Source organism: Virgibacillus salexigens (assembly GCF_014905415.1).
Lineage (GTDB): Bacteria > Bacillota > Bacilli > Bacillales > Amphibacillaceae > Virgibacillus > Virgibacillus salexigens.
Genome location: NZ_BNEO01000001.1, coordinates 1441784 through 1557126, shown reverse-complemented (window position 1 = coordinate 1557126; position 115343 = coordinate 1441784). Strand labels below are relative to the sequence as shown.

Annotated in this window: 107 protein-coding genes, 2 tRNA genes, 3 riboswitches and 2 other annotated features (2 of these 114 running past the window's edge); of the genes, 62 read left to right on the top strand and 47 right to left on the bottom strand. The window is 38.0% G+C overall.

Annotated elements, in window-relative coordinates; translation table 11 throughout:
* Window positions 1–400, bottom strand: the start of a protein-coding gene (locus tag JKP73_RS07140; RefSeq protein WP_021290304.1) for an oxidoreductase. The gene continues 692 nt to the left of window position 1, outside the view; 400 of the gene's 1092 nt are visible here — the first part of the coding sequence; the start codon lies at window positions 398–400; its stop codon lies beyond the left edge, outside the window.
* Between the two features lie 389 nt (window positions 401–789).
* Window positions 790–862 (bottom strand) — tRNA-Arg (locus JKP73_RS07135).
* Window positions 863–1048: 186 nt separating this feature from the next.
* Here JKP73_RS07135 and JKP73_RS07130 point away from each other — a divergent pair.
* A complete protein-coding gene (locus JKP73_RS07130) occupies window positions 1049–1699 on the top strand; it encodes a deoxynucleoside kinase (RefSeq protein WP_021290302.1) in 651 nt (216 codons plus the stop codon).
* Window positions 1700–1715: 16 nt separating this feature from the next.
* A complete protein-coding gene (locus JKP73_RS07125) occupies window positions 1716–2399 on the top strand; it encodes a deoxynucleoside kinase (protein WP_038241589.1) in 684 nt (227 codons plus the stop codon).
* Between the two features lie 45 nt (window positions 2400–2444).
* On the opposite strand, the gene JKP73_RS07120 is transcribed toward JKP73_RS07125, so the two are convergent.
* From JKP73_RS07120 to JKP73_RS07090, 7 genes are all read right to left on the bottom strand, one after another.
* Window positions 2445–2741 carry a TIGR04104 family putative zinc finger protein gene (locus JKP73_RS07120; RefSeq protein ID WP_021290300.1) on the bottom strand — a complete coding sequence of 99 codons (297 nt, stop codon included), beginning with the start codon at window positions 2739–2741 and terminating at the stop codon, window positions 2445–2447.
* A gap of 12 nt (window positions 2742–2753) precedes the next feature.
* Window positions 2754–3572 carry a pyrroline-5-carboxylate reductase gene (gene proC, locus JKP73_RS07115; RefSeq protein WP_187370457.1) on the bottom strand — a complete coding sequence of 273 codons (819 nt, stop codon included), beginning with the start codon at window positions 3570–3572 and terminating at the stop codon, window positions 2754–2756.
* A 67-nt stretch (window positions 3573–3639) separates the two neighbouring features.
* Window positions 3640–3855: a binding site (T-box leader), on the bottom strand.
* A 210-nt stretch (window positions 3856–4065) separates the two neighbouring features.
* Window positions 4066–4158: transfer RNA gene (locus tag JKP73_RS07110), tRNA-Ser, on the bottom strand.
* Window positions 4159–4305: 147 nt separating this feature from the next.
* Entirely contained in the window at window positions 4306–5514 is a 1209-nt protein-coding gene (locus tag JKP73_RS07105; protein WP_200411046.1) for a M20 family metallopeptidase, read from the bottom strand.
* A gap of 25 nt (window positions 5515–5539) precedes the next feature.
* Entirely contained in the window at window positions 5540–6358 is an 819-nt protein-coding gene (locus JKP73_RS07100) for a MetQ/NlpA family ABC transporter substrate-binding protein (protein WP_021290297.1), read from the bottom strand.
* A gap of 20 nt (window positions 6359–6378) precedes the next feature.
* A complete protein-coding gene (locus JKP73_RS07095) occupies window positions 6379–7029 on the bottom strand; it encodes a methionine ABC transporter permease (RefSeq protein ID WP_021290296.1) in 651 nt (216 codons plus the stop codon).
* Window positions 7019–8050 (bottom strand): methionine ABC transporter ATP-binding protein, encoded by a 1032-nt coding sequence (locus JKP73_RS07090; RefSeq protein ID WP_021290295.1) that lies wholly within the window; start codon window positions 8048–8050, stop codon window positions 7019–7021. The genes JKP73_RS07095 and JKP73_RS07090 overlap by 11 nt, the downstream gene beginning before the upstream one ends.
* A gap of 63 nt (window positions 8051–8113) precedes the next feature.
* Window positions 8114–8217, bottom strand: a riboswitch (SAM riboswitch).
* A gap of 138 nt (window positions 8218–8355) precedes the next feature.
* A riboswitch (SAM riboswitch) is annotated at window positions 8356–8461 on the bottom strand.
* 199 nt (window positions 8462–8660) lie between these two features.
* On the opposite strand from JKP73_RS07090, the gene JKP73_RS07085 reads away from it, so the two are divergent.
* The gene (locus tag JKP73_RS07085; protein ID WP_021290294.1) at window positions 8661–9719 is read left to right on the top strand and encodes an NAD(P)/FAD-dependent oxidoreductase; all 1059 of its coding nucleotides are present in this window, start codon (window positions 8661–8663) and stop codon (window positions 9717–9719) included.
* Window positions 9720–9744: 25 nt separating this feature from the next.
* On the top strand, window positions 9745–10695 hold the full coding sequence (locus JKP73_RS07080; RefSeq protein WP_200411045.1) for an ABC transporter substrate-binding protein: 951 nt from the start codon (window positions 9745–9747) through the stop codon (window positions 10693–10695).
* A gap of 49 nt (window positions 10696–10744) precedes the next feature.
* Here JKP73_RS07080 and JKP73_RS07075 read toward each other — a convergent pair whose 3' ends face one another.
* The 4 genes from JKP73_RS07075 to serS all read right to left on the bottom strand — a co-directional run bounded on the left by JKP73_RS07075 (window position 10745) and on the right by serS (window position 15278).
* Complete coding sequence (locus tag JKP73_RS07075) at window positions 10745–11728, bottom strand: iron-hydroxamate ABC transporter substrate-binding protein (protein ID WP_234447067.1); 984 nt, start codon at window positions 11726–11728, stop codon at window positions 10745–10747.
* Window positions 11729–11774: 46 nt separating this feature from the next.
* Window positions 11775–12791, bottom strand: coding sequence for a FecCD family ABC transporter permease (locus tag JKP73_RS07070; RefSeq protein WP_200411092.1), 1017 nt, complete (start codon window positions 12789–12791; stop codon window positions 11775–11777).
* An 11-nt stretch (window positions 12792–12802) separates the two neighbouring features.
* Window positions 12803–13846: a FecCD family ABC transporter permease gene (locus tag JKP73_RS07065; protein ID WP_038241595.1), complete on the bottom strand. Its 1044-nt coding sequence runs from the start codon at window positions 13844–13846 to the stop codon at window positions 12803–12805.
* A 157-nt stretch (window positions 13847–14003) separates the two neighbouring features.
* Window positions 14004–15278: a serine--tRNA ligase gene (gene serS, locus JKP73_RS07060; RefSeq protein ID WP_021290289.1), complete on the bottom strand. Its 1275-nt coding sequence runs from the start codon at window positions 15276–15278 to the stop codon at window positions 14004–14006.
* A gap of 58 nt (window positions 15279–15336) precedes the next feature.
* Window positions 15337–15558 (bottom strand) — a binding site (T-box leader).
* A gap of 62 nt (window positions 15559–15620) precedes the next feature.
* Between serS and JKP73_RS07055 the strand changes: the two genes are divergently transcribed.
* Window positions 15621–15881, top strand: coding sequence for a YitT family protein (locus JKP73_RS07055; RefSeq protein WP_267903256.1), 261 nt, complete (start codon window positions 15621–15623; stop codon window positions 15879–15881).
* 178 nt (window positions 15882–16059) lie between these two features.
* Here JKP73_RS07055 and pdxT read toward each other — a convergent pair whose 3' ends face one another.
* From pdxT to guaB, 4 genes are all read right to left on the bottom strand, one after another.
* Window positions 16060–16671, bottom strand: coding sequence for a pyridoxal 5'-phosphate synthase glutaminase subunit PdxT (pdxT, locus tag JKP73_RS07050; protein ID WP_160806940.1), 612 nt, complete (start codon window positions 16669–16671; stop codon window positions 16060–16062).
* Window positions 16672–16686: 15 nt separating this feature from the next.
* Window positions 16687–17571, bottom strand: a complete 885-nt coding sequence (gene pdxS, locus JKP73_RS07045) for a pyridoxal 5'-phosphate synthase lyase subunit PdxS (RefSeq protein WP_021290286.1) — start codon at window positions 17569–17571, stop codon at window positions 16687–16689.
* 29 nt (window positions 17572–17600) lie between these two features.
* On the bottom strand, window positions 17601–18932 hold the full coding sequence (locus tag JKP73_RS07040; RefSeq protein ID WP_200411042.1) for a serine hydrolase: 1332 nt from the start codon (window positions 18930–18932) through the stop codon (window positions 17601–17603).
* A 163-nt stretch (window positions 18933–19095) separates the two neighbouring features.
* Window positions 19096–20565 (bottom strand): IMP dehydrogenase, encoded by a 1470-nt coding sequence (guaB, locus tag JKP73_RS07035; protein WP_160806938.1) that lies wholly within the window; start codon window positions 20563–20565, stop codon window positions 19096–19098.
* A 190-nt stretch (window positions 20566–20755) separates the two neighbouring features.
* On the opposite strand from guaB, the gene JKP73_RS07030 reads away from it, so the two are divergent.
* The gene (locus tag JKP73_RS07030) at window positions 20756–21703 is read left to right on the top strand and encodes a YaaC family protein (protein WP_160806937.1); all 948 of its coding nucleotides are present in this window, start codon (window positions 20756–20758) and stop codon (window positions 21701–21703) included.
* A gap of 89 nt (window positions 21704–21792) precedes the next feature.
* On the opposite strand, the gene JKP73_RS07025 is transcribed toward JKP73_RS07030, so the two are convergent.
* The 8 genes from JKP73_RS07025 to dnaA form a co-directional block, all read right to left on the bottom strand.
* Window positions 21793–22878, bottom strand: a complete 1086-nt coding sequence (locus JKP73_RS07025; RefSeq protein ID WP_021290282.1) for an HD-GYP domain-containing protein — start codon at window positions 22876–22878, stop codon at window positions 21793–21795.
* Between the two features lie 152 nt (window positions 22879–23030).
* Window positions 23031–25550: a DNA gyrase subunit A gene (gyrA, locus tag JKP73_RS07020; protein WP_021290281.1), complete on the bottom strand. Its 2520-nt coding sequence runs from the start codon at window positions 25548–25550 to the stop codon at window positions 23031–23033.
* Window positions 25551–25642: 92 nt separating this feature from the next.
* Window positions 25643–27568: a DNA topoisomerase (ATP-hydrolyzing) subunit B gene (gyrB, locus tag JKP73_RS07015; RefSeq protein WP_021290280.1), complete on the bottom strand. Its 1926-nt coding sequence runs from the start codon at window positions 27566–27568 to the stop codon at window positions 25643–25645.
* 16 nt (window positions 27569–27584) lie between these two features.
* Window positions 27585–27884 (bottom strand): extracellular matrix regulator RemB, encoded by a 300-nt coding sequence (remB, locus tag JKP73_RS07010; protein ID WP_038241597.1) that lies wholly within the window; start codon window positions 27882–27884, stop codon window positions 27585–27587.
* Between the two features lie 19 nt (window positions 27885–27903).
* On the bottom strand, window positions 27904–29016 hold the full coding sequence (recF, locus tag JKP73_RS07005; RefSeq protein WP_021290278.1) for a DNA replication/repair protein RecF: 1113 nt from the start codon (window positions 29014–29016) through the stop codon (window positions 27904–27906).
* Window positions 29017–29050: 34 nt separating this feature from the next.
* The gene (yaaA, locus tag JKP73_RS07000) at window positions 29051–29284 is read right to left on the bottom strand and encodes a S4 domain-containing protein YaaA (protein WP_081674691.1); all 234 of its coding nucleotides are present in this window, start codon (window positions 29282–29284) and stop codon (window positions 29051–29053) included.
* Between the two features lie 276 nt (window positions 29285–29560).
* Complete coding sequence (gene dnaN / locus JKP73_RS06995) at window positions 29561–30697, bottom strand: DNA polymerase III subunit beta (protein ID WP_038241604.1); 1137 nt, start codon at window positions 30695–30697, stop codon at window positions 29561–29563.
* Window positions 30698–30881: 184 nt separating this feature from the next.
* Window positions 30882–32225 carry a chromosomal replication initiator protein DnaA gene (dnaA, locus tag JKP73_RS06990; RefSeq protein WP_021290275.1) on the bottom strand — a complete coding sequence of 448 codons (1344 nt, stop codon included), beginning with the start codon at window positions 32223–32225 and terminating at the stop codon, window positions 30882–30884.
* A gap of 717 nt (window positions 32226–32942) precedes the next feature.
* Here dnaA and rpmH point away from each other — a divergent pair.
* The 11 genes from rpmH (at window position 32943) to JKP73_RS06935 (ending at window position 43388) form a co-directional block, all read left to right on the top strand.
* On the top strand, window positions 32943–33077 hold the full coding sequence (gene rpmH / locus JKP73_RS06985; RefSeq protein WP_021290274.1) for a 50S ribosomal protein L34: 135 nt from the start codon (window positions 32943–32945) through the stop codon (window positions 33075–33077).
* Window positions 33078–33237: 160 nt separating this feature from the next.
* The gene (rnpA, locus tag JKP73_RS06980; RefSeq protein ID WP_021290273.1) at window positions 33238–33582 is read left to right on the top strand and encodes a ribonuclease P protein component; all 345 of its coding nucleotides are present in this window, start codon (window positions 33238–33240) and stop codon (window positions 33580–33582) included.
* Between the two features lie 120 nt (window positions 33583–33702).
* The gene (gene spoIIIJ, locus JKP73_RS06975) at window positions 33703–34473 is read left to right on the top strand and encodes a YidC family membrane integrase SpoIIIJ (protein WP_021290272.1); all 771 of its coding nucleotides are present in this window, start codon (window positions 33703–33705) and stop codon (window positions 34471–34473) included.
* A complete protein-coding gene (gene jag, locus JKP73_RS06970) occupies window positions 34470–35084 on the top strand; it encodes an RNA-binding cell elongation regulator Jag/EloR (RefSeq protein ID WP_021290271.1) in 615 nt (204 codons plus the stop codon). Before spoIIIJ ends, jag begins: the two co-directional genes overlap by 4 nt.
* Window positions 35085–35354: 270 nt before the next feature.
* Window positions 35355–36731, top strand: a complete 1377-nt coding sequence (gene mnmE / locus JKP73_RS06965) for a tRNA uridine-5-carboxymethylaminomethyl(34) synthesis GTPase MnmE (RefSeq protein ID WP_200411040.1) — start codon at window positions 35355–35357, stop codon at window positions 36729–36731.
* 33 nt (window positions 36732–36764) lie between these two features.
* Window positions 36765–38648: a tRNA uridine-5-carboxymethylaminomethyl(34) synthesis enzyme MnmG gene (mnmG, locus tag JKP73_RS06960; RefSeq protein WP_021290269.1), complete on the top strand. Its 1884-nt coding sequence runs from the start codon at window positions 36765–36767 to the stop codon at window positions 38646–38648.
* Between the two features lie 86 nt (window positions 38649–38734).
* Window positions 38735–39451: a 16S rRNA (guanine(527)-N(7))-methyltransferase RsmG gene (rsmG, locus tag JKP73_RS06955; protein ID WP_200411039.1), complete on the top strand. Its 717-nt coding sequence runs from the start codon at window positions 38735–38737 to the stop codon at window positions 39449–39451.
* Between the two features lie 278 nt (window positions 39452–39729).
* Complete coding sequence (gene noc, locus JKP73_RS06950; RefSeq protein WP_021290267.1) at window positions 39730–40617, top strand: nucleoid occlusion protein; 888 nt, start codon at window positions 39730–39732, stop codon at window positions 40615–40617.
* 179 nt (window positions 40618–40796) lie between these two features.
* Entirely contained in the window at window positions 40797–41570 is a 774-nt protein-coding gene (locus tag JKP73_RS06945) for a ParA family protein (protein ID WP_021290266.1), read from the top strand.
* The gene (locus JKP73_RS06940) at window positions 41551–42384 is read left to right on the top strand and encodes a ParB/RepB/Spo0J family partition protein (protein ID WP_021290265.1); all 834 of its coding nucleotides are present in this window, start codon (window positions 41551–41553) and stop codon (window positions 42382–42384) included. Before JKP73_RS06945 ends, JKP73_RS06940 begins: the two co-directional genes overlap by 20 nt.
* A gap of 290 nt (window positions 42385–42674) precedes the next feature.
* Complete coding sequence (locus tag JKP73_RS06935; RefSeq protein WP_021290264.1) at window positions 42675–43388, top strand: DUF554 domain-containing protein; 714 nt, start codon at window positions 42675–42677, stop codon at window positions 43386–43388.
* Between the two features lie 238 nt (window positions 43389–43626).
* Here JKP73_RS06935 and yyaC read toward each other — a convergent pair whose 3' ends face one another.
* Window positions 43627–44244, bottom strand: a complete 618-nt coding sequence (yyaC, locus tag JKP73_RS06930; protein WP_021290263.1) for a spore protease YyaC — start codon at window positions 44242–44244, stop codon at window positions 43627–43629.
* Window positions 44245–44332: 88 nt separating this feature from the next.
* Here yyaC and JKP73_RS06925 point away from each other — a divergent pair, with 88 nt between their 5' ends.
* The 7 genes from JKP73_RS06925 to rpsR all read left to right on the top strand — a co-directional run bounded on the left by JKP73_RS06925 (window position 44333) and on the right by rpsR (window position 49172).
* Window positions 44333–45358, top strand: a complete 1026-nt coding sequence (locus JKP73_RS06925; protein WP_038241615.1) for a YkvI family membrane protein — start codon at window positions 44333–44335, stop codon at window positions 45356–45358.
* Between the two features lie 30 nt (window positions 45359–45388).
* Entirely contained in the window at window positions 45389–46402 is a 1014-nt protein-coding gene (locus tag JKP73_RS06920) for a mechanosensitive ion channel family protein (RefSeq protein ID WP_370457685.1), read from the top strand.
* A 46-nt stretch (window positions 46403–46448) separates the two neighbouring features.
* Entirely contained in the window at window positions 46449–46649 is a 201-nt protein-coding gene (locus JKP73_RS06915) for a DUF951 domain-containing protein (RefSeq protein ID WP_021290260.1), read from the top strand.
* Between the two features lie 210 nt (window positions 46650–46859).
* Window positions 46860–47960: a redox-regulated ATPase YchF gene (ychF, locus tag JKP73_RS06910; RefSeq protein ID WP_021290259.1), complete on the top strand. Its 1101-nt coding sequence runs from the start codon at window positions 46860–46862 to the stop codon at window positions 47958–47960.
* 174 nt (window positions 47961–48134) lie between these two features.
* Window positions 48135–48425: a 30S ribosomal protein S6 gene (gene rpsF / locus JKP73_RS06905; RefSeq protein WP_021290258.1), complete on the top strand. Its 291-nt coding sequence runs from the start codon at window positions 48135–48137 to the stop codon at window positions 48423–48425.
* A 16-nt stretch (window positions 48426–48441) separates the two neighbouring features.
* On the top strand, window positions 48442–48909 hold the full coding sequence (ssb, locus tag JKP73_RS06900; RefSeq protein ID WP_021290257.1) for a single-stranded DNA-binding protein: 468 nt from the start codon (window positions 48442–48444) through the stop codon (window positions 48907–48909).
* 32 nt (window positions 48910–48941) lie between these two features.
* Complete coding sequence (gene rpsR, locus JKP73_RS06895) at window positions 48942–49172, top strand: 30S ribosomal protein S18 (RefSeq protein ID WP_200411038.1); 231 nt, start codon at window positions 48942–48944, stop codon at window positions 49170–49172.
* 218 nt (window positions 49173–49390) lie between these two features.
* Here rpsR and modA read toward each other — a convergent pair whose 3' ends face one another.
* Both modA and JKP73_RS06885 read right to left on the bottom strand, forming a co-directional pair.
* On the bottom strand, window positions 49391–50188 hold the full coding sequence (gene modA, locus JKP73_RS06890) for a molybdate ABC transporter substrate-binding protein (RefSeq protein WP_200411037.1): 798 nt from the start codon (window positions 50186–50188) through the stop codon (window positions 49391–49393).
* 30 nt (window positions 50189–50218) lie between these two features.
* Window positions 50219–50707, bottom strand: a complete 489-nt coding sequence (locus tag JKP73_RS06885) for a DUF1189 family protein (protein WP_021290254.1) — start codon at window positions 50705–50707, stop codon at window positions 50219–50221.
* A 291-nt stretch (window positions 50708–50998) separates the two neighbouring features.
* Here JKP73_RS06885 and JKP73_RS06880 point away from each other — a divergent pair, with 291 nt between their 5' ends.
* The 12 genes from JKP73_RS06880 to JKP73_RS06825 all read left to right on the top strand — a co-directional run bounded on the left by JKP73_RS06880 (window position 50999) and on the right by JKP73_RS06825 (window position 66522).
* Window positions 50999–51940: a YybS family protein gene (locus tag JKP73_RS06880; RefSeq protein WP_200411036.1), complete on the top strand. Its 942-nt coding sequence runs from the start codon at window positions 50999–51001 to the stop codon at window positions 51938–51940.
* 45 nt (window positions 51941–51985) lie between these two features.
* Window positions 51986–53956, top strand: a complete 1971-nt coding sequence (locus tag JKP73_RS06875) for a DHH family phosphoesterase (protein WP_021290252.1) — start codon at window positions 51986–51988, stop codon at window positions 53954–53956.
* Window positions 53953–54399 (top strand): 50S ribosomal protein L9, encoded by a 447-nt coding sequence (gene rplI / locus JKP73_RS06870; protein WP_021290251.1) that lies wholly within the window; start codon window positions 53953–53955, stop codon window positions 54397–54399. Before JKP73_RS06875 ends, rplI begins: the two co-directional genes overlap by 4 nt.
* 325 nt (window positions 54400–54724) lie before the next feature.
* Window positions 54725–56092 carry a replicative DNA helicase gene (gene dnaB, locus JKP73_RS06865; RefSeq protein WP_021290250.1) on the top strand — a complete coding sequence of 456 codons (1368 nt, stop codon included), beginning with the start codon at window positions 54725–54727 and terminating at the stop codon, window positions 56090–56092.
* A gap of 171 nt (window positions 56093–56263) precedes the next feature.
* Window positions 56264–57550, top strand: coding sequence for an adenylosuccinate synthase (locus tag JKP73_RS06860; RefSeq protein ID WP_021290249.1), 1287 nt, complete (start codon window positions 56264–56266; stop codon window positions 57548–57550).
* Between the two features lie 377 nt (window positions 57551–57927).
* Window positions 57928–59367, top strand: a complete 1440-nt coding sequence (locus JKP73_RS06855) for a peptidoglycan DD-metalloendopeptidase family protein (protein ID WP_200411035.1) — start codon at window positions 57928–57930, stop codon at window positions 59365–59367.
* A 280-nt stretch (window positions 59368–59647) separates the two neighbouring features.
* Window positions 59648–60352, top strand: a complete 705-nt coding sequence (gene yycF, locus JKP73_RS06850; RefSeq protein ID WP_021290247.1) for a response regulator YycF — start codon at window positions 59648–59650, stop codon at window positions 60350–60352.
* 4 nt (window positions 60353–60356) lie between these two features.
* On the top strand, window positions 60357–62189 hold the full coding sequence (walK, locus tag JKP73_RS06845) for a cell wall metabolism sensor histidine kinase WalK (protein ID WP_021290246.1): 1833 nt from the start codon (window positions 60357–60359) through the stop codon (window positions 62187–62189).
* Window positions 62189–63499 carry a YycH family regulatory protein gene (locus JKP73_RS06840; RefSeq protein WP_021290245.1) on the top strand — a complete coding sequence of 437 codons (1311 nt, stop codon included), beginning with the start codon at window positions 62189–62191 and terminating at the stop codon, window positions 63497–63499. Before walK ends, JKP73_RS06840 begins: the two co-directional genes overlap by 1 nt.
* A gap of 3 nt (window positions 63500–63502) precedes the next feature.
* The gene (locus JKP73_RS06835) at window positions 63503–64441 is read left to right on the top strand and encodes a two-component system regulatory protein YycI (protein ID WP_021290244.1); all 939 of its coding nucleotides are present in this window, start codon (window positions 63503–63505) and stop codon (window positions 64439–64441) included.
* Window positions 64438–65223 carry an MBL fold metallo-hydrolase gene (locus tag JKP73_RS06830; protein WP_021290243.1) on the top strand — a complete coding sequence of 262 codons (786 nt, stop codon included), beginning with the start codon at window positions 64438–64440 and terminating at the stop codon, window positions 65221–65223. Before JKP73_RS06835 ends, JKP73_RS06830 begins: the two co-directional genes overlap by 4 nt.
* Before the next feature lie 84 nt (window positions 65224–65307).
* Window positions 65308–66522 (top strand): S1C family serine protease, encoded by a 1215-nt coding sequence (locus tag JKP73_RS06825; RefSeq protein WP_021290242.1) that lies wholly within the window; start codon window positions 65308–65310, stop codon window positions 66520–66522.
* Window positions 66523–66751: 229 nt separating this feature from the next.
* On the opposite strand, the gene JKP73_RS06820 is transcribed toward JKP73_RS06825, so the two are convergent.
* A complete protein-coding gene (locus JKP73_RS06820; RefSeq protein WP_200411034.1) occupies window positions 66752–67138 on the bottom strand; it encodes a DoxX family protein in 387 nt (128 codons plus the stop codon).
* Between the two features lie 154 nt (window positions 67139–67292).
* Here JKP73_RS06820 and JKP73_RS06815 point away from each other — a divergent pair, with 154 nt between their 5' ends.
* Window positions 67293–69008, top strand: coding sequence for an ABC transporter ATP-binding protein (locus JKP73_RS06815; protein WP_200411091.1), 1716 nt, complete (start codon window positions 67293–67295; stop codon window positions 69006–69008).
* Between the two features lie 88 nt (window positions 69009–69096).
* Here JKP73_RS06815 and JKP73_RS06810 read toward each other — a convergent pair whose 3' ends face one another.
* Entirely contained in the window at window positions 69097–69822 is a 726-nt protein-coding gene (locus tag JKP73_RS06810) for a MurR/RpiR family transcriptional regulator (protein WP_200411033.1), read from the bottom strand.
* A 267-nt stretch (window positions 69823–70089) separates the two neighbouring features.
* Here JKP73_RS06810 and JKP73_RS06805 point away from each other — a divergent pair, with 267 nt between their 5' ends.
* The 16 genes from JKP73_RS06805 to cysC all read left to right on the top strand — a co-directional run bounded on the left by JKP73_RS06805 (window position 70090) and on the right by cysC (window position 86447).
* Window positions 70090–71418, top strand: a complete 1329-nt coding sequence (locus tag JKP73_RS06805) for a 6-phospho-beta-glucosidase (protein ID WP_021290238.1) — start codon at window positions 70090–70092, stop codon at window positions 71416–71418.
* 650 nt (window positions 71419–72068) lie between these two features.
* Window positions 72069–72905, top strand: a complete 837-nt coding sequence (locus JKP73_RS06800) for a mechanosensitive ion channel family protein (RefSeq protein ID WP_188942833.1) — start codon at window positions 72069–72071, stop codon at window positions 72903–72905.
* A gap of 187 nt (window positions 72906–73092) precedes the next feature.
* Window positions 73093–73752: a peroxiredoxin gene (locus JKP73_RS06795; protein ID WP_021290236.1), complete on the top strand. Its 660-nt coding sequence runs from the start codon at window positions 73093–73095 to the stop codon at window positions 73750–73752.
* Window positions 73753–74028: 276 nt separating this feature from the next.
* Entirely contained in the window at window positions 74029–75438 is a 1410-nt protein-coding gene (locus tag JKP73_RS06790) for an MBL fold metallo-hydrolase (protein ID WP_188942831.1), read from the top strand.
* A gap of 93 nt (window positions 75439–75531) precedes the next feature.
* Window positions 75532–76107 carry a TetR/AcrR family transcriptional regulator gene (locus JKP73_RS06785; RefSeq protein WP_038241642.1) on the top strand — a complete coding sequence of 192 codons (576 nt, stop codon included), beginning with the start codon at window positions 75532–75534 and terminating at the stop codon, window positions 76105–76107.
* A 113-nt stretch (window positions 76108–76220) separates the two neighbouring features.
* Window positions 76221–76559 carry a DMT family transporter gene (locus JKP73_RS06780; RefSeq protein WP_038241645.1) on the top strand — a complete coding sequence of 113 codons (339 nt, stop codon included), beginning with the start codon at window positions 76221–76223 and terminating at the stop codon, window positions 76557–76559.
* Window positions 76559–76873: a DMT family transporter gene (locus JKP73_RS06775; protein WP_021290231.1), complete on the top strand. Its 315-nt coding sequence runs from the start codon at window positions 76559–76561 to the stop codon at window positions 76871–76873. Before JKP73_RS06780 ends, JKP73_RS06775 begins: the two co-directional genes overlap by 1 nt.
* A 143-nt stretch (window positions 76874–77016) precedes the next feature.
* Window positions 77017–77127: riboswitch (SAM riboswitch) on the top strand.
* 90 nt (window positions 77128–77217) lie between these two features.
* Window positions 77218–77946: a phosphoadenylyl-sulfate reductase gene (locus tag JKP73_RS06770; RefSeq protein ID WP_200411032.1), complete on the top strand. Its 729-nt coding sequence runs from the start codon at window positions 77218–77220 to the stop codon at window positions 77944–77946.
* 126 nt (window positions 77947–78072) lie between these two features.
* Window positions 78073–79905 carry an assimilatory sulfite reductase (NADPH) flavoprotein subunit gene (locus JKP73_RS06765; protein ID WP_160806927.1) on the top strand — a complete coding sequence of 611 codons (1833 nt, stop codon included), beginning with the start codon at window positions 78073–78075 and terminating at the stop codon, window positions 79903–79905.
* 16 nt (window positions 79906–79921) lie between these two features.
* Entirely contained in the window at window positions 79922–81649 is a 1728-nt protein-coding gene (gene cysI, locus JKP73_RS06760) for an assimilatory sulfite reductase (NADPH) hemoprotein subunit (RefSeq protein ID WP_051738986.1), read from the top strand.
* 14 nt (window positions 81650–81663) lie between these two features.
* Window positions 81664–82440, top strand: coding sequence for a uroporphyrinogen-III C-methyltransferase (gene cobA / locus JKP73_RS06755; RefSeq protein WP_038241652.1), 777 nt, complete (start codon window positions 81664–81666; stop codon window positions 82438–82440).
* A gap of 13 nt (window positions 82441–82453) precedes the next feature.
* The gene (locus tag JKP73_RS06750; protein ID WP_021290226.1) at window positions 82454–83185 is read left to right on the top strand and encodes a sirohydrochlorin chelatase; all 732 of its coding nucleotides are present in this window, start codon (window positions 82454–82456) and stop codon (window positions 83183–83185) included.
* The gene (locus tag JKP73_RS06745; protein ID WP_081856090.1) at window positions 83113–83844 is read left to right on the top strand and encodes an NAD(P)-binding protein; all 732 of its coding nucleotides are present in this window, start codon (window positions 83113–83115) and stop codon (window positions 83842–83844) included. Before JKP73_RS06750 ends, JKP73_RS06745 begins: the two co-directional genes overlap by 73 nt.
* On the top strand, window positions 83828–84628 hold the full coding sequence (locus JKP73_RS06740; protein WP_038241661.1) for a uroporphyrinogen-III synthase: 801 nt from the start codon (window positions 83828–83830) through the stop codon (window positions 84626–84628). Before JKP73_RS06745 ends, JKP73_RS06740 begins: the two co-directional genes overlap by 17 nt.
* A gap of 23 nt (window positions 84629–84651) precedes the next feature.
* The gene (gene sat, locus JKP73_RS06735) at window positions 84652–85830 is read left to right on the top strand and encodes a sulfate adenylyltransferase (RefSeq protein WP_021290223.1); all 1179 of its coding nucleotides are present in this window, start codon (window positions 84652–84654) and stop codon (window positions 85828–85830) included.
* Between the two features lie 14 nt (window positions 85831–85844).
* Window positions 85845–86447, top strand: coding sequence for an adenylyl-sulfate kinase (gene cysC, locus JKP73_RS06730; protein ID WP_200411031.1), 603 nt, complete (start codon window positions 85845–85847; stop codon window positions 86445–86447).
* 244 nt (window positions 86448–86691) lie between these two features.
* Here cysC and JKP73_RS06725 read toward each other — a convergent pair whose 3' ends face one another.
* Window positions 86692–87309: a TetR/AcrR family transcriptional regulator gene (locus tag JKP73_RS06725; RefSeq protein ID WP_038241682.1), complete on the bottom strand. Its 618-nt coding sequence runs from the start codon at window positions 87307–87309 to the stop codon at window positions 86692–86694.
* 244 nt (window positions 87310–87553) lie between these two features.
* On the opposite strand from JKP73_RS06725, the gene JKP73_RS06720 reads away from it, so the two are divergent.
* Entirely contained in the window at window positions 87554–88315 is a 762-nt protein-coding gene (locus tag JKP73_RS06720; RefSeq protein WP_021290220.1) for an SDR family oxidoreductase, read from the top strand.
* 70 nt (window positions 88316–88385) lie between these two features.
* Here the strand turns inward: JKP73_RS06720 and JKP73_RS06715 are convergent, their stop codons facing one another.
* Window positions 88386–90215: a glycosyl hydrolase family 18 protein gene (locus JKP73_RS06715; protein WP_160806924.1), complete on the bottom strand. Its 1830-nt coding sequence runs from the start codon at window positions 90213–90215 to the stop codon at window positions 88386–88388.
* 179 nt (window positions 90216–90394) lie between these two features.
* On the opposite strand from JKP73_RS06715, the gene JKP73_RS06710 reads away from it, so the two are divergent.
* Window positions 90395–90568: a hypothetical protein gene (locus JKP73_RS06710; protein WP_021290218.1), complete on the top strand. Its 174-nt coding sequence runs from the start codon at window positions 90395–90397 to the stop codon at window positions 90566–90568.
* 14 nt (window positions 90569–90582) lie between these two features.
* On the opposite strand, the gene JKP73_RS06705 is transcribed toward JKP73_RS06710, so the two are convergent.
* Entirely contained in the window at window positions 90583–91152 is a 570-nt protein-coding gene (locus JKP73_RS06705; protein ID WP_031335287.1) for a histidine phosphatase family protein, read from the bottom strand.
* Window positions 91153–91298: 146 nt separating this feature from the next.
* Between JKP73_RS06705 and JKP73_RS06700 the strand changes: the two genes are divergently transcribed.
* A complete protein-coding gene (locus JKP73_RS06700) occupies window positions 91299–91637 on the top strand; it encodes a DUF3889 domain-containing protein (protein WP_021290216.1) in 339 nt (112 codons plus the stop codon).
* 15 nt (window positions 91638–91652) lie between these two features.
* Here JKP73_RS06700 and JKP73_RS06695 read toward each other — a convergent pair whose 3' ends face one another.
* Window positions 91653–92192 carry a GNAT family N-acetyltransferase gene (locus tag JKP73_RS06695; RefSeq protein ID WP_021290215.1) on the bottom strand — a complete coding sequence of 180 codons (540 nt, stop codon included), beginning with the start codon at window positions 92190–92192 and terminating at the stop codon, window positions 91653–91655.
* Between the two features lie 607 nt (window positions 92193–92799).
* On the opposite strand from JKP73_RS06695, the gene JKP73_RS06690 reads away from it, so the two are divergent.
* The 3 genes from JKP73_RS06690 to JKP73_RS06680 all read left to right on the top strand — a co-directional run bounded on the left by JKP73_RS06690 (window position 92800) and on the right by JKP73_RS06680 (window position 96660).
* Window positions 92800–93390, top strand: a complete 591-nt coding sequence (locus JKP73_RS06690; protein ID WP_021290214.1) for a CalY family protein — start codon at window positions 92800–92802, stop codon at window positions 93388–93390.
* A gap of 72 nt (window positions 93391–93462) precedes the next feature.
* Window positions 93463–95013, top strand: coding sequence for a M4 family metallopeptidase (locus tag JKP73_RS06685; protein WP_308436487.1), 1551 nt, complete (start codon window positions 93463–93465; stop codon window positions 95011–95013).
* An 81-nt stretch (window positions 95014–95094) separates the two neighbouring features.
* Complete coding sequence (locus tag JKP73_RS06680) at window positions 95095–96660, top strand: FIMAH domain-containing protein (protein ID WP_188942812.1); 1566 nt, start codon at window positions 95095–95097, stop codon at window positions 96658–96660.
* Window positions 96661–97098: 438 nt separating this feature from the next.
* On the opposite strand, the gene JKP73_RS06675 is transcribed toward JKP73_RS06680, so the two are convergent.
* The gene (locus JKP73_RS06675; protein ID WP_021290211.1) at window positions 97099–99282 is read right to left on the bottom strand and encodes a Xaa-Pro dipeptidyl-peptidase; all 2184 of its coding nucleotides are present in this window, start codon (window positions 99280–99282) and stop codon (window positions 97099–97101) included.
* A gap of 336 nt (window positions 99283–99618) precedes the next feature.
* Complete coding sequence (locus JKP73_RS06670; RefSeq protein WP_021290210.1) at window positions 99619–100377, bottom strand: TrmB family transcriptional regulator; 759 nt, start codon at window positions 100375–100377, stop codon at window positions 99619–99621.
* Between the two features lie 301 nt (window positions 100378–100678).
* Here JKP73_RS06670 and JKP73_RS06665 point away from each other — a divergent pair, with 301 nt between their 5' ends.
* Window positions 100679–102022 carry an amidohydrolase family protein gene (locus tag JKP73_RS06665; protein WP_021290209.1) on the top strand — a complete coding sequence of 448 codons (1344 nt, stop codon included), beginning with the start codon at window positions 100679–100681 and terminating at the stop codon, window positions 102020–102022.
* Between the two features lie 179 nt (window positions 102023–102201).
* The gene (locus tag JKP73_RS06660; protein ID WP_200411030.1) at window positions 102202–104298 is read left to right on the top strand and encodes a glycoside hydrolase family 31 protein; all 2097 of its coding nucleotides are present in this window, start codon (window positions 102202–102204) and stop codon (window positions 104296–104298) included.
* 86 nt (window positions 104299–104384) lie between these two features.
* Here the strand turns inward: JKP73_RS06660 and JKP73_RS06655 are convergent, their stop codons facing one another.
* Genes JKP73_RS06655 through JKP73_RS06630 form a run of 6 tightly spaced genes read right to left on the bottom strand, consistent with a single transcriptional unit; the run spans window position 104385 to window position 110441 of the window.
* Window positions 104385–105206, bottom strand: coding sequence for an SDR family oxidoreductase (locus tag JKP73_RS06655; protein ID WP_021290207.1), 822 nt, complete (start codon window positions 105204–105206; stop codon window positions 104385–104387).
* A complete protein-coding gene (uxuA, locus tag JKP73_RS06650; RefSeq protein ID WP_021290206.1) occupies window positions 105203–106237 on the bottom strand; it encodes a mannonate dehydratase in 1035 nt (344 codons plus the stop codon). The genes JKP73_RS06655 and uxuA overlap by 4 nt, the downstream gene beginning before the upstream one ends.
* Window positions 106237–107646, bottom strand: a complete 1410-nt coding sequence (gene uxaC, locus JKP73_RS06645; RefSeq protein WP_021290205.1) for a glucuronate isomerase — start codon at window positions 107644–107646, stop codon at window positions 106237–106239. Before uxaC ends, uxuA begins: the two co-directional genes overlap by 1 nt.
* Before the next feature lie 23 nt (window positions 107647–107669).
* On the bottom strand, window positions 107670–108965 hold the full coding sequence (locus JKP73_RS06640) for a TRAP transporter large permease (RefSeq protein WP_021290204.1): 1296 nt from the start codon (window positions 108963–108965) through the stop codon (window positions 107670–107672).
* Window positions 108962–109453 (bottom strand): TRAP transporter small permease, encoded by a 492-nt coding sequence (locus tag JKP73_RS06635; protein ID WP_021290203.1) that lies wholly within the window; start codon window positions 109451–109453, stop codon window positions 108962–108964. The genes JKP73_RS06640 and JKP73_RS06635 overlap by 4 nt, the downstream gene beginning before the upstream one ends.
* Window positions 109446–110441, bottom strand: a complete 996-nt coding sequence (locus JKP73_RS06630) for a TRAP transporter substrate-binding protein (RefSeq protein WP_021290202.1) — start codon at window positions 110439–110441, stop codon at window positions 109446–109448. Before JKP73_RS06630 ends, JKP73_RS06635 begins: the two co-directional genes overlap by 8 nt.
* 201 nt (window positions 110442–110642) lie before the next feature.
* Here JKP73_RS06630 and JKP73_RS06625 point away from each other — a divergent pair, with 201 nt between their 5' ends.
* Complete coding sequence (locus JKP73_RS06625) at window positions 110643–111590, top strand: LacI family DNA-binding transcriptional regulator (RefSeq protein WP_021290201.1); 948 nt, start codon at window positions 110643–110645, stop codon at window positions 111588–111590.
* An 88-nt stretch (window positions 111591–111678) separates the two neighbouring features.
* Here the strand turns inward: JKP73_RS06625 and JKP73_RS06620 are convergent, their stop codons facing one another.
* From JKP73_RS06620 to JKP73_RS06600, 5 genes are all read right to left on the bottom strand, one after another.
* Entirely contained in the window at window positions 111679–112545 is an 867-nt protein-coding gene (locus JKP73_RS06620) for an SDR family oxidoreductase (RefSeq protein ID WP_038241725.1), read from the bottom strand.
* A gap of 85 nt (window positions 112546–112630) precedes the next feature.
* Window positions 112631–113392 (bottom strand): sugar phosphate isomerase/epimerase family protein, encoded by a 762-nt coding sequence (locus JKP73_RS06615; protein WP_038241726.1) that lies wholly within the window; start codon window positions 113390–113392, stop codon window positions 112631–112633.
* Between the two features lie 15 nt (window positions 113393–113407).
* Window positions 113408–114232 (bottom strand): carbohydrate ABC transporter permease, encoded by an 825-nt coding sequence (locus JKP73_RS06610; RefSeq protein WP_021290198.1) that lies wholly within the window; start codon window positions 114230–114232, stop codon window positions 113408–113410.
* Entirely contained in the window at window positions 114229–115119 is an 891-nt protein-coding gene (locus tag JKP73_RS06605; RefSeq protein WP_200411029.1) for a carbohydrate ABC transporter permease, read from the bottom strand. The genes JKP73_RS06610 and JKP73_RS06605 overlap by 4 nt, the downstream gene beginning before the upstream one ends.
* 1 nt (window position 115120) lies before the next feature.
* Window positions 115121–115343 carry the final stretch of an ABC transporter substrate-binding protein gene (locus JKP73_RS06600; protein WP_200411028.1) on the bottom strand. Its footprint extends 1097 nt past the window's final position, so 223 of the gene's 1320 nt are visible here — the last part of the coding sequence; its start codon lies beyond the right edge, outside the window; it ends in the stop codon at window positions 115121–115123.

Genomic DNA, 115343 nt, shown 5'->3' with positions numbered 1-115343 from the left:
AAACCTCCACTTTATCTTGAGGAGGTGAAAACGGGGAAGGAGCAACCGTTACATCTGAATAATAACTCCCTTGTGATTGTGCTCCTGCATGCATTAATTGAGCAATCATGAGTGAACCATGCGATTTAACACGATCTACGATTGGTTTCCAATGGGTTGCATGCTTTTCGGTTGCTAGTCCCCCTTGATTTTCATAACCTTGGCTATATTTTGTATCCGGATACACTCCTTCAGTGATAACTGCGGCAAATCCACCCTTAGCAAAGCGTTCATAATATTCACTTACGCGCTCATTTGGCGTACCGTCCTTTTCTGAACTTACTCTTGTCATCGGTGCCACGATATAACGATTTTTTAAGATTTGCATTCCTAAATATGCTTGTTCAAATAAATTATTCATGTCATTCAGCCTACTTTCCGTCGTTAAAAATACACATCTTCTTCTTACTTTCCCAATTGGTAGTGAAATTAAACATCCAAACTATACACATTAATTAATCTATGAGATAATATAATTAGGCTTTGGTTAAGTCGAAAGGAGTTGATCCATATCTTTGTTCTTTCCAGAACTATTAATGGGACAACTGAAATGTTGAAGGACTCTAACAGCCACTCGTGTAAAACTTTCACTGATTTTAATGCTGCTAATTTATTAGCAAAGAAACTCAACATGAACACACAAACAAACTTACAATGGGAAGTTAAAAAACATTATATAAAAAAATAAGTAGGTAGCTGCCTACTTATTTTTTGTTTATAAAGGGATCTAAACATAAATTGGTTTTATTACGCCCCCGGCAGGATTCGAACCTGCGACACACGGTTTAGGAAACCGATGCTCTATCCCCTGAGCTACGGGGGCATGATATAGAAAGACAATCGTTTTGACCCTATCTGATCTACAGGCTTTTTTACCAAGCAATATTCATTATACAAAATTGTGGCAGACTTGAAAAGTATCAGATCTAATTATACATGGTACTCGATTTGCTTGTATGATAAAATATAATACATGTGTTTAGGTAGATATGGATTGGAGGATGAAGTAATGGCAAGAGCTCCTTTTATCGCCATTGAAGGGCCAATAGGTATAGGAAAAACATCATTGGCCAAAAAGATTTCCTCGCATTTTGACTATCATTTGTTAAAGGAAATTGTGGAGGAAAACCCATTTCTAGGAAAATTTTATGAAAATATTGAGGAATGGAGTTTTCAAACAGAAATGTTCTTCCTTTGCAATCGTTTTAAACAATTGGAAGACATTGAGACAAAATATCTCAGCGACAATAAAGCAGTGGTCGCTGATTACCATATATCGAAAAATATGATCTTTGCAAAACGTACCCTTCCAGCGGATAAATTTGAGAAATACGAGCAAATTTATCATATCTTAACAAAGGATATGCCTGTACCAAATATGATGATCTATTTACATGGTAGTTTGGATACGATTATAAATCGAATTCATCAACGTGGCAGGGAAATCGAACAACATATTAAAACTTCTTATCTCGCTCAACTTTCACAGGATTATGAAAATTATATGAATGAATTCGAAATCATGCATCCTGATATTCCTGTTATTCGAGTGAATGGAGATGAAATTGATTTTGTTCGATACCAAAAACATTTAGAACAAATTATTAACCAAGTGGATGAACAGCTACAAAAGGTTACTTCAGAAGTAAGAAAAGGTTAAAAAAGGGGAAACAATCATGAATTTAAGAGAAAAATACCATATTCCAAATGATAGTATCATTACCATAGCAGGCACAGTTGGAGTAGGTAAATCAACCATGACTCATGCTTTAGCAAAAGCACTACGATTTAAAACTTCACTAGAGAAAGTGGATACGAACCCATATTTAGAAAAATTCTATCATGATTTTGAGCGCTGGAGCTTTCATTTACAGATTTACTTCCTAGCGGAACGATTTAAAGAACAGAAAAAGATATTTGAATATGGTGGAGGTTTTATACAAGATCGTTCCATTTATGAGGATACAGGGATTTTTGCGAAAATGCATTACGATAATGGGACCATGTCAAAAACCGATTATGAGACCTATAAAAGCTTATTCGATGCAATGGTAATGACACCATACTTCCCACATCCAGACCTGTTAATTTATCTAGAAGGCTCTTTTGACGATGTTATTAATCGAATTCAATCTCGAGGCCGTGAAATGGAAAAAAACACACCTATTTCTTATTGGAAAGAAATGTATAAACGATACGAAGATTGGATTAATAATTTTAACGCCTGCCCAATACTAAGAATTAATATTTCCGATTATGATCTCTTGAAACAAGAGGAATCAATCGAACCAATCCTAGAAAAGGTTGGACACTTTATTCAACAATCGAGACGTTGGAAATCAAGAGAATTAATCAAATAATATGCGCCCATACCAGGGCGCATTTTTGTTAACAAAAGAATACCTCTACCATAGTGCTTCCTCTTCTTCGCTCAATTCGATTGAAAATGGCACGATTGCTAGAATAAACATTAGTAAAATCCCCGCCATAATAAATAATCCAGAAACGGAAAAGTCGAAAATCATATTCATTAGAAAGATAAAAGGAAGCATAATAATGGAATTCATCGCCTCTTTTTTCCGACTCTGTGCAGAATGATAATTTGCTTCACCACAATAAGGACATGGCATTTTTATTCGAAAACAACGTTTCAATGTATCTACATACTCCCACTGCTTCTCACAATGAGCACAAATTGGCATGGATCCGCCTCCTTATTTTTCATTCCCTAATTCAATGGACCGATCACGGGCAGCTTGCACACATTCCATAATAATCTTTTGGAAATCGTTTCTTTTTAAGGATTCGATACCCGCTTGTGTGGTTCCTGCTGGACTTGTAATCTTTTCCCTTAATGCCGCAGCAGTATCTTCTGACTGCTGTAACATCTCGCCAGCACCTAGGATCGTTTGAGCAATCAACGATTTGGCCGTATCCCTATCTAGTCCAGATGATATGGCTGCTGCTTCCATTGCTTCTACGAGGTAATATATATAAGCAGGCCCACTTCCAGAAATACCTGTAACGATATGCATATCGGATTCATCTACAATTTCTGTTGTTCCTATTGTTTCAAAAAGTACCCTTGCTTCCTTCATATGGTTTTCACTAGCATGGATTCCTGCTGCAAGTGCCGTAGCAGAATAGCCAATGGATGCGGAAGTATTGGGCATTGCCCGTATAATTGGAATCTCAATGCCAAATAATTCTTGAATGGATTCCGTAGAAATGCCTGCTGTAACAGAAATAATTAATTGATCTGTTGTAACATAAGCCTTAATTGAATCAATTGCCTGCTCCATATCGTATGGTTTCGTAGCAAGAATGATGATATCCGTATCCGTTGTCAATTTTTCCTTATCCATCATGCTATTAATTTGATAGCGCTGTTCTAACCGCGTAATACGTTCTCGGTTGCTCCGATTTGTAACGATGATCTTTTCATTATCTACAATTTCAGCACGTACCATACCTGAAATGATTGCTTCAGCCATGGATCCTGCACCAATAAAAGCTATTTTTTTATTCATTATCAAAACCTCCTCTAGGTTATTGCTACTAAATTAGAATTAAGAATCAAAAAAACCCTTTTCATCCAATATGAAGGACGAAAAGGGTTTTCCGCGGTACCACCTAAATTGACATAGATTTCCTATGTCCAGCTTTTATTTTTAACACAGTCTTATCTGCGGTCAGTTTTTAACTAACGGCTCAGAGGTAGGTTCATACCCGTCGTTGACGTTGGGATCTTTCAGCCGATGAATCCCATTCTCTTTCGTACGTACATGGTACTACTAGCCTCTTCACTGCCTTTTTATAGTATTGGCTTAGATATGTACTATATGCTGAAATACGTGAAATGTCAAGTTCATCTATAATTAAGTATAATAAGGTTATAGTAATTATATGTTTACAATGAAAGCTTTTCTATAAGAAGTGAAAGAGCATTTTCTTATAAAATACGAAAAAAACCGCTACACAGTAACGGTTTTCTTATCTCCAAAATTTTATGCGCTAATTTTTAAATGGAGGAGGTAGAGGGATTCGAACCCCCGCGGGCTGTTACACCCCTGGCGGTTTTCAAGACCGCTCCCTTCAGCCAGACTTGGGTATACCTCCGTGGCAACAGAATATACTATATCACGGTCGGATAAGCTTGTCAATTAGAAAATCAGATTTCATAATTTTCTTTTGATTAGCAGATAAATATTACGTAAAAAGAAAAGAAGAAATCCTGGTTTCGCAAGATTTCTTCAAACCTAACTCTTACCTTTCCTTTATTCTTTCTTGAAACTCACGTTGTATTCGTTTATATACTGTTTTATCCGTAATTAATTGAAAAGCAGTATATGCTGCTGCTTTTGCTCCAATAATCAAAGCTTGATCCGCTTTTTCTGATTTAGCAGCATCCCGAAATGCTTCCGTATGCCCTATTAGATCACTTGGACCAATTTTAATATGTGGATGAATGGTTGGAATAACCTGACTTATATTTCCTGCGTCCGTCGAGCCAAGTGCAGTATGATCCGTTGTATGAACAGTCTCTCCTAACTCCTCCACTACTTGGGTAAATACATCATCAAAACAACGATTTATAATAAAATTATCTACTTGATTTTGGAATGCAAAAACGTTCACCTTGGACCCCGTTGCCAATGCTGCTCCTTCTGCTATTGACTTAATACGAGCTGTTACATCATCTAAGACGGTTCGTGAGGCTGCTCTGATGAAGAAGCGTGCCTTAGCATATTCCGGTACAATATTAGGCGCATCTCCACCATCTGTTATAATTCCATGAATACGTACATCACTTGGAAGGTGTTGACGTAGTGCATTAATTCCATTAAATAATTGGATTACTCCGTCCAGCGCATTAATCCCTTGTTCAGGATAGGCAGATGCGTGCGCAGGCTTCCCAAAGAATTCAAAATCCAATGGATCAACAGCCAACGTTGGTCGAGTAGTATTTGTTTCAGCACCTGGGTGAACAATAATCGCAGCGTCTATATCATCTATTCGGCCTGCTTTTACAAAGCTTCCTTTCGCACTGCCATTTGGCCCACCTTCCTCAGCCGGTGTCCCAAGTACTACCAATTCACCACCAATCTCATCAATGACTTTGCTAAGACCAATGGCAGCAGCAATACTAAGGCTGCCAATCATATTATGGCCACAAGCATGACCTATACCCGGCAATGCATCGTATTCTGCTAAAAAACCGATTGTACGCCCTTTGTTTTTCCCCGTTTTTCTGGCAATAAAGGCAGTTGGATGTCCTGCGATATCCTTTTCTACCTCAAAGCCTTCCTCTACCAAAATATCAGTTAGTGTTTTTGCTGCGTAAACTTCCTGATTTCCGATTTCTGGATTTTCATGGATTGCATGGCTTATTCCTATATATCTTTCTGAATTTGCATCAATATACGCAGCAATTTGTTTCTTTAATTTTGTTGTTCGATCAATTGCAACTGTCATCCTTGCTCACCTCGTTTTTTGTTAATTAATGACCGATTTCACTTAACGGAACAAATGTAGGAATAGAATTTCCATTTCGTTCTTCTTCTATAAAGTTGGCAACATCCTCTGTTTGATAAATTTCCGCTAATTGCTTTAATACCTCATTGTTTTTATCTTTCTCTTGGACGGCAATGATATTTATATAAGGGGTTGCTGTTTCATCTTCATGGTAGATAGCGTCATCTAACGGGCTAAATCCTGCATCAACAGCAATACCATTATTAATTATCGAAGCATCCACATCTGGTAATACACGAGGGGTCTGACCAGCAACTAATAATTCAAACTGAAGGTTTTTTGGGTTCTCAACAATTTTGTCTAGTGACCCATTGCCATCAAATCCCTCTTCTAACTTAATTAAACCAGCTTCTTCTAAAAGAAGGAGACCTCTTCCCATGTTTGTCGCTTCTTTCGCTAAGGCAATCGTTCCACCTTCTGGAATATCCTCTGGTTGATCATGTTTTTCAGAATACAATCCCATTGGCGCAATAACGGTCGTGGCAATTGGTGTTAAATCTAGATTATGCTCCTTTATAAAGGCATCAAAATAAGATACCGTTTGAAAAGCATTTGCATCAATTTCACCTTCAGCTAAAGCTAGATTTGGCTGCACATAATCAGAGAATCGGACGATCTCTACATTTATCCCTTCCTCTTTTGCTTTTTTGGCTACATATTCCCAAATGGTTGTGTCGGATCCGCTTATCCCTACCTTTACTGTTGTAGCTGCATCACTACTAGAACAAGCAGTAATAACGATTGTTGATAGAATAAGTGCTAAAAACACAAATAATTTTTTCATGCTGTTCGCTCCTTTTTATCTTATCTTCTTCTTATTTTCTTAGAAATGAAATTACCGGTTGATTGCAGTCCTTGAACCATAACGACAAGAATACCAACTGTAATCAGCATCACCGTTGTATCAAAGCGTTGGTATCCATAGGTGATTGCTAGATCACCAAGACCACCACCGCCAACAGCTCCTGCCATCGCAGATGCGCCTACTAGCCCAATGGTTGCAATAGTGATACCTAATAATAAAGAACTTAACGCTTCTGGAATAAGGAAACGAATAATAATTTGCCACGGTGTTGCCCCCATTGCTTGAGCTGCTTCCATTACTCCTGGGTCAACTTCCAATAGAGAGTTTTCAATTAATCTAGCAATATAGGGACCTGCATACAAAATCATTGGGACAATTGCTGCCGCAGTACCAATTGATGTGCCAACCACTAATCTGGTAAACGGAATGACAGCGACCATAAGTATAATGAATGGAATTGATCGAAAGATGTTTATAAATGCGTTCAAAACCGTAAAAACCACTTTATTCTCCCATAAATGTCCTTTCCTTGTTACCACTAATAGAATTCCTAATATAAGTCCTATCACAAAGGAGAAAAGTAAAGAAATACCAACCATTAGGATTGTCTCCCATAATGCTGCTACAATTTGTTGGTTATCAACTAACATCTGCTAACACTTCCTTTATCGTGACATCTTGTTGGTGAATATGCATGATCACTCGGTTAATTTCCTTTTCGTCTCCATCAAATTTGACAATTAAATTGCCAAAAGGAATACCTTGTAACTCCGTAATACTCCCAAATAAAACATTCACTTCGACAGCATACTGCTTAGCTATTTGCGATAGTAACGGAGCGCCTGCTGAAGATCCAACGAATACAATACGGTATATCTGATGTCGTTCGTCTTGTGCTTTTACGAGTTGATAAACCGATTCCGGTATCTCATCATGCATCACGGAACGTACAAAATTTTTGGCTATCTCTGTTCGAGGTTGGGAAAATACGTCAAATACAGAACCAGCTTCCACCACTTTTCCACTATCCAAAACGGCCACTTTATCGCAAATTTCCCTAATTACACCCATTTCATGAGTAATGATTAAAATCGTTAAATTATATTCTTCATTTACTTTCTTTAATAATTGCAATATCGACTTCGTTGTTTCTGGATCGAGTGCTGACGTTGCTTCATCACATAACAACACCTTTGGCTTTGTGGCTAATGCACGTGCAATTCCAACACGCTGTTTTTGCCCTCCTGATAACTGATCAGGATAACTATTTGCCTTATCCGCTAGTCCTACAAATGCCAATAAATCGTCAACTCGCTTTTTCACTTCATTTTTTGGGATATTAGCTAATAATAAAGGCATAGCCACATTGGTATACACCGTTTTCGAGTTTAATAGATTGAAATGTTGAAATATCATTCCAATGCTTCGTTTTGCTTCCCTTAATTCCTTTGCTGAAAGGTTGAGTATGTCCTGACCATCTACGATTACTTTCCCAGAAGTTGGTCGCTCCAATAGGTTTACACAGCGGATGAGAGAACTTTTTCCTGCGCCACTAAAACCAATCACACCATATATTTCTCCCTTTTCAATTTGTAAATTCACCTGATCCAATGCTTTTACTTGCTGTTCTTTGCCGTTATATATTTTTGTTACTTGATCAAACGTAATCATGCTGTCACTCCCCTTCTAAATAAAAAAGCCTCTTCATCAAAGAAGAGGCTATCCATTACCCTCTTCTTATCTTTCAAGCATCATTCGCTTGCTGGATTTGGCACAGTACTTAATCGTCCGCTGCCGAGGTTTCTTAGGGCCAGTCCCTCCACCTCTCTGGATAAGAAGTATTAAAATTTTATGAACATGTAAACATTTTGTGTTCACGATCGATCATACAATCCTTGATGAATCGGTTTTAAAGGTGTTTACAAAAGAAAAATCCCTCCTTTTAATCAAGAAGAGATTCCATATGTGGCGCTCTCTTCTTATTTTCCAAGCACAGTAGCTTGTTGGATTTGGCACAGTACTTTTAACAGTCCGCTGCCGAGGTTTCTTAGGGCCAATTCCCTCCACCTCTCTGAATAAGAAGTATTCGTTAATATAATTATGATGATTATTAGATTACTACGCTTCTTTCATTCTGTCAATCACTATTTTGAAAAAATTTTAAAATTTTCCGCTTTCCTTTATGTAATTTTACCTATCGTTTATTGCGTTCCTCTAAAATTTCTGTATAATAAAATTAGTGATAATGATTCTCATTATCATAAATGGAGGAGGTACTTATATGCGAAATTCAGATATAACAGATGTAACGATCGTTGGTGGCGGACCAGCAGGATTATATGCATCTTTTTATAGCGGCATGCGGGACTTATCCACTCGCATCATAGAATATCAACCGAAACTAGGTGGTAAAGTACATGTATATCCTGAAAAAATGATCTGGGATGTTGGCGGATTAACCCCAGTAACTGGAGCAACATTAATTGATCAAATGGCGGAACAAGCTGTGACTTTTGATCCAGAAATCGTTCTAAATGAGAAAGTCACAAAAATCGAAAAGAATGAAGATCAGTTATTTGTCCTTACGTCTAACTCTGGGAATCAATATGTAAGTAGAACCGTTATCCTCGCTGTTGGTGGTGGTATTTTAAATCCGATTAAAATCGATATTGAAGGAGCAGATCGATTTGAAGTAACCAATCTCCACTATACGGTACAAAGCCTTGAACATTTTAAAGGAAAGAACATTATTATTTCTGGTGGAGGCAATTCTGCAATTGATTGGGCAAATGAATTTGAGCCTATTGCTAATCAAGTACATATTGTACATCGCAAAAATGAATTTAAAGGTCATGAGGCCCAAATTCAGCAATTAATGAATTCATCCGTCCATGTTCATCTCAATTCAACGATAGAGAAGTTGCATGCAAATCAAGAAGGAAATCTAATTGACGCGGTAAGTATTCATAACCATGAAATCAACGAGTCAATAAGATTAGAAACAGATGATCTAATTATTAATTACGGTTATGAAAGGGAACTAACCTTTATTAAAGAAAGCCCCCTTCATATTGAAATAGAAAACGATTTCTTTGTAAAAGGCACATCTAAATCTGCATCATCCGTTGAAGGGCTTTATGCTGCTGGCGATATACTAGCCTTTGATGGTAAAGTTCATTTAATTGCAGGGGCTTTTGTAGACGCAGCTAATGCAGTTAACCAAGCCAAATTATTACTAGAGCCAGATGCAGCTGCCAAAGCAAGAGTATCTTCTCATAACGCTAAATTTAATGCGAAAAACAAAGAACTTTTGAAGCATTTATACCAATCATCATCTTAAACGATGTTTAAAAAGGAGTACACGAATGAATAAGAAACAATTTATCTATGTATTGCTCATTATTCTATTAACCTTCCTAGCAGCATGTAGTGGGAGCAATAACGCCGAAGAAAATGAGAGTAACCAAGAAAAAGAAGATAGCACGCGTGAATTCGAAACCGCCAAAGGTGCCGTTGAAATTCCATCGAATCCGGAACGAATTGTTACCGATTACTATGGTGGAGAATTACTTTCTGTAGGAGCAAATGTAGTCGGAGTGGAACCGACCGCGTTTGATAATCCATTTATCGCAGATCTTCTAAAAGATGCTACAGATGTCGGCTATCCATTAAATGAGGAAAAGGTATTAGAATTAGATCCAGATTTAATTGTTGTCATGTATGATGATAATTATGAGGCATTATCTAAAATTGCACCAACGATTCATATCCCTTACGGTACAACATCTGATATTGAGGAAACAGTTAATCTATTTGGTGATATCGTCGGTTCACCTGAAAAAGCTGAAGAATTTATGACGGAATTTAATCAAGAAGCCGAAGAAGGTAGAAAAAAATTAGAGGGTATTATTGACTCAGATGATACATTTGGGATATATGAGCTGACCAATAAAGGTGAACTATGGACATTTGGTGAAAATGCTGGCAGAGGTGGGCAAGCCTTATACAACGCCCTTGGATTAAAAATGCCTGAAAAGAACGCAGGTGGTGAAAGTACGAAACAAATATCGTTAGAAGTACTTCCAGAATACGCTGCTGATTATATGTTTTTAACTACCTACGATCCAGAAAATGAAGGAACTGCTCTTAAAGATTTAAAAGACTCAGCTGTATGGCAAAATTTAAATGCTAATAAGCAAGATCAAATCTTTTATAATGATTTTGATACCTTCTATCGATACGACCCAATCGCAGTAAAAGAACAAATTGGTTTGCTTGTTGATAAAATTATTGAACGAAAAGAACAAGAAGAGTAGTAAAAACCCCCTTCGCTTTTTGTGGAAGGGGTTTTTTATGATCATACGTTTACTCTGATTTTAGACTATCAACAATAAAATCTAATTGATGTTCTAAAGCTATTGGATCCGTAAAATACATATTGTTAACCTCATATTCATATACATTTCCGTCTTTAACCGCAGGCAAGTTCTCCCAAATGATTAATGAGGTAACATCGGATTTTCTTTCCTCTGTGTCCCCATTTTCCGTCTCACGGACACCCATAAAGATATGATCTGCTTCCTCTAAATATTCTGGCACAGCTTCCAATGAGATCGAAGCCCAGCCTTCTTCTTTTGTAACTTCAATAACCTTCTCTGGTGCGTTTAAACCGAGTTCATTGTAAATGATTTCTCCACCTCTACCGTAAGACTCACCAAATAGATACATTTCTTTTTCAGCTAATTCTAAAATAACTACTTTTTCATCATTTTTAATGACATCATCTAATTCTGTTTCCTTTTCTTCGATCTTCTTATCAAACGCCGTAAAATAATCTTTGGTTTCTTCTTCTTTATTTAGAATCTTCCCAAACTCCGTTAACATATCGCGATAACCATAAGTTGCATAAGGTATTAAGACAGTAGGTGCGATTTTTGATAATTCCTCATTTTTATCTTCTGAATAAGTGACAATTAAATCTGGGTCAAGAGCAATAACCTCTTCCATGTTAATGGATGTTTTATCACCTACTTTTTTTGTATCCTGTAACTGGTCTTTGAAGTAAGGTGTTTCAAAAATCCAACCTGTCGTTGCGATTGGCGTAACACCTAATGCCAAAGCATAACCAACATAATCTTGATCAGCTATCACTACACGCTTTGGGTTAGCAGGAATCTCTACCTCCCCCTGTGGTCCTTTATAAACACGGGTTTCATCAGATATTTCCTGTTTATTTGCTGTGTCACTTCCTCCTTCTTGATTGACTTTTCCCTCTTCATTACTAGATCCACAAGCTACAAGGGATACTAAAACAAACAGACAAACGAAGCTAATACGTAACTGCTTCATCCACATAACTCCTTTTCCTATCCATTTTTTTAAAACACTATTCGTACTACGAACGACTTAATAAATACAAGAAATAAGGTGCACCAATAATAGCTACAACAATGCCAGCTGGTATTTCTGATGGTTGAAGGATCGCCTTACCAATTGTATCTGCAGCCAATAGTAACAATCCTCCAGCAATCGCCGATAATGGGATAAGAAAACGATGTGTGGGACCAATTAACTTCCTAGCTAAATGTGGACCAATCAATCCTACAAAGGCGATTCCGCCACTAACTGAAATACAAGCAGAAGCTAAGCCTACTGAGGCAGCTACCACCTTTAATCGCTCTTTTTCTACCGTTACTCCTAATCCCGTTGCTACTTCATCTCCAAATGTAAGGGCATCTAATGTACGTGCTTTCAAACTAATATATGGTAATAATACAAGTACCCATGGTAATAAGGTAAGAACAAATCGCCAATCAGCCCCCCATATACGACCAGCCATCCATACTGCCAACACATCATATTGTTGTTCAGGCAGTTGTAAAGATACTACAATTAAAAGAGCATTTAAACCTGCTGCTACAGCAATCCCATTAAGTACTAAACGGTTGGGCATTAATCCATTATGGTTATCAAACGAAAGCAGATAAATAATAATCGCCGTTACAATTCCGCCAGCTAGAGATAAAAATGGCATGACTCCAACTGGAAGACTTTGATCAGGTGGAATATAGGCAAGCGCTAAGACAACCATTAAGCCTGCTCCAGTTGTGATCCCTAATATGCCCGGTTCTGCTAATGGATTACGAGCTACACCTTGCAGGATACAGCCAGATACAGCTAATCCTGCCCCAACCAGCATAGCTATAATAATACGCGGCAGACGAAATTCAAATAAGATAAGTTCCTGCTGGTCGGTTCCATTGCCTAGAATGGTTTGAAATAGCTCTGCAGGAGAGAGATGTATAGCACCAACATTTACGCTAATAACAAATGTGATTGCGATTAACAAGATAAATAGTAAAATAATAGCGACACGCTTTTTTGTTCGATGCTGATCAGCCTTGTCTCGCATTAGAAAACGCACTATAAATTCCTCCCTTCTTTTCTAGCAACATAAAGGAAGAAAGGAACGCCAATTAAAGCAAATAAAGCCCCAATCGGAGTTTCTTGTGGTGCATTAATCATACGAGCACCTATATCTGCTAAACAAGTTAGCAATCCTCCAATGACAGCAGAGCAAGGAATAATAAGTCGATAATCTACTCCAACAAAATATCGAGCAAGATGCGGAACAATCAATCCAACAAAACCAATTGGCCCCGCCACAGCAACAGCCACTCCTGCAATCAATAGCACAACAATAAAACCCAATGCACGTATTTGTTTTATCTTTTGCCCGAGACCTCTTGCTACATCATCGCCAAGGCTTAAAATCGTAATGGATTTGGATAAAAACATAGCAACAATGAGTGCCCCCAAAACCCACGGAAACATCAACTTTAATTGAGTCCACTTTACACCGGCAATTCCGCCTGCAAACCAGAAAGCTAGATCCTGACTTAAATTAAAATAAATACCAATACCTTCGCTGAGTGCAGTAAATAGTGCAGTTACGGCAGCCCCCGCAAGCACAATTTTGATCGGTGTTACTGATCCTTTTCCCATTGAACTGATACCAAATACAAGTACGACACTTATTCCTGCACCAATAAATGCGAACAAAATTAGTCCATTATAGGATAAGCTTGGGAAGAGCGCAAAACAAACAGCTACCATAAACACAGCCCCAGCGTTAATCCCAAGAATTCCTGGATCAGCCAATGGATTCCTTGTCATCCCTTGCATCATCGCACCGGCAACAGCAAATGATGCCCCAACTAATACACCTGCCAAAGACCTAGGCAAACGAAGTTCTTGAATAATCGAATGAGAAGTATTCGTAGCATCATATCGAAAAATCGCTTCCAAAACGGTCATAAATGTTATATCCGCTGCTCCGACAGATATAGATACCACTAAACTAATGCATGTTGCTAAGATACCACCTACTAAAATGATCGTAGCTGGCAATGGCCTTGTTTTTATATGTGGTTTATGTATATCTGAGGAGCGATTTTCTTCTGCCATATACGATCCACTTCCTTTAGGAGAACCTTAACTATATTAATGATATTGATAATCATTATCATTAATATAGTAGCAATCCTTATGTACTTTGTCTATATTTTTTGAAAATCAAATGAAATAAAAATCCCCCACTCTTAAGAGAAGGGGATGTAATACCTTATTTTATTACTTCTTTCCCACCCATGTAAGAACGTAATGCATGTGGTACGACAACGGAACCATCTGCTTGCTGATAATTTTCTAAAATAGCAGCAACGGTACGACCAATTGCTAAACCTGAACCGTTCAATGTATGCACGAATTCCGGTTTTGCTTTTGCTTCTCTACGGAAACGAATTCCAGCACGTCTTGCTTGAAAGTCTTCAAAATTAGAGCAAGAAGAAATCTCTCTATACGTATGTTGACTCGGAATCCAAACTTCAATATCGTATTTCTTTGCTGCTGTAAAACCTAAATCACCTGTACACATGCTCATCACTCGATAAGGGAGTTCTAATTTTTGTAACACCTTTTCTGCATGGCCGGTTAATTCCTCAAGTGTAGCATAAGAATCCTCAGGTTTTGCAAAATGAACAAGCTCTACCTTATTAAATTGATGTTGACGAATTAAACCTCGGGTGTCACGTCCAGCAGAACCTGCTTCTGAACGGAAACAATTACTAAAGGCCACATATTTCTTTGGTAAATCATCGACTTTCAAAATTTCTTCACGATAGTAATTGGTTACAGGAACCTCTGCAGTCGGTGCCATGAAATAGTCCCAATCCACCAATTTAAAGGCATCTTCTTCAAATTTAGGGAGCTGCCCTGTACCAGTCATACTTGTACGGTTTACAATTGCAGGAGGTAGCATCTCCTCGTACCCATGTTCATCGGCATGTAGGTCCATCATAAAGTTCAATAAAGCACGTTCCAAACGTGCACCAAGTCCTTTATAGAATACAAAGCGACTTCCCGTAACTTTACCCGCTCGCTCAAAATCTAATATATCTAGATTCGATGCGATATCCCAATGAGCCTGAACATCGTAAGAGAAGGTCGGCATTTCCCCCCATTGACGTACTTCAATATTATCATCTTCATCCTCTCCAACAGGGACACTCTCATGTGGAATGTTAGGAATCGATAGCATTATTTGCTCTAATTGTTCTTCTGTTTCCTTCAATTCTTTATCTAATGCAGCAATCTTTTCACCTACTTCACGCATTTCTTTAATTGCAGGCTCTGCATCCTTCTTTTCTCTCTTTAAAACAGATATTTGTTTCGAAGCTTCATTTCGCTCTGCTTTCAGCTGTTCTGTTTCCGCTATTAGCTTACGGCGCTTTTCATCAAGATCTTCAAAATGATCTAATTCAGATAAATCTTCCCCACGATGATTTAACTTTTCCTTCACTTCTTGGAAGTTATTACGTAAAAACCTCATATCTAGCATCTGTATTTCCTCCTTTACTAAATGAACAGTTAACATCAAAAAACTCCCGCCCCTAATAAATAGGGACGAGAGTATATATTTCCCGCGTTGCCACCCTTGTTGAAGAGAAACCTCTTCCGGCTTATCGCGATAACGGTACGTAACCGGGTTTATTTACTATCCGAGGAATTCGATAAACCTGTTCAAGGATGGATTCATAGCAAGCTTACATCGATTTGCACCAACCATCGACTCTCTAAAGTAAGGCCATACTATTACTATTTCCTGTCAATACAGTTCATTTTCATTATTATAATATATCATAGCCGATTTTTTATGTGTATGCAACTATCATTGATTTAGATTCTTTCCTATAATGGCACTGGTGGTTACATGGAGAAAGATCAAAAGATCATTTATGTTGTTGTCCGATCGCAGCGACTACTATTTTTGAAGAAATTAATTCGGCAAATTGATCCAGATGCATTTGTAGTCGTTCATAACGTAAAAGATGTCTCAGGAGGTACTTTCTTTGCTACGGCAGCCGAAGATCATATTGCTCAGCATGTAGAATCTAATGAAATTGAACAAGAAGCAACAACAGACAAGCATAATGGTCATTAACAAATAGAGCTCACATTCCTTTTGCTACTACAGGAAAATTTCGCAGACTATTTCATTGGCTATATTAAGAACAAGTATCATTGTCTTCAATGGTTCCCACCAGTTAAATAAAGTCGAACAAAAAACCCAAACGATTACCTGATCCTATTCGCAGATGACCGTTTGGGTTATTGTATGATTATATTTTATTTGTCTCTCTGAATGATGAATTGGTTCCTATAGCATGCTCCACCATTTCAACAAAATAACCGATCATTCGATTATCATCAGTCAGTTCAGGATGAAAAGCTGTAGCTAAAAAGTTGCCTTGCTGAACGGTAACAATCTGTTCATGATACGTAGATAATATCGTTACATCTGCACCTACCTTAGTAGCATAAGGTGCTCGAATAAAGACGGCTTTAAAATCATCTGCTATGCCGTTAATTTCTAAGTTCGCCTCAAAGCTTGCAACTTGTCGCCCAAATGCATTACGGGCAACTTCCATATCGATTAATCCAAGATGCGGTTGGTTTTGACCTTGAATGGCAGTAGCCATTAAGATCATTCCAGCACATGTACCAAAGATCGGTTTTCCTTGTTTCCCGAATGCTTGAATAGCATCAAAGAAGCCATAACTGTCAATTAGCCTTCTGATTGTCGTGCTTTCACCGCCTGGCAGAATTAATCCATCGATTTCCGCTAGCTGTTCTTTACGCTTAACTTCTACTCCTGTTGCACCACATGCTTTCACAGCGCGAAGATGTTCACGTACTGCACCTTGTAATGCAAGCACTCCAATTGTTGTCATATCGAATCCTTCCTTCTATTCGCTACGATCTTGCATACGATCATGAGCTTCTAATGTGCCCATTTCAAGCCCTTGCATAGCCTCTCCTAATTCTTTTGAAAGCTCTGCAATTAATTGATAATCTTGATAATGTGTTGTTGCTTCCACGATCGCTTTGGCATATTTAGCAGGGTTAGAAGATTTAAAAATACCTGAACCAACAAATACGCCATCTGCACCTAGTTCCATCATCAATGCCGCATCACTTGGTGTCGCAACCCCACCAGCAGCAAAATTAACAACAGGTAAACGGCCTTCTTCACGAATTTCAATTAATAATTCAAATGGCGCACCAATTTCTTTTGCATACGTCATTACTTCGTCTCTAGACATTGCAGTTAGTTTGCGGATTTCTGATTGCACTTGACGCATATGACGAACAGCTTCTACGATATTCCCTGTTCCAGGCTCCCCTTTCGTACGTAACATGGAAGCACCTTCTCCAATACGACGTGCTGCTTCACCAAGATTTCGACAGCCGCAGACAAATGGTACGGTATAATCGGATTTATTTATATGGTAAATATCATCAGCAGGTGTTAAAACTTCACTTTCGTCGATATAATCTACACCCATTGCCTCTAATACACGCGCTTCTGTAATATGACCAATACGTGCCTTAGCCATTACAGGAATGGAAACCGCATTTAATACTTCTTCTGTAATCGTTGGATCAGCCATACGCGCCACTCCACCTGCTGCCCTAATATCAGATGGAACACGTTCTAAAGCCATTACAGCAACAGCCCCAGCCTCTTCAGCAATTTTCGCCTGTTCAGCATTAACAACGTCCATAATGACGCCGCCTTTTTGCATTTCTGCCATTCCACGTTTTACACGTTCTGTACCTGTATTCGTCATATTAAAATCCCCCTTGTTATAAATGTCGGCTAGAATAGTCCTTTAACCCAATCAACAACTGTTGTAAATAGATCTACAAAGAAATCTCCTATAGCTCCAAGTGTTAACATGAACCAGTTCGATTTTTCTACTGTTTCATTTGCTACTACATCTACTGTACTATTGCTATCTTTAATAATATAGCCATAGTCATTTTCGCCTTCGTATTTTAGTTGTGCTGTACCGATTTTTTCTCCTTTTTCAATTGGTGCAGTCAATTCGCCTTCTTTATTGAACTTATCTTTATCGATTGTATATTCAATACTATATAAATCTTTTTCATCTGGCTTAATTGGAATAGTAATTCCTTCACTAATAGAAATACCAAGTTCATCTGCTTTCCCTTTTGCAACCGGAAGCGAAGATTTATCGTCTACTTGATAACCTTTTGGAAAAACCTCCGTATATTCAAATTGTTTAAAGCCATAATCAAATAATTTCGCTGTCTCTTCAAAGCGTTTTTCCTCACTGTCTGTTTTCATAACTACAGCTATTAAACGTTGATCTCCTTTTTGAGCAGTACCAGTAAAACTATACCCTGCTAAATCCGTAAACCCTGTTTTCAATCCGTCTACACCTTCATAGTAGAACTGATCTAAAAAGGTTGTATCGTGTTTAAGCATATGATTCCAATTACGAATTTGTTGACCATCAAAATTCTCAACTGGCTTACTAGAGACATCTAGTGCCCCTGGATAATCTTTAATTAGATGGTATGCAAGTAATGCAGAAGACTCTGCAGATAACAGGTTTGTTGCGTTCGGATCTGTACCTTCTGGATAATTATCTCCTAAAGACTCATTATCTAATCCAGTAGAATTGACAAATTTAAAATCAGGGAGCCCCATTTCCTTTCCCTTTTCATTCATCATTTTCACAAATTCGCCTTCTGATCCTGCAATCAGTTCAGCTAATGCAATGGACGTTGCATTATCAGAGTTGATTGCCATCGCATTATATAAGTCTTGTACGGTATAGTCCTTTGATTGTTGCAATCCTACTCCTGAGAACGAAGCATTCGCAGAAATACTGTATGGATAGTCACTAATCTGTGTTGTTGTGTCCCAGCTGATTTGACCACTTTCGACAGCTTCCCATACCAGGTATTCGGTCATCATTTTGGTCATACTAGCTGGAGGAAGTGCTTGATCCGCATTTTTGGCATATAATATTTTCCCAGTATTTGCATCTACTAGAATAGCAGATTCGGCTTCAACTTCTACCTCTTGAGCCTGTGCAGTAAATGGTTGTACCATAACAGATACGATCATCACCATTGCTGCTAAGAATATTACGAAACCTTGTTTTACATTATGTTTCAACTTTCTGTACCTCCAACCTGTGGTTTAACCTCTATGTATTAATGCATACTTCGTCTAAGGATGCACTTTGTTATTTTACCACATAATATTACAAAAAAATAGATGGGGAAGCATCCCCATCTATAAAATTTTGTGAAAAAGTTAACGTGTTGCAACACGATCGTTAAACAGAATAATTTGGCGCCTCTTTGGTAATTTGTACATCATGTGGATGACTTTCCCTAAGACCTGCATTCGTAATTCGGATAAACCGTGCATCATTACGAAGCGCATCAACCGTTGCTGTTCCACAATAGCCCATTCCTGAACGAAGACCACCCATTAATTGATGTACGGTATCTGCTAATGGGCCTTTATATGCCACTCGCCCTTCTATTCCTTCAGGCACTAATTTTTTCGAATCGGATTCTTCCTGGAAATAACGGTCTTTTGAACCGGCTTTCATTGCTCCTACTGAACCCATTCCTCGATATACTTTATATTGTCTTCCTTGAAAAATTTCTGATTCACCAGGACTTTCCGTCACTCCAGCAAACATACTTCCCAACATAACAGCATGTGCTCCAGATGCTAATGCTTTTACAATATCGCCTGAATATTTTATTCCACCGTCCGCAATAACAGGTACCCCATACTCTTCAGCTATGGAAGCACAGTCATGTACAGCGGTGATTTGTGGGACACCGACACCAGCTACAACACGCGTGGTACAAATTGATCCTGGACCAATACCTACTTTAATAATGGATGCACCAGCTTCAATTAATTCTTTCGTTGCCTCTGCAGTAGCCACATTCCCTGCAATAATATCAAGGTCTGGATAAGCCTTGCGTACGAATTTAACTTGTTCAATAACACCTTCCGAATGTCCATGTGCCGTATCAATTACAATTACATCTACACCGGCTTCTACCAGTTTTTCAATTCGCTTCATAGCATCGCCAGTTACGCCAACTGCAGCTCCAGCCAATAGTCTCCCCTGTGCATCTTTAGCGGCATAGGGAAACTCAATTACTTTCTCAATATCCTTGATCGTTATTAGCCCTTTTAAAATGCCATCATTATCGACTAGTGGCAGTTTCTCAATTTTGTATTGTTGAAGGATTTGCTCTGCTTCTTGTAATGTCGTGCCAACTGGTGCTGTCACTACATTATCGCTTGTCATAACATCCGAAATAGATGTGGAATAATCTTGAATAAAGCGAAGGTCACGATTAGTAATGATACCAACTAGCTTTTGCTCTTCCACATTATTCACAATTGGGACACCAGAGATGCGAAATTTACCCATGAGATGCTCGGCATCATATACTTGATGCTCTGGGGTTAAAAAGAATGGATTCGTAATAACGCCACTTTCCGAACGCTTTACCCGATCCACTTGCTCGGCTTGTTCTTCAATCGACATATTTTTATGAATGATTCCTATTCCACCTTGTCGAGCCATCGCAATTGCCATCGAAGCTTCAGTAACAGTATCCATTCCAGCTGCAATTAATGGGGTATTTAGTTTAATGGTTGCTGTAAGCTTTGTACTAACATCTACATCCTTAGGTAGTACATCAGACTTTGCTGGCATTAACAACACATCATCAAACGTTAGACCTTCTTTAGTAAATTTATCTTGTCGCATGCGTATCCTCCTTTTGATTTATCCTGCTTCTATGTTCTCTGATGTATGCAAGAACCGAACTTGCATACACTAATAGTACTGCTATTTTTATATACAATACGCCAACATGTTAGCTTTTTCAACAAGAGATTATTGGAAATAAAAAAATAAATAGATTCTAAATTTTATAAATAGTTATGGAGTATTTATCATGGAAAACATACAAACCTTTGTTAATTACCTACAATCTCAGCAAACTTCCCAAGCGTATTTATTGCATTGTTATAAAAAAATAAATTGCCCAGACGCTGAAACGAAGAGTTATGAAAATTGTAATGCATTTATCTATTATTTAAATCATGGTAACAAATTTTATCAACAAGGAAAACAATCAGAACCATTTATGCAGCCTATTCTTTATTTCTATGGAATGGTTCATTTAATAAAGGCTTGCTTATTGACACAACGTCCAAATTATCCTGAATCGACCAATTTACTCGCCCATGGAGTCACTGCTAGAAAACGAAAAAAAAAGGATTATACGTTTTTGAAAGATGAAGTAAAAGTACAGCATAATGGATTGTTTCCTTATTTCTCTGAGCACCTTTATCATCAAGCTATTCCCTTTGAAAAACAAAGCATGGAAACATTACTTGCTACCCTTCCAGAAATGAATGCGCTATTCCAGTTCCATCAACAGCAGAGGGTAGTGCCTGTTGGAAAATGGAACTCACCATTATTGACGTTCCCGATTCGGATACTTGACAGCTTTCACTTAACAGATAAGGCATTTATTCAACGTATTCAGCCATTCTTACCAAAGATTAAATACTATGACTGTGACCAAGAGATATTGCGTATGGAAGTAGTTGAACCAATAACAAAAATTAACGGACCGTTTTTTATCCATGGACAAACAAAGGAACTTTATTTCCCTACAAATCGAGAAGATTACTTACCAATCCATGAAGTAATGGTTCATTATTTGCTGTTATATAATTTAAGTATGCTTTGCCGCTATGAAACAGAATGGTGGGGAGACTTATTTGTTTCAAAGGCAGATATTGATTTTCCATTTATTATCCATTTCCTAGAGTTAACAGCAAACAAAGTACCATTGTTACTAGGAAGTAATTTATATGAAAGGAATACGGATTAGCATGACAATCAAGCAGCACCCATGCGATACAAATCCTAACAGATTCGAGCGTTTCTCCTTTCATACATATAAATAGATACACGTAGATGCTATTTTAATACGTCGACGATAAATAATTCAGGATGATTTTGTAAGGCTACAATTTCTTCTTGTTGCTCGCTTAATCGAATCATCGGACGTGTAGGCTTCTTTATATCGGTGTATACAATTTCACCTAATTGATTATTCGATAGTTTTATCCTTGTACCAATAGGAAAATTAGTCATGCCTTGTATAAACGTATAGACAACATCTGGATCTAATTTAGTAAATTGTTCTTGCTGTAATATTTCGATAGCTTTAAATGGCGATTGTTTTTCTTTATATACTCGTTCACAGATTATGGCATGATACATATCACAAACAGCAATAATTCTTGCATAACGATGAATTTTTCCCTTCGACAATCCAAGGGGATAGCCGCTACCATCCATTCGTTCATGATGTTGTAAAATTGCTTGCTTTACTGCTTGTTTAAGCGTTGGTAATTTTTCTGTTAAACGATAAGAGTACGTGGGATGCTTTTTAATTTCAACTACTTCCTCTGGTGTAAGGGAACGGTTTGTTTGTATAATGGATGATTCAATTCGAGCCATTCCACAATCCGCTAAAAAACCTGCAAAACCAATTTGCAGCCATTCTCCTTTAACATAACCTGTCTTATAACCAAGATAAGCAGAAAGGATAGCAATAGCCACATTATGATGAAAGAAATAATCTTCTTTAGTCGCGAAATGATGTAAGGTATAGATCGCATCGGAAATATCCTCCATGCGCTCTAATAAAGGAACCAATGTGTCCCGAACTGTTGGAATATCAATAGCTAACCCATTCTGCCAGCCTTCAAATAACTGTTTGTATTGCTGGACAACATAGTGATAATGTTCTTGAAACGAAAGGTCGATGGGATTATCAACTTGTTTTTTAGTGTCTTGCATCATTGTTTTTGGTTCGTACAAATTACCATTAGACAGCTTTTTTGAAACATCTACTTTTTGGATAAGAAACTTTTGCAGAATAACGATGTGTTCTGTAGTTAAAACAGTATGCCTAGGAATAAGCGGTTGATTTGTTTTTCCCTTTACATCACGAATCAAAATACAACCTGGTATTAACTGTTCTGAATTAACTAGCATATGTTTTTCCTCCTATTACTATTGTTTCTTACTTATCGTTACTTTTTTGTCAGCCCTTTGTATTCTCAAGGATGGTCGTACAGAGATCACCCTTTGGCTCTAATTTTATCTTTTAAAAAAAGATGGCTTTCAAATAAAAGCCATCTTTTCAATTACTGCTCAGGATTTTCTGTTGTATCTTGCTCTTCTGTAGTAGATTCTTGTGTTTCCATATCAGTTGCCTCAACTTCTTCTGATTCCTCATCATTATCAATACGAGTAACCGTTGCAACTGCTTCATCATCCCGCAAACGAATTAAGCGTACCCCCATGGTATTACGGCCAGTTTCAGAAATATCAACCACAGGTATACGGATGAGTACTCCGTCTACTGTGATTACCATTAGGTCTTCTTCTCCAGATACTGCTTTAACGGCTGTTACATGTCCTGTCTTATCCGTCAAATTACAAGTGAAGATACCTTTACCACCTCGATTGGTAACACGGTATTCAGATTCTGGTGTCTGTTTACCATAACCTTTGCTCGTGACATGTAAAATTTTAGCATCCTTTTGGACAATTTCCATAGACACAACTTCATCATCTTCACGTAAAGATATTCCTTTTACACCAGCTGCTGTACGTCCCATCGATCGAATTTGATCTTCAGGAAAACGGATAAGATAACCATTCTTCGTAGCTATCATCATATCTTTTGTACCATCCGTTAACCGAACGGAAATAAGCTCATCTTCTTCACGTAATCCGACAGCAATTAACCCGCCCTTACGAATATTAGCAAACTGAGCAAGTGATGTGCGTTTTGAAATACCATACTTTGTTGTAAAGAACAAGAAGTGATCTTCACGATAATCTTTAACAGATATTACTGCATTCACCCATTCCCCTTTTTCAATTTGCAAAAGATTAATAATTGGAATTCCTTTTGCAGTTCGATTGAACTCAGGTACTTCATATCCTTTTGCCTTATATACTTTCCCTTTATTCGTAAAGAAAAGCACTGTATCATGTGTCGAGGTAGAAACGAGATGCTCTACAAAGTCATCTTCATTCGTTCCCATTCCTTGAATTCCGCGACCACCACGTTTTTGCGTTCGATAAGTTGATGATGGTAGACGTTTGATATAGCCTTGATGCGTTAACGTAATAACAATATTTTCTTGTGGGATGAGATCTTCATCTTCAAAGAAATCACTTCCACCGATAACTATTTCTGTACGACGATCATCATTATAACGTTCTTTTATTTCTGTCAGCTCTTCACGAATAATTTCCAATACTTTTTCTTCATCAGCTAAAATGGCTTTCAGCTCAGCAATTAATTTCTTCAGGTCATTATATTCATTTTCAATTTTTTCCCGTTCTAATCCTGTTAGACGTTGTAAACGCATATCTAAAATAGCTTGTGCTTGTTTCTCACTTAATGAAAAACGCTCCATTAGCTCTGTACGAGCAACATCTGCTGTTTTTGATGCACGGATTAACTCGATTACTTCATCTAAATGATCTAATGCAATTCTTAAACCTTCTAGAATATGTGCACGAGCTTCTGCCTTACGTAACTCAAAAGCAGTACGTCGTTTGATAATTACTTTTTGATGCTCAAGATAATGGATTAAACATTGTTTAATAGATAATACTTTTGGCTGCCCATCTACCAATGCTAGGGTATTAATACCAAAAGTAGTTTGAAGAGCAGTGTGTTTATACAGATTATTTAAAACTACATTCGCATTTACATCGCGACGTAGTTCTATTACTACCCGTAAACCATTACGGTCTGACTCATCTCGTAAATCCGTAATTCCATCTATACGTTTATCACGAACAAGTTCTGCAATCTTCTCAATGAGTTTTGCCTTATTTACTTGATATGGTAACTCGGTCGCAATAATCGTTGATTTTCCGTTCGATTTCTCTTCTATATGCACCTTTGCACGGATCGTTATCGAGCCTTTTCCAGTTTCATATGCTTTACGAATCCCGCTTCTTCCTAAAATTTGTCCAGCCGTTGGGAAATCAGGACCATGAATGTAATCTTCCATTAGTTCATCTATTGTAATTTCTGGATCTTTACTTAGGGCAAGCACTGCATCAATCGTTTCTCCTAAGTTATGTGGCGGGATATTCGTAGCCATCCCTACGGCAATACCTGATGCACCATTTACGAGTAAATTAGGGAATCGAGCAGGGAAAACAATAGGTTCCCTCTCTGTTCCATCATAGTTATCGGTATAATCAATGGTATCTTTATTGATATCACGCAATAATTCCATTGAAATCTTTGACATTCTTGCTTCCGTATACCGCATTGCTGCTGCTGAATCACCATCAACCGAGCCAAAATTACCATGGCCATCAACAAGCATATTTCGATAACTAAAATCCTGTGCCATTCTTACCATCGCTTCGTATACTGCAGAGTCACCATGGGGATGATATTTACCAATTACTTCTCCAACAATACGTGCAGATTTTTTATACGCTTTATCTGCATGCATACCTAAATCATTCATTGCATATAATATTCTACGATGAACAGGCTTCATTCCATCACGGGCATCCGGGAGCGCTCTTGACACAATAACACTCATTGCATAATCCAGAAAGGATGTACGCATTTCCTGACCGAGATTTATTTCCTGTACATTGGGACGTTGCTGATCCGCCATTGACTTACTACCTCCATTCACTAGGAAACAAAGCTTTTAAACCCTTTTATAGGTTTAAAAGCAAGGAAACATAGTGATTACATTTATCAAGCTTAAATATCTAAATTTTTCACATACTGTGCATTGTCTTGAATAAAGTTTCTTCGTGGTTCCACTTTATCTCCCATAAGCACATCAAAGATTTGGTCTGCATCAATGGCATCCGATAATTCCACTTGAAGCAGTGTTCGAGTCTCTGGATCCATCGTTGTTTCCCATAGCTGTGTAGCGTTCATTTCTCCTAAACCTTTATAACGCTGCAAACCAGGTTTCGGTGCCTGAGGGAGTTCAGATAGAATTCGTTCCATCTCCTTCTCATTATACGCATAATGGATAGCTTTTCCTTGCTGTATTTTATAGAGTGGTGGTTGGGCAATATATATATAACCGTGCTCAATTAATGGACGCATATAACGGTAGAAGAAGGTTAATAGTAACGTACGAATATGTGCCCCATCCACATCTGCATCGGTCATCATTACAATCTTATGATAACGAGCCTTTGATATATCAAAATCCTCACCAATTCCCGTACCTAATGCAGTAATAATTGTGCGCACTTCATTATTAGAAAGAATCCGGTCAAGACGTGCTTTTTCTACGTTTAAGATCTTTCCTCGAAGTGGTAATATTGCCTGAAAATGGCGGTCACGTCCTTGTTTTGCAGATCCTCCAGCAGAGTCACCCTCAACAATATAGAGTTCACTAATGTTCGCATCTTTTGAAGAACAATCAGCTAGTTTCCCAGGTAGGTTTGATACTTCTAACGCACTCTTTCTACGAGTTAGTTCCCGAGCTTTTTTCGCAGCAGCACGTGCACGTGAGGCCATTAAACCTTTTTCCACAACCACTTTTGCTACATTTGGATTTTCAAATAAAAATTTAGAAAATAATTCGCTGAACACTGAATCGGTAACTGTACGTACTTCACTATTTCCTAATTTCGTCTTCGTTTGTCCTTCAAATTGCGGATCAGGATGTTTCACAGAAACAATTGCGGTTAAACCTTCACGTACATCTTCGCCAGATAAATTAGGATCATTTTCTTTAAATAAATTATTTTTCCTTGCATAATCATTAATGACACGAGTCAAACCTGTTTTAAAGCCAGATTCATGTGAACCACCTTCATAGGTATGAATATTATTTGCAAAGGAATAAAGGTTACTTGTAAATCCGTCATTGTATTGAATCGCAACTTCTACAGATATCCCTTGTTCTTCTCCTTCTGAATAAAAAGGTTCATGCAGTGCTTCTTTTGTTCGGTTAATAAATTCAACATACGATTTAATACCGCCTTCGTAATGATAACTGGTTGGTTCTTGATCGGTACGTTTATCTTCAATCGAAATATTAATTCCTTTATTTAAAAACGCAAGCTCTCGAAGACGTTGAGCTAAGGTATCAAAATTATATTCGGTTGTTTCCGTAAAGATCGTTGGATCAGGGACAAAATGTGTGATTGTTCCTGTTATATCAGTTTCGCCAATCACCTCAATTTCTCCTTGAGGAACACCCTTTTCAAACGCAAGATAATAAATCTTGTTATCTCGATGGACATGAACATCTAGGCTTGTAGAAAGAGCATTAACAACAGAAGCGCCAACACCATGAAGCCCACCAGAAACCTTATAACCGCCACCACCGAATTTACCACCAGCATGCAATACGGTCATAATGACCTCCAAAGCTGGGCGGCCAGTCTTTTTTTGGATGTCGACAGGGATACCTCGTCCATTGTCCTTTACGGTAATGCTATTATCTTTTTCAATAATAACCTCAATACGATCACAATAACCTGCTAACGCTTCATCAATACTGTTGTCTACAATCTCCCATACTAGATGATGCAATCCTTTTTCACTCGTTGTTCCAATATACATCCCAGGGCGTTTGCGTACGGCCTCTAATCCCTCAAGGACTTGAATTTGATCTGCATCATAGGCTTGTTCATTCATGATCTTATCTTCCATTGACATGTTTTCACTTCCGTTTCTATGCTTCTTCTGTATCCGATTCTTTTATTTCGTCTGAAAAATCATCCAGTTTACTAATGGTAGAAATCATACTGGATCTTTTTTTCAAGGTGGAGACAGATAAAGTACTATAATAGATCATTTCCTTTGTGATCATGACTGACTTTGCATCTTCTGTCGGTCCAGCTACCTTTTTGGCTTGTAATGATTCTGTCATTAGTTCTTCCATAATCGTTGATGATGAAATTAATTGATAATCGATAATAGCTATAACATCACTGGAACGAATGACATTATCATTTCCAATGTGAATAAACATTTCTGTATCCCCCCAATATTTAGCGTTTTATCTTCCCATCTTCAACCTGAAAGATCTCTGCTTTTTCTAACGTCTCATGATTTATTCCGTCAACACTAGTGGTGGATACAAAGGTTTGAACTTTCCCATGAATGGTATTTAATAGATGAGACTGTCGATAATCATCCAGTTCACTAAGCACATCATCGAGCAATAAGATTGGGTATTCACCGACCTCGTTATAAATCAATTCAATCTCTGCTAGTTTTACGGATAGAGCTGTTGTGCGCTGTTGTCCTTGAGATCCATATGTTTGAACATTTTTGTTATTAACAATAAACAAAAGATCGTCACGGTGTGGTCCAATCAAAGTTGTACCACGCTCTATCTCTTTTGCTTCGATGTCATTGAATTTATTGGCATATATAGTCTCTATGTTCTCCTTATTTGCCTCTTCTGATACTTCAATCGTGGGAGAATACTTGATTTCTAATTTTTCAAGCTGTCGACTGATACCATGATGGATCGGACTTGCCCATTTTCGCAATAAATCCAAAAAAACAAACCGCCTCTCCAATAAGGTTGCGGCATGGTCTAGTAGTTGTTCTGTTAAAACATGTAACATGGTAGTATCTCTACTCACTCCACGTTGTAATTGTTTTAATACATGATTTCGCTGTTTAAGAATTTTTTGGTACTGTCCTAAATGGTAAATGTATCGAGGTTGAATTTGGCCTAGTTCCATATCAATAAAGCGCCGGCGAATTTGTGGAGCACCTTTTACGATAGTCAAGTCCTCTGGAGCAAACATCACGACATTCAATGCCCCTATATAGTCACTTAACCGCTTTTGTTCCAATCGATTCAATTTTGCTTTTTTTCCTTTTGAAGAAATAACGATTTCCAGCGGAAAAGATTGTTTTCGTTTCGTAATTCTACCTTCTATTTTAGCATATTCTTCTTCCCATTTGATCAACTCTTTTTCTCTTGGCGTACGATGTGACTTGGTAAAAGCGAGCAAATAGATAGCTTCCATTAGATTTGTTTTGCCTTGTGCATTTTCTCCTATGATAACATTAATTTTATCGTCAAAGGATATATCCAAATCATGGTAATTGCGATAATTTTTTAATTGTAGCTGCTTAATATGCATGTCTTAATCCTCTTTTACCGGAATAATGTCTCCACTAGTCACTAGCAACGATGAATCTTCCAGCTTCTTCTAGTTCTACTACATCACCGGGATATAGTTTTCTACCACGTCGATGTTCCCGCTCTCCATTCACCAACACACCTACATCTTGCAAATAAGCTTTTACCATACCACCAGAGTCAAGTACATTGATTAATTTTATAAACTGACCTAATGCGATATATTCCGTTTGAATGGTTATTTTTTCTTCTTGCATCTTATCACTCATTCTCATAGTTAATTATTATATACTACCTATTTAAATCTCTAATTCCTATTTTACTAAAGATTTGTGTTTAAGGAAAGGTAAGTCCCTTTATTTCTAAATAAAACGCTCATATGGGGCTTTAAATTGCTTCTATAGGTCCAAAAAATAAAACCGTTTGGACAACATCTAATAACAATATAGTAATGGAGCTTTACTCATTCACTTGTGGATTTGTGGATAGATTTTTTTTAATGAAAAAGCAGGAATGGCATTGTTTCATTCCTGCTTTTATGTTTATTAATATGTTCTTACTGGTAAGATAAGTTGTAAAATCGAGTCTTCATTTGCTGGACGGATAATAAATGGACGCATCGCACCGGTAAACTCGATTTTTACCTCATCGTACTCAATTGCTTTGAGTGCATCCATCATATATTTCGAACTAAAGGAAATCTTTAATTCTTCTCCCTCCATGGAAGTAATAGAAACCTCTTCCGTTACATTTCCAACTTCTGGGTGGTTACTTGCAATTTCCACAAGTTGATTTCCTTGTGTAGTTAATCGAACGACATTATTTCTCTCTTCTTTTGCTAACAACGAAGCACGATCAATCGTACTAAGTAATTCCTTTGTTTTCACATATAAAACCGTTTTACTTTGGTCAGGGATAAGCCTAGAAGTTTCTGGATAATTCCCATCTAGTAAACGAGATAAGAAGTTCAAATGTTTGGTACGGAATAAAATTTGATTACTTGTTACGCTAATTTCTACTTTTTCCTCTGTATCATCTAAAATTTTATTTAATTCATTTAAGCTTTTACCAGGAACGACGACATTTGAGAATTCATTATTCGCTTCTGATACAGGAATCGTTCTAGAAGCGAGTCGATGACTGTCCGTTGCAGAAAAGGTAAGGGTCTGATTTTCTAATTTCATATTTACCCCGGTCAAAATCGGTCTCGTTTCCATTGTTGAAACAGCAAATACAGTTTGCTTGATGAGACTTTTTAATAGATCGATAGGAAGCTCAAAGCTATCATCTGTTTGAAGTTTTGGTAATTGTGGATATTCCCCAGCATCTTGTCCATTTAAATTAAATTCAGCTTTTCCTGAACGTATCGTTACTTTTAGGTTTTCATCGGAATGGATTTCAATTGTCTTTTCAGGAAGTTTACGAACAATATCTGGAAAATATTTAGCTTGTAATACAATACTTCCTTCTTCTATTTGTTCGATATTTACATTCCCATTTTCTTCAGCTGGAATATAGGATTCAATCGAGATATCGGAATCACTACCTGTTAATGTAATGCCATCCTGTCTAGCCTCTATTTTAATTCCAGTCAGTATAGGAATAACCGTTCGAGAAGAGATTGCCTTCATTACATTTTGTACACTTGCTATTAATTGATCCCGTTGGATTACAAATTTCATGAAATAAATCCTCCTAATGGAAGTTCTTTTATTTATATTATTTTATAAAAATATAGTAATAATAGTAATAAGCATTGTGATTATGTGGAAAACTCCTCTTTAATCAAAATAAAAAGGTTATTCACATGTGGATAAGTTGTTTATAACTAGCGTTCAGTTTTTCACAGTATTCACAAGCTCTGTTTTATAATGATTTTAATTGCTCTTTTATTTCTTCAAGTTCTTTTGCTAATTGTGTATCCTTTTCCATTAGCTTTGATACTTTTTCATGTGCGTGTATGACTGTAGTATGATCCCTTCCACCAAATTCTTCTCCAATCTTAGGCAAAGAGGCATCTGTCATCTCACGTGATAGATACATAGCAATTTGTCGTGGAAAAGCAATGGATTTGGTTCGTTTTTTAGCAAGAAAATCTTCTAAACGAACATTGTACTTTGCTCCAACTGTTTCTTGGATACTGGGTATCGTAATGACTTTCGGCTTATTACTTGGAATGATATCCTTCAATGCATCTGCTGCAAGGGATGCGTCAATATCTTGATTTACTAATGAAGAATAGGCAACAATACGAATTAATGCTCCTTCTAGTTCACGTATATTGGTATCAATTTGGTTTGCGATATAAAGCATCACTTCATTCGGTATATCCAAACCTTCTGCTTTTGCTTTCTTTGTTAAAATGGCAATCCTTGTTTCTAGATCTGGTGGTGTAATATCAGTAATTAGCCCCCATTCAAACCTAGAGCGAAGTCTGTCCTCTAGTGTGGGAATTTCCTTTGGCGGCCTGTCGCTAGAGATAATAATTTGTTTATTATCATCATGTAATGCATTAAAAGTATGGAAAAACTCTTCTTGTGTTGATTCTTTCCCCGCAATAAATTGAATGTCATCAATTAATAAAACATCTACATTACGATATTTATTACGGAAGTTAACCGTTTTATTATCCATAATGGCGTTAATAAATTCATTGGTGAACTTTTCAGAAGATAAATAGACAACTTTTGCATTTGGATTATGATCCCTTACATAATGCCCAATCGCATGCATTAAATGTGTTTTGCCCAGTCCGACTCCTCCATAAATAAATAGAGGGTTATATGCTTGTGCTGGCGCCTCGGCAACAGCTAATGATGCTGCATGTGCAAAACGGTTACCGGCTCCGATAACAAATGTGTCAAATGTATACTTTGAATTTAGCATCGACTTTGGCCCTTCGTTATCATTTGTTGGTGGTTTTTGTTTTGGTGTTTGTTCAATCTCATCAATGGATGTATTTGTATTGGGAATAATGAATTTGGCAACAATTTCAGAACCTGTAATTTCGGTAAGTATTTCTGAAATAAGCCTTGTATATTGATTTTCAAGCCAATCTCTAGCAAATTCGTTAGGCGCAGAAACAATTAAAGTATTATTTTCAATTGTTTCTGCTTTTGTATTTTTTAACCAAGTATCAAAGCTTGGCTTACTTATTTTTTCTTCGATTCGCTCCAGTGTTGCGATCCATATTTCCTGTATATTATCCAAGCAGAAGTTCACTCCTTTCATACAAAGTAATTGGATTCCATGTATCTATTACAAAAAATAGATGAAAAACGTCAATAGAAAAATAAAGTATAGATTGTTTCCTACTTTTAGACATCATTCAGCTTTATTCTTCATATAGATGACATAAAAAGCCTCTCTCAATCTATGAAGATGGAAAGGCAAGGAAGACATAGAAATAAATGCAGTTATCCATATGTTTCATTCAATAGGAATGGAATAAGAAAAAAATAAGATAATTTCAATGTGGATAAAAAAACATAGTCACAATAAGCTTATATAAAAATATAAACGTTGTCCACAAACTTGTTGATAACGTTATAAACCAACATGTTTATAAGTATCCACAGCTTATCCACAGTTTGTGTATAACTGATTTATTATTTTTCTTTTTTCACAAGTTAAACACAAATATGATATCAGAAAAATCCTGTAGTTGCAATGGCATTTCGACACTTATCCACAAAGTTCAGTGTTTGTAGACAAATATTGTCCACAGCGATAGATTTTGTGGTTTTATTGTCGATAAATGCTGTGGATAGAAAAATACTCGGGGGAAATTCTATACAGGGATTGTGGATAGAGGATTTTTAGAATAAAGTTGACAGATAGACGTATTTATACGTATAATTACAAAGACTGTCTATTGACTGTTTTAGTTTAAATGATTAATTCATCCCTTAGGGAGGTGCAGGATAAATGAAAAGAACGTATCAACCAAATAATCGTAAACGTAAAAAAGTACATGGCTTTCGCTCTCGTATGAGCACAAAAAACGGACGTAAAGTCTTGGCACGCCGTCGCCGTAAAGGTAGAAAAGTCTTGTCTGCATAGGCCACTGAATAATCAGTGGTCTTTTTTCACTTTACGTAGAAAGTGTGTACGAAAAGGGAAAGCTAGGGAGTAATATTACTTCCGAATACATATATAAATATACTGAAATAAGGACAAGCTGATAAGAAAGTATTTGTAGTTTTGTAGTAAGGTGATAACGATGAAGAAAGAATTCCGGATCAAAAAGAATGAAGAATTTCAATATGCATTTAAATGTGGTAAATCCTTTGCTAATCGACAGCTTGTCATCTATTATGTAGAAAAAAAGGGGCAAGAACATTTTCGAATAGGGCTTTCCGTGGGAAAGAAAATTGGAAATGCAGTGACAAGAAATCGTATCAAACGTTATTTACGTCAAGCTTTTCAAGAATTAGAAGATACGATTGCTTATCCCTATGACATAGTTATTATTGCTAGAAATCCAGCAAAGAATATGGAGTTCTATGAAATGAAGAAAAGTTTAACGCATCTTTTATATAAAGAACGTTTATTAAAGAATCAATGAATTTGATATAGAATCTTAGGATAGTTTAGGTTAAAATAGCTTTTAGGATACGTTTTTTATAAGAATCAGTTGTTGATAGTTAAGCGCTTGCGCTTATATTTTAGTTAGGAGGAAACGGTGTTGCGTAAAAAGTTTTGGTTGCTAGTGACACTAATAGGTTTATTAGCAATTCTTTCTGGATGTACCGATGTTAATGAGCCGATCACAGAGGATAGTGAAGGGATCTGGAATTCCTACTTCGTTTATCCAGTGTCTTGGCTAATCACCTATTTTGCTGAGTTATTTAATGAAAATTATGGACTGGCAATTGTAATTGTTACTGTCCTTGTACGTTTAGTTCTACTACCATTAAACGTAAAACAATTAAAAAGTTCAAAAGCAATGCAGGATATTCAGCCAAAGCTGAAAGAACTGCAACAGAAATATAGTTCAAAAGATGCCAATACACAGCAAAAATTGCAACAGGAAACGATGCAATTATTTCAAAAAAATGGGGTAAACCCATTGGCTGGATGTTTGCCAATTTTTATTCAAATGCCAATTCTAATTGCTATGTACCATGCAATAATGCGTACAGAATCGATTAAAACCCATAGTTTTCTATGGTTTGAATTAGGAGCCCGTGATCCATTCTTTATCTTACCAATTATTGCTGCTGTAGCTACTTGGCTGCAACAAAAATTAATGATGGCAGGTAGCCCTGCATCGCAAAATCCACAAATGATGGTTATGCTTTATGTGATGCCAATTATGATTGGTGTGTTTGCCATGTTCTTCCCATCTGCATTAGCATTATATTGGGTAGTTGGTAATATCTTTATGGTTGCTCAGACTTTATTAATCCGTAAGCCAATGATGGCTGATAAAAATAATGGAGGAGACAAAAAGTGAGAGAGATAACTGCTAGTGGACAAACGGTTGAAGAAGCGGTCCAATCAGCATTAGAGCAGTTAAATACAACCAGGGACCAAGTAGAAATTGACGTTATTGATGAAGGAAAAAAGGGACTATTAGGCCTGTTTGGCTCCAAACGTGCCTTTGTTAGGGTGCGAATTGCCAAAAACCCGATTGAAGAAACCAAAAACTACTTGCAGCAAATTGTTCAGCATATGAGTGTGGATGCTACCATTCATACAACAGTAGAAGAGAATCATGTAACCTATGATATACAAGGTGAAAATATTGCGATTTTAATTGGTAAACGTGGACAGACCTTAAATGCACTGCAATATTTATTACATCTTGCTATTAATAAATCCAGTGATAATTTTTATACGGTTACGCTGGATGCAGAAGGTTATCGTGGCCGGAGGAAAGAAACGCTTGAATCACTTGCATTGAAAATGGCAGACAAAGCGATTCGCCTAAATAAAAAGGTAGCGTTGGAGCCAATGCCTGCATTTGAACGAAAAATTATTCATAGTGTGTTGCAAACAAAAAATGAAGTTTCCACACATTCAGATGGAAGAGAACCACATCGCCATATTGTTATCGTGCCATAATAAGCTCTGTTAGAGATAAAACTTGTTTGTAAAAATATCCGCCTGTCTTTTTGATTCAGGCGGGTATTTTTTTCTCATTATAAAATAATTGTGCTTATTTCCAGCCAAAGTTATCCACATGTGCATAACTTTGGCTGGAAAAGGATGAAAAAATATGTTGTGGATAACTTTATTTTTGTGAAAGGTTATGGTATTCTAGTAAGTTAGTGACGATAAAAATAATTTTACGTTTCTATATATATCTCTGGATAAATGTTGGAGGTGAAAGCGATGGAAACAGATACAATTACTGCGATATCCACACCGGTTGGTGAGGGTGCAATAGCAATTGTTCGATTAAGTGGACCGGAAGCAATTCCGATAACAGCAAAATTATTTAAGGGAAAGAATTTAAGGAAAGTAGAATCTCATACTATTCATTATGGAAAAATAATGGATCCACAGACAAATGAAGTTGCCGAAGAAGTAATGGTTTCTGTGATGCGTTCGCCGAAAACATTTACTCGTGAAGATGTGGTTGAAATCAATTGTCATGGTGGTATGGTAGCTGTTAATCGTGTGTTAGAAATAATTTTAGGAAGTGGAGCAAGGCTAGCAGAACCAGGAGAATTTACCAAACGTGCTTTTCTAAATGGTAGAATTGACTTATCACAGGCAGAGGCAGTAATGGATCTAATACGAGCAAAAACAGATAAAGCAATGTCTGTCGCTTTAAAACAAATGGATGGGCGTTTATCAGGTCTGATTGAACGGTTGCGCCAAGATTTATTGGAGACAGTCGCTCATGTAGAAGTGAATATAGATTACCCTGAATACGATGATGTAGAAGAAATGTCACATGACACGATGCGAAAGAAAACGAAAGAAGTACACGCTGAAATTGAGAACCTCTTGCAGGTTGCTAAACAAGGGAAAATCTTACGTGAAGGCTTAGCTACGGCTATTATTGGTAGGCCAAATGTTGGTAAGTCTTCGTTGATGAATACACTTGTCCAAGAAAATAAAGCAATTGTAACTGAAGTTCCTGGAACTACACGGGACATTATTGAAGAATATGTGAATGTGCGTGGAGTTCCATTACGATTGGTAGACACAGCTGGTATTCGAGAAACGGAAGATATAGTCGAAAAAATTGGCGTGGAACGTTCGAGACAAGTACTAAAAGAGTCAGATTTGATTTTATTTGTACTCAACTATAACGATGTACTAACAGAAGAAGATGAAAAATTATTCAAGGCTATTCAAGGACTTGATTATATTGTAATAATTAATAAGACGGATTTGGATCAGAAATTGGATCTTGCACGAGTGAAAGAGTTGGCAGAAGGGAATCCTGTAGTTACCACTTCCTTAATTGAAGAAGCGGGAGTAGATGAGTTGGAAAAGGCGATTTCCACGACATTCTTCGAAGGTGAAATTGATACAGGGGACTTAACGTACGTCTCCAATGTGCGACATATCCAATTGCTAAAACAAGCAAAACAAGCGCTTGAAGATGCAATGGAAGGTCTAAAACTGGAAATGCCTTTAGATATTGTTCAAATTGATGTAACAAGAACATGGGAATTTTTAGGTGAGATTATTGGGGATACGGCAAGTGATAGTTTGATTGATCAATTGTTCTCACAATTTTGCTTAGGTAAATAGTTATAATAAAAAAGGAAGAAAGGATGAAAAACCATGACGTATGATGCAGGTCATTATGACGTAATTGTAGTTGGTGCAGGTCATGCAGGTGTAGAAGCTGGACTTGCAGCGGCGAAAATGGGTGCAAAGACATTGATGCTCACCCTCAATTTAGATATGATAGCCTTTATGCCTTGTAATCCATCAATTGGCGGTCCTGCAAAGGGTATCGTTGTTCGTGAAATTGATGCTCTCGGTGGCGTAATGGGTAAAGTTATTGATAAAACGTATATTCAAATGCGTTTGTTAAATACAGGTAAAGGCCCAGCTGTGCAAGCTTTACGTGCTCAAGCTGATAAACCTTTGTATATAAAAGAAATGAAAAATATTATCGAAAATGAAAAAAACCTTACACTACGCCAAGGTATGGTTGACAGTTTAATTGTGGAAGATGGTGTATGTAAAGGCGTGATAACTGAAACACATGCAGCTTATCGTGCGGAAACAGTAATTATTACAACTGGTACGTTTATGCGAGGAAAAGTGTTAATGGGTGATCTAGAATATGAAAGTGGACCAAACAACCAACGACCAACCATTAAATTGTCTGAAAACCTAGAAGAACTCGGCTTAGAAATTACACGTTTTAAAACAGGTACACCTCCACGAGTAAATAGCCATACGATCGATTATTCTAAAACTGAAATTCAACCTGGGGATGAAAAACCTCAAAGTTTTTCTTATGAAACTACGGAATATATTACCGATCAAATACCTTGTTGGCTAACATATACGAATGAGTTCACACATGAAATAATTAATGAAAATCTATCGCTATCATCCATGTACTCAGGTATGAAAAGGGGAACAGGTCCACGGTATTGCCCGTCTATAGAGGATAAAATTGTCCGCTTTAACGACAAGCCGCATCATCAAATTTTCCTTGAACCAGAAGGAAGAGATACGGAAGAAGTATATGTACAAGGCTTGTCTACTTCACTGCCTGAATCGATTCAACATGGCATGGTTAGAAGTGTAAAAGGTTTAGAAAATGCTGAGATTATGCGTGCTGGTTATGCAATAGAATATGATGCAATTGTTCCTACACAATTGTGGCCAACACTGGAAACAAAAAACATTCCAGGATTATTTACAGCTGGACAAATTAACGGAACTTCTGGATATGAAGAAGCTGCTGCACAAGGAATTATGTCAGGAATAAACGCTGCTGCAAAAGTACTCGGAAAGGATCCAGTTATTCTTGACCGCTCTCAAGCTTATATTGGTGTATTAATTGATGATCTCGTGACAAAAGGTACGAATGAACCTTATCGTTTACTAACATCACGAGCAGAATACCGTTTATTATTAAGACATGATAATGCGGATCTACGAATGACGGAATTAGGCCATCAACTTGGACTTATTTCCGAAGAACGTTACGCTAAATTTGTCGAGAAATACCGTTTAGTAGAAGAAGAGAAAAAACGACTTCAAAAGCTCGTCGTTAAACCTTCACCAGAGGTAAATGGCATTCTAGAAGAAGCAGGCGCAGCACCATTAAAAGAAGCATTAAAAGCATATGATTTATTGAAACGACCAGAATTATCTTATGACTTACTTGCTCCAATTATAGATGCTCCAGAATTATCGAATGAAGTAACAGACCAAGTAGGGATTCAAATTAAGTATGAAGGGTATATTAAGAAAGCAAATGAACAAGTAGATCGTATGCTAAAAATGGAAGACAAAAAGATTCCAAGTGATATTGACTATGATGATATTGGCGGTTTGGCAACAGAAGCTAAGGAAAAACTTAAAAAAGTTCGTCCATTGTCAGTTGGGCAAGCGTCTCGGATCTCAGGGGTAAATCCAGCAGATATTTCCATTCTAATTGTCTATATTGAACAAGGAAATATAGCACGATTGGCTAATTAATAGGAAGAAATGAGATTCCATAAAAAAAGCATTTCAGCGAAGGGAAGTATTCTTCGCTGAAATACCTTACATAAGGAGTATAGGATATGAATCCAGAACAATTTGTACAAGCACTTCAGCAAAAAGGGATATCATTGGATGAAAGGCAACAAGAACAGTTTGCCATTTATTATCGTACGTTAATTGAATGGAACGAAAAAATAAATTTAACGGGTTTAACAAAGGAAAATGATGTTTATCTCAAACATTTTTATGATTCTATAAGTGCTGCATTTTATTATGATTTCACTCATGCTAGGACAATTTGTGATGTAGGGGCAGGTGCAGGATTTCCAAGTATTCCTTTAAAGATATGCTTTCCCCACTTGCAAGTAACGATTGTAGATTCATTAAAGAAACGGATTGGCTTCCTTAATCAGTTAGCAACCGATTTAGATTTAAAAGAAGTGGCTTTTTATCATGATCGTGCGGAGAATTTAGGAAAGAATCGTCAATTTAGAGAATCATTTGATGTAGTAACTGCAAGGGCTGTTGCTCGTATGTCCGTTCTTAGTGAATTATGTTTACCTTTAACAGAAAAAAATGGCGTTTTTCTTGCTATGAAAGGTTCGAAAGCAAGTGAGGAAGTGAAGCAAGGAGAAGTTGCTATAGGAGAATTAGGCGGTAAAATATCTGCGATGCATACGTTTACATTACCGGAAGAAGCAAGTGAGAGATCTATCATTGAAGTTATAAAAATGAGAAAAACCCCAAAAAAATATCCTCGAAAAGCAGGTCTTCCTAATAAGGAGCCGATTAAGTGAGGGTGGCTATTTTGATCGAAATGGACAATAAATAAACATATTCTTTCGATGAGAAATATGATAAAATAAAACGGAAACAAGCCTCTACAAAAAATGGAGGAGCCGTTTCAATGTTCGTTTATACGCGCAGTAGCATGGGTTGCTGCAGCGTTTTTTCTTATTAAACCCTTTTCCTGTGCTATAATAATGATAGATTCATATAATATGTTTCACGTGGAACATATTATATTTAATACATAGATGAGAACTTCAAAGTAAATTAGAGGTGGTGTGGGATTATGGTAAAACCCTTTAACCGTTTTTTTGGAATAGGTGATAAATCTGATAATGAAACTGAAACTGATGTAGAGTCCTATCATCCGGATGAAGTTATTCAGATCCCTGTTAAAAATATAGAACCCAATCGCTATCAACCAAGATCGATTTTTAGTGAAGAAAAAATAAATGAACTTGCCCAAACGATTCATACACATGGTATGATACAGCCGATTATTGTTCGAAAGTTAGATGAATCAGAGGGGGAGGAAGAAGCGCGGTACGAAATTATTGCCGGGGAACGCAGATGGCGAGCTGTCGAATCTTTAGGTTGGGAGCATATTTCTGCGATTCTCAGAGAGATGACAGATGCGGAAACAGCTTCTGTTGCTTTAATTGAAAATTTACAACGTGAAGAACTTACGGTAATTGAAGAAGCTACAGCTTATGCGAAGTTACTTGATATTCATTCCTTAACTCAAGAGGCGTTAGCTCAACGCTTAGGGAAAAATCAATCTACCATAGCAAATAAGTTACGTTTACTCAAGCTCCCACAACCGGTACAAGAAGCGTTATTAGGAAAATATATTACGGAGCGTCATGCTCGTGCGTTAATCAAATTGCAGGAAGCAGAATTGCAAGTAAAGCTGCTGCAAGAAATTCTGGAAAATGATTTAAACGTTAAACAGACGGAAGATCGGATTAAGAAGATGAATGAGCAGGATTCAGCGCCAAAGAAGAAATCAGTTACAAAACGAAAAGGGTTTAATAAAGATATTCGAATTGCTATGAATACGATAAGACAATCCTTAAATATGGTTTCAGATACAGGTGTAGAAGTAGAATCAGATGAACAGGATTTAGATGATTATTATCAAATAACAATTAAAATCCCAAAAAAGAACGCATAAATGAACAACTATTTTTACCCATCTTTATTAGTAAGATGGGTATTTTGCACCGTTAGTATTCGTTCGTTAAAGACAGTCGCTGATGTAAATTACGAATAGCTTACAATGTAAAATCATGCATCCATAATTTTAAAAAAGTGATAGAATAGAAAGTATATAGTTTTAGGGTAGGTGTCAACATGGGAAAAGTAATGTCCATCGCAAATCAAAAAGGTGGCGTAGGAAAAACAACTTCATCAGTAAATTTAAGTGCTTGTCTTGCGCATCTTGGCAATAAAGTACTGCTTGTAGATGTTGATCCTCAAGGTAATGCAACAAGTGGAACAGGCGTGAATAAAGCAGATGTGAAGAATTGTATTTATAATGTTCTAGTAGAAGATTTACCAGCTGAAGAAGTTTGTATTCCAACAAATGTAGACAACTTAGATATCGTACCTGCTACCATTCAGCTTGCCGGTGCAGAAATTGAACTTGTACCAACAATATCTAGAGAAATACGCTTGAAAAAATCATTAGAGAATTTAACGGAAGTCTATGATTATATTATTATTGATTGTCCTCCTTCCTTAGGGTTATTAACTTTAAATGCGTTAACCGCTTCTGATACGGTGATCATCCCTGTACAATGTGAATATTATGCTTTAGAAGGACTAAGTCAACTACTAAATACCATTCGACTTGTTCAAAAGCATCTTAATAAGACGCTCATGATTGAAGGTGTACTGTTAACGATGCTTGATGCCCGTACAAATCTTGGTTTACAGGTAATTGAAGAAGTGAAGAAATACTTTCAAGATAAGGTGTATCAAACGGTAGTGCCAAGAAATGTAAGGTTAGGGGAAGCACCTAGTCATGGACAACCTATTATTACTTATGATCCAAAATCAAGGGGAGCAGAAGTTTATCTTGAACTAGCAAAGGAAGTGATGGCCAATGGCGAAAGGGTTAGGTAAAGGGATTAACGCTTTCTTTCCAGAAATAGAGGAAGAGAAAGATGATGTTGTTCAGGAAATAGCCATAACAGAATGTCGGCCAAATCCATATCAGCCGCGTAAAACATTTCATGCAGATGCAATTGAAGAATTAAAGGAATCGATATTAGAATATGGTATCATTCAGCCGCTTATTGTAAGAAAGAGTATAAAAGGATATGAAATCGTAGTTGGTGAAAGAAGGTATCGTGCTGGGAAAGAGGCAGGACTTGAAAAAATACCAGTAGTAATTAAAGAATTATCCGATGAAAAAATGATGGAGCTTGCTCTTTTAGAGAATTTGCAAAGGGAAGATTTAACCCCCATTGAGGAAGCTCATGCCTATGCTAATTTAATGAATGAGCTGAAGATTACCCAAGAAGAATTGTCTAAACGTCTCGGTAAGAGCCGCTCCCATATAGCGAATATGGTTCGTTTATTATCATTACCGGAGAAAGTAATCGCCTATATTAATAACGGTGAATTATCCATGGGACATGGGCGGGCATTGCTAGGAATAAAAGATAAAAGCAAATTACAACCTTTAATTCAAAAAATAAGGCGAGAAAAATTAAATGTAAGGCAAGTGGAGCAATTAATTCTTCAACTGAATGATAAACAAGTGAAGAAAAAAGAGAAACCCAAAAAAGATGTTTTTCTTCAAGAAAGAGAATCTTACTTAAGAAATCGTTTAGGGACTGCTGTTTCTATTCAACGAGGGAAACGCAAAGGGAAAATTGAAATAGAGTTTTATAACGATGACGATTTACAGCGGATTATGGACGTACTTGAGTAATAGAAGCTCGCTGTAATCATTCCATTTTTAGGTCGATAAAGCAAAAGTGTTCATCACAAGCTTTTTTGTTACGGCTGCCTATTGCTAGTTTGTCAGTGCTAGTGCTTGCAACTAACTGGATATGATTTGTTTATAAAGACTGACAATCTGTTGTCAGTCTTTTACTATAAATTCACGTAAAACAGACATAATACCACTGTTTCACGTGAAACAAATAGATGTACCAAATAGAAATGATAGCGATTATTTGAACTAGAATTTAGATGATACATAATAGGAGATGGGATAACATGGCACTATACGGTACATTAGTTAATGGTGTTTTAATAATTATTGGTAGTTTATTTGGTTTGTTATTTACAAAGATCCCGGAAAGATATAAAGAAACGGTTATGCAAGGGATTGGACTAGCAGTCATGTTAATTGGAATTCAAATGGCATTATCAACAGAATATATTATTGTTGTCTTATTAAGTTTACTCTCTGGTGCCATTATAGGCGAGTTAATTCATTTGGAATCCGGGTTAAATCGTTTAGGTAACTGGGTTGGTAGTAAATTCACCTCGACAAATTCGACAAATAGTGACTTTAGTGTTTCTCAAGGGTTTGTTACTGCTTCACTTGTGTTTGTGATTGGTGCGATGTCAGTAATTGGAGCATTAGATAGTGGGATTCGTGGTGATCATGAGGTACTAATCACGAAAGGTATTCTTGATGGGTTTGTTGCCCTTGTATTAACAACTACATTAGGCTATGGTGTTATTTTATCGGTAATCCCAGTTGTCGTCTATCAAGGAAGTATTGCTTTACTAGCTACCCAAATTGAAGGAATGCTTCCAGAGTCATTTCTGAATGGTATGATCAATGAATTAACAGCTGTTGGTGGGTTACTTATTCTTGCAATTGGTCTAAACCTACTGAAAATCACGACCATTCGAATCGGTAATCTATTGCCATCTATTGTTATGGTAGGAATAATCTATTATATTTATCAATTATTTTAAAATAGGTATTTGCAATCATTCCTGATTGAAAGACAATTAATTCTATAGCAGAATGGAAGTCATAAGTATGGCTACAGCAGTTAACATGGGTAAGCAACAATCGCTTACCCTTAAATTTTTCCCTAGTATTGTTCCGATAGTGTTATCATCATTGATTAAATAAGTAAAAAATAATTAACCCGAGTCTATTAAATGGATTCGGGTTTTGTTTAGCTGAAATATTTTCCCCTCTTTAAGGTTATATAATGGTAGGTTTTGATACTTGGATAACGACAGAAGGAGTAGCTTTCCCATAGGTTAAACACTGATCCAATTCATCCAATAAGGAAGAAATTTGTTGGGCCATTGCCATCACTAGGCTAAGTCTCGTATTTTGAAGCACAGAATACTCCATGAACCCACTTACATTCACCACCCCAGTAATATGCATATCTCCAATTGCAGGTAATGGTTTATTTAATGCTGCTCCAGGTTTAATTGGCCCTGTACCTGTAATTAGTAAACCCACAGAACTATGTTTGCCTAAACAGGCATCAACAGCAATGATAAATGGATTTGAATGGTGTGTCTCAATATAATCGATATATTCTGTTAAGTTTGTAGCGTGTACAGGCTCTTCTAATGTCCCATATACGGTAATATGCTTTGGTTTTTTTTCAGCCAGTAATGTTCCTGCTAATGGGCCTAACGAGTCACCTGTAGAACGGTCAGTGCCAATGAAAACAACAACATAATCATGCGGTGAATTTGGGAACCAGGATATAATTTTATCACGCATAGAAGGAATAAAATCAGAATCTGTATGGAGCATCCGTAAATTTTCATTTCTTTTCCATAAACTGTTTTTAAAATTCATAGCTTATCCTCCAAAAACATATTGGTATAGTATACGGAATTTTTAACAGATCTATACATTGATTATTAAAAATATTGGAGGAACCGAAATGCTGCGTGGTGGATTAAAATGGATGTTTTTAATTATCGGAACAACAATTGGGGCAGGCTATGCTTCGGGGAGGGAACTTTGGCAATTTTTCGGCCATGAAAGTGGACTAGCTATTGGTTTATTTGCTCTATTTTTCACCATATGTTGTTTGGTCATTATGAGTATAAGCTACCAAAGAAAATCGACCCACTATTTACCTGTCCTTAAAGATATAGTTGGTAGGAGACTTACAGGAATCTATGATGTAATGATATTTATTTACCTGTTTACCACAACCGTTATCATGATTGCTGGTAGTGGGGCAACATCTCAGGCATTTAACTTCTCCTATTGGTGGGGGATCAGTATAATAATTATAGCGCTGGTTGTTTTATTTCTGAAAGGGATTAATGGCTTGTTATCTATTAATCAATTTATCTTGCCACTACTTTTGGTTGGTCTATTATTTGTATTGCTGTGGTTTACGATTGATCAGGAATTAAATTTGTTCTCACATTGGGATGAACAACGAAATTGGACAGCAGCGTTTCCGTTTACGGCATTAAATATTCTTCCATTAATTGCTGTATTGGGTGCCATAGGGAATAAGGTACAATCCAAACAAGAAATATGGATTGCCTGTGTCGGAAGTGGCTTAACCTTAGGTGTCATTTCTTTTATTTATAATAATAGTTTAATTCAAATAGCAGATGAGTTATTGCTATATGAAATACCGTTATTTGCGATATTAAAACATTATCCATTTCAGATGCTAGTGTTAATGAGTGTCTTATTATGGTTTGCCATTTTCACGACCGCAGCTTCTGGCATACTGGGAATTGTTACGCGAATTCAAGATTATATTCAGCAACCATTATGGTTGATTGTTTGTGTAACCTTAGTTACAATGATTCCATTAACAGCGCTCGGTTTTTCTACTTTAATTAATTACTTGTACCCGATTTATGGTATTTTAAATTTATATGTATTAACTAGATTGTTATTATTTCCATTATGGAATAAAATTGAAGATAAAAAGACGTAATGTAAGTATGGCATAAAGGAGGGATCCTCAGTGGAAGGCAATGTACAACAAAATGTAGAAAAAAATGTAGAACAAGGAATTGAGGATATTACAACACTCTGGGATTATCTTACTGGTCCTGAGCTTTGGTGGACGTTAGGGGAAGGTGCTCTTAAAATTCTGATGATCATCGCGTTAGCATTTGCTATTGTACGTATTACTCGAAAAGTAGTCGATCGATTATTTAGAAGAAGAGAAAATGCCCCCATACGGATTACCGAACGTAGAGAAAACACACTAAAGAAATTAATTAAAAGTGTTGTTGCCTATGTGGTTTATTTCATTGCCATGATCATGATACTAGATAATGTACTCGGATTTAATGTCGGGGCTTTATTAGCCGGTGCTGGAGTAGCGGGCTTGGCTATTGGTTTTGGAGCACAGAATCTAGTACGAGATATTATCTCTGGTTTTTTCATCATTTTTGAAGATCAATTTTCCGTTGGAGATTATGTTGGGGTCTCCGGCATTGAGGGGACGGTTGAAGAAATTGGCCTCCGTACGACAAAAGTGTTGAGTTGGACCGGTGAAATGCACATCTTACCTAATGGCAATGTGACCCAAGTCATTAATTATTCGACACATAATGGACTAGCGATAATTGATGTTAATGTCCCTTATGAAAGCAGTGTGGACGATGCAGAGAAAATTATTAATGATGTGGCTGTAACGCTTCCTGATAAATATGATTTTCTTGTTGGTGTACCGGAAATAATAGGTGTTCAAAATTTAGAAGCTTCTCATTTTGTTATCCGTGTGATTGCTGATACATTACCTGGATTCCAATGGGCTGCAGAGCGAAATATTAGAAGAGATATACAAGATAAATTGTATAGAGAAGGTATCGAAATTCCTGCACCACGAATTGTTATGTATACAGGGAAAGAGAAGGAAAACGTCGTAAAGGATAGACAAACGGAAGGCTCAACGTCAAATCATCTACAAAAAGGATATCCGGAAACAGATTCAAGTCAAGGAGAACAAGCACCTCAACGGGATCAATAGATGTGGGATATATACGATCTAGGATCAGAAAAGGAGAAGGAATACCATGGAAGATAAAGAATTTGCCCTAAATGATGTCGTACAGATGAAGAAGCAACATCCCTGTGGAGAAAATCGCTGGAAAATTATACGTATGGGGATGGATATTCGGATCAAATGTCTTGGCTGTGATCATAGTGTATTAATACCAAGAAGGCAATTCACCAAAAAACTAAAAAAAGTTATCGAAAAAGCAGAAAAAGGATAAGTAGTTAAAATAGACTATTTATCCATAAAAATGTTACTATAGCATTATAGAGAAAGAAAACTTATAAGATAATAGGGTGAAAAGCAAAAATAGGCATCATTTTATGCCTATTTTTGTTTTTTGCTAGCTTGTCATTTTAGAGGCAAATATCTATAATTAGGATGACAAACGCGTTCATATGAATGGAAATCCTTAAGGAGTGAATCTTGAATGTCATTAACAGCAGGAATTGTTGGTCTTCCTAATGTTGGAAAATCTACATTATTTAATGCTATTACCCAGGCTGGAGCGGAGGCTGCGAATTATCCTTTCGCTACCATTGATCCTAATGTTGGAATAGTGGAAGTACCAGACAATCGCTTGAATAAACTGACCGATTTAGTACAGCCCAAGAAGACAGTACCAACAACGTTTGAATTTACCGATATTGCAGGTATTGTAAAAGGAGCAAGTAAAGGCGAAGGATTAGGAAATCAATTTCTATCACATATTCGACAAGTAGATGCTATCTGTCAGGTAGTACGCTGTTTTGAAGACGATAATATTACACATGTATCTGGCAGAATTAACCCGATAGATGATATTGAGGTGATTAATCTAGAGCTAATTCTTGCCGATTTGGAAACAGTTACGAAGCGAATGCAAAGGGTAGAGAAATTAGCTAGACAAAAAGATAAAGCGGCGGTAGCCGAATATGATGTTCTATCGAAATTAAAAACCGGATTAGAAGATGAACAGCCAGCAAGAGCTACAGACTTTACCGAAGAACAACAGAAGATTGTAAAAGGACTACATCTGTTAACAAGCAAGCCAACACTTTACGTAGCAAATGTAAGTGAAGCGGAAATTACAGACCCTGACTCAAATGAAAACGTACAGAAGGTAAAAGCATATGCTGCTAAAGAAAATGCCCAAGTAATCGTTGTTTGTGCAAAGATAGAAGAAGAAATTGCAGAGTTGGATCAAGAAGAAAAAGAATTGTTTTTAGAAGATCTGGGGATAGCCGAATCTGGATTAGACAAGCTTATTAAAGCTGCTTATTCCTTGTTAGGATTAGCAACATATTTTACAGCCGGAGAACAAGAAGTCCGTGCTTGGACATTCCGTAAAGGAATTAAAGCACCACAGGCTGCAGGGATCATTCATACAGATTTTGAGCGAGGATTTATCCGAGCTGAGACCGTTTCTTATGATGATTTGATAGCAGCTGGAACGATGAACCAAGCAAAGGAAAATGGAAGAGTAAGATTAGAAGGAAAAGAATATATTGTGAAAGATGGCGACGTTATTCATTTTCGTTTTAATGTGTAACAGATTAGTAACGACGTAAATCGGATCTCTCGAAGACTTGTTAATTATAAAATGATTTGGTATAATACACTATTGTGAGTAATTAAAATTTGAATTACTCCTTGCTCCTGTTGCGATATGCAATGTTGTGTATCAATAAATAGGGGCCGTTAAGTCCAAAAGGAGGTGTAACGGATGAGAAAATACGAAATCATGTACATCATCCGCCCAGACATGGAAGAGGAAGCTCAAACAGCTTTGATTGAGCGTTTCAATGGAGTCCTTACTAATAATGGCGCGGAGATTGAAAAAGTTGATGAAAAAGGCAAGAAGCGTCTTGCTTATGAAATCAATGACTATCGTGATGGATATTATGTAGTCATTAACTTTAGTGCAGATGAGCAAGCAATTAATGAGTTTGATCGTCTAGCTAAGTTCTCTGATGATATTATTCGTCATATCGCAGTTCGAGAAGATGATCAATAAATAAGGAGTGGTTCTGATGTTAAATCGTGTCGTACTAGTCGGCAGGTTAACGAAGGATCCTGATTTACGGTATACACCAAGCGGGGTTGCTGTAGCTAATTTTACACTTGCAGTGAACCGTCCTTTTTCTAATCAGCAAGGTAATCGTGAAGCTGACTTCATTAACTGCGTTGTGTGGCGGAGACCAGCTGAGAACCTAGCAAATTATATGAAAAAAGGAAGTATGGTTGGTGTTGACGGTCGTGTACAAACACGTCGATTCGAGGGTCAGGATGGAAAGACTGTATTTGTTACAGAAATTGTTGCTGATAGTGTACAATTCCTGGAAACAAAAGGTTCTTCTCAAGGAGGACAAGATTCATCAGGATTCCAACCAAACAGAGACCAAAACCAGAACCAGTTTGAACCTAATCGCAATCAAGACGATCCATTTAAGAATAATGGAGAACCTATCGATATATCAGATGATGATTTACCATTTTAAAGAGCATTCTATGAAGAATAGGAGGGTTAACTATGGCAGCTCGTCGCGGTCGTGCAAAGCGTCGTAAGGTGTGTTACTTCACAGCGAACGGAATTACACACATTGACTATAAAGATGTTGATTTGCTAAAACGTTTCATTTCTGAACGTGGTAAAATTTTACCTCGTCGTGTTACTGGAACTTCAGCAAAATACCAACGTAAACTTACAAGAGCAATCAAACGTTCTCGTACAATGGCATTATTGCCTTACGTTGCAGAGTAATAATATCTATAAAAGGGAAGCATCTTCATGAGATGCTTCCTTTTTTGGTTAACGGAGTTGCTGAGGCAGTGCCTGTGAAAGCGCCATAACTTCTAATTGCGTTTGAAAGAATGTTGAATTTGCTTAAGCGTACCCAACTTCATTAGCTTGCCTGTTTGGCTATTTATAACAAACGAAAACCAAGCTCATGCTGGGCTTGGTTTTCGTGGTTAGAATGGTTATTTTCTGTTATTGATGTTAATAAACTGATAAGACTCAAAAATCTCAGTTGCTTCTTCTGTGTTTAGAAAATCAATAAACGATTCTGAATCGTGTCGATTGGTACTATACGATGTCACACCTGCTGGATAAACAATTGGTGTATGCAGCTTTTTATTTATTTCTGTTAGCACATTTATTTGCTTGGAGCTAGCAGCATCAGAAGCGTAGACAACGCCTACATTACTTTTACCTGTTTCTACATACTGAAGTGTCTGACGAACATCATTTGTATAAACGAGTTTATTCTCTATTTGATCCCATACTCCTTGAGATTGTAGAGCTTCTTTTGCATACGTACCTGATGGAACGGTTATTGGATCGCCAACAGCTATACTACTCACAGAGGTATCTAAGAGGCTATGAATCGTAGGTAAAGAAAGACTTGATTCTTTATTACTAATGATAACGAGTTTATTACCAATAAAATTAGAACGCGATTCTTTAACAATAACATCTTCTTCTTCTAATACATTCATCCACTCTTGATTAGAAGATAAAAATAAATCAACTGGTGCTCCTTGTTGTATCTGCTGAGATAACTTTCCAGACCCTCCGTAGTTTACATCAACCGTAATGTAAGGATGACTCGCTTCAAAGGCAGAGATAATCTCTGGTAGTACATCCGTTAAGCTAGTGTCTGCAGATACTAATATTCTATTTTCTTCTGTTGATTCTTGAAAAGGTTCCTCTTGCTCAAACATGGCACATCCAGTTAATGAGAGTAAGGCAACCAGAAGAAGAATAAGATGCTTCATATAACCCCACCTTGCAGTTGTTGTAAATCATTATTTGGTACTCCGGCGTTTGGGATAAACGGAAATAATGATGATTAATAAAATAATGGAATATCCAGCAATCGCCCATAAATATGTATCACTAATTGAGAAAAATAAGGCTATTATCGTATACAAGATAAATGGAATCGTTGTGGTAAAAGCTGTCATTTTCCATAGTATCGAAAATTTAAGCTTCCTCCCCATTAGTTTTGCCAAACCTGTTGCAATATAAGCAATAATAGAAATTAAAATCAACACGATAATGGTCAGAGGCAAATAATAAAAAATGAAAAAGTAAATAATAATAAACAAGATACTCAGATCGGCGCTTAGCCCGCTATCTGTTGTAAATCGATCAATCAGCGACGGAATAGAAACAAGCATCAAGAGAATAAACATGTAAATAATTGTTATATCCATACCAACTCGATTAAGCTGAAAGATTGCCTTTTTTCTAGGTAATTTGATAGTATGTATAAATGCATTTAGAAATACCATGATTGTCCATCCTTATTTCTTATTTCAATTACTATTATAAGGCAATCAAGCAATAATTGCCTTTCTCGGACTTGAAAAAACAGTGACAATTCATATAACCTATTCATTTGTAATTACAATATATGACAAAACAGGGCATACGTAATAAATAATTCCCCTATATTTCGAGGTAAGCGAATAAATTATTACCCGGGAAATATTTTTTCTACCCTTTTCGACAACTATTTACGCTAAAAACATGTTATCATATTATAATGATATAGTATCAACCTAAGTAAGATGGGGTGCAAAATGAATCAATCAAAACAACTAACCGATGGTGCGTTATTAACAGCTGTATTTATTGGAATATTGCTTGTTAGCATGTTTATTCCGATTTTAGCTATGGTATCGATCTTTTTATTGCCAATTCCATTTATTTTATATACATCGAGACATGATTGGAAACCGGCATTACTAATGTTAACAGCAGCTTTGCTAATAACAATTTTACTAACAACGATTTACACGTTACCACTAACGATTGTTGCTGGCCTTGGTGGAATTTTAATTGGGAGTGCTATTTATAGTAAGCTAACTGCTTATGAAACATGGGCAAGGGGCACCTTTGGTTTTATTATAGGACTGCTATTTGCGTTTGTATTTACACAATTTGTGTTCGATGTAAATATCCTTCAACAATTTAAACAGATGACAACAGAATCCATGGAAATGTCATCTGGGGTTATTGAGCAATTTGCTACAGATGAACAAACAGAGGAATTAAAAGCAACGATGGAAGAGACGATGAATAGTTTAGTTGATCTTTTTCCATTTTTCCTAGCTGCATCAGCAATTTTATTTGCTTTTGTTAGTCAATGGGTGAGCTATAAAGTAATCAACCGATTAGATAGAAAGAATTTACATTTTCCACCGTTTCGAGATTTGCGTTTTCCAGTAGCAATTATTTTTGTTTATGTAATTGCACTATTGTTCGCATATATTTTTACAGATCCAGATAGTATGCTATATATGGCGACTCAGAATTTATTAGTAATCACACAAATGCTTGTGACGATTCAAGGGTTTTCATTCCTGTTTTTCTATACGCATCATAAAAATATGACAAAAGCGTTTCCGATTATATGTACAATATTAGCACTGTTTATCCCTATCCTACTTTTTATTGTACGCTTTATCGGGATTATCGATTTAGGATTTGAATTAAGAGATCGGTTAGCGAAGAAGAAATAAACGGTAATGAAAATAAAAGGTATTGCACAGTAGGAGCTGAATGTGATGTCAGATAAACAAAATAAGCCAACATTGAGAAATCATGTATGGATTATCTATCTCCTTTCCATTATTCTACTTGGAGTTATTTGGTATTTCCAGTGGATGTTGGGGCTAATCATGACTGTGCTATTAGCTGTTTCGCTTTACTATAGTATACGATCAGAACAAACGCTTCAAGACGAAGCGGAGCAGTATATAACAACGTTATCTCACAGGATTAAAAAGGTAGGAGAAGAAGCATTATTGGAGATGCCGTTTGGTATCATTCTATTTAGTGAGGATTATAAAATAGAATGGGCAAACCCATATATGAATCGATTTGAAAAGGATAGCTTAGTTGGAAATTCACTTCATACGTTATCAGAGGATTTAATTCCAAAGATAAAAGAGAATAAAGATGATATTTGGTTTCAATTACAAGGTTATATGTTTCAAACCACGGTAAAAAAACAAGAACGGCTACTATACTTATTTGATCGCACCGAGCAAGCGGAATTACAGAACCTCTATCATAATGAACAAACCGTGATTTCGTTTATTTTTTTAGATAACTATGAGGAAATCACACAAAACATGGATGATACGAATAAGAGCCATCTAAACTCACAAGTAACTTCCGTGTTAAATAAATGGGCTAATCACTATGGCCTCTATTTAAAACGAACATCCCAAGAGCGGTTTATTGCGGTCGGTTCAAAAGAAATTTTAGCAAGCTTGGAAAAGGCCAAATTTGAAATCTTAGATGAGGTACGTGAGTTAAGCGGCGAACGCAATACTCCTGTAACACTAAGTATTGGTGTTGGAGTAGGCAATGTGGATATACCAACATTAGGAGAATTAGCACAATCTAGTCTTGATTTAGCTCTCGGCCGAGGCGGTGACCAAGTAGCGATCAAGGATGAATCAGGCAAGGTTCGTTTCTATGGAGGGAAAACAAACCCAATGGAGAAGCGGACCCGTGTGAGAGCTAGAGTTATTTCTCATGCCTTAAAAGAGTTGATACGAGCAAGTGATAATGTAATTATTATGGGGCATAAAGCACCGGATATGGATGCATTAGGTGCAGCAATTGGCATATTAAATATAGCTCTTGCAAATGATGTGGAAGGCTATATTGTATTTGATCCAGAGGATGTTGACACAGGTGTGTATCGCCTTGTGAAAGCAATTCAGGATGACGAAAAACTTTGGCAGTATTTTATTGACCCTGACGAGGCAGACGCTGTTATCGGTAGTCGAAGTTTAATTGTAGTGGTTGATACCCATCGCCCTTCCATGGTTGCAAGTGAATCATTGCTGCAGAAATCGGATTATAAAGTCGTTATTGATCATCATCGTCGAGGGGAAGAGTTTATTAAAACTCCAACACTCGTATATATGGAGCCATATGCATCTTCGACAGCAGAATTAGTAACCGAACTATTGGAATACCAACCGAAAAAATTAAAGCTAAGAATGTTGGAAGCGACCGCATTGCTTGCTGGTATCATTGTGGATACAAAAAGTTTTACGTTAAGAACGGGATCTAGAACGTTTGACGCAGCTTCCTATCTACGTGCAAAAGGTGCGGATACAGTGCTGGTACAAGAGTTCATGAAGGAAGACATTGATGTGTATGTTGAACGAAGTAAATTAATTGAACGGGCAGATATATTCAGAGATGAGATCGCTATATCTAAAGCAGAAGAAGGACAGGTTCATGGGCCGGTATTAATCGCACAGGCTGCAGATATATTACTCACGATGAGCGGCATTAGCGCTTCTTTTGTTATTTCCGAGCGGAAAGATGGAAGAGTTGGCATTAGTGCCAGGTCATTAGGAGATGTTAACGTACAAATTATAATGGAAAAGATGGACGGTGGTGGGCATTTAACCAATGCTGCTACTCAAATTAAAGATACCACCATTGATGAGGCAGAAAACCTATTAAAAGAAATTATAGATGAATATTATGAGGGGAGCGAATCCGAATGAAAGTAATATTTCTTAAAGATGTAAAAGGCAAAGGCAAAAAAGGTGAAGTGAAAAATGTTTCTGATGGGTACGCCCGTAACTATCTATTAAAATATAATTTAGCTGAAGAAGCAACATCAGGGAATCTTAAAGCATTAGATGCAAAGAAAAAGAAACAAGAACAATTAGAACAAGAAGAAAAAGAAGAAGCGATTCAATTAAAAGATAAATTGGCTAATTTAACAGTTGAATTAACTGCTAAATCCGGGGATAGTGGACGTTTATTTGGTTCGATTACAAGTAAACAGATTTCAGAAACGCTGAAAAAGGCTCACGGTTACCAGATTGATAAACGTAAAATTGAACTGGATTCACCTATTCGCTCGTTAGGCTATACAACGGTACCAGTGAAGCTACATCCAGAAGTTTCCGGTTCAATAAAAGTACATGTATCGGAAAAATAATCAAGGTTCTTTAAAATCATGATGCTGATGCGCCTTCCTTCTTAAAAGGTAAAAAGGATAGTTTCGAACAGGTAGGTTTTAGTTCTTTAGCTTGCTCACAGCCTCCGTACAAAAGTAAAGGTTACTCGCACTATGCGTTTCGGGAGAATGTACTGGAGCAAGGTTATTCCTGGAATACTAGAATCGCTGTTTAGTGTCCAGGGCGCATTTATTTTGATTTAACCTAGGTTAATTGGCAGGAATACTCCCACTTGAAGAGGAGATGATTTGTCCGAGAAGCCTAATTGAAGATTTACTTTATCTCCTAAGAAAGGGGACAGACCCAATGAGCGAGTCATGGAATGATCGTACACCACCACATAATATTGAAGCGGAGCAGTCGATTATCGGGGCTGTTTTTATTGATCCAGATGCCTTTTCCGCTGCATCGGAAATCTTGGTACCAGAGGATTTCTATCGTGCTAGTCATCAGCGTATTTTTGCATGCATGATGGCTCTTTCTGATCGAGGCGAACCAATTGATGTGGTTACTGTTACTTCTTATTTGTATAACGCTCAACAATTGGACGAAGCCGGTGGGGTTCAATACTTATCTGAGGTTGCTGATAGTGTACCGACAGCGGCAAATATCGGTTATTATTGCCGAATTGTTGAAGAGAAAGCATTGTTAAGGCGATTAATACGATCTGCAACGGATATTGTTACGTCTAGTTTTGAACGTCAGGATGAAGTAGAAGAAATTGTTAATGAAGCTGAAAAAAGCATTCTTGATGTTTCTGGGAGGAAGAATTCAGGTGCATTTAAAGCAATTAAAGATGTTTTAATAGATGTTTATGACAATATAGAACAATTACATCATCAAACTGGTGATGTCACAGGGATACCGACTGGATTTCGTGATTTAGACCGTATTACCTCCGGCTTTCAGCGAAATGATCTCATTATTGTCGCTGCACGTCCATCTGTAGGTAAAACCGCATTTGCACTGAATATTGCCCAGAATGTAGCTGTTAATACCGATGAGAATGTTGCCATCTTTAGTTTAGAGATGGGTGCCGATCAATTGGTGCAGCGTATGTTATGTGCGGAAGGGAATATAGATGCCCAACGATTACGAAATGGTCAGCTCCAGGCGGATGATTGGAGTAAGTTGACGATGGCTATGGGGAGTTTATCAAATGCGGGTATCTATATAGACGATACGCCGGGAATTCGTGTAGCAGATATACGCTCGAAATGTCGTCGTTTGAAACAAGAGCATGGACTTGGCATGATTTTGATTGATTATTTACAACTTATCCAAGGCAGTGCAAATTCAAAAGAAAACAGACAGCAAGAAGTTTCTGAGATTTCCAGAGCATTAAAAGGATTAGCGAGAGAATTAAATGTGCCTTTAATTGCATTATCTCAGCTATCCCGTGGTGTTGAATCTCGTCAGGATAAACGCCCGATGATGTCAGATTTACGTGAATCGGGAAGTATTGAGCAGGATGCTGATATAGTAGGATTTTTATATCGAGATGACTATTATGATTCCGAATCCGAAAAACAAAATATTATCGAAATAATTATTTCGAAGCAGCGGAATGGTCCCGTTGGTAATGTAGAATTGGCATTTGTGAAAGAGTATAATAAGTTTGTGGACTTAGACCACCGTTATCAAGAAAGTGATATACCACCAGTTTCCGTATAAAACAGCTCCAAGAGGGGCTGTTTTTTTGTTTATTGAATTTATACGAACGATATATTTGTATTTTAATGTAATGTTCGTATTTCACATTGACGATTAGGAGTATTACTGATAAAATTACTTTTGTGATTAATTAAAGACATACAATATTGATAAATATAGTGGAGGTGCACCATGTCCTCAGTAGTAGTTGTTGGAACGCAGTGGGGCGATGAAGGCAAAGGGAAGATTACTGATTTCTTATCGCAAAATGCCGAGGTAGTAGCTCGTTACCAAGGTGGTAACAATGCTGGACACACGATTAAATTTGACGATGTCACATACAAGTTGCATTTGATCCCATCTGGCATATTTTTTGATGAAAAGACATGTGTATTAGGGAATGGGATGGTTATTGATCCAAAGGCGTTTATGGATGAGATTGCCTATTTACATGAACGCAATATTTCAACGGATAACTTAAGGATCAGTAACCGTGCTCATATTATCTTACCTTACCACCTTAAATTAGATGTTTTGCAGGAAGAAGCAAAAGGCGAAAATAAGATTGGTACAACGAAAAAAGGTATTGGACCAGCTTATATGGATAAAGCAGCACGTTGTGGCATTCGTATCGCTGATTTAATGGATAAGGAAGTTTTTCGTGCGAAGCTTGAACAAAACCTATTAGAAAAAAATCGTCTATTCGAAAAGGTCTATGAAGTAGCGCCTATGCAAGTAGAAGAAATTCTCGAAGAATATTATGCGTATGGGCAGCAAATGGCAAAATACGTCTGCGATACTTCCGTCGTGTTAAATGATGCGTTGGATGAAGGACGTCGTGTCCTATTTGAAGGTGCACAAGGTGTTATGCTAGATATTGACCAAGGTACCTATCCATTCGTTACTTCCTCTAACCCGATTGCTGGAGGGGTTACGATCGGTTCTGGTGTGGGACCAACCAAGATTGACCATGTGGTAGGCGTTTCTAAAGCATATACAACTCGTGTAGGCGATGGTCCTTTTCCTACGGAGTTACATGATGAAATTGGAGAACAAATTCGTGAGGTTGGACGGGAATATGGAACGACTACAGGTCGGGCCCGTCGTGTTGGCTGGTTTGATAGTGTCGTTGTCCGCCATGCGCGTCGTGTAAGTGGTATTACCGATTTATCATTAAATTCGATAGATGTATTAACTGGAATCGAAACGGTTAAAATCTGTGTAGCGTATCGGTATAAAGGGGAAATCATTCATGAGTTCCCAGCTAGCTTAGCTGCACTTGCTGAATGTGAACCTGTTTATGAAGAAATGCCAGGCTGGACAGAAGATATAACGAACGCCAAAAGTCTGCATGAACTTCCAGAAAATGCCCGTCATTATTTGGAGCGGATTTCACAGCTTACGGAGATTCCTTTATCCATTTTCTCTGTTGGCCCAGATCGTGCACAAACCAATATTGTTCGAAGCGTATACAGCTAGAAAAAGTCCACCCATTGTGGTGCCCTCAGCTTGTAGTGAAACCTCGTGTTTTTCTACAAGCTTTTTTATCTGGATGTTCGCGAATGGACGTTAGAGCTTCCCATCATAAAAGGAGACTCCTCTATAACTAGCTAACCCTAGAAATGCGTAACAGCTTGGGGCTGATACATTGCTTATCCAGGTTATCTGGAAATATCTCCCTTAACTATTGGTTTCATCCAATATTCGCCAATAAATTTCCTAATTATACTAAGAAATTGACTGTAGATATACATTTTCTTTACAATTCTGTTATTTCTATTTCTGAGTCTATTATCCTATGTTAGATTAATAGAAGCTAAATGGTCAGAAAGAGATGTAAGGAGGAGCAACGGGAAGTGGGTATAGGCAAAGATAAGAAAAAAAATAATAAAAAAGCTTCAACGGGCTTTCATATAAAAGTACTAACTGGATTTATTCTAGCAACTATCTTTACGGTTACGACGGTGTATGCAGCTGAAGACTTAGATACAGTCTATCATGTTTACATAGATGGCGAACATATTGGAAAAGTAGCTAATGAAAAAGTAGTTGATGATGCAATTGATCAAAAAATGGCAAAAGCCAAAACCGATAACCACACATCATTGCAACCGAAGCAAAAGATTTCTGTTATATCCGAAAAGGTATTTAACCCAACATTTGATCATGAGCGTGTGCTACATTCCATTAAGGCAGATGTCACGATAATCGCTGATGCTGTTGAACTCAACATTGGAGGGGAATCGGTAGGATATTATACGGATCGAGAAACAGCAGAACAGGTTGTCCGCAACTATGTCACAACCTTTGTAGATGAAAAAAACCTACAGGCATTAGCTTCTAAAGAGGAGGATAATCTCGAATCAAGCAACAGAGGTGATAAGCAAGTAACAGATGTAACGATTTCTGAGGACATTGATTACAAAGAAAAGCAAGTCACACCTGATCGTCTTTCTACACTTGAGCAAGGGATTGAAAGATTGCGTAAAGGAATGACGGAAGAAAAGGTGCATAAAGTTAATAAAGGGGAAGCATTAAGTGAAATTGCAGAAAACTATAATCTTTCGAACAAGAAATTAATGGATTTAAATGCATCCCTTGAGGAAAAAAGCGTATTAAAAATCGATCAGGAAATAACAGTAAATGAACAAAAACCAATTGCTGAAGTCATTGTGACGGAAACGCAGCTACAAGAAGAAAAAGTAGAGTATGAAACAGACATCATTACGTCTGGTGAATTGTATAAAGGGGAAGAAAAAACCAAACAAGAAGGTAAAGATGGTGAAAAAGAAGTACTTTACGAAACGGAAACTCGTAATGGAAATCAGGTGAATAAAGAAGTATTGAATGAAACCACTACGGAAGAACCCCAAAAAGAAATTATTATAAAAGGTACAAAAGAACTTCCATCTCGCGGTACTGGCGAGTTAGAATGGCCAGCGGTAGGTGGTCAAATAACGAGCCATATGGGAGAACGATGGGGAAAAATGCATAAAGGTATTGATATTGCAGGTACTAGCGATCGTACAATCAAGGCAGCTGATAATGGAACAGTGGTTTCTGCCGGATTTGATGATGGTGGCTATGGAAACAAGGTGATCATCAATCACAATAACGGAATGAAAACCATTTACGCTCACTTGTCCTCATTGAGCGTTAACAAAGGAGATACGATTGAAAAAGGAAGTAAAATAGGGGTAATGGGTTCTACGGGGAATTCCACAGGCGTTCACCTCCATTTTGAAGTATATAAAGACGACCAGCGTGAAAACCCGATAGATTATGTTCAGAATTAAAAGCAAAAGAAGACTGGTTAAGAGCAGTGACTCTTGAATCAGTCTTTTTTCTAGTATAGAATGGAAAGTGATTTAAAAATCACAAAAAAACGACGAAGTGTTTTATTTCTACTTTATAATACTTTCCTTTCTACGATCTACGTAATAAAACCTCTCATTGCTTTCGAACTTATATAACGTTATAGTATAAGCAGTTAAACATTGTTATCCACCAAAAGACATTTAAACGAAAATAAGATAAAATATAAACAGTATGGTAAAAAAGAAGGATGTGGCATAAATGAGTCAAAAAATACTAGTAGTAGACGATGAACAGCCAATTGCAGATATAGTAAAGTTTAATCTTGAAAAAGAAGGTTACGAAGTAGTTGTAGCTTATGATGGCGATGAAGCTATAGAGCTAGCAGGATCAGAAAACCCAGATTTAGTGGTATTAGATATTATGTTACCAAATAAAGATGGGAATGAAGTTTGTCGGGAAATACGAAAGACCCAAACGATGCCAATTATTATGTTGACAGCAAAAGATTCCGAAATTGATAAAGTGCTTGGCTTGGAACTAGGTGCTGATGATTATGTTACCAAACCATTTAGTAATCGTGAACTAATTGCACGAGTTAAAGCAAACTTACGGAGACAGCAGGTAGTACCGGAAGATGCAACAAAAGCATCGAAGGACATTGTCATAGGATCCTTAGTCATCCATCCAGATGCATATGTAGTGTCACGTGATGGCGAACAAATTGAATTAACTCATCGTGAATTTGAGTTATTACATTACCTTGCACGTCATATGGGACAAGTTATGACACGTGAACATTTACTAGAAACAGTATGGGGTTATGATTATTTTGGAGATGTTCGTACCGTTGATGTAACGGTAAGGAGATTACGTGAAAAAATAGAAGAGAATCCGAGTAATCCAATGTGGATTGTAACACGTCGCGGTGTCGGATATTATTTACGAAACCCAGATCAGGAGTAGGTTTATGAAAAAAGTCGGTTTTTTCCGCTCAATCCAGCTTAAATTCATTATTATTTATATTCTTCTCTTGCTGATAGCTATTCAGGTTATCGGCTCCTTTTTTACATCGGAGCTAGAAGACAATTTAATGTCTAGTTTTGAAAGTTCGATATACGATCGGGTTGAATTATTAAGTAGTAATGTTGAGCAGGCATTTGAACGGCAGAGAGATGCAGACGATCCGAATGTACCTACCAAGGAAGAAGAGATTAAAAGCATTGTATCAGGTATTGATCCATCTGATATCACCAGTCTGCAAGTAATAGATAACCAGAGTAGAGTTATCGCTTCCAATGGGTTAAATGCAGATGATGAAGTCAACAGGAAAATAAACGATAAACATATACAGAGTGCACTTATGAATAATTCCCAAAGCAGCGGGCGGCATTTAATAGATAGTGATCGCTACTTTGTACTTGCACAGCCAATTTTGGATGATGATGATGAAAATATTATCTTAGGTGTTATTTATTTGCGCGCATCATTAGAGCCGGTCTATGATCAATTAAATGATATTAATGAAATTTTTCTGCAAGGATCGATTTTAGCGATAACTGTTTCAGCAATCATTGGTATTCTAGTGGCCCGCACTATCACAAAGCCAATTATAGAAATGCGCAGACAAGCGCAAAAAATGGCAACAGGTGACTTTACTCAGAAAGTAAATGTGTATGGAAGAGACGAAATAGGTCATTTATCGGAAACATTTAATGACTTGAATAACCAATTGAAGCATTCCTATGCGACAATTGAAGAAGAACGGAGAAAACTAAGTTCCGTATTATCAAATATGTCAGATGGGGTAATTGCCACAGATAATGGTGGAGCGGTTACGTTAATTAATGATGCTGCAGGCCGTCTAATTGGCTATAATCCAGATGATATTATTGGCGAGTTTTTGCTGGATTTATTACAACTAGAGGAAAAAGTAGTCGATATTGCTGAGCTGCAAGAGAGTGGATCGATGATTATTGATTTTAGTGATGATGAACAGGAATCTATTATTCGCGCCAATTTCTCCACTGTATTTGATGATGAAGATGAGGTCACTGGTTTTATTACGGTGATAAGTGACGTAACTGAGCAGGAGAAGGTGGAAGCAGAGCGTCGAGAATTTGTATCCAATGTCTCACATGAATTACGCACACCATTAACAACCATGAAGAGTTATATTGAAGCATTAAATGATGGGGCTTGGGAAGATAAAGAAATCGCACCGAAATTCTTGGCTGTGGCTCAAAATGAAACCGAGCGAATGATTCGGATGGTGAACGATCTGTTACAACTTTCTAAGATGGATGCCCAAGAGTATCCGTTACAGAAAGAGCGTACAGACTTTATAAGCTATTATCATCATATTATTGATCGTTTTGAAATGCATACACCAAAAGGAATTCACTTGCAGCGCGAATTGCCAAAAGGAAATTATAACGTATGGATGGATAAAGATAAAATGACACAAGTACTCGATAATATCATATCGAATGCGATCAAATACTCCCCTGAAGGTGGAACGATTAAACTAGGTGTAGAACATAAACGGCATCATTTATTAATTAGTATTCAAGATCAAGGTATGGGCATCGCATATGATAAAGTGGACAAGATTTTTGAACGGTTTTATCGAGCAGATAAAGCAAGAACTAGAAAACTGGGTGGTACTGGACTTGGCTTGGCGATTGCGAAAGAGCTCGTAGAAGCTCATCATGGTCAAATCTGGGCGAAAAGCAAAGAAGGTAAAGGGACAACGATCTACTTTACACTTCCGCTGATGAATCAGAAGCGGAGAGGTGCATAATGAAACTAGAGACGTTTAAATCATTTTTATTAGTCGTATTAATCGGCCTTAGTCTATTGCTTACCTTTGGGATATGGAACTATAAAACCGAATATGAGCAATATGATCAACAACAGTTATCGAGGGAAGTGGATGTTGGTGGCAGCGAGGTGACGAAGAATCAGATCATTGAGCCAAAATCAATTATCTTTCATGCAGGTGAACAGCATTTAGGGTATGAGAACCCAAGAGAAAATGCTAATTTCTTTCAGGAAATGCAGTCATGGACATTTACCGATTTAACCTTAACTGATGGGGAAAGTCCAGAGGGTTATGATGTAGAGTTGACTTTACCAGATGCCTTACCAATTCGAATCATTAATGATCCATTGTTTTCTTTTACCAACCAAGTAGAAATCACGGATAACTGGTCGTTTGATAAGATTTATTTAACGCTTAATCCGGATAACTCAACGATTACCATCCAATTCTTATCTGTCGATGAAAGAAATCAAGCAACCGCTCAATTAACTAATTCCATTGTTTATGATCAAATTACGGAATTATTGGCATCACGACAAGGCTTGACGGAATACGTGGAATTTGAAGGCGGAGCCCAGCCGATCTATGTACGAAGTAATACAGATAATGTCACGCGACGTACGATTGCTGTCTCTCATATATCACCAGATGAATTCGTAAGAGAATTATTCCCAGATGAGCAGGTGGTCAACCCTCAAAATACACCAAATTTAAATTTGGGAAAATATTATAATGATGGGACAAGAGAGATTAGTATAAGTCCAAACGAGAGATTAATGAATTTCTATAATCCAAATGCTTCGGATATAGGTATAACCAGCATAGGAGCACTCACATTATTACAGAATAGCATTGATGAGGTTAACAGTCATAAAGGATGGACGGGCCAATTGCTATCAGAGATTAATTCGGCATCTAATGAAATTACATTTCGATTGCATTACGCTGGATTGCCTGTCTATAGCCCAAATGATTATTCGATTATGAAGTTACAATTCCAAGGTCAGGATTTAATACGCTATAACCGTGGTCTGTTGCGATTGGATAATGAAATACAAAATGATAAATCTACATCTTTACCATCAGGAGAAGAAGTTATCTATCATCTCAAAAATGAAACAAATGATATTAATATCGAAAACGTAGAAGATATTCAGCTTGGATATGACTTATATTATCAGGATGATCGTACGGTAATCCTCGAGCCTGAATGGTTTATGGAAATTAATGGAGCATGGCAGCAGATTCAATTTGAAGATGTGCCGAATGCTCAACAGGAGGAGGCGTAAGGTATGCAGTGGAATCAAATTAAGACCTTATTTATCTTATGCTTTATCGTCCTTAATATTTATTTATTTGTTCAATTCCTAGAAAAACAGGATCGAACGAGTTATGAAACGTATGATAGTACGGAAACAACAATTGAAGATCAATTGGAGCAAGAAAACATCAAAATTAGTGCTGACCTAGATGTGCTGCAAAAAGATTCGATCATCAATGTCGCTCCAAAAGAGTTTACAGAGAAAGAGGCAGAACAAATCGAAGGATTAAAAAACCAGGATGCTCAAATTATTGATAATAATCTCATTGTCTCCCATTTCGAGGAACCTGTGCCAATACCGGAGAATGCAAGTGAAGGCAGCATTGCGCAACAGGTTAAAAGCTATACTGCATTTACCGATGAATTTACTTATTGGGGTTGGGATCAACAAAGCAATGTATTAATTTTCTTTCAGACAAAAAACGATCGACCTATTTACTATAATCGCTTTGGTTCCTTACTCGTGTACTTAAACGAAGACAATGAAATGGTCTATTACACACAGGCAACGCTAGGAAAGGACGAGGAGCTTGGTGGTGCCAAAAACCTTTCTAAGCCAATAAGTGCTATTAGTACGTTGTTCAGGGATAATCAGATTGTACAGGGGGATGAGGTTACTTTCATTGAAAACGGCTATTATACCCGTATCGAGTCGGATACAGGGACACAAGTGTTTGCACCGAACTATCGAATTACCGTAAATGATGAGAAAAACTTCTTTGTAAATGCAATGGAGCTTTTCGTATCTACCGATAGTGATACGAAATTTATTTCCGAGACGATTAGCAAAAATTTGAGTTTATATAAGCGGATGAATGATGACGTGGAATGGAAAGATGCGTTTGTTAAGTATGTGGATAATTTAGTAGTAGAAGAAAGTATAAAGACAAAACGGAGTGAAGGGGAATGACGTTACGGTTTAGCGTATTGGCTTCTGGCAGTACGGGGAATGCATTTTATATCGAATCAGAGCAGGAACGATTATTAGTGGATGCAGGGTTAAGCGGGAAGCAAATGGATCGGCTTTTTCAAGAAATTGATATTGATCCTGCATCATTATCTGGAATATTAGTTACCCATGAACATAGTGATCATATTAAAGGGCTGGGAATTGTGGCTCGTAAATATCAATTACCTATTTATGCAAATGAAAAGACATGGAAAGCGATGGAAGGGTCGATTGGTAAGATTACCACGGACCAGAAGTTTCTATTTAATATGCATGAAGTGAAGACATTTAACGATATGGATGTAGAATCTTTCGGTGTCTCTCACGATGCTGCCGAACCAATGTTTTACACGTTTCATCATCATGGGAAAAAAGTGGCGCTTGTGACCGATTTAGGTTATGTATCGGAACGAATTAAAAAAACCGTAGAACAAGCGGATGCTTATGTCTTTGAAGCGAATCATGATGTGAGCATGCTGCGAATGGGAAAATATCCATGGAATGTCAAACGTAGAATTCTAGGGGACTCTGGCCATATTTCAAATGAAGATTCAGGTTTGGCCTTGGCAGATATTATTGGAAATAATACACAACGTATCTACTTAGCCCATTTGTCGCTCGATAATAATATGAAAGATCTTGCCCGCATGTCGGTAGATAGTGTGTTAAAAGAGCATGGTATTTCATTGGATTTAATGGATACAGATCATCAGAGTCCAACAACTCTTTATGAGGTCGGATGATTTTTTGTATATGTTTTTGCGTATGATGGGAATAATACTAAATTGAAATATGTCATATTCGAAAGCTCACAAAGGGGTAGGTAAATGGGTTATTATGATGAGCATTATCCACCAAATCCACATCGAAAAAGAAAGAAGAAAAATTGGCTAGTGCCGTTATTGCTTGGAATTATTATCGGTGTCTTACTTGTTTCGGTAGCATTGCCAGCACTTGTTGATTCTGGAATCTTATCAGAAGATCAAAGCAATCAACAAGCCAATGAAGATACAGGGAATAATACGAATGGTCCAACCCAGTCAGTAAATGTAGATGTTTCTACACAAATTACGGATATCGTTGATCAAGTAACACCAGCCGTTGTAGGTGTTATTAACATTCAACGCCAAAATGACTTTTGGCAGCAGGAAGGTAATAATAATCAGGCTGGAGAAGGCTCAGGCGTTATTTACAAACAAGAAGATGGCATAGCCTATGTTGTTACGAATCATCATGTTGTTGAAGGGGCAGATACGATTGAGGTCGTACTCTATGATGAAACACATATAGAGGCAGAATTAGTAGGCAGTGATTTATTTTCCGATCTTGCGGTACTAAGAATGGATAGCGAACATGTGGATCAAGTGATGGAGCTTGGGTCATCAGGCAATGTAAAAGTCGGTGAGCCAGCAATAGCAATTGGTAATCCACTTGGGCTTATGTTTTCAAGTTCTGTAACGCAAGGAGTGATTAGCGGTACGGAAAGAACGATTCCGCAAGATTTTAATCAGGATGGACGTGCCGATTGGCAAGCGGAAGTTATTCAGACAGACGCTGCAATCAATCCAGGAAATAGTGGTGGAGCATTAATTAATATAAGCGGGCAATTAATTGGAATTAACTCGATGAAAATTAATGAAACTGCTGTAGAAGGGTTAGGGTTTGCCATCCCGATTGATTCCGCAATGCCGATTATCGAAGAATTGGAATCCACAGGTGAAGTGACAAGACCATACTTAGGTGTGGAAATTTACTCATTAGAAGAAGTTCCGCAATCAGAGTGGAGTAATACACTTCAATTGCCTAATGATATAGAAGGCGGCGTTTATGTATGGAGCGTGGAGCCGCTATCGCCTGCGGATCAAGCGGGATTACAGCGACTCGATGTGATAACAGAACTAGATGGGAAGCAAGTGATGAACATGATCGATCTTCGCAAAATTCTCTATCAAGAAAAAGAGGTTGGAGATGAGGTATCCGTTGTGTATTATCGTGAAGGAGAACGCCACGAAACAACAATAAAATTAGGTACACAGGAATAGAAAAAGCGAGTTATCTTTTAATTGAGGATAACTCGCTTTTTTATCCACAGAAATTAATAGTTATTAACAATCTGTTGATAATTTTTGTGGTAAAAATCAATATATAGAATTTAAATGACAGGTAATAACAAAATATCTACGAACACTTGTGCATATGTGGATAACTTTGTGAATAATTTTGGTTTTCAACAGGATATTATTGATTTATACACGAGTTATCAACAGATCGTTAGGTGGTTTTCCACTCTTTTACTCTATCCCAAATAAGAAGCAGTAAGATAAGCATTACGATATCCAATCTTGCTTCAAATAAAAATGAAAGAAGACCTTGATTTAACAGAATAGGAAGTTTGGTTAAATAAAGTGCTCCAAACATAACCAGAATTAATGGAGGGATAGCAAGTTTTATATACATTCTACCTGCAATTAGAATACCACAAGCAATTTCAAGAATGGCTAGAAGAAATAACGTTGATTCTGGAAATGGAATCCCCAATTGGGAAAATGTCACCTTAAAATCACTAACAACAAGCTTCATCATTCCAGAAATGATGAATACAAAGCCAATGGCATAACACACCCAGGGAAGAAATGGCATGTTTAATTTTACTTTCATGGATAACCTCCTTTTCCACCATTTGCTTATGTATATGCAAGAAATAGGACAACCTTGCCAAGCTTTTTATGAATTCTTAAACAGTCTTCTTGTAAACGTGCAAGGAAAGCCGTATAATTCTTTTAGACTGTGGAAAGGAAGTGCTACCATCGCAATGATACGTCGTTTTTTCTCTTACTACAAACCGCATAAGCGTTTATTTATAATTGATTTTACCTCAGCAGTAATCGTGGCTATTTTAGAGTTGGCTTTTCCTGTAGCTGTTCAACGATTTATTGATCAATTGCTCCCAGGGAATGATTGGGATTTAATTGTGTTAGTAAGTGTTTTATTATTGTTGGTCTATATAATAAGTACCGCCTTACAATATGTAGTGACTTATTTAGGTCATAAATTAGGGATAAATATTGAAACGGATATGCGGCAGGAATTATTTCAACATGTACAACGCCAATCGTTCCGATTCTTTGATAATACAAAAACCGGGCATATCATGAGTCGAATTACCAATGATTTATTTGATATTGGCGAGCTTGCACATCATGGACCCGAAGACTTTTTCATCTCGATTATGACATTTATTGGAGCATTCATTATCATGTTTACCATAAATGTAAAATTAGCATTTATTATCTTACTTGCGGTTCCCGTTCTAATTTTCCTAATTGCCTTTAGTAACATTCAAATGAATAAGGCATGGAAAAAGATGTATGAAGATATTGCTGGAGTGAATGCACGAGTAGAAGATGCTGTATCTGGCGTTCGTGTCGTTCAGTCATTTACGAATGAAGCTCATGAGATGGATCGCTTTACCAAAGATAATTTTAGTTTCCGTAAAGCGAAGGTTGGAGCATACAAAGTAATGGCGATTGTTCATTCCAATATTTATATGCTCATGCGTCTAATTACTTTATTAGTATTGGTAGTAGGAGCATGGCTCACCTATCAGCAGCAACTGCAAATTGGTGAATTGGTGAGTTTTGTCTTATTTGTAAATGTCCTATTTACACCTATTCAGAAAATAACCGCATTGCTTGAATTATATCCAAAAGGGATGGCTGGGTTTAAGCGTTTTGTAGATTTATTAGATGTTGAACCGGATGTACAAAACCGTGAAGATGCTAAACATGTCGATTATCTACATGGAAACATCGCATTCAATCAGGTAACCTTTGCATATGAAAAAACTCAAAAACCAGTGTTAAATGAAATGAATTTTTCAATTCATGCGGGAGAAACGGTTGCTTTTGTAGGTCCATCAGGTGCTGGTAAAACAACTATTTGCTCGTTAATTCCTAGATTTTATGATGTAGCAGCTGGACAAGTTACCATTGATGGTATGGATATTCGTAACATGACGAAGGAGTCGCTACGAAAGCAAATTGGGATCGTCCAACAAGATGTGTTTCTTTTTACTGGTACATTACGTGAAAATATTGCATATGGAAAGTTAGATGCCACCGATGAAGAGATTGAATTAGCTGCCCGCCGCGCACATATGGAGGAATTCATTAATGAATTACCAGATGGATATGAAACGCAAGTGGGAGAACGAGGATTGAAGCTATCCGGAGGACAAAAGCAACGAATTGCTATTGCTCGTATGTTCTTAAAGAATCCGCCTATTCTCATTCTTGATGAAGCCACCTCAGCATTGGATACAGAAACCGAAACAATTATTCAAAAAGCATTGACGGAATTGTCGAAAGATCGAACGACATTAGTAATTGCCCATCGTCTTGCAACCATAAAAAACGCGGACCGCATTATGGTAGTAACGAAAGATGGTATTGAGGAAGAAGGAAGTCATGAGGAATTACTGAAACGAGATGGCATCTTTGCACATTTACATCGTGTACAAATGCGTTAAGCATATTCCAAGCTGCTCGAGATTGATCGGGTAGCTTTTTCTATTGCTAGGACCATTCATCTAGACATGCAAGCTTCTTCCTACCTCCTCATTTATTCAATTTATATATTTCACGGGCCATTGATTCTAGAATATAAAGAACAGGTACTTGGGTAGTAATATTCGCATTTTCATGCCACTCCTCTGTTACATAGTAAGGAATATTTATCTCAGATATTTTCGCAATGGTTGAATGTTTATTATTTGTAATACTAATAATTTTGCTTCCCTCTTGTTTCAATTGATGAAGGTGCGTGACTGTGAAACTATTTTCTCCTGAGACGGATAGCGCGATTGTTGCGCAATTGTAAAGGTGATTCGTGTGAACCGGAAAAAGAGGATCTTTGATATACATCGAAAATTTACCTAGGCTAGAGAAATACCTCGCTCCATATTCAGCAAGGATAGCTGAGCTTCCTATCCCAATAAAAATGATATTATCTGCTTTGGCAACAAGGCTCGCTGCATGCTTGATATATGCTTCTATATCCCCTTTTAGCGTGCGCTCAAAAAATTCTATCACTGCATGCTGGGTACGTTGTAAGCTCGTACTTTTAGTGTCTTTCATATGCATTTTTAGCTTTACTTTAAACTCGGAAAAACCATCACAATTTATTTTTCTGCAAAATCGTAAGATCGTAGCGGTTGATACATGGGTTTCATCAGCAAGTTCACGAATCCGCATATAAGCAACCTTATCGATGTTTTGACAAATATAATTGTATAATGAAGTTTCTAACTCATTGAATGAAGCAATCATGTCATGTGTGAACATATAAGAAGGTACTCCTTTTATAAGAAATCATTCATCTTACTACGCTAACTTTATCCTAACACAACGATGTTTCAGATACACTGTGTTACATTTATGAAACATATTCCTTCTTTCGTTATAAAAAACAAGTTGTTCGTGACTTATTTACCTTCTTACAAAATAGATATACAATTCATGCATAAGTCTTTTACGTTTGCTAAAAAGCAATAGTTCTTTAAACGGCAAACAACTCAATTGCCTGTTAAATTATTCGGAGGTGTATCGATTATGACCAAACGTATTAAAATTGTAACGGTTGGTGGGGGTTCTAGTTATACTCCTGAATTAGTAGAAGGATTCATCAAACGATATCACGAATTACCGGTTGGAGAGTTATGGTTAGTAGATATTGAAGCAGGAAAAGAAAAGCTAGAAATTGTTGGCAATCTTGCTAAAAGAATGATTGAAAAAGCTGGTCTTCCAATCGATGTACATTTAACACTTGATCGAAGAGAAGCTTTAAAGGATGCTGATTTTGTTACTACTCAATTTCGAGTAGGATTATTAGATGCTCGTGCAAAAGATGAACGTATTCCATTGAAATATGGCGTTCTTGGTCAGGAAACAAATGGGCCAGGAGGTTTATTTAAAGGCTTACGTACAATCCCCGTTATATTAGATATTTGTAAGGACATGGAGGAATTATGTCCGAATGCCTGGTTAATTAACTTTACAAACCCAGCTGGTATGGTGACAGAAGCCGTACTGCGTTATTCTAACATTAAAAAAGTTGTAGGATTGTGTAATGTCCCAATTGGAATGGAAATGGGTATTGCTAAGTTATTAGATGTTGATCATTCGCGAATTCGTATTGATTTTGCAGGACTAAATCATATGGTTTATGGGATAGATGTTTATGTCGATGGCGAAAGTGTCAAAGATAAGGTGATGGATTTATTAACAGATCCGGATAATAGTAGTTTTGTTAAAAATATTGACGGATTGGGATGGGAGCCAGCGTTTATTAAAGCGCTTAATGTCTTAACTTGTCCATATCATATGTATTATTATAAAACGCAAGACATGATAGAAAAAGATAGGAAAAATGCTGAATTAGAGGGCACGCGTGCGGAAGTAGTTCAACAATTAGAAAATGAATTATTTGAGCTGTATAAAGATCCAAATTTAGCGATAAAGCCACCTCAGTTAGAAAAACGTGGAGGGGCCTATTATTCTGATGCAGCAGTTCGCTTAATTACTTCTATTTATACAGACAAACAAGATATTCAGCCAGTGAATACAAGAAATAACGGGGCTATAGCTAGTATTCCTGATGACTCAGCAGTAGAGGTTAGCTGTATTATTACAAAAGACGGACCTAAACCAATTGCTGTTGGTGATCTGCCTGTAGTTGTTCGTGGCTTAGTTCAACAGATTAAATCGTTTGAAAGGGTTTCCGCCGAAGCTGCTGTAACTGGCGACTATAATAAAGCTGTGCTAGCTTTAGCGATTAATCCACTAACTCCTTCGGATACGATTGCAAAGGAAATCGTAGATGAAATGTTAGCGGCACATCAGGAGCATTTACCGCAGTTCTTCAAAAAAGTAGAAGCATAGAATGCTTTAGAGGATACGTTAAAAGTAATTAGGTAAAGAGATATCCGAACTATTCATCCGAGTATACGAAGTCATATCCGGATGATGAATAGTTCGGATTTTTTGAATAGCAGAGGATAATTACCTAAAAGAACGGTGTTGTCAGTAACCACAGCAAATGAAATAGGGGTGAATTCAGCGAGAACATGATGATCGATTAAGCGGTTGGTTAGCTATGTCTTTGCCCGTGGAAAACAGCCTCTTACGTATGAAGCGAAGAATCTGTAAAGGATCTGTTTAACCAAATTTTTTTTAGGGAAATGGATGGTAGTAATAGAGTACATACATAATGGGTGTTTTATGTTACATTGTATTCTGGTAGAATGAATTTCTTACGTGATTATGCACCATACTTTCGTGTAGGGGGTGAATGCTAAGTATTGCAGGATTCATCTGTCGTACGTTACTAGGATGAATGGTTTGCTGGAAAAAGGGATGATCCCTATCTTAGGGAGATTACGAAGTTGTTTTTTAGGTTACGTATGATTGGAAGCTGGATTTTCATGTATCCGTCTTTCCATTTTCATAGTTTGCATTATTACACGTATATTTTTTTAGAAAAAATACCTATTTTCGGAGTAATAAATCATGATTAAAGGAGTAGACATGTTATGAATTGGCTAGAAAACATTAACTGGGCAGAACTTGCGGTAGATGCAGGTATTATACTTATTCAATTAATTGCAATTCTTATTGTGTTTATGATCGTCCGAGCGATTGGTAAAAAACTAATTCGGTCTTCATTTTCAAAGGTACAAAATAAAAAGCAGATGTCAGCAGGTAGAACGCAAACATTACAAGCTCTCGCTATTAGTGTTTTTTCCTATATACTTATTTTTATTACCTTAGTAATTGTGTTAGGGATCTTCGGCATTAACGCTGCCGGATTAATTGCTGGTGCAGGAATTATTGGGTTAGCAATTGGTTTTGGCGCACAAGGGCTTGTCAGTGATATCGTAACAGGGTTTTTCTTATTATTAGAAAAACAACTAGATGTAGGCGATTATGTGACAACTGCCGGATATGATGGAATTGTAGAGGAAGTTGGGCTTCGTACAACACAGCTTCGCAGTTTTGATGGGACGCTTAATTTTATCCCAAATCGAGAAATTGGCTCATTAAGTAACCATTCTCGCGGAAATATGCGAGCACTTGTTGATATTGGAATTTCCTATAGTGATAATATCGATCATGCGATGACGGTGCTGCAAGAAGTGTGTGATCGAGTGAAAGAAGAAAATGATATGGTTGTCGAAGGTCCAGACGTGGTAGGTGTACAGATGATCGGTGAGTCAGATATCACCCTTCGTGTTATTGCGCAGACACAAAATATGGAGCAATGGGGTGTGGAAAGACAATTACGTAAAGCGATTAAAGAAGCATTTGATGAAAATAATATTGATATACCTTTCCCACATCAAGTATATATTGAAAAGCAAGCTGAATAATCGGCAAATGCTATTGCGTTTAAAAGGTCAATGATTTATAGAATTGGCCTTTTTTATGTACAAGTGAAGTCTAAATGTTAACAATCAATGACAATTGCTTTATTTTCAACATGGATGTTTGCTAGACGGAATATAAAGGTAAAGATTAGGAGAACTACCTATATTGAAATAGAAAGGAGCTTCACATATGGAACAGCAGGAAAATGTGCAAGCAAATCCATTACCTAGAATTGGGGAAAAAGCACCTGGCTTTATGGCCAAAACGACACAAGGGGATATTTCTCTTCGCGATTATCAAGGAAAGTGGGTCGTGCTATTTTCTCATCCAGCTGACTTCACCCCTGTATGTACGTCTGAATTTGTGGCTTTTCAGGAGGTATATGATCAATTACAGAAGATGGACACGGAATTAATTGGTTTAAGCATCGATAGTGTAAGTTCCCATATTGCTTGGTTACGTAATATCGAAAAGAATTTTGATACAACCATTGATTTTCCAATTATCGCAGATTTGGATCAAAAGGTTGCTACAGCTTATGGGATGGTAATGCCAGAATCAACTGGAACCGAAACATCAAGAGCTGTCTTTGTAATCGATGATAAGCAGGTGATTCGATCGCTTATCTACTACCCTCTTACTACTGGACGCAATATGAGTGAAATTGTCCGACTGGTGAAAGCTTTAAAAACAACCGATGAGCATGGCGTATCCACTCCGGCAAACTGGCAGCCAGGTGATCAAGTAGTCGTCAAACCTCCGCAGACAAAGGAAGAGGCGAACGAACGAATGAATAATAAGGATTACGAATGTGTCGACTGGTACTATTGTCAAAAAGAGATTGATTAGCATTTTAAGAGTGGGACAAAAGTAATTTTTATAAAATAACGAAGGATAGCCGTGTCCGATACTGATAGGCATGATTCGCGCGGGAACAACACGGGCTCGAAAATCCACGCGGGCAATTAATTTTTCTTACCCAAGTTAGCTGAGGCCGTCCCCGCGAAAAGCATGCCGTATTCCTGATTGCGGTTTAAAGAATTCAGCTTTAAAGTTTCTTATCTTAACCAAGTACCAGGCTCATTCTTCTGAAAAGAATAGACACATGACAGAAGGAGGGACTCCGTGTATTTACAGTATTTTTATGATCGGTCCTTAGCACAAGCATCCTATATGATCGGTTGCCAGATTACAGGAGAAGCTGCAATTATAGATCCGATAAGGAATATTGATATGTATCTAACGGTTGCAAAAGAACAGGGTTTTCGAATTATGGGTGCAATCGAAACACATATTCATGCTGATTTTGTTTCAGGATCTGCTGAATTAGCCAGGCGAACAGGAGCAACGATCTATTATTCAACGGAAGGAGAGCGTAATGGAGGATATAAATGGCCCCCCTTCCTCCCTGTTCAAGGTGTTATCGATGAACAAACGATTCATGTTGGTAATATCCAGCTGAAAGCAGTGCATACGCCTGGTCATACTCCAGAACATATGACATATGAATTAATAGACAAAGGAACAACCGATCAACCAATCGGGTTATTTACTGGAGATTTTATTTTTGTTGGAAATGTAGGACGACCAGATCTCTTAGAAACATCACTCGGTGTGAAAGGTTCTGCCATTCAAGGGGCACGTCAAATGTTTGCTTCTATACAGCGATTTAAGAAGTACGAAGATTACCTACAAATCTGGCCAGGCCATGGGGCAGGAAGTGCTTGCGGAAAAGGTCTAGGTTCCATACCAAATAGCACGGTAGGTTATGAAAAAAGGACAAATCCAGCGCTACGGTATACGAATGAGCAAGCTTTTATGGACTTTTTATTGGATGGACAGCCTGAAGTCCCAGCTTATTTTGCAAAAATGAAAGAAGTCAATATATCCGGTTTAACACCACTAGCTGCTGTTCCATCAACTGTTGAATTCCATCGGCCTGGAGACGAAGTTGCATTGTTAGCTACGGACAAGAATAATCTTATCATCGACACACGAAGCGCGACTTCTTTTGCAATGAGGAGCATTCCTAGAACCATTAACATTCCTTATCCAGATATGTTTGCAGAGTGGATGGGGAGACTGGCGAATTATAAGGATGACATATACCTCATTGCTGATTCCAATGATTTAAAGGATATACAGACAATTGTAAGCAATATCGGAATGGATAATATCGTTGGATTTTTCTCCCCAACAATCGTTGAAACTGCCGGCAATACGAATTCTTATCTAAATCAGGATCCAAAAGATGTAGAAAGGCAAAGACATGCGGGGCAGGTGCAGATTTTGGATGTTCGTTACCAAAAAGAATGGGAAAAAGCTCATATACCAGGAGCGATTCATATCCCCCTCCCTCAATTAAACGAACAAGCACATGAACTATCTTTCGACCAACCAGTAGTAGTTCACTGTGCTTCGGGTAAGCGTTCGGCAATTGCAGCAAGTATATTAGTGAATAAAGGATTTGACGTGATGAATCTGCAAGGTGGTTTTCAGCAATGGCAGACGGATCATTTTCAAACGACCTCATGATAGACAGTGCCGGATAGGACACTGTCTATTGACAATGCAAGTTATCTATTATAAAATGACTGATAGTCAGTCATAAGGGGTAGGAGTTGGGATATGGATAATAAAAAGGAAAAAATCGTTCAATCTGCTATTCATGTTTTTAGTGAAAAAGGTATTGAAAAAACCAAAGTATCAGATATTGTTAAGGGGGCAGGTATTGCTCAGGGAACATTTTATTTATACTTCCCATCGAAATTAGCCGTAATGCCTTCTATTGCGGAAGTAATGGTAGAACGAATCGTAGAAGAGATGCACAAGCAAGTAAATAATGAATGCAGCTTCTTGGATCAGCTTGCCCAGGTGGTTGATGTTGTTTTTGCTATTACAAAGGAATATCGGGAGGTATTTGCCTTAATATTTGCTGGATTGGCGTCTAGTGAGTATTTAAGTCAATGGGAAAAAATATACGAACCGTATTATGCATGGATGCGTGAATTTCTAGAACAACCAAAAGCTATAGCTGTTCTTCGTCCCTCTCTCGATTTGGAGGCAACAGCAAAGCTGTTGATCGGATTAATTGAATCAGCGGCTGAACAATCTTATTTGTATGATCACCAGGATGAGCAAGCAGCTAAAAGCAAGCAGGATGAAGTATTAACATTTGCAACACATGCATTATGTAACCAATGACTTGGAGTTGTCCAAGTTTTATTGTTTAAAAATGACTGATAGTCATTCATTTTTTTGGGAAGATTATGAAATTGTGATGAAAATAACAATGAGATGTTTTATGAGGTGGAAAAATGAATAAATCATGGATTTATGTCGTGTTAACTAGTGTATTTGAATTAATTTGGATTTATGGATTTAATACTGCCACCGACTGGTGGCATTGGGCGCTAATCATTGCTGCAATTTTTATGGATCTTCACTTCTTATCGAAAGCATGTGAAGGGATACCTACTGGAACCGTATATGCTATCTTTGCTGCGGCAGGAACAGTTGGTACGGCGCTCATGGATGTGTATATTTTTGGCGGAAGCTTAAACATGGGGAAAATCATATTTATGATCGTTCTCGTAGCAGGTGTGGTTGGTCTTAAACTCTCCGATCAACCAAGTAAACAGGAGGTGCATTCGTAATGGGATGGTTATTCATAGCATGCGCTGCTCTATTTGAAATGATAGGTGTATTGGGTTTGCGATTATATAGCCAGGATAAGACGGTTAGAAATGGCTTGCTCTATTTGGGAGGATTGGGTGCTTCGTTTGTATTTCTTTATGCGTCTTTTTCTTATTTACTAGTTAGTGTGGCTTATTCTGTATTTATCGGAATAGGAACGGCTGGAGCAGTGATCATGAATATGGTGTTCTTTGGAGAATCAACGAATAAATATCGGATTGCAAGCCTTATTGCCATTATCACCGGTGTTACTGGATTAAAAGCACTATCTTAAAAAATAATTGTCACAAGAAGCTTCATTTTATTGTATATATATTAAAAGTCTAAATTTTAATTTGTTTTTGAAATAAGCATTGACTTTTTCTGGTAAAGGATTTAATATATCTAACAATAATAACAATCAGTACAAATAAACATTTCTTATCAAGAGAAGTGGAGGGAAAAGGCCCAATGAAACTTCGGCAACAGGTTATTGATGGCTAACACTGTGCTAATTCCTACAGACAATATGCGTCTGATAGATAAGAAGAGTGGCAAATAAATGGTATTTTAACTCTTCTTATCGCTAGGTAAGAAGAGTTTTTGTTCAATCTAGTGTTTTGGAAGGAGGAATGGAAGGTGACTAGTGAAATCCTTTCTTATCATGATTTTACCGTTGATCCTTTTAAAGATTTTCATCCAGAAGATGAAGCAAAAGGGGCATCAACCATTTTAAAGTGGGCGTATGAGACGTATGGCGATTCTATTGTGTACGCTTGTAGCTTTGGTGCTGAAGGTATGGTGTTAATTGATTTAATTTCCAAAGTGAAGCAAGATGCGGAAATTGTTTTTTTAGACACCGGTCTGCATTTTCAGGAAACGTACGACTTAATTGATGAGGTGAAAGCAACGTATCCTCAGCTGCGAATTCGGCTAAAGAAACCAGATTTGACTGTAGAGGAGCAGGCAGCAAAACATGGATCTGCTTTATGGAAAAGAGAACCTGATCAATGCTGCTTCATTCGAAAGATAAAGCCACTTGAGGAAGCATTAAGTAATGTACCTGCTTGGATATCTGGGTTAAGAAGAGATCAGTCACCAAGTCGCAGCAATACAGACTTTGTAAATAAAGATGAACGGTTTCAATCGATTAAAGTATGTCCACTCATTCACTGGTCATGGGATGATGTATGGAATTATATACGCGAATACAAATTGCCATACAATGAATTACATGATCAGAACTATCCAAGTATTGGTTGTATTCCTTGCACCAATCAAGTGACAGATTCTGATGACCTTCGTGCTGGTCGCTGGACGGGGTTAAATAAGACGGAATGTGGACTTCATACAACTGGAAATAATTAACGCTTATGATGGAAGTAATGACACATCTTTTTTATTTCATTTAATTCCGAGTAAATTAATTGGTATACTTTGTAATAAATGATTTATGCATGTCGAAATTATAGAAAAGCCTGTGAGGTGGATGAATTGCCGCTTGATGTAACGAATAGCCCTTTTAACGAAGAGCAAACAGAACAATTAAACAGATTACTACCAATGCTAACAGATCAACAAAAAATGTGGTTGAGTGGATACCTTTCAGCTGTGCAATCCACGGCATCTATTCAAGATGCTAATAGGACAACACAAGGACAGACAGCAACAACTGGAGGTGCTGCAGCACGATCTGTAACGATCTTATATGGATCAGAAACAGGTACAGCACAATCGTTAGCAGAAACAATGACACAGAAGTTAGAAGCAACCAATTTAGATGTCACATGTAGTGCAATGGATGACTTTAAACCAAATAAGTTAAAGAAAGTAGAAGATTTATTAATTATTACCGCAACTCATGGAGAGGGAGATCCACCGGATAATGCGGTGGTCTTCCACGAGTTCCTTCATAGTCGAAAAGCACCAAAATTAGCAGATTTGCGTTTTGCAGTTCTTTCGTTAGGTGACGAATCTTACGAGTTTTTCTGTCAAACAGGGAAAGACTTTGATGCAAGATTAGAGGAATTAGGCGGAGAAAGGCTATATGAGCGAATCGATTGTGACTTAGATTTTGATGAACCGGCGGCTGAATGGATGGCAGGTGTGCTTGGAGAACTGCGAAAATCAATGGATCAAGCTAGCGAAGCAGAGCTTTCTGGCCAACAAACGGCAGGAACAATCGTTTCGGAGCAGCCGGTTTTCTCCAGGACAAATCCATTCCTTGCAGAGGTCGTTGACAATATTAACCTTAGTGGTCGCGGTTCAAACAAGCAGACACGTCATCTGGAATTATCGTTAGAAGGTTCAAACTTTACATTTAAACCCGGGGATAGTTTAGGTATCTTTCCTAAGAACAATCCTGTACTAGTAGATGAGTTCATTCAGGCACTGCAATGGAATCCTGATGAGACGGTTTCTGTCAATAAACAAGGAGATATACGGTCTTTACGGGAAGCGCTTATCTCTAATTTCGAAATCAGTATCCTGACAAAACCATTAGTAGAGAAAGCAGCATCGATCTTTCACAATGAGGAACTAAGTGAACTGATAACCCCGGATAGAAAGGACCAATTAAAAACGTATATTGACGGCAGAGATATGTTGGATTTGGTGCAGGACTATCCGCCGGATGGGCTGGAGCCAGAATCATTTGTCAAAATACTACGTAAAATCCCAGCAAGGCTTTACTCGATAGCGAGTAGTTATGATGCAAATCCTGATGAAGTCCACCTTACGATTGGGAAAGTACGTTTTTCAGCTCATGGCCGCGAACGCTTTGGGGTTTGTTCCACACAAGTGGCAGATCGAATTGAAATTGGTGAGAAATTACCTGTATATATTCATCAAAACCCTAACTTTCAATTCCCTGAAGATCCAGAAACACCAGTGATTATGATTGGCCCGGGCACAGGGGTTGCCCCATTCCGTTCTTACTTAGAAGAACTAGAAGAAACAGAAGCTGAACGCAAGACATGGTTATTCTTCGGTGAACAGCATTTTTCTTCGGATTTTCTCTACCAAGTGGATTGGCAAAAGTGGTTGAATTCAGGTGTACTTTCAAAAATGGATGTAGCCTTCTCCCGTGATACCGAAGAAAAGGTATATGTCCAACATCGCATGTTGGAAAAAAGCAAAGAATTGTATGACTGGGTGAAGCAAGGTGCAGCAATCTATGTCTGTGGTGATGAGAAACATATGGCGAAAGATGTAAATGAAACGATTGCCACTATTTTGCAACAAGAAGGCGATATGACACCAGATGAGGTAGAATCGTATCTCAATCAAATGCGTCAGGAGAAACGCTACCAGAGAGATGTCTATTAACGAAAGGAGTTTCTATATGGGTAAAGGGAACGACTCAATTAAGCAAGTACCATTGGATGATATGGAGCGCATCAAAAAAAATAGTAATTACCTTCGAGGAACGATTACAGAAGGCTTGGCAGATCCAATTACAGGTGCCATTTCTGATGATGATAATAAACTATTAAAATTTCATGGTAGCTATCAGCAAGATGATCGTGATTTCCGAGATGAACGGAGACGTAAAAAATTGGAACCAGCGTATCAATTTATGCTACGCGTGCGGGTCCCTGGTGGTGTTACAACAGCGGAGCAATGGCTGGTCATGGACGAATTAGCACATAAATATGCGAATGGAACGATTCGTTTGACGACAAGGCAAGCTTATCAACTACATGGCATTCTGAAACGGAATTTAAAGAATACAATCAGTAGTATTAATGATACATTGATGGACTCCATAGCTGCTTGTGGGGATGTTAATCGAAATGTAATGTGTAATACGAATCCTTATCAATCGGATGTTCATGCGGAAGTAGTTGCATGGGCACAGAACATTAGTGATCATCTTACCCCTCGAACGGGAGCATACCACGAAATTTGGTTAGATAAAGAGAAGGTAGTTGATTCTAGAGAAGAAGCGGAGATGGAACCAATTTATGGAACAACCTATCTTCCTAGAAAATTTAAAATTGGAATTGCTGTACCTCCTTCTAACGACGTTGATGTATTTTCACAAGACCTAGGATTTATTGCGGTAAAGGAAGCAGATAAGCTGCTTGGTTTCAATGTAACGGTTGGCGGTGGTATGGGAATGACACATGGAAACACCGATACCTATCCACAGTTAGGAAGAATCATCGGTTTTTGTGCACCAGAAGCTGCCGTGGATGTAGCCGAAAAGATTGTTACGATACAGCGCGATTATGGAAATCGTTCGAATCGAAAAAATGCTAGATTTAAATACACCATCGATAAACGAGGAATCGATTGGTTAAAGCAAGAACTGAATGAACGTTTAGGCTGGGAATTAGAAGCAGCAAAAGACTACGTGTTTAAGCATAATGGAGACAGTTATGGATGGATTAAAGGAAAGTCGAATTGGCATTTCACGTTATTTATTCAAAATGGTCGCGTAAAAGATACCGATGATTACCAATTAATGACGGGATTAAGGGAAATAGCTAAAGTTCATACTGGAGATTTTCGCCTTACTCCAAATCAGAATCTAACGATTGCAAATGTAACAGACGAAAAGAAACAAGATATCGATCATTTAATAAGACAATATAAGCTTACAGATGGTGGTCAGTATAGTGGCTTACGACGTAATTCGATGGCCTGTGTCGCATTACCAACTTGTGCATTAGCAATGGCAGAGTCGGAAAGGTATCTCCCTTCCCTACTGGAAAAGATAGAAAATCTTCTCGATGAAGCTGGATTAAGAGAGGAAGAAATCGTGATAAGAATGTCTGGTTGCCCGAATGGGTGCTCCAGACCCGCATTAGCAGAAATTGCTTTTATTGGCAAAGCCCCAGGTAAATACAATATGTATCTAGGTGGGAGTTTTACAGGGGATCGCTTAAGTAAATTATACCGTGAAAACATCGGAGAGCATGAAATTCTAGAAACACTGCAGCCGATTATTAATGCCTATGCCAAGGAACGTACAGAAAAGGAACACTTCGGCGACTATGTTATTCGTGCTGGCTATGTTGAAGCTGTGTATTCTGGACTTAATTTCCATAAGGAAAAAGATGAATAGAGGGAGTGTAGTCAATGGGGAAAGTATACCTTGTAGGAGCAGGTCCAGGGGATCCAGAGCTAATTACTGTAAAAGGAGCAAGGATGATCGAGCAAGCGGATGTCATTCTTTACGATCGGTTAGTAAACGAACAATTATTAGCATATGCTTCGCCACATGCAAAACGAATCTATTGCGGGAAGCGCCCGGACCATCATTCATTGAAGCAGGAGCAAATTAATCAATTACTATGTTCGTTTGCTAGTGAAGGGAAGACCGTAACGAGGCTTAAAGGTGGCGATCCATTCATATTTGGCAGAGGTGGTGAGGAGGCGCTGGCTTTACAACAACATCATATCCCATTTGAGATTGTACCAGGTATTACTTCTGGTTCAGCTGCCCCATCATATGCAGGTATTCCTTTAACGCATCGAAAAATAAGTTCTTCCGTTGCATTTGTATCAGGAGTAACAAAACAGGATGAAGATATCGATACGTATTGGAGAAATCTAGCAAAAGGTGTGGATACATTATGTATCTATATGGGCGTTAAGAATCTACCGGTGATCTGTCATCAACTGATTCGTCATGGTAAAGACAAAGATACACCAATCGCTCTCGTGCACTATGGGACAACACAAGCACAGCAAACGGTAACGGGTACATTAGAAACCATTGTATCTAAAGCAGAAGGTATAAAAAATCCATCCATGATAATTATTGGTGAGGTCGTCCGTTTACGTGATCAGCTTCAATGGTTTGAATGGCTTGCCGATGAGAATATTCCGTCACCGGTTGCAATTAGTGGTTAAGGAGGAAAAGCGAATGCAGGGCGTGCTTTATGTAAGTCATGGAAGTCGTTACGCCACTACCAAGTCAGAGGTGAATCAGTTTATTGCAGATGTGAAAGAGGAAATCCCTATTCATCTACAGGAAATCTGCTATTTAGAGCTTGCTGATCCAGATATCCACCAGGGAATTAATAATCTCGTCTTACAAGGAGCCACAGCAATTGCAGTTATACCAGTGCTCTTACTACGTGCCGGTCATTATTATCAAGATATTCCAGAAATTATTAATCAACAAAAAGCAATGTATCCCCATGTATCATTTTCTTATGGGCAGCCTTTAGGCGTACAGAATCGACTAACTTCCATTCTAGCAGAACGTATCAAGGAGACGAATAGACCAATAGATCCCAATGCTAAGGTGTTCGTGGTTGGTAGAGGAAGCAGTAATCCGCAAACGAAGAAAGATATGGAGGCAATTGCTGATAGGTTACAAGCTTTTATTGGTGTTGATCAAGTAGAAGCTTGTTATTTAGCAGCATGTGATCCTTCCTTTGAAACCATGCTGGAGAAAGCTGTCGCAGGGGAATCTGCACAGATCATCATTGTTCCTTATATATGGTTTACAGGTTTTCTCACACGATTTATGAACGAGAAAGTAGCAGAGTTAGATAATCATGGAAAAGAAATTTTATTATGCAAACACCTTGGTGCACACGTGGCGATGAAGCAAGCATTAAGGGACCGGGTAATCGAGGCAGTATCATAAAAAAGGATGTGACAAAGGTGTCGCATATGCCGTTAATGGTTGATGTAGGTGGAAAAAGTATCGTGATAATTGGTGGAGGAAATGTCGCAGAGCGACGTGTTTCATTATTTTTAAAACAAGCTGCATATATTACTGTGGTTAGTCCTGAGGTAGCCCCCTCTCTTCGGTCTATGGCAGATGCTGGGCAAATATATTGGCGAAAAAAATGTTTTGACGTAAAGGATATACAGCATGCATTTATTATAGTTGCTGCTACAAATAATGAAGCATTAAATCAAACGATTTGCCAATCTGCCTCACCATATACGCTTGTGAACAATGCTTCAGATGCAAAAGGGGGCACGTTACATATCCCTGCCCATTTCCAGCAAGGAAAACTATCCATCAGTGTCTCCACAAACGGAGCAAGTCCGATGCTGACAAGTAAAATTAAGAACGATCTGAAGTCCCAGTATGATGAACAGTATGGTGATTATGTTGATTTCCTTTATGAAATGAGACAGTTTATGAAACAAACTTCATTTATCAAGCAGGAACAAAGGAAGATTTTACAATCTCTATTATCGGATGAATATCTTGATAAAGATAGACAGAAGGAGATAAGTAATTGGTTAAAAAGGAAGACAGGAAGGAACGATTCACATGAGCGGTTTAGCTAACAAAAAAGTTGGTATTGCGGCTACGCGTAAAGCAGAGGAAATTTCTACACTTGTAAAGAAAAATGGTGGGCAACCTTCCCTCTTTTCCATTCAAGGCGAGCAAGTTTTTGATGATCTTACTTGCGAACAAAATATTGCTGCACTCCTAACAGAAAGCTTTGACTACATTATTCTAACAACGGGAATAGGTGCTTCTAGTTTAGAAAGGATTGCCAAAGAAAAGGGATACGAAACCGAATTTATTCAAAAGGTTGCAGCCACAACATTAGCTATCCGTGGTAGTAAAACATTCAATTGGCTGAAGCAACATAGCTTATCCCCGGATTTTATTTCTAGCGATGGAACGATGAAGGATTTATTAGCAACATTAAAAAAACAGCCAAACAAGATTGGACAGCGTGTTTTTTTACAAGCATACAATCAGGACGATGCCCTATTAAAAGATGCTTTGCAGCATATGGGATATGAAGTCTACCTAGCCAAACCATACTTCTATAGAGCCCCAAATAGGGAAACGTTAGCCAGTTTACAGAACCATATTATTCACCAATCGTTGGATGCCGTTATTTTTACAAGTAAAACCCAGGTGCAGAACCTGTTTAACGCAGCTGACGAGCGGTTAGGGCAGGCCTTTAACGAGGATGTGCTGGCAGTAGCGGTTGGAAAAGTAACTGCACAAGAATTAATGGATCGACAGATAGCAGAAGTATTTCTGCCAACCAAGCCTAAGATGGGGAGAATGGTAGTTGAGCTAAAGCAATACTATCAACAACTCATTGGGTAATTATTAAAATTGGAGGGAAAGTGATGGCAACAACAATTGATACCAAACGTTCAGGAAGTATTCCGCATGGTGGAGAGCTTATTCAACGTCACGTAAGTGAATCTGCACGAGATGCTTACCTGAAAAAAATAGACACGATGCCTAAGATTTATTTAAATGCATGGAACCTGTCAGATTTAGAGTTAATTGCTAATGGTGGATTCAGTCCATTAACTGGTTTTATGAATGAAACAGATTATACAAGTGTTGTAGAACAAATGCGGTTGAGCGATGGTACCGTTTGGAGCATTCCAATTACATTGGATGTTGATGAAGCTACTGCGGACACATTGGATATTGGTTCTACAGTTGCGTTAGTTGGTCAGGATGAACAAGTATATGGTGTTTTGGAATTATCGGATATGTATACGTTTGATAAAGAAAAAGAAGCAAAGCTTGTGTATGGAACCACAGATTCGGAGCATCCAGGAGTAAAAAAAGTATATGAAAAAGGGGATATTTATCTCGCCGGCCCTATTTTTCTCCTGCAGGCAAAACAAAATGAGAAATTTCCTGAACATCAGCTTGAACCGAAAGAAACAAGGAAGTTATTTGCTGAACTGGGGTGGAAAACGATTGTCGGATTTCAAACACGAAACCCAGTACATCGGGCGCATGAATATATTCAAAAATGTGCATTAGAAATCGTCGATGGCTTGCTGTTAAATCCACTTGTTGGGGAAACAAAATCGGATGATATTTCAGCAGAGATTCGAATGAAAAGTTATAAAGTAATTTTAGATAAATATTATCCAAAAAACCGAACAAGACTTGTTATTTATCCAGCAGCAATGCGCTATGCAGGTCCAAGAGAAGCCATATTACATGCGATTGTACGTAAGAATTATGGGTGTACGCATTTTATTGTCGGCCGTGATCACGCTGGAGTAGGTGATTATTATGGCACCTATGAAGCACAGGAGTTAATTTCACAGTTTGAGCAAGAATTAGGTATTCAGATTTTGGCCTTTGAACATGCGTTTTATTGTACAGCTTGTGAGAATATGGCGACAGCAAAAACATGTCCGCATGATAAATCCAACCATGTACATCTAAGCGGAACCAAGGTACGAGAAAAGCTGCGCAATGGAGAAGAATTACCGAAAGAGTTTTCTCGACCAGAGGTTGCGCATGTATTAATGGAAGGGCTAAGACAACGCTGATTAGGAGGAAAAACGTGAGTAAATCAACAAATATCTCGTGGCATGATTCGATCATTACTAAAACAGAGAGACAAACCAAAAACAAACATAAAAGTGCGATTTTATGGTTTACTGGTTTATCAGGGGCCGGGAAATCTACCATTACCGTTGAGCTTGAACGAAAGCTGTATCAGCTTGGAATATATACGTATCGCTTAGACGGCGATAATATTCGTCATGGGCTGAATAAAAATCTAGGTTTTTCTCCAGAGGATCGCACGGAGAATATTAGACGAATTGGTGAAGTAGCAAAGTTATTTGTCGATGCGGGTGTTCTTACGTTAACTGCATTTATCTCCCCATATCGAGAAGATCGTAATCAAGTTCGTGCTCTTGTTGCAGAACGCGAATTTATAGAGGTTTATGTGAGATGTAGTTTAGAGGCTTGTGAACATAGGGATCCTAAAGGATTGTATCAAAAAGCAAGATCTGGTGAGATTACAGGATTTACAGGAATTGATGCCCCCTATGAAGAACCAATCAACCCTGAATTGACGATTGATACCGAAGAACAATCTTTAGATGAAGCTGTACAGCAAGTCATTAATTATTTATTAGAAAATGAATACCTGAACTAAATGAAAAGGTCTCCTTCGATTGAGGAGACCTCAGCTTGTAGAGTCCCTCTTCCCCGTTTTATTCTCCTTCAGGGGGGAGGGCTATTCCCTTTCCGAGTGCGATCTTAGATTAAAACCAATCACTACCATTAGGCATTCGATATTACTAACGAAAAAATTGAATTTCATAAAATAGCCCAAAAATAAGTCTGTCGAGAAAATAATCTCGACAGGCTGAAGTCTCTTTCGATTGAGGAGACGTTAATTATAGTGTTTGTTCTGGAGAATGGCTGTGTTGTGAAGTTTGATAGGTCATGGTAATTGGTGAGTGGGAAAGCATTTTGATTAATTGATCGGCCATGTATTCAGGAGTGTATTTAAACCCGTTCTTTACCCATTCCATTATCATCCCAATAATCGCATACGTTTGATAACTTGCTTGTAAGTCTTTATCAATGGCACCCTCTTCTTTTGTGCTAATTAAATCCTTTTCAGATAGATCTCTGAAGACAGTACATAGTTTTTGCTGAAATCCAGGAAAAATCGTATCATGGTTGATAATTGTTTGATAGAAATCGGAGTAACGAGCTACATGCTCAAATATTTTTATCGTCGATGCATTCATTTCATGGAGAATAAAGGTTTGTTTATTTTGGTATGGTTCTCGAAAGGATTGCGTTAAATCAGTGATGACATCTTCCATCAGTTCCTCAAACAATGCTTCCTGAATGTCATAATGTTTATAAAACGTTCCTCTGTTTAAGTCTGCCTTGTTAACAATGTCAGTGATCGTAATTTGTTGCATGTCCTTCTCTTTCATGAGTTGAATCAATGCTGTTTTTAAGGCATTTTTCGACTTATGAACGCGACGATCTACTTTCATATACAATCTACCACCAATCTGTTTAGTTAGCTTATTTTTATAAACACTATCCGTGTCATTTGTTGATTTATCAACATGTTAGCGGTTATTTGAATATTGCTACCTTCATTATAGTACATTATGCTTATAGTATACAGCTACATGATTTGGTCATTAGTTGGAAGGCTAATTTTTATATGGTAGAACATATCGTTTCTATTAAAAGGGGATTCGAGGTCTATACTTATGAAAGGAGAGATTTTCAATGAAATTAGATGGTAAAGTAGCTATTGTTACTGGTGCAGCCTCTGGTATGGGAAAAGCGATAGCACAGCTCTATGCAAAAGAAGGAGCAAAGGTAATTGTTTCTGATATTAACTTAGAAGGTGCGGAAGCAGTCGTTTCTTCCATTGAATCGGCTGGTGGAACTGCTAAAGCACTTAAGACGAATGTGGCTAATCGTCAAGAAGTGGATCAAATGATCGATACAGCAGTAAGTGAATATGGAACATTAGATATTTTAGTGAATAATGCTGGAATAATGGATGGATTTGAAGCTGCTGGAGATATTGAAGATGAGAATTGGGAGCGCATCTTTGCTATTAACACAACGGCTGTGATGCGTGCAACAAGAAAAGCATTATCCATCTTCTTAGAAAAAGGCAATGGTGTCATTGTCAATACTGCCTCTACTGGTGGTCTGAATGGTGCCCATGCAGGTGCAACATACACAGCTTCCAAACATGCTGTCGTTGGATTCACGAAAAATACGGGCTATATGTATGCAAATGAAGGCATCCGTTGTAATGCCATTGCTCCAGGCGGGGTTGCCACAAATATTAGCGCATCGATGAAAAACATGAACGAATTCGGTGCAAGTCGTACCAAGGCTGGACAAGGCGTTATGCCGCGCGCCGGAGAAGCTGAAGAAATTGCCAATGTGGCTCTATTCTTAGCATCTGATGAGTCTAGTTTTGTTAATGGAACGGTAATTACTGCTGATGCTGGTTGGACAGCAGCTTTTTAAAATAGATGTAATAAGGGAAAGCTCCGTAACGGTAACGGAGCTTTTAAATATTAAAGTTCAGCAAGCTTATCTATTCATTACAACTTTCGATGATTTTCCAAGGACCCCATTCACCGGTTGTCCCTGGTTCTTCACCTTTTGTCCACCACTTGGCTTCATACAAATTATTATTGTGTTGAACACGATCCCCTCCAACATAACTTGTAGCTGGCTCCCATGCTGGATACTCACAGGTCGCCCCTTCTTCACTCGTAGAAACCGTTAATGAGGAGGCTGGGTAGAGGTTTCCTTCTCCATCTTTAGAAGATACTGTGATGGTATAAGCGGTGGCCGCCTGCAAGTTTTCTAGAACAATGGAAGGTTCTGTTGTAGTAATTTCTTGATTATTATACGTAATAACATATTCTACAACCGATGTCGCATCTGTTGGCTCGTTCCAAGATAGATCAATACTCGATGCGGTTACCTTTGTTGCTTCCACATTTTGCGGTGCTAATGCAGGGGATTCAGGATCGCCACCATCTCCTCCTGTGAATTGAAGATTAGTAGCTAGTGTGGTGACAAGGGTATGATTGACATCGCCGCTATAATCCCAAAACATTGCTCCAGCAAGTCCTTTCGACTTGATAAAGTCGGTTTTGTATCCAAATGATTCCTCATCATCATAAGTAATAAAGTTGCCGTTAGATGCATTATATAAATAAGGTACTTTCGCTTCATCGTTCCAATAGCGCTGATAGCCGTTTTTGTTTATATAATTATCTTCTAGGTCACTAAAATCAAACGTTCCATTTTCCCATGTGCCTTCCGTTGCAGGTGAACAGTTCTGGTATTCCCCATTATTCGTTGCCTCACAATCGCTCCATCCTCTACCATAGAATGGTGTACCAAGTACGAGTTTATTCCCTGGTACCCCTTCATTCAAGTAGCTATTTACAGCGCTTGCTACATTGAAGGATTCTGCATTAGGAAGTCCTGCAGTTTCTGCTTCAGGATCAAAATATAACGGAGCGTTATGCCCACTTTGGGTTTGCCATCCTCCATTAAAGTCATAAGTCATAATATTAATCCAATCTACGATCTCTGCTATTTGGGTTAATTCATTATTATTAACATATTCTTCATTTGCAGCAGAAGCAATGGTTAATAAGTATTCCGTTCCATCTTCAGCCTCTGCTGCATCTAGTTTTTCCCGTACTTCTTGCAGAAGCAAGACATAATTTTGTTTATCTTCCGGGCGTGTGCTATTGCCAGGTAATCCCCCGCTAACTGGGTACTCCCAGTCAATGTCTACACCGTCAAAACCATACTTTCTGATAAAATCAACGGCAGAGTTAGCGAATTGTTCTCTTGTTGTCGGGTCCGCTGCTACATCTGAAAACCGATTCGACCAAGACCATCCGCCAATTGATATAAACGTCTTTAAATGAGGATTTTCCTCTTTTAATTTAATGAGTTGTTGAAAATTTCCTTTTAATGGATCATCCCAATTATCACCTGGGTTGGTTTTTTGTGCATCTATCCAAGGATCCCCCATAACTACTGTTCCATTTGGTACGTCAATATTTCCATTTTCATCCTGACATGCCCATGTTTGTGGATTGGGACTCTCTGGATCAGGGTTTCCATGTCTTCCATCCCAGCAAATATCGGCAAAAGCATAATTAATATGGCTCACTTTTGACGCATCCATATCCCATACTTGGAAGTCCCTTCCGTAAGCTGCCCAAGATGGATAATACCCCACGATGTTGTAGTCTGATGCTGCTGCTTCTTTTGCTTGAATTATACTATGATTGGTAGGCATTGTTGTTAGTATTAGTAAACCAAAGATGAAAAAAATGAAGAACTTTTTTGTTCCTTTTAATAGATTCACTACTTCAGCATCCTCTCTTTTCATGTTTAGATTATGAAAAGCGCTTTCATAGTTTTGTAGATTACTAACATGCATGTTTTGTTGTAATAACTATATCATATTTGTTATTACAAATATTTTCAAGTTAATTAACAGAAATATCTAAATTTTGATTCTAAATACCCAGTATTATCTGGAAATAAACGATAGAGTAAGGGGGTAATTTGTTATGTCAATTTATTATTTGTAATGATGATTATGGTGGGGAGTGGGGATGTAAGATACCTCTTATAGATATAGCAAATCGAATAGTAGCAATGAGAAGAAGATCCCCCTCGGTGAGCGTTTTTGCTGATGAGGAGGATGAACCATTGCCTGTGGAAAGAGATTCCAATTGAGGAAGCAGTACGTGTTAGGAAAGATGTTCAATTTGGTTATAGTTATGTACTTTCCATGTTTGGTCTTGGAATTGAACATTACTAATACAACCGTTCATTAACTTCGTAATACCTGAACCAACCTCTCCGTTAGACAGCTCGGAAAGAATGACATTAATAACTGCTCCATGAGCTACTAATAAAATACGTTGTTTGGGAAATTGTTGTGTTACCTTTTCCAAACCAGTCATTACGCGCTTTTTGAAACCCTCCCGTTCTTCTTGATGAGGGAATTGCTTATCTGGATACACTTGAAATCTCTCTTCGATGGTCATGCCCTCTGCATCCCCAAAGGACCGTTCTTTAAAATCGTCCATCTCGATAAAGGGAAGTCCTAAGTGTCTATTTATAATTGTTGCAGTTTCTTTCGCGCGTTGAAGTGGGCTGTATATCAAAACATCATAATCATCGGCATTTAAAAAAGTACCACATTCTTCTGCTTGCTTTCTCCCTGTGTTGTTCAGTGGGATATCTGTCTTCCCTTGCAATTTCCCTTGTGCATTCCAATCGGTTTCACCATGTCTTATTAAGCAAACTGTTGTAATTGTTCCTCTCTCCCTTAACGTCATTCATTTTTTCTTATTATATCAAATCATACCTTCTTTTGAATTTGTTAACGATTATAATGTCTTCATCATCTACGAATAATTTCAATGTTTTATCACATTCTAAACAAAAAGGAGGATTCGATATGCATTCATTTTTCATAGCGATCAGTTTGAGTATGTTCATGTTTACTGGAATTGCTTCTCCGGCAGCGACGGAGTCACCATTGTCCGTTGATGAAGGAGTACCAGCATATGCAAAATGGGGGAAAATGGCTGTTAAAGCTACAATGGCAAAGTATCCAGATGCTGAAATCATCGATTACTTATATAGTGGTAATGAGGTAAAAGATGATTCCAAAGTAGAAAAATTCAAACTATGGCTAAGGCAAGGCAATAAAGAGTTTGGTGTACGGATAAATATTCGTTATCACCAAGATACCGAAAAAGTAGAAGGAATTACTTTCCAGGAAACATCTAAGTAAAACATTAACTTTTACTTATTCATCAGCAGGGTTAAGTCGAGCTAGTACTTGGTGATCTTCCCAGACACCATTAATCTTGACATTCTTTTTTGCAATACCTTCTTTATGGAACCCTGCTTTCTCTAAAACACGTATCGATCCTATATTATGGGGCATAACGCCTGCTTCTATTCGGTGCAATTGTAATTTATCAAACCCTTCGTTAACTAATAGCTTCACTGCCTCAGTCATATAGCCTCTGCCGTTATAGGATTTATCGAGAAAATATCCGATAAATGCACGTTGCAGAGGCCCTCGATATACTTGGAAGAGATTAATAACGCCAATTAACTGTTGCGTTTGGAGGAAAATACCATAATGATATTCTTCATCGTTTTCCCTCCGTTTTCGAATTAGTCTCATTCGACGTAACTGGCCTTGTTCGGTATAGAATTCTTCCGAACGATCCATGGAGAAATTCTCAAAAAACGATCGGTTCGTTTGTTCTAATGCAAGCAAGTCACCCACATCTTCCGTTGTTAATGCACGTAAATAAAGATTATTCCCACGTATCATTTGTTACCTCCACGTTTTTTATAGGTAATATTCGACGAATCTTGCGATAATCCTGCTCGCAATAAATAAAAATCAGTCATCGTTTTTTTTAGTAATTTAAGTCTAAGGAAGTACATTTGCTATCATACTTAACTTCAGATGGAGCATGTAGGAGGAAAAAGGAATCACAAAACATCTTATATAGTGGAATTTGTGCTAGGTATTCTTTGAACATATAGGAGCTTTTGTGGATTTTTTTGAAGTAGATTTCAATCTATAAATGAAATCATAGTTATTTCGTCTTGGAAATGATGACATACATACGTGGGATCCTTTCAGAACGGAACTTTATGCCTAAATCTATAAAATCTATTACTGGTACTATCTAATTATTTTTAAATATTCCAGATATTTACTCCATGCTTCGACACCTCTAGCAAATCTATTAAATTATAATAGTCTTTACAACTTTATACATACATCAAAGAGGTTCACCTAGGAAAGAAATAGAGGTGTTCTTTTTTTAGGGATAAATATAAAGCTTAGTGAGGTGATAGCAGACACAAGCTCCCTGTTCATAAGGGAAGGGAGAAATTTTAAGAAGTTAATTCGTGAGGGAGGAAACGGAATGAACGTAAAGAAAAAGTTAGGCTTCGCCCTAACAACAGCCATGTTTGGGTTTGTATTACTGATAGGTGGAACCTATGCGTACTTTAGTGATCAGGAAGTGACCAATAATAGCTTTGCAGCAGGAACGTTGGATCTCTCGGTAAATGAAACAGCCATTATAAATCTTGTTAATTTAAAACCGGGTGATACCATGCTGCGAGAATTTGCCATATCAAATGATGGAAGCTTAAAAATTGAAAATGTGTTCTTAGAAACAGCGTATGCAGTTACGGATGTAGGCAATGACAATGTGGATGATTTCGGAAAGCATATTAAAGTTAACTTTTTATGGAATTGGCAGCAGGAAAGTGAACCTATCTTTGAAACCACCTTATATGACTTACAGCAAATGGATCCAGACGTAGTAAAGCGTGATATATGGGATCCTTTATGGGAACAGCGTGGCGGATTGGAAACAGATGAAACACATGATTTTTGGGTGGAATTTGAGTTTGTTGATAATGATGCGGAACAAAATATGTACCAGGGTGATGGTCTCGCTTTAGAATGGGCATTCAACGCCACACAATCAGCAGGCGAAGAAAAATAATGAATAGGCAATGAGGGGATGAAGATAGTGAAATTAACGAAGAAAATAACGATTTCCACATTGGTATTATCGATGTCATTAGGAATGATGTTGCAAAGCAGCCTTGTCTATGCTGAGGAAGAAACGAACATGAAACAGAATGAATCTGGTACACCTTCCTATATTATTGGAAATTGGCAGGCACCTAATGGAGCTACCAAAGAAGAAGCAGTGCGCAACTACTTTGCAGATAAACAGAACCAGTTCCAATTAACAGGCGACCCCAATGTAGACTTTACGATTCAATCTGAACAACTAGATCAAGAAACGGGGGAAACCCATCTTCGAGTTGCCCAAACGTACAAAGGTATTCCAGTGTATGGCGCCGATCAGTCGATTACCCTAGATAAAGAAAAACAGGTGACGGCCTATTTTGGAGAGGTTATTCCTAAGTTAGAAGATCAAAGGATACCTGGAGAAGCTGTTGTATCAATGGAAAAGGCGAAGGCAATTGCTAAAGAAAACATAGAAAACAAGATTGGGAATGTTAAGCAATATGATGGGGCAGTAAAGGCAACGCCATATATCTATAAACATCAGGATACGTTTTATCATACGTACCTTGTCACAGCATCAACGACAACACCAGAAGTAGGATACTGGCATTACTTTATTGATGCCACAAATGGCGATATCATAGATTCCTATAATGCGGCACATCAAGTCACTGCATTCGGTACAGGCGTATTTGGGGAAAGGCAGAAATTTGAGGCACAGGCGTTTAATGGTCTGTTTAGGCTGTTTGATGTGACCCGGGGAGAAGGAGTAGTAACATATGATAATACTTCAGGAGAAAACGTTGATGTAACAAGTATTAATAAGATGTTTCGCGATGGTTCAGCAGTCGATGCTCATGCAAATGCGCAAAAAACGTATGATTACTATTTAGATACATTTAACCGTGATTCTGTCGATGATCATGGACAAATCTTAATTTCGGCAGTCCATGTTGGCGACAACTGGAATAACGCATCTTGGAATGGCAGGCAAATGTCCTATGGGGATGGCGATGGTATTCGATTCCATCCGCTTGCCGGCGGACTGGATGTAGCTGCCCATGAGATGAGTCATGGAGTGGTACAACATACGGCTGGTTTGATTTACCGAAATGAATCTGGCGCGTTAAATGAGTCATTTGCAGATATCTTTGGAGCCATGGTTGATCGTGATGATTGGTTGATTGGAGATGACATCATGGCCGATGGTAGCTTAGCCTTACGCTCCTTGGAAGATCCTGCAGCATTAATTGAAAGTAGAACACAAGAACCGTATCCAGATCATTGGGATCAGAGATATACAGGTCCGTTAGACGGTGGAGGGGTTCATATTAATAGCAGTATTAATAATAAAGCTGCTTATCTCGTTTCTGAAGGTGGCGAGCATTATGGAGTAGAAGTAACAGGGGTAGGACGAGAAGCAACAGAGCAAATCTATTACCGTGCATTGTCTGTATATTTAACGAGTAATTCGGATTTTAGTATGATGCGCCAAGCGGCCATTCAAGCAGCGAAGGACCTTTATGGAAGTCAATCTGAAGCAGCAGCGGCAGTTGAACAAGCCTATAATGCAGTAGGCGTCTATTAACTTACTTAACTAGCTGTCTATGTTTCCTAGGAGCTAGCTTTCACATTGTATGTATATATTATTTTTATAAGGAGGATTTGAATGACACAATCAGTATGGAAAAAAGCAGCAACTATAATATTAATTGGGCTACTCGTTATTACAATGACACCGGTGACAGGCTTGGCTGATGAAACAGATGTGCCGACAACAGGCTTTGAAGATCGTAATGGGGACGGTTGGACAACCCAAGAGGAAGAGTTGGCCTTCTTAGAAGAAGTAGCTGCCACGTCGGATCGTGTTGCTTATTCGGAAATTGGAACAACGGTGGAGGGGCGGCCGCTTCATCTGGTTCGAGTGGGCTTCCCAGCACCCCCAACAGACGAGGAAATAGCTGACGGTCGCAATATGCTCGTAGTCGGATCCCAGCATGGAAATGAAGGCGCTCCAAGAGAAATGGCGCTGCAATTATTGAGAAATTTAGCTTTTACAGATGATCCCGTGTTATTGGATCAACTACAAGAAGCCACTATTTTATTTATTCCAACTGCTAATCCTGATGGAAGAGCGGCAAATACAAGAGCCAATGCAGAAGGAATTGATATTAATCGGGAGCATTTAAGTATGCGTACCAATGAAGTAAAAGCAATTGCCAGTGTCTTAGAGGAGTTTACGCCAGATATTACCGTTGATGGTCATGAACGCCCGAGGGATAGCGGTAATCCTGATATGGAGATGTTATGGCCACGTAATTTAAATGTCGATGAGCAGCTTCGTTCATTAAATCAAGAGATGGTGGAAGATTATCTTCTGCCAGAGGTAGAGGAGGCAGGATTTACTACTGGATTATATGGTTCCCCTGGAGGAGCCGGCGGAGGGGATGAGCGTATTTTGCGTAATATCCTCGGTTTACGTAACGGCATTGGTTTACTAACAGAGTCGGCAGGCCTACAAGAACCCCAACGACGTGTCGACATGCAAATGCGTACACTGGAATCGGTATTATCCTTTTATCGAGAGCGATTTGATGATGTAGGTGCCGTCGTTTCTGGTGCGCCAGAGCGTCAACAGGCGGCCGGCTCGGATCAAACGGAACCGTTTTATTTGGACGGTGCCGATAACTTTGATCCAACAACAATATTAGAGACAAAACCAAGTGGTTATTTGCTGACAAATGATCAGACGCAAGAGGTAGAGATCTATAAAGAGTTATTTGCTATAGAAACAGAAGCAATTAATGGTGGGGGAATGTATGCTGCAATGGACCAACCAAAAATGGGTATTCTTCCGTTCTTGTTTGATGAACGAGCAACATATACCCAAGTGGAAGGCATCGCGTTATATGATAGTACAGATGTTGGAACAGCAGCTAATATGAAGTCACTTGTTGCTCACTTTGAAGAGGAAGGGGAATTTGAAGAAGCGGAAAATGCGAGAGCATTAGACTTGCATCTCACGGCAGTTGATCGCTTTGAGAAAAAAGAGAAAGCAGATAAAGTTATAAAGCATATGCACAGCTTTAACAGATTATTAGCGTATCAGAGAGATAATGAATTCATTTCAGAGCTTGCCTATTCCAATTTGCAAAAATATGCTGCTTATATCATAGGGAAATGGGAAACGCCCTCTGATTCAACGAACGTGGTAGGACAAGTCAACGAAGGGTAAGTAGAGTAAACCTGAACAGATCCCGAATAAGCTTGTAGTCTATATTAATCTAGCGGAATGGAAGGAATGATTTATGTAATCAAAAAAGGAAGAGGAAGGGGCGAAATAGGTAATCCAAAAAGCCGAACGATAAAATAGCACGTGCAGTCAACCTACGTAGCTCCTTGAAGAAGAACACTTTTTCTGTGCGCGATGTCGCTGCCGGATTCTTCCTTATCCTGCAGGAAAGTGTTCTGATCAGGGCTTACGAAACGCTTCCTTTGAGGACAACGTCGGCATCCCCCTTGCCAGGGCAAGGAAGCTGAAGCGGTGCCCGTGGGGAAAGCGAAGTATGTTGACGGAGCATGATAGAATCTGTTTTATGTAAAGTTATAATCCGAACGAATTCGGGTGAAATCGTTCGGATTATGATAGGAATAAGTTATTTTTGTCTTCGTCTTAGTTTTCCCATTTATTCAGAAGACTCGCTGCATCGATGGTTAGTACTTGGTAAGCTTGCCTCGCTATCTGTTTATTCTCCCATTTTTTCTCAATTAATCGTTGAAACCCTTTCATATGTTTCATGAATTTGTCGGTGGCTTGCTGCTCTTCAAAACGCTCTACTGCTGTTAAATGGGTAAGTAAGGAGCGTGCTACACCAGGATTTGCAAAGGCATCTTCTTCTTGATAGATAGAAATGATTTTTTTCATATCAGCTACATTTTCTGGAGATGTACCGCCTTTATAATCGAAGGCTTTGTCTAGTGTCTGTTTACCACCAACAACAGGTAAGGAAATCGAACTATCGCCAAGGGTAACATCAAACGAGGCTTGATTGTTGTCCGGCATCAGCATCTGGTCATCACTACCTGCGATAATAACTCCGATTCGATGACCCTCTTGAAAAATATAATCTTCTGGTAACATGTCCCATTGGAATGTATACGTTTTTCCTGGTTCTACTGGCGCTGCATGTTCTAGTCCATCCCAGTTTTGGACATCTAACCAACCATGTGACACAATCTCATAAGGTGCCACATGCGTTGTTTTTTCTGTCTCTTTATAACAAGCATCATCTACATCTGTACTTGCTCCCCAGCAAGATTCTGAATCTAGTGTACGAATACCTTCTCCTCTATCACGATGGTTGACTCGTTCAGTGGTACCATAGTCGACAATGAGGGCTGTAAGATTCGAATCATCTTGATCAATGCTTGCGTTTATATTTAATTTGGGGACCCCACTTAGTTGGACTTCGTCCTTTAGCTCAGGAGATAAATACATAAGCCGATTTTCTTTCGCTGTAAATTCATCCTCCACCATCTGTTGTTCTGTTTGCTCTGGGTTATCGATAAAAGACTGGGTGAATTCCCCAAGGATTGGACTGGTCATTAGTGATCCGGGCACTTCTTCATTTTCAGGAGCGAGCCTGATAGTAACCGGTTCTGCCCCTTCATTCGGCCAATTTCCAGTAGTTTCCCATTCGTCGGCCGTTCGTTCGATATCAACCATTGGTTCGTTCATGATCCCGTTATCGATGTCAAGCAGCCAATAATCAAACCATTGATGGAGCGTATCCACCCATTCTGCTCGTCGAAAATCAAAAGGATCGACATGACCGGTTTGCGTTAACCAAAGCTTTCGAGGTACATCATGGTTTGTTAAAGCATCCCACCAGTTGGAGAAATGGTTTGCTTTCACATTATAATCATTTAAGCCATGAATCACGAAAACACTTGCTTCAACATTTTCTGCATCTTTTACAAAATTGCGCTCATCCCAAAAGGAATTGTAATTACCTGTTTGATCATCTGCATCATTGCGTATTTCCTCTCGTACAACGGCACATGGTTCGATACGTTCGCTCGCTGTTACCGCATGTGATAAACCGGATGGCCCGTTGCGATAAAATGGAATGCCGCCGTAACGATAATAATCATACCAACTGCTAATTGCTCCAATTGGAACTATCGTTTCTAGGCCATCGATGCCTGTAGCAGCAGCTGCATTGGCTAATGTCCCATCATAAGATTTTCCGATCATACCTACCTTTCCTGTTGACCAATTTGCTTGGATTTCTTGCCCGTTTTCGTCCCACGCAGTTCCTTCTCCATTTAACCAATCAATTACTACGTTGACACTCTCTGTTTCTTCATAGCCTCCAGTAGGTGGGCAGCCATCAGAGTTATTCGTTCCTACCATATCTACTTGTACAACAGCGTAGCCTCGTGGAACAAAATAATTATCATAAAACAAAGGAAACTTTTCATTAACTCCATCTCCATCAGGGTCTTTCGTTTCTGACTCATTCCCTCTTCCGATACTTTCATAATAGGGGCTGGCATCCATAATAATCGGTACTTGTAATTCCTGGTCGGTTTCTTGGGGACGGATAATATCAGCGGCAATGCGATCAAGGTTGCCGTCTCGGTCACTATCCATGTTTGACTCCACATAAATCGTTTCTTTAATAGCATTGTCGTAATCGTAAACCGGTTGTGTCGCTTCTTCTTCAAGATGATAATTCTTAGGTTGAGGGGTTCTGTCATGTGTTTCTGTATCTGCGGTGATGGGGGTGGAGAACATGGTGAGTAGCAGAAGCGAAGTTATCATACTAGCTATCTTCTTATTTTTTGTTTTCATGAACTAACTATCCCTCCTATTTAATATAGTAAACTAATTGTAGAGCATCATAGCATGATATAAAGGTTGGTAGAAGAGGGGGAAGTAACAATTTTCCGATTTTTTCAGAGGAAAAAAGGGTACAAAGTTCTATAGGTAAGGCTCTGAATCGTTGTGTAAGAAAGTATCCCATTCATATGCTGTTTATGACGGAACTAGTTTAATGAATAGTCTATCGAAAAAACTACCTTTAGGTAAAAGGTAGTTTATTTGCTGCTAGTAGTGGGCTTAGCTCACTACTAGCAGCTCTAGCTTATTGAAGGTTCAGCATCGATTCAAATTGACATTAGGTTACGCTTAATATCGCAGCTTCATCAGGATATGCTTAATGTCTTGATCATTCATTAATAATTCACTATGCTTTTCATTAATTTTAGCTAATGCAACGTCATGATAGAAAAATTCAATAAATAGCTTAACAAATGGTTTTGACATGGTCTTCATCGCTTGCCATGAATCGTTTTCCACTCCTGCAAAAATCGTTTCTCGATCGTCCACAATAATCAATCGAAACCGTTCCAATACATCATGCTCTTTTGCAGGTATAAGGGTGTGGACGTGAGTCAAGTTGGTGTTCATGTTCCCTACGACAAGGACTTCAACCTCTACACCGTTTTTCTCTTTCTCTTTTAAGAGTGGCAAGTATTCTACCAAATCATCTTTCCATAGCGAAACTCGGATGGTTTCTTTTGCTTCCTGGATAAGTTGCTTCATTTGTGCTTGAATAGATGTATTTACTTTCAGGCTCCATATGCGATCATCAAGGAACGGCTTTTTCTTTGAGCTGGTTTTTAGTTGCTTAATATTTTCCTGAAATTCAGCTGTTAGTTTTTCAATAGCAAGGGGTAATGGAAGCGCAGTGTAAAGCTTTTTCTTTTCTGATATCGAATCCATTACCATACCCTTATCAATCATACGTGTTAAGACTTCATACACCTTTGCTTTTGGAACCCCAGAATATTTAACAATTTGAGTAGCATCCATAGGTTCATCACTAGAAGCTAGAGTTTCAAACACATTACTTTCATATTGTGAAAAACCAAATTTTTGTAACATATATACTCCTATCTATATTCCTTACGTATATTTTAATGGTAAATAAATAGTTAATGAAATAATTCTGTTATTTATATTAAATGATATGGACCATTTATTTCAATTGATAAATGCCGATTCTCCTATTCTTCAGCTGGTATTAGCTTAAACCAATCCCTCTATTTTTATTTGACAGAGATTAGAAGCTCATTGTAATCTAGAAAAAAGTTACTATTATAGTAGTAACTTTTAAGTTAGCCATTGATTAAACAAGAAAAGATAGAATGATAACGAACTAAATACGATAGTAAGGGGTTTTTTAATGATAAGAAGTGATGTTGCTAAAAGGAAACGAAAAACAGCTTATATAAATGCTACTTTTTTTACAATGGATAAGGAAAATCGAGTTTTTGAAAATGGGATGATGATTGTACAAGATCAGTTCATTACATACATTGGTTCACATTCTAAAGAGCAGCTGGTGGATGTAGACCAAGTAGTGGATCTTGCTGGGAAATGGGTGATGCCTGGTCTTGTAAATACGCATTCGCATATTGTGATGACGATTTTACGTGGTATTGGAGATGACATGCTGTTAAAGCCTTGGCTGGAAAAGAAAATATGGCCGATGGAAACACAGTTTACGACAGAAATTGCTTCTGTTAGTGCTAAGCTAGGTATTTTGGAGATGTTGAAATCAGGGACTACGACGTTCTCTGATATGTTCAATCCAAATGGCATAGATTCAGATGATGTTATACATGCAGTTGGAGAAACCGGGATTCGTGGTGCTTTTTCGTATACAATATTTAGCTTTGGTACCGAGGAAGAGCAGAAAATGAACCTGAGGGAAGCAGAGCAATTTTCTAGAAACTATAAAACGTTTGCTGATGGTCGTCTGACCACCATGGTAGCCCCTCATAGTGCCTACACATGCACACCGGATGCTCTTACTGCGAGTGCCGGAATTGCTAAAGACAATAATTTGATGGTACACATTCATGTTTCAGAAACAAATGATGAAATCATGGATATTGAAAGTCGCTATGGTTTTCGTCCTGTTGAACATCTTTGCAGATTAGGTCTCTTCGACCAGCCAACGGTGATGGCCCATGGTGTGGTTCTTAATGATGAGGAGCGAGCAATGCTAAAACAGTATGATGTACGTGTTGCTCATAATCCAATCAGTAATCTGAAATTAGGATCAGGAATTGCGGATATTGTTCGTCTGTTAAATTCCGGGATAAAAGTAGGAATTGCAACAGATGGCGTATCTTCCAATAACAACTTTGATATGTTCGAGGAAACCCGAACGGCTTCCCTGCTGCAAAAAGGTGTATATAAAGATCCAACTAAATTCCCTGCACAAACAGCGTTAGCTTTAGCTACTCGGGGAGGAGCTGAGGCAATTGGTATGGGAAAAAGCACGGGTTCATTGGAAGCAGCCAAAAAGGCAGATTTTATTACTATTTACCCTTATGATAAGGAGCATCTACATCCTCTCCGTGAAGCGTATTCCCATCTACTTTATGCAGCACGTGGAAGTGACGTAGCCGATGTGTATATTGATGGCAAGATGGTTGTGAAGGATAGAAGCTGTTTAACGATAGATGAAGAAAAAGTGATGTCCGAAATGAATCGCCTACAGGAGAAACTCTTGAAATAAACGATTCTGCTCGTTTTCAAAGAGCAAGACGCAAAACCATTCTATTCAGGAGTCTATAAAATGTAATTTAAAAAACACATTTTATAGACTCCGTTTAACGATTCCTATAAAAGACTTTATTTTTCAGCAATCTTATGTCATATTATAATAACAACGTTGTTATTTGTAGGAGTGATATAATGAGTGTTTTCCAAGTAATGGAACATGAACATAATCAAATGGCTTTATATGATGGTTTCACGTACTGCAACATTCGTGTACTAGAGCCGCATATCATTAATGTCAGCATGAGTGAACAAAAGGAAATTAGTCTTCCAACATGGACGGTCACTCCTGGAGATACCGTCTTGCCTTTTGAAGGAATTGCACGTCAAGATATGTCTCGTTTCTCCCGTCCGAATTATACATTTACGGAAACGGAAAAGACTTTAGAAATAGAGACAATGGAATTAAAATTAGTTGTTCAAAAAGAAGATCTGTATCTTTCCTGGTTTCAGAAAAATAAAACAGAAGAATTTGTGGAAGTGATTACCGACCGTCATACACAAAGTTATAAACATCATATAAGTTCGAGCCATCCAACATGCCATTATTTACAACGCCAAGAAAATGAAATGTATTTTGGGCTAGGAGAGAAAACAGGTGCAGCCGATAGACATGGGAGACGTTTTCGAATGAAGAATATCGATGCGATGGGTTACAATGCTGAAACAACCGATCCGTTGTATAAACATATTCCTTTTTATATCACGTATAAACCGGATATCGACCAATCTGTTGGTATCTTCTACGATGATTATCAAGATTCCGTTTTTGATTTTGGTCAAGAGTTGGACAATTACCATGGCTCCTATCGATACTACGAAACGAAAAGTAGCTTTCTAGATTATTATGTTATTGCTGGACCGAGAGTGAAAGATGTCACACAGCGATTTAGCTGGTTAACTGGGCGGCCAACCATCATGCCTCCATGGAGTCTATCTTATTCCGGTTCCACCATGCAGTATACAGATGCACCTCATTCACATGAACGAATGAAACAATTTCTAGCTCAATGTGAAGAACATCAAATCACCGTACGCTCATTCCATTTGTCATCTGGATATACGTCCATTGATGATAAACGCTATGTATTTAATTGGAATTATGATAAGTTTCCAGATCCAAAAGCATTTGGAAAGTCATTTGTAGACAAAGGCGTTGAAATCGTTGCCAACATTAAGCCGTCATTGATGCTTCATCATCCGCTGTTAGATGAAGTGTTAGCGTTTGATGGATTTGTTAAAGATGAACACGGCGAACCGTTACTCATTCAATTCTGGGACGATAAAGGATATTATTTAGATTTTACAAATCCTGATACCATCGCATGGTGGCAAGAGAAGGTGAAGACAACCCTGCTTGATAACCACATTCATTGTACTTGGAACGATAATAATGAATTTGAGATTTGGGATGATAGCGCACAGGTGCATGGATTTGGCCAGGGTGGTAAGTTCAATGATTACAAAGCAATTATGCCCTTACTCATGATGAAAGCTTCCAGAGACATCCAAATGGATTATCATCAAGATAACATGCCATATGTTATTAGTCGTTCTGGATGTGCTGGTATGAGTAAATATGTGCAGACATGGACGGGTGATAATCGAACGAGCTGGCATACCTTAAAATTTAATAATAAGATGGCAATTGGACTGAGCCTATCTGGCGTATTCAATTTTGGTCATGATATCGGTGGTTTTTCTGGTCCGAAACCAGATCCTGAACTATTCGTAAGATGGGTGCAGTGTGGAGTGTTTTATCCGCGGTTTTCTATTCATTCGTGGAACAGTGATGGCTCTGTTAATGAGGCTTGGATGTACCCGAAAGTGATGGAAGAAGTGCAAGCAGCTATGCATTTTCATGAACGACTGACACCTTATTTACAGACGCTTGTAGAGCACTCCCATTCTAATTATGCGCCAATTATTCGCCCAACCTTTTATGACTTTGATCAAGATTCAGCTACGTATCTTGACTCCGACGATTTTATGGTAGGAGACAAGCTGCTTGTTTGTCCGATTGTAGAAGCAGGTCAGACGGAAAGAACGGTGTATTTACCGGAAAATGAAGAAGGTTGGATTGATTATCATACAAGTGACTATTATAGAGGTGGACAAACCATACAAATACCGGTGACGCTGGATAAAATTCCATTATTCGTTCGACGGTTTGCTTCTATACCAATGTATAATCAAACATTAACACAAGTGGAAAATTATCATTTTGAATAAGGAAGCCTATTGAAGGGGAATACGAAGTCAGTATAAAAAACGCCTGTCATTAAAAGTCTGTAACACTTTTGGTGACAGGCGTTTTTTTATACGCCGGAATAGGAGGAAAAACCGCCATCCACTGGTACAACAATTCCGGTTACAAATGGGCTTGCACTATAGTCCAGCAGCCAAAACAATGTTCCGATTAATTCTTCTGGATTGCCAAACCGTTTCATAGGGGTTTGACTTAAAATTTTATGTGCACGTTCTGAATAGGCGCCTTCTTCATTTCTTAATAAGGCTTTATTTTGTGTTGTTTCAAAAAATCCTGGCGCAATGGCATTCACACGTACCTTTCCTTCGAAATACGTACTTAACCATTGTGTGAAATTGCTAATTGCAGCTTTTGCCCCACTGTATGCTGGGATTTTAGTAAGTGGTTGGAAGGCATTCATAGAAGAGATATTAATAATGGTATTCCCTTCTCCTTGCGTTAAATCTTCACCAAAAACCTGGGTTGGCAAGAAGCTGCCTGTGTAGTTCAATTTAAAGACGTAATCTACGCTTTCTTCACGTAAGCCAAAAAAGTTCTTTTCTGATTGCGGATGAAAATGCTCATCTACAGTGGTGGCATCTGGATGATTGCCACCTGCACAGTTAATTAATGCATGTACATTACCAAATCTCTGATTGAATTTCTGTTTTGCTTCGATTAATGAGGCTTTATCTAACACATCTGCTGTTAATGCAATGGTCTGGTCTTTTTTCGGATTAACATCTGCAATAACGTCATGTAATCTGTCAGCTTGTCGTCCAATTAATCCAACATTTGCGCCAGCATCCACGATTGCTTTCACAAAGGTTTTGCCAATAACACCACTTGCGCCTGTGATAATCACATTTCGTCCGGTAAATCGCTGGTTCATGATTGATTCACTCCTTCTATCAATCCGTTGATATAGGTGGCACCTAATGCTCGATCAAATAAGCCGTATCCTGCTTTGCCAGTTTCGCCCCAAATCATGCGACCATGGTCAGGACGTATCGTGCCTTTGTAGTTAATGTCTTTTAAGGCTTTAATAACTGCTTTCATATCAACGGAACCATCTTTAGAAAGATGCCCTGTTTCAACAAAGGAATGGTTGTCGAGACGTTTAATATTTCGCATATGGACAAAATGGATATGGTCTCCAAATGCTCGTATCATCTCAGGTAGATCGTTTTCTTCTAAACAACCGAGGGAACCGGTACAGAAACAAATACTATTATTTTTTGCATTATTTATCGTTACCAGTTTGTCGTAACTTTCTTTTGATCGTATGATTCGAGGGATGCCAAAGATTGACCAAGGTGGATCATCCGGATGAATGGTGAGATTGATATCATGTTCAATGGCAACAGGTAAAACCTCGTTTAAGAAATAGCCAAGATTCTCCCATAGATCATCATCTGTCATCGTACGATATTTCTCAATTAATGCAGCCATTTCCGCTTTTGTGTAACTTTCATCCCAGCCTGGCAAGTTGAGATTCGTTGTCACAGGGTCGATGGTTTGCACATACTCATGATCGTACAATAATGTTTCTGATCCATCCTGCAATCGGTGATGTAAATCGGTACGTGTCCAATCAAACACAGGCATGAAGTTATAACAGACCGTCTTGATTCCGGATTCACCTAAGTTTTTTAATGATTCCTTGTAGTTTGCAATTAATTGATCACGATTGTTTTCGCCAAGTTTAATGGATTCATGGACTGGTAAACTTTCAATCACCGATAAAGCCAAACCTTCTTTTTCAACAGATGATTTTAACGCCTCAATCCGTTCTTTTTCCCAAACATTCCCTACGGGCACATCATAAATAGCCGATACAATATGATTCATATTAGGAATTTGTTTTATATCTTGTAGTTTTACAGGATCGTTCTCTCCATACCATCTAAAGGATAATTCCATTATTTTACCTCCTCAACATCTTTAATTGTAAATAACCGAACGGCATTGTTAAAACAGATATCTTTTAATATTCCAGTCAGCAACTCAGGATTGTCTTCAATTTCTCCTTCTTCTACTAGATTTCCAAGCAGTTGGCAGAGAATCCTTCGGAAATATTCATGACGTGAATAAGATAATAGACTTCTTGAATCGGTTAACATTCCTACGAATTGAGATAATAATCCAACATTTGCATAATCGATAAGATGCTGAATCATTCCCTGTTTCGTATCGTTATACCACCAGGCAGCACCTAGTTGGACCCTTATGCTGCTGGATGTGAAATTTCCTGCTGTCGCCTGGACCATCAAATGATCATTTGCATTATTTGGATAAATAATCGTATCACTTAATGCATTATTCTTATTTAAGTGATCTAGTAATGCATTCAAGTCTTTGGCGTTAAGTGGGTCACCCACACTATCAAAACCAGCGTCTTTTCCAATGGCTCGATATTGCATGGTATTATTATTACGTAATGGTCCAAGATGTAATTGCATAACCCAATGAAATTGTTTATATGCTTTGGACAACTCTGTTAAAAGATACCCGGATAATAGTTTTAATGAACGGTTATCCAAACCTTCTCCTTGTTTTAACTTATTAAAGTAAGAGATGGCTTCTTCCTTCGTTAGTCCGGGTAAGACAACTTCAGTAAAGCTTTGGTCGGAGCTCCGTGCACCATGTTGGTGGAAATATGCTATTCTCGATAACAATGCATGAATATAGTGATCTAGTGTTTCAATGGGCTGCCCTGTTGCTTTCGTTAGCTTATCGATTGCTGTTTGAATCGTATCTTTGGTTAGACTAATATAGAAATCGGCTCTAAATGTTGGGCGAACCGAAATATCAAATGATTGATCTTCTTTTAACAATTGATGATATTTCAGATCATCACAAGGGTCATCGGTTGTACAAATGACTTTTACATTGCTTTGTTTTATTAATTGACGCGGCGAATGAGATGATTGCTGTAATTGTTCATTTAAATCATGATATAGTTGCTCCGGCGAAGTATGTTGCACCGGTTCATAGTGGTTAAAATAGCGAGCTAATTCTAAGTAACACCAGTGATACATTGGATTCATAATGGTGTTAGGCAGCAACTCGATGAAAGCTTTAAATTTTGTGAAATCATCTGCATCGCCGGTGATGACCGACTCATCCAAGCCGTATGCCCGCATGAGCCGCCATTTATAATGATCATGGGCGAGCCATAATTCCGTAATCGTTGCAAAGTTTTTGTCCTCATATATTTCTTGAGGACTTAAATGGCAATGAAAGTCATAAATAGGTACATCTTGAATAGTTTGATATAACTGCTTCGCTTTATCTGTTGTAAGTAAAAAATGTTCATGAATGAATTCCATATGATCACTCCTTGTCAGTCACATTAAATTCCAAATAAGTTTGGTAAAAATAACGATAATTGTGGGATAAATGTAATAACTAATAACACGACAATCAGTACAATAAAGTACGGAACGAGTGTCCGAATTACATGTTCGATTCGAACATCTGCTACACTAGCACCTACGAATAATGCGCTGCCTACTGGCGGTGTAATATTACCCAAACATAAATTAAAGGCGATCACAATTCCAAAATGTACCGGGTCCAGACCAATCGCTTCCGAAATCGGTAAGAAGATCGGCGTAAATATTAAAACAGCAGGTGTAATATCCATAAACGTACCAATTACTAATAAGATGATGTTCATCAATAATAAAAGAAGGATTGGATTATCCGTAAGTGATAAAAGCCCATTTGAGATAGCTTCTGGCAAGCCGGTGAAACTCATAACTAATGAAAATAGGGCGGATGCTGTAATTAATAATAAGATCATCCCGGTAATTTCAACCGTTTCCTTTAAGATATTTGGAATATCTTTTAATTTTAAGTTTTTATAGACGAGTGATAGGATGACGGCATATAATACCGCTACTGCAGCCCCTTCAGTGGCAGTAAAGATACCTGCTACAATCCCACCGATAACGATAACAATCAGCAATAAGCTTGGGATCGCATCAAGGATTAAAAATCCTTTATCTTTCCAGCCAATCCGTTCTGAAACGGGATACCCTTCTTTCTTCGCCAACACATATGCAACCGTGATACAAGCAATTCCCCATAAAATTCCAGGTATATAACCCGCCATAAATAAGGCAGCAATCGAAGTCCCGCCACTGACTAAGGAATAAACAATCAGTAAGGAACTTGGTGGGATAAGTAAGCCCGCTGGAGCAGAAGAGATATTGGCAGCAGCTGAATAAGGCCTCTTATAGCCCTGGGTTATTTGTAATGGTGTCATAATCCTTCCCATCGCCGCAGCTGCGGCAACACTGGAGCCAGAAATAGACCCAAATAGCATGTTTCCAACGATATTCGTATGCGCAAGCGATCCAGGCATTCTCCCGACAAGTACCTTTGCAAAGTTAACCAATCGAAAGGCGATACCACCATTATTCATTAATATCCCAGCTAAGACGAATAGCGGGATGGCAAGCATGGTAAAGTTATCAATTCCTGTTACCATACGTTGCGCTGCTGTAATGATCGTAACATCAAATGGAAGTATTAATAGCAACGTTAGAATAGCGCTAATAATAATCGATATAGCGATTGGAATACTTAAAGCAAGCAAAATGAAAAAAGAAATAAACAATACGAATCCTGCGATTGTCGTCATGGCCCGTCACTTCCATCCTTGGATAGTGATACCTCTGAGGTAGTTAGACCATGAATAGCATAAAAAGCAACAAATATTCCGGAAACAGGAAGTGCTCCATACATCATCGCCATTGATACACCTGTTGAAGGCGCTATTTGCGATAGCGTTAGCTCAACTACTTGGATACCACCCCATATCATCAGAACAAGGGCAATGATCAATAAAATAATATTTGACAATCGCTCCATCATACGTTGCGCTTTTTTATGAAGCTTCTCTCGTATGAAGTGGATAGCAATATGCTTTTTTTGACCGAAGACATAGGCCGCACTAGTCAAGGAAAACCATATTAGTAACATTCGAATAATTTCCTCACTTACCGTGCTAGGTGTATTTAGTACATATCTAGCAACCACTTGCCAGATGGAGAGAATCGACATTATCGTTATCAACACACCAGTTACGATCAGAAGAAGTCTATCAATAGATGCTTTTAATCTACTCATTTTCTTCTGCCTCCTTTATTTGCTCATATTGTTGCCTTGTTGCTGGATTTGTTTGAAACTGCTCTTGCAGTGGTTTAACAGCATTCATAAATGAGCTTTTATCTACCTCATGGAATTCGACCCCCATATCGCTCTTGGCAGTTTTAATTGCTTTTTTCACCTGCTTGTCCCAACGTGTTTCATGTGAAACAGTGGATTCTTTGGCAGCCTCTTTGACCCATTGTTTTTCTTGATCTGTTAATTGATCATAAGCATCTTTGTTCATAATTAAGATATCTGGGACCATGGCATGTTCTGTGTAGAAATAATGTTTAGCAACCTCGCCATGTTTATTATCCGTTAAGGCGGTTTCATTATTTTCAGCTGCATCAATAATTCCTGACTGCAGCGCAGTATACACTTCGCCAAAAGACATCGGTGTAGGCGTTCCGCCAAGCGCATCAATCATCTGAACACTTGTTTTACTAGGCTGAACGCGTGTTTTTAAACCTTTCATATCTGCATTTGTTTCGATCATTCGATCTTTTGTGTACATGTTTCTGACACCTGCATCATAGTACGTAATCCCAATAAAACCATTATCTGTAGTTGTTTTGAAAAACGCGTCTTGAATTTCCGGTTTTTTCATTATTTCTCGATAGGATGCTTGTGATTGAAATAGATACGGCATACTGAATAGTGAATAGGATTCGGAGAAACCTTCCAACGCACTGGCAGATACTTTTGTGAACTGCACAGCATTGGTTTGTGTCATTTCAATTACTTCCCTTTCACTGCCTAATTGTCCATTCGCATAGATTTTTAATTGGAGCTTTCCGTTTGATTTCTGTTCCAACCGTTCTTTAAAGTCCACTAATGATTGATGAACCGGATGATTTGTTGGTTGATTATGTCCTAGGATTAATTCCTTTGTTTCTGCTGCTTTCGAGTTAGAACAACCAGCCAAAATGATTAAAACGCTTACAATAAGTAACAAAAACCTCTTCACTTGCTCTCCCCCTTATCATTCGGCTTTTCTATCCATGTATAAGGAAACGAAGCCAATAACAACGTTTTCATTATGTGGTAGATTTCTCCCCTATTAGAATAACAACGTTGTTATTTTTGGCTACAAATTTTCCATCCCGCTTATTTATTATGATATAATGATCTTACTAATAAATCAATAGATTTTTCAAGGGGTAAAGCAATGGCAGTAACACTCAAAGATATCGCTCGTGAATGTGGTGTAAGCTATTCAACAGTAAGTAAGGCACTAAAGGATTCACCATTAGTTACGGAAGCGACTAAACGAAAAATTAAAGAAAAAGCAGAACAAATGAATTATATTCCTAATAACTCCGCTCGGTCGCTTGTGTCCAATCGAAGCAATACCATTGGATTAATATGGCCTGCTGTAGATAGGGTGGCAATCACTACCTTAGCTTCCCAAATTAATCAGGCATTAAAAAAAGAAGGGTATTTTATGGTGGTTTCCATCGAGGATCCGATTACTGCTGCCCAAAAGTTTTTAGAGCTCCGCTTCGATGGAGTGATTGTCTTTGATGAAGGGGAACATACGACATTACCAACAAAGATTACGAAGAATATACCAGTGGTCGCTTATGGAGTCGAAAGGGAATTAGACTATCCAATAATTAATGTCAATCATGATCTAGCCATGAAACAAGCGATCGACGCTCTTATTCATAAAGGATATCATCAAGTCGATTATTTCGGTGATCTTCATACGAATGATATTAGACAAATTGTTAAAAAAGATACCTTTATCCGTCATTGCAAGCAACGGCGTATAACGTATCGTATAATTGATTCTGGAGGATTATCAGAAGAGAGTGCTAGTCGTGCAATGAAATCATTTTTAGCCAATCATGACTTAAATGGGGGAGTCGTTTGCGGTAGTTATGATATCACAATGGGATTGCTTCATCATGTAAAAGACACTAAACAAACACCAATGATATTCTCTTATGATCATATCGATCAATTTAACTCCATTGATACGCCAATTCATTCTGTAGGTGTACCTTCTCACTTCATTGCCCAAAAGCTTGTCGATGTGCTCGTAGATACGATAGAAACCAATAAAGTCAACCGTTCGGTTATTCAATTGAAACCACAAATAAACTATCGATAAAGTGGCTTATATAGAAAGAGGCTGACGCAAAAGTCAGCTCTTCATGTAAAGGATTCAAGCAAACCTGTGCGTCAGCGCTATTTGATGCTTATGAGGAGGTCCAAGACCCGCCGTTAATATGAATAGCTTGCCCCGTCATATAAGATGATTCATCAGCTGCTAGCATAACGAACGGCCAAGCATGTTCCGAAGGTTGGCCAGGACGGCCCATTAATGCATCTTGCCCAAAGTGCTCAACGCCGTCTTCATTAAAGGACGATGGAATAAGTGGTGTCCATACCGGACCTGGTGCTACTGAATTAGCACGAATTCCTTTCTTAGCTAGACTTTGTGCAATACTTCTGGTAAATGCAGTAATGGCACCTTTTGTTGCTGAATAATCCATGAAAATCGGATTACCCCGATAAGCATTGATGGAAGAGGTGCTAATAATTGAATCTCCCGCCTTCATATGCTTGACAGCAGCCTTTGTTAAATAGAATTGCGAGAAGAAGTTCACCCGGAACACCTCCTCCATTTGTTCATCCGATATATCAAGTACATCTTCACGAACAAATTGAATCGCTGCGTTGTTCACCAATATATTAATCTTGCCAAATGCCCCGACGGTCTTTTCTACTAATTCCACGCAATGATCAGAGTTTTTAATATCGCCAGGCAGTAATATGCATTGTGCACCTTCCGCCTCGACTAGCTGCTTGGTTTCCTCTGCATCTTGACGTTCATCCAGATAGGAAATCGCTACATTTGCACCTTCTTTAGCATATAGAATCGCGACCGCACGGCCGATGCCACTATCGCCACCTGTAATTAAAGCAGCTTTACCTTTTAGTTTATCCGAACCTTGATAATCCATCGGTTGATGTGGCAAAGGGTTCATTTTTGATTCGATTCCCGGTTGTTTGGTTTGGTGTTGACGTGGTGTCCCGTCCTTTTGCATATCTTTTGGTTCCATGATAATCGATTTACCTCCTTGATGACCTATATTATTTTTTACATGGTAATTAACTGTTCCACGGGTAGAGTGGAGGTAAACTTACTTACCGGTAATGAAGGGCGAGCTTCTTTAATATTTCTGCATCTTTATAGAATTGATTCACGTCATCCCTTTTGACAAACTCTAAATAAGCATAAGTAGGTGTATTCGATGGTTCGAGTTTTTGAAAATAGGTTAACCATGTTGAGCAGCCCTGTTCTAAAGGGTACCGTTGGTGTTCATCCCATTGAAATACATGGACATTACTAATATGATCGCTTAATTGTTTTAATGCGGATATGTTAGCAGATTGTGACCTTATCCAGAGAGGCTGCCAGTAGCAGTATAAATTGGGTTTATTCACTTCGTTGATCAATTGAATGGCTGCGGTTTCACTTTCCGTCAGTGTTTTTTCATGTAATTCTACATGGACACTTTTATTATTTTCTCCCGCAACATCGCATAGCATTTGCGTTTCTTGAACATATTTTTTCCAATCTGAGTGCGTAATATCTTTCGGGCTCTTATTTCCACCCCAAATCCGTAATTGATGCGCTCCGATTTGATCTGCAATTTGTATGCATGATTTAAAGTAAGCTAACGGACTTTCGTTCAACCGGTAATAGGTACCCAGTGACGGTGTTTCAATACCAGCTTTTCTGCATTTTTCTTTAATGGATTGGATATATGCTGTACTTTTTTGCAAGGTTAAATGGACATCTGTTCCCCATTCAATAGCTTCTAGACCTGATGTTTCCACGATATGAATAATTTCTTCTGGAGAAAGCTTTCTGAATGTAACCGAGCATAGTCCGGTTTTTAACATGTTAACACCTGCCTTTTATTCTTTGATTGCACCACCGAGAATACCCGCGACAAAATAACGCTGCATAAATAGAAAGATAATAAAAATGGGAATAACCGAAATGGTTGCGCCAAGCATCAGCTGACCATAATCAATTGTATCTTGATTTGCTATCGTAGCTAAAGCTACAGGGAGTGTATACATATCCTTTGTAATTAAAGACACTAACGGCCAAAGAAAATTATTCCATTGAAAGGTAAATAAAAAGATACTAACTGCTGCTAGTGCTGGAATCATAGTCGGTAATGCAATTCTAACAAAAATAAAGATTTCACCTGCCCCATCGATTCGTGCAGATTCTAGTAAGGAATCTGGGATGGATTTCATATTCTGCATAATCAGAAATATGGCAAATGGATACGTAAGCTGTGGAAGAATGACTGCGATATGTGTATTAAGTAATCCGAAATTAGCAAATAAGTTAAATTGTGGTATAACAAGTGCCTGATAAGGGATCATCATCGATAAAATAAACATAGCAAAAATAATTTTTTTACCTCTAAAATGATACTTAGCAAAAGTAAAACCTGCAGCAGCACTTACAATGCCAGCTAGAATTGTAAAGGTAATCGTTATGATTGATGAATTAAGTAATGCTTTCCAGATGTCTACAGAACCCATCAAACGCTTCAAATTCTCAGCAATAAAATCACCTGGTAAAAACTTCGGTGGATAAGAGAGTATTTCATCTGTTGGGTTAGTAGAACCAATTACCATCCAATAAAAAGGCGCTACTGTAAACAGGACCCCCAATAATAAGAGGACATAAATGATTAGTTTATTCATTATGGAAGATCTCAATTTTTATCCCCTCCTAATTTAAATTGGACATAGGTTAATAAAGCGATAAATCCGACCAATACATAGGCAATGGCAGATGCATATTCAAAATCAAAAAACTGAAATCCATTTTCATATAGATACATAGTTATGGTAGTCGTTGCGTTAACTGGACCTCCATTGGTTAGAATATAAGGCTCATCAAATAATTGAAAGGAACCGATCGTAGACATGATCAGACAGAATAATAATACAGGGCGCAATTGGGGGATCGTGATCGAAAAGAATTGCCGGATTTTGGTTGCCCCATCAATACTAGCCGCCTCATATAAGTCTTTTGAAATAGACTGTAATCCCGCAAGAATGATTACCATATTATACCCTGTCCATCTCCAAGTTCCTTGTAGAATGATTGATACCTTAGCCCAAAAAGGGGTATTTAGCCAACCGATTGAGTCGATGCCTACTAAACCCAATAAGAAATTAATTAGTCCATTTTCTTGATTTAGTAATAACAAAAAAATAACGGATGCCCCAACCAGTGAGGTAACAGCTGGAGTAAAATAGGTTAACCGAAAAAAGTTTTCTAGTTTAATTAATCCCGAATTTAATAAGGTTGCTGTTAGTAATCCTAATATAATAACAGATGGAGTTTGAATAACACCGATGATTAAGGTGTTTTTCATCGCTTCATAAAATAAAGGATCTTGAAACAGACGAATATAATTATCAAAACCTACAAAACTTGTTTGTCCTGCTTCTGATATTTGAAAACTAAGCAGCAAAGAACTCACAATGGGGTAAGCAATAAACAAGGAAAAAAACAGAACTGCCGGTGCTAATAGAACGAGAGGTGCATGTTTCTTTCCAATATCCAAACGATGAATACTCATGGTGGGTCTTTCCATATTAATCCTCCTCGCTTGATTCTCGCCCTGTGCTGGACTGTAGTTTTTTTAATACGGCTTGTAAAGCTTCTTCAGGGTTTTTATTTTGCAGCATCATAGAAGCTAATTCATCTGAATAGGTAATGTTCGCACGTAAATAGTCCGAAGTATAATTTACATTAGGTACTTCTTCGGAGATCTCTGCAAATAACTGCAGCACCTTTTGATTTCCAAAGTACGCATTT

Coding starts and splice junctions, on each gene's coding strand:
- JKP73_RS07130 (WP_021290302.1), top strand. CDS start 1,049: ATGGCAAGAGCTCCTTTTATCGCCATTGAAGGGCCAATAGGTATAGGA.
- JKP73_RS07125 (WP_038241589.1), top strand. CDS start 1,716: ATGAATTTAAGAGAAAAATACCATATTCCAAATGATAGTATCATTACC.
- JKP73_RS07120 (WP_021290300.1), bottom strand. CDS start 2,741: ATGCCAATTTGTGCTCATTGTGAGAAGCAGTGGGAGTATGTAGATACA.
- JKP73_RS07105 (WP_200411046.1), bottom strand. CDS start 5,514: ATGACAGTTGCAATTGATCGAACAACAAAATTAAAGAAACAAATTGCT.
- JKP73_RS07100 (WP_021290297.1), bottom strand. CDS start 6,358: ATGAAAAAATTATTTGTGTTTTTAGCACTTATTCTATCAACAATCGTT.
- JKP73_RS07095 (WP_021290296.1), bottom strand. CDS start 7,029: ATGTTAGTTGATAACCAACAAATTGTAGCAGCATTATGGGAGACAATC.
- JKP73_RS07090 (WP_021290295.1), bottom strand. CDS start 8,050: ATGATTACGTTTGATCAAGTAACAAAAATATATAACGGCAAAGAACAG.
- JKP73_RS07085 (WP_021290294.1), top strand. CDS start 8,661: ATGCGAAATTCAGATATAACAGATGTAACGATCGTTGGTGGCGGACCA.
- JKP73_RS07080 (WP_200411045.1), top strand. CDS start 9,745: ATGAATAAGAAACAATTTATCTATGTATTGCTCATTATTCTATTAACC.
- JKP73_RS07075 (WP_234447067.1), bottom strand. CDS start 11,728: ATGAAGCAGTTACGTATTAGCTTCGTTTGTCTGTTTGTTTTAGTATCC.
- JKP73_RS07070 (WP_200411092.1), bottom strand. CDS start 12,791: ATGCGAGACAAGGCTGATCAGCATCGAACAAAAAAGCGTGTCGCTATT.
- JKP73_RS07065 (WP_038241595.1), bottom strand. CDS start 13,846: ATGGCAGAAGAAAATCGCTCCTCAGATATACATAAACCACATATAAAA.
- serS (WP_021290289.1), bottom strand. CDS start 15,278: ATGCTAGATATGAGGTTTTTACGTAATAACTTCCAAGAAGTGAAGGAA.
- pdxT (WP_160806940.1), bottom strand. CDS start 16,671: ATGACAACAATTGGAGTGCTTGCATTACAAGGTGCAGTACGTGAACAT.
- pdxS (WP_021290286.1), bottom strand. CDS start 17,571: ATGACGAATACAGGTACAGAACGTGTAAAACGTGGAATGGCAGAAATG.
- guaB (WP_160806938.1), bottom strand. CDS start 20,565: ATGCGACAAGATAAATTTACTAAAGAAGGTCTAACGTTTGATGATGTG.
- JKP73_RS07030 (WP_160806937.1), top strand. CDS start 20,756: ATGGAAAACATACAAACCTTTGTTAATTACCTACAATCTCAGCAAACT.
- JKP73_RS07025 (WP_021290282.1), bottom strand. CDS start 22,878: ATGCTAGTTAATTCAGAACAGTTAATACCAGGTTGTATTTTGATTCGT.
- gyrA (WP_021290281.1), bottom strand. CDS start 25,550: ATGGCGGATCAGCAACGTCCCAATGTACAGGAAATAAATCTCGGTCAG.
- gyrB (WP_021290280.1), bottom strand. CDS start 27,568: ATGTCAATGGAAGATAAGATCATGAATGAACAAGCCTATGATGCAGAT.
- remB (WP_038241597.1), bottom strand. CDS start 27,884: ATGTTTATTCACATTGGAAATGATAATGTCATTCGTTCCAGTGATGTT.
- recF (WP_021290278.1), bottom strand. CDS start 29,016: ATGCATATTAAGCAGCTACAATTAAAAAATTATCGCAATTACCATGAT.
- yaaA (WP_081674691.1), bottom strand. CDS start 29,284: ATGAGTGATAAGATGCAAGAAGAAAAAATAACCATTCAAACGGAATAT.
- dnaN (WP_038241604.1), bottom strand. CDS start 30,697: ATGAAATTTGTAATCCAACGGGATCAATTAATAGCAAGTGTACAAAAT.
- rpmH (WP_021290274.1), top strand. CDS start 32,943: ATGAAAAGAACGTATCAACCAAATAATCGTAAACGTAAAAAAGTACAT.
- rnpA (WP_021290273.1), top strand. CDS start 33,238: ATGAAGAAAGAATTCCGGATCAAAAAGAATGAAGAATTTCAATATGCA.
- mnmE (WP_200411040.1), top strand. CDS start 35,355: ATGGAAACAGATACAATTACTGCGATATCCACACCGGTTGGTGAGGGT.
- mnmG (WP_021290269.1), top strand. CDS start 36,765: ATGACGTATGATGCAGGTCATTATGACGTAATTGTAGTTGGTGCAGGT.
- rsmG (WP_200411039.1), top strand. CDS start 38,735: ATGAATCCAGAACAATTTGTACAAGCACTTCAGCAAAAAGGGATATCA.
- noc (WP_021290267.1), top strand. CDS start 39,730: ATGGTAAAACCCTTTAACCGTTTTTTTGGAATAGGTGATAAATCTGAT.
- JKP73_RS06945 (WP_021290266.1), top strand. CDS start 40,797: ATGGGAAAAGTAATGTCCATCGCAAATCAAAAAGGTGGCGTAGGAAAA.
- JKP73_RS06940 (WP_021290265.1), top strand. CDS start 41,551: ATGGCGAAAGGGTTAGGTAAAGGGATTAACGCTTTCTTTCCAGAAATA.
- JKP73_RS06935 (WP_021290264.1), top strand. CDS start 42,675: ATGGCACTATACGGTACATTAGTTAATGGTGTTTTAATAATTATTGGT.
- yyaC (WP_021290263.1), bottom strand. CDS start 44,244: ATGAATTTTAAAAACAGTTTATGGAAAAGAAATGAAAATTTACGGATG.
- JKP73_RS06925 (WP_038241615.1), top strand. CDS start 44,333: ATGCTGCGTGGTGGATTAAAATGGATGTTTTTAATTATCGGAACAACA.
- JKP73_RS06915 (WP_021290260.1), top strand. CDS start 46,449: ATGGAAGATAAAGAATTTGCCCTAAATGATGTCGTACAGATGAAGAAG.
- ychF (WP_021290259.1), top strand. CDS start 46,860: ATGTCATTAACAGCAGGAATTGTTGGTCTTCCTAATGTTGGAAAATCT.
- rpsF (WP_021290258.1), top strand. CDS start 48,135: ATGAGAAAATACGAAATCATGTACATCATCCGCCCAGACATGGAAGAG.
- ssb (WP_021290257.1), top strand. CDS start 48,442: ATGTTAAATCGTGTCGTACTAGTCGGCAGGTTAACGAAGGATCCTGAT.
- rpsR (WP_200411038.1), top strand. CDS start 48,942: ATGGCAGCTCGTCGCGGTCGTGCAAAGCGTCGTAAGGTGTGTTACTTC.
- modA (WP_200411037.1), bottom strand. CDS start 50,188: ATGAAGCATCTTATTCTTCTTCTGGTTGCCTTACTCTCATTAACTGGA.
- JKP73_RS06885 (WP_021290254.1), bottom strand. CDS start 50,707: ATGGTATTTCTAAATGCATTTATACATACTATCAAATTACCTAGAAAA.
- JKP73_RS06880 (WP_200411036.1), top strand. CDS start 50,999: ATGAATCAATCAAAACAACTAACCGATGGTGCGTTATTAACAGCTGTA.
- JKP73_RS06875 (WP_021290252.1), top strand. CDS start 51,986: ATGTCAGATAAACAAAATAAGCCAACATTGAGAAATCATGTATGGATT.
- rplI (WP_021290251.1), top strand. CDS start 53,953: ATGAAAGTAATATTTCTTAAAGATGTAAAAGGCAAAGGCAAAAAAGGT.
- dnaB (WP_021290250.1), top strand. CDS start 54,725: ATGAGCGAGTCATGGAATGATCGTACACCACCACATAATATTGAAGCG.
- JKP73_RS06860 (WP_021290249.1), top strand. CDS start 56,264: ATGTCCTCAGTAGTAGTTGTTGGAACGCAGTGGGGCGATGAAGGCAAA.
- yycF (WP_021290247.1), top strand. CDS start 59,648: ATGAGTCAAAAAATACTAGTAGTAGACGATGAACAGCCAATTGCAGAT.
- walK (WP_021290246.1), top strand. CDS start 60,357: ATGAAAAAAGTCGGTTTTTTCCGCTCAATCCAGCTTAAATTCATTATT.
- JKP73_RS06840 (WP_021290245.1), top strand. CDS start 62,189: ATGAAACTAGAGACGTTTAAATCATTTTTATTAGTCGTATTAATCGGC.
- JKP73_RS06835 (WP_021290244.1), top strand. CDS start 63,503: ATGCAGTGGAATCAAATTAAGACCTTATTTATCTTATGCTTTATCGTC.
- JKP73_RS06830 (WP_021290243.1), top strand. CDS start 64,438: ATGACGTTACGGTTTAGCGTATTGGCTTCTGGCAGTACGGGGAATGCA.
- JKP73_RS06825 (WP_021290242.1), top strand. CDS start 65,308: ATGGGTTATTATGATGAGCATTATCCACCAAATCCACATCGAAAAAGA.
- JKP73_RS06820 (WP_200411034.1), bottom strand. CDS start 67,138: ATGAAAGTAAAATTAAACATGCCATTTCTTCCCTGGGTGTGTTATGCC.
- JKP73_RS06815 (WP_200411091.1), top strand. CDS start 67,293: ATGATACGTCGTTTTTTCTCTTACTACAAACCGCATAAGCGTTTATTT.
- JKP73_RS06810 (WP_200411033.1), bottom strand. CDS start 69,822: ATGTTCACACATGACATGATTGCTTCATTCAATGAGTTAGAAACTTCA.
- JKP73_RS06805 (WP_021290238.1), top strand. CDS start 70,090: ATGACCAAACGTATTAAAATTGTAACGGTTGGTGGGGGTTCTAGTTAT.
- JKP73_RS06800 (WP_188942833.1), top strand. CDS start 72,069: ATGAATTGGCTAGAAAACATTAACTGGGCAGAACTTGCGGTAGATGCA.
- JKP73_RS06795 (WP_021290236.1), top strand. CDS start 73,093: ATGGAACAGCAGGAAAATGTGCAAGCAAATCCATTACCTAGAATTGGG.
- JKP73_RS06785 (WP_038241642.1), top strand. CDS start 75,532: ATGGATAATAAAAAGGAAAAAATCGTTCAATCTGCTATTCATGTTTTT.
- JKP73_RS06780 (WP_038241645.1), top strand. CDS start 76,221: ATGAATAAATCATGGATTTATGTCGTGTTAACTAGTGTATTTGAATTA.
- JKP73_RS06775 (WP_021290231.1), top strand. CDS start 76,559: ATGGGATGGTTATTCATAGCATGCGCTGCTCTATTTGAAATGATAGGT.
- cysI (WP_051738986.1), top strand. CDS start 79,922: ATGGGTAAAGGGAACGACTCAATTAAGCAAGTACCATTGGATGATATG.
- cobA (WP_038241652.1), top strand. CDS start 81,664: ATGGGGAAAGTATACCTTGTAGGAGCAGGTCCAGGGGATCCAGAGCTA.
- JKP73_RS06750 (WP_021290226.1), top strand. CDS start 82,454: ATGCAGGGCGTGCTTTATGTAAGTCATGGAAGTCGTTACGCCACTACC.
- JKP73_RS06745 (WP_081856090.1), top strand. CDS start 83,113: ATGCAAACACCTTGGTGCACACGTGGCGATGAAGCAAGCATTAAGGGA.
- JKP73_RS06740 (WP_038241661.1), top strand. CDS start 83,828: ATGAGCGGTTTAGCTAACAAAAAAGTTGGTATTGCGGCTACGCGTAAA.
- sat (WP_021290223.1), top strand. CDS start 84,652: ATGGCAACAACAATTGATACCAAACGTTCAGGAAGTATTCCGCATGGT.
- JKP73_RS06725 (WP_038241682.1), bottom strand. CDS start 87,309: ATGAAAGTAGATCGTCGCGTTCATAAGTCGAAAAATGCCTTAAAAACA.
- JKP73_RS06720 (WP_021290220.1), top strand. CDS start 87,554: ATGAAATTAGATGGTAAAGTAGCTATTGTTACTGGTGCAGCCTCTGGT.
- JKP73_RS06715 (WP_160806924.1), bottom strand. CDS start 90,215: ATGAAAAGAGAGGATGCTGAAGTAGTGAATCTATTAAAAGGAACAAAA.
- JKP73_RS06700 (WP_021290216.1), top strand. CDS start 91,299: ATGCATTCATTTTTCATAGCGATCAGTTTGAGTATGTTCATGTTTACT.
- JKP73_RS06695 (WP_021290215.1), bottom strand. CDS start 92,192: ATGATACGTGGGAATAATCTTTATTTACGTGCATTAACAACGGAAGAT.
- JKP73_RS06690 (WP_021290214.1), top strand. CDS start 92,800: ATGAACGTAAAGAAAAAGTTAGGCTTCGCCCTAACAACAGCCATGTTT.
- JKP73_RS06685 (WP_308436487.1), top strand. CDS start 93,463: ATGTCATTAGGAATGATGTTGCAAAGCAGCCTTGTCTATGCTGAGGAA.
- JKP73_RS06680 (WP_188942812.1), top strand. CDS start 95,095: ATGACACAATCAGTATGGAAAAAAGCAGCAACTATAATATTAATTGGG.
- JKP73_RS06675 (WP_021290211.1), bottom strand. CDS start 99,282: ATGAAAACAAAAAATAAGAAGATAGCTAGTATGATAACTTCGCTTCTG.
- JKP73_RS06670 (WP_021290210.1), bottom strand. CDS start 100,377: ATGTTACAAAAATTTGGTTTTTCACAATATGAAAGTAATGTGTTTGAA.
- JKP73_RS06665 (WP_021290209.1), top strand. CDS start 100,679: ATGATAAGAAGTGATGTTGCTAAAAGGAAACGAAAAACAGCTTATATA.
- JKP73_RS06660 (WP_200411030.1), top strand. CDS start 102,202: ATGAGTGTTTTCCAAGTAATGGAACATGAACATAATCAAATGGCTTTA.
- JKP73_RS06655 (WP_021290207.1), bottom strand. CDS start 105,206: ATGAACCAGCGATTTACCGGACGAAATGTGATTATCACAGGCGCAAGT.
- uxuA (WP_021290206.1), bottom strand. CDS start 106,237: ATGGAATTATCCTTTAGATGGTATGGAGAGAACGATCCTGTAAAACTA.
- uxaC (WP_021290205.1), bottom strand. CDS start 107,646: ATGGAATTCATTCATGAACATTTTTTACTTACAACAGATAAAGCGAAG.
- JKP73_RS06640 (WP_021290204.1), bottom strand. CDS start 108,965: ATGACGACAATCGCAGGATTCGTATTGTTTATTTCTTTTTTCATTTTG.
- JKP73_RS06635 (WP_021290203.1), bottom strand. CDS start 109,453: ATGAGTAGATTAAAAGCATCTATTGATAGACTTCTTCTGATCGTAACT.
- JKP73_RS06625 (WP_021290201.1), top strand. CDS start 110,643: ATGGCAGTAACACTCAAAGATATCGCTCGTGAATGTGGTGTAAGCTAT.
- JKP73_RS06620 (WP_038241725.1), bottom strand. CDS start 112,545: ATGGAACCAAAAGATATGCAAAAGGACGGGACACCACGTCAACACCAA.
- JKP73_RS06615 (WP_038241726.1), bottom strand. CDS start 113,392: ATGTTAAAAACCGGACTATGCTCGGTTACATTCAGAAAGCTTTCTCCA.
- JKP73_RS06605 (WP_200411029.1), bottom strand. CDS start 115,119: ATGGAAAGACCCACCATGAGTATTCATCGTTTGGATATTGGAAAGAAA.